This is a genomic window from Pseudarthrobacter sp. RHLT1-30-1 (assembly GCF_059383415.1).
On record NZ_JBWZCG010000006.1, the window covers coordinates 57,489 to 153,378 of the forward strand.

General features: G+C 66.4%; 129 protein-coding genes, 3 tRNA genes and 1 other RNA gene (1 of these 133 running past the window's edge). 27 read left to right on the plus strand and 106 right to left on the minus strand.

Annotated elements, in window-relative coordinates; genetic code table 11:
• The 10 genes from AC50YM_RS06465 to AC50YM_RS06510 form a co-directional block, all read right to left on the minus strand.
• Nucleotides 1–613, minus strand: partial view of a hypothetical protein gene (locus AC50YM_RS06465; RefSeq protein ID WP_494956144.1) — the 5' portion only. The gene continues 53 nt to the left of window position 1, outside the view; the window shows 613 of its 666 coding nt (coding positions 1–613); the start codon lies at nt 611–613; its stop codon lies off the left edge, out of view.
• A gap of 99 nt (nt 614–712) precedes the next feature.
• Nucleotides 713–1,231, minus strand: a complete 519-nt coding sequence (locus AC50YM_RS06470) for a phage tail tube protein (RefSeq protein ID WP_494956145.1) — start codon at nt 1,229–1,231, stop codon at nt 713–715.
• Nucleotides 1,232–1,234: 3 nt separating this feature from the next.
• The gene (locus tag AC50YM_RS06475) at nt 1,235–1,456 is read right to left on the minus strand and encodes a hypothetical protein (protein ID WP_494956146.1); all 222 of its coding nucleotides are present in this window, start codon (nt 1,454–1,456) and stop codon (nt 1,235–1,237) included.
• Between the two features lie 11 nt (nt 1,457–1,467).
• Complete coding sequence (locus AC50YM_RS06480; RefSeq protein WP_494956147.1) at nt 1,468–1,905, minus strand: hypothetical protein; 438 nt, start codon at nt 1,903–1,905, stop codon at nt 1,468–1,470.
• Nucleotides 1,892–2,269: an HK97-gp10 family putative phage morphogenesis protein gene (locus AC50YM_RS06485; RefSeq protein ID WP_494956148.1), complete on the minus strand. Its 378-nt coding sequence runs from the start codon at nt 2,267–2,269 to the stop codon at nt 1,892–1,894. Before AC50YM_RS06485 ends, AC50YM_RS06480 begins: the two co-directional genes overlap by 14 nt.
• 7 nt (nt 2,270–2,276) lie before the next feature.
• Nucleotides 2,277–2,711 carry a DUF6093 family protein gene (locus AC50YM_RS06490; RefSeq protein WP_494956149.1) on the minus strand — a complete coding sequence of 145 codons (435 nt, stop codon included), beginning with the start codon at nt 2,709–2,711 and terminating at the stop codon, nt 2,277–2,279.
• Complete coding sequence (locus AC50YM_RS06495; protein WP_494956150.1) at nt 2,708–3,124, minus strand: hypothetical protein; 417 nt, start codon at nt 3,122–3,124, stop codon at nt 2,708–2,710. The genes AC50YM_RS06490 and AC50YM_RS06495 overlap by 4 nt, the downstream gene beginning before the upstream one ends.
• A 66-nt stretch (nt 3,125–3,190) precedes the next feature.
• Nucleotides 3,191–4,273 (minus strand): phage major capsid protein, encoded by a 1,083-nt coding sequence (locus AC50YM_RS06500; protein ID WP_494956151.1) that lies wholly within the window; start codon nt 4,271–4,273, stop codon nt 3,191–3,193.
• 11 nt (nt 4,274–4,284) lie between these two features.
• Complete coding sequence (locus AC50YM_RS06505) at nt 4,285–4,635, minus strand: DUF2190 family protein (protein ID WP_494956152.1); 351 nt, start codon at nt 4,633–4,635, stop codon at nt 4,285–4,287.
• A gap of 3 nt (nt 4,636–4,638) precedes the next feature.
• Complete coding sequence (locus AC50YM_RS06510; protein ID WP_494956153.1) at nt 4,639–5,880, minus strand: hypothetical protein; 1,242 nt, start codon at nt 5,878–5,880, stop codon at nt 4,639–4,641.
• 23 nt (nt 5,881–5,903) lie between these two features.
• Between AC50YM_RS06510 and AC50YM_RS06515 the strand changes: the two genes are divergently transcribed.
• Complete coding sequence (locus AC50YM_RS06515) at nt 5,904–6,065, plus strand: hypothetical protein (protein ID WP_494956154.1); 162 nt, start codon at nt 5,904–5,906, stop codon at nt 6,063–6,065.
• Here the strand turns inward: AC50YM_RS06515 and AC50YM_RS06520 are convergent.
• The 4 genes from AC50YM_RS06520 to terL are packed head-to-tail and all read right to left on the minus strand — an operon-like array spanning nt 6,054 to nt 10,403.
• Nucleotides 6,054–7,091, minus strand: a complete 1,038-nt coding sequence (locus AC50YM_RS06520; protein WP_494956155.1) for a phage minor head protein — start codon at nt 7,089–7,091, stop codon at nt 6,054–6,056. The genes AC50YM_RS06515 and AC50YM_RS06520 overlap by 12 nt on opposite strands.
• A gap of 10 nt (nt 7,092–7,101) precedes the next feature.
• Nucleotides 7,102–7,350, minus strand: coding sequence for a hypothetical protein (locus AC50YM_RS06525; protein WP_494956156.1), 249 nt, complete (start codon nt 7,348–7,350; stop codon nt 7,102–7,104).
• Nucleotides 7,351–7,358: 8 nt separating this feature from the next.
• Nucleotides 7,359–8,894, minus strand: coding sequence for a hypothetical protein (locus tag AC50YM_RS06530; protein WP_494956157.1), 1,536 nt, complete (start codon nt 8,892–8,894; stop codon nt 7,359–7,361).
• A gap of 12 nt (nt 8,895–8,906) precedes the next feature.
• A complete protein-coding gene (gene terL, locus AC50YM_RS06535) occupies nt 8,907–10,403 on the minus strand; it encodes a phage terminase large subunit (protein WP_494956158.1) in 1,497 nt (498 codons plus the stop codon).
• Between the two features lie 51 nt (nt 10,404–10,454).
• Between terL and AC50YM_RS06540 the strand changes: the two genes are divergently transcribed.
• Nucleotides 10,455–10,808 carry a 4-fold beta flower protein gene (locus AC50YM_RS06540; protein ID WP_494956159.1) on the plus strand — a complete coding sequence of 118 codons (354 nt, stop codon included), beginning with the start codon at nt 10,455–10,457 and terminating at the stop codon, nt 10,806–10,808.
• 1 nt (nt 10,809) lies between these two features.
• On the opposite strand, the gene AC50YM_RS06545 is transcribed toward AC50YM_RS06540, so the two are convergent.
• From AC50YM_RS06545 to AC50YM_RS06695, 31 genes are all read right to left on the minus strand, one after another.
• Nucleotides 10,810–11,409, minus strand: a complete 600-nt coding sequence (locus tag AC50YM_RS06545) for an HGGxSTG domain-containing protein (protein ID WP_494956160.1) — start codon at nt 11,407–11,409, stop codon at nt 10,810–10,812.
• A gap of 586 nt (nt 11,410–11,995) precedes the next feature.
• Nucleotides 11,996–12,391 carry a hypothetical protein gene (locus AC50YM_RS06550; RefSeq protein ID WP_494956161.1) on the minus strand — a complete coding sequence of 132 codons (396 nt, stop codon included), beginning with the start codon at nt 12,389–12,391 and terminating at the stop codon, nt 11,996–11,998.
• Nucleotides 12,388–13,167 (minus strand): hypothetical protein, encoded by a 780-nt coding sequence (locus AC50YM_RS06555; RefSeq protein WP_494956162.1) that lies wholly within the window; start codon nt 13,165–13,167, stop codon nt 12,388–12,390. Before AC50YM_RS06555 ends, AC50YM_RS06550 begins: the two co-directional genes overlap by 4 nt.
• Nucleotides 13,168–13,202: 35 nt before the next feature.
• Nucleotides 13,203–13,499: a hypothetical protein gene (locus AC50YM_RS06560; protein WP_494956163.1), complete on the minus strand. Its 297-nt coding sequence runs from the start codon at nt 13,497–13,499 to the stop codon at nt 13,203–13,205.
• A complete protein-coding gene (locus AC50YM_RS06565; protein ID WP_494956164.1) occupies nt 13,496–13,735 on the minus strand; it encodes a hypothetical protein in 240 nt (79 codons plus the stop codon). Before AC50YM_RS06565 ends, AC50YM_RS06560 begins: the two co-directional genes overlap by 4 nt.
• Entirely contained in the window at nt 13,732–14,076 is a 345-nt protein-coding gene (locus AC50YM_RS06570; protein ID WP_494956165.1) for a hypothetical protein, read from the minus strand. The genes AC50YM_RS06565 and AC50YM_RS06570 overlap by 4 nt, the downstream gene beginning before the upstream one ends.
• The gene (locus AC50YM_RS06575; protein WP_494956166.1) at nt 14,073–14,417 is read right to left on the minus strand and encodes a hypothetical protein; all 345 of its coding nucleotides are present in this window, start codon (nt 14,415–14,417) and stop codon (nt 14,073–14,075) included. Before AC50YM_RS06575 ends, AC50YM_RS06570 begins: the two co-directional genes overlap by 4 nt.
• On the minus strand, nt 14,414–14,587 hold the full coding sequence (locus tag AC50YM_RS06580) for a hypothetical protein (protein ID WP_494956167.1): 174 nt from the start codon (nt 14,585–14,587) through the stop codon (nt 14,414–14,416). Before AC50YM_RS06580 ends, AC50YM_RS06575 begins: the two co-directional genes overlap by 4 nt.
• 100 nt (nt 14,588–14,687) lie before the next feature.
• Nucleotides 14,688–14,888 (minus strand): hypothetical protein, encoded by a 201-nt coding sequence (locus AC50YM_RS06585; RefSeq protein WP_494956168.1) that lies wholly within the window; start codon nt 14,886–14,888, stop codon nt 14,688–14,690.
• Complete coding sequence (locus AC50YM_RS06590; protein WP_494956169.1) at nt 14,885–15,373, minus strand: HNH endonuclease signature motif containing protein; 489 nt, start codon at nt 15,371–15,373, stop codon at nt 14,885–14,887. Before AC50YM_RS06590 ends, AC50YM_RS06585 begins: the two co-directional genes overlap by 4 nt.
• A 126-nt stretch (nt 15,374–15,499) precedes the next feature.
• Nucleotides 15,500–15,931: a hypothetical protein gene (locus AC50YM_RS06595; protein WP_494956170.1), complete on the minus strand. Its 432-nt coding sequence runs from the start codon at nt 15,929–15,931 to the stop codon at nt 15,500–15,502.
• A complete protein-coding gene (locus AC50YM_RS06600) occupies nt 15,928–17,229 on the minus strand; it encodes a replicative DNA helicase (RefSeq protein WP_494956171.1) in 1,302 nt (433 codons plus the stop codon). The genes AC50YM_RS06595 and AC50YM_RS06600 overlap by 4 nt, the downstream gene beginning before the upstream one ends.
• Nucleotides 17,226–18,170, minus strand: a complete 945-nt coding sequence (locus tag AC50YM_RS06605; RefSeq protein ID WP_494956172.1) for a phage replication protein O — start codon at nt 18,168–18,170, stop codon at nt 17,226–17,228. The genes AC50YM_RS06600 and AC50YM_RS06605 overlap by 4 nt, the downstream gene beginning before the upstream one ends.
• Before the next feature lie 388 nt (nt 18,171–18,558).
• The gene (locus AC50YM_RS06610; RefSeq protein ID WP_494956173.1) at nt 18,559–19,479 is read right to left on the minus strand and encodes a hypothetical protein; all 921 of its coding nucleotides are present in this window, start codon (nt 19,477–19,479) and stop codon (nt 18,559–18,561) included.
• Complete coding sequence (locus AC50YM_RS06615; RefSeq protein ID WP_494956174.1) at nt 19,476–19,796, minus strand: hypothetical protein; 321 nt, start codon at nt 19,794–19,796, stop codon at nt 19,476–19,478. Before AC50YM_RS06615 ends, AC50YM_RS06610 begins: the two co-directional genes overlap by 4 nt.
• Nucleotides 19,793–20,014 carry a hypothetical protein gene (locus AC50YM_RS06620; protein WP_494956175.1) on the minus strand — a complete coding sequence of 74 codons (222 nt, stop codon included), beginning with the start codon at nt 20,012–20,014 and terminating at the stop codon, nt 19,793–19,795. Before AC50YM_RS06620 ends, AC50YM_RS06615 begins: the two co-directional genes overlap by 4 nt.
• Nucleotides 20,015–20,242: 228 nt before the next feature.
• Nucleotides 20,243–20,752, minus strand: coding sequence for a single-stranded DNA-binding protein (locus tag AC50YM_RS06625; protein ID WP_494956176.1), 510 nt, complete (start codon nt 20,750–20,752; stop codon nt 20,243–20,245).
• Nucleotides 20,753–20,754: 2 nt separating this feature from the next.
• Nucleotides 20,755–21,096, minus strand: coding sequence for a hypothetical protein (locus AC50YM_RS06630; protein ID WP_494956177.1), 342 nt, complete (start codon nt 21,094–21,096; stop codon nt 20,755–20,757).
• Nucleotides 21,093–21,455, minus strand: a complete 363-nt coding sequence (locus tag AC50YM_RS06635) for a hypothetical protein (protein WP_494956178.1) — start codon at nt 21,453–21,455, stop codon at nt 21,093–21,095. Before AC50YM_RS06635 ends, AC50YM_RS06630 begins: the two co-directional genes overlap by 4 nt.
• Complete coding sequence (locus AC50YM_RS06640; RefSeq protein ID WP_494956179.1) at nt 21,452–22,687, minus strand: AAA family ATPase; 1,236 nt, start codon at nt 22,685–22,687, stop codon at nt 21,452–21,454. Before AC50YM_RS06640 ends, AC50YM_RS06635 begins: the two co-directional genes overlap by 4 nt.
• Nucleotides 22,684–23,244 carry a hypothetical protein gene (locus AC50YM_RS06645; RefSeq protein ID WP_494956180.1) on the minus strand — a complete coding sequence of 187 codons (561 nt, stop codon included), beginning with the start codon at nt 23,242–23,244 and terminating at the stop codon, nt 22,684–22,686. Before AC50YM_RS06645 ends, AC50YM_RS06640 begins: the two co-directional genes overlap by 4 nt.
• Nucleotides 23,241–24,050 carry a Rad52/Rad22 family DNA repair protein gene (locus tag AC50YM_RS06650; protein WP_494956181.1) on the minus strand — a complete coding sequence of 270 codons (810 nt, stop codon included), beginning with the start codon at nt 24,048–24,050 and terminating at the stop codon, nt 23,241–23,243. The genes AC50YM_RS06645 and AC50YM_RS06650 overlap by 4 nt, the downstream gene beginning before the upstream one ends.
• A 166-nt stretch (nt 24,051–24,216) precedes the next feature.
• A complete protein-coding gene (locus tag AC50YM_RS06655; RefSeq protein ID WP_494956182.1) occupies nt 24,217–24,369 on the minus strand; it encodes a hypothetical protein in 153 nt (50 codons plus the stop codon).
• Between the two features lie 103 nt (nt 24,370–24,472).
• Complete coding sequence (locus AC50YM_RS06660; protein ID WP_494956183.1) at nt 24,473–24,847, minus strand: hypothetical protein; 375 nt, start codon at nt 24,845–24,847, stop codon at nt 24,473–24,475.
• A 168-nt stretch (nt 24,848–25,015) separates the two neighbouring features.
• Nucleotides 25,016–25,321, minus strand: coding sequence for a hypothetical protein (locus AC50YM_RS06665; protein WP_494956184.1), 306 nt, complete (start codon nt 25,319–25,321; stop codon nt 25,016–25,018).
• Nucleotides 25,318–25,875, minus strand: coding sequence for a DUF4326 domain-containing protein (locus AC50YM_RS06670; protein WP_494956185.1), 558 nt, complete (start codon nt 25,873–25,875; stop codon nt 25,318–25,320). Before AC50YM_RS06670 ends, AC50YM_RS06665 begins: the two co-directional genes overlap by 4 nt.
• Nucleotides 25,872–26,063, minus strand: a complete 192-nt coding sequence (locus tag AC50YM_RS06675; protein WP_494956186.1) for a helix-turn-helix domain-containing protein — start codon at nt 26,061–26,063, stop codon at nt 25,872–25,874. The genes AC50YM_RS06670 and AC50YM_RS06675 overlap by 4 nt, the downstream gene beginning before the upstream one ends.
• Nucleotides 26,060–26,389 carry a hypothetical protein gene (locus AC50YM_RS06680; protein ID WP_494956187.1) on the minus strand — a complete coding sequence of 110 codons (330 nt, stop codon included), beginning with the start codon at nt 26,387–26,389 and terminating at the stop codon, nt 26,060–26,062. Before AC50YM_RS06680 ends, AC50YM_RS06675 begins: the two co-directional genes overlap by 4 nt.
• The gene (locus AC50YM_RS06685; RefSeq protein WP_494956188.1) at nt 26,386–26,646 is read right to left on the minus strand and encodes a hypothetical protein; all 261 of its coding nucleotides are present in this window, start codon (nt 26,644–26,646) and stop codon (nt 26,386–26,388) included. The genes AC50YM_RS06680 and AC50YM_RS06685 overlap by 4 nt, the downstream gene beginning before the upstream one ends.
• A complete protein-coding gene (locus AC50YM_RS06690; RefSeq protein ID WP_494956189.1) occupies nt 26,643–26,918 on the minus strand; it encodes a hypothetical protein in 276 nt (91 codons plus the stop codon). Before AC50YM_RS06690 ends, AC50YM_RS06685 begins: the two co-directional genes overlap by 4 nt.
• Nucleotides 26,915–27,667, minus strand: a complete 753-nt coding sequence (locus AC50YM_RS06695) for an HNH endonuclease (RefSeq protein WP_494956190.1) — start codon at nt 27,665–27,667, stop codon at nt 26,915–26,917. The genes AC50YM_RS06690 and AC50YM_RS06695 overlap by 4 nt, the downstream gene beginning before the upstream one ends.
• A 189-nt stretch (nt 27,668–27,856) precedes the next feature.
• Here AC50YM_RS06695 and AC50YM_RS06700 point away from each other — a divergent pair, with 189 nt between their 5' ends.
• The 6 genes from AC50YM_RS06700 (at nt 27,857) to AC50YM_RS06725 (ending at nt 32,350) form a co-directional block, all read left to right on the plus strand.
• On the plus strand, nt 27,857–28,285 hold the full coding sequence (locus AC50YM_RS06700; protein ID WP_494956191.1) for a helix-turn-helix domain-containing protein: 429 nt from the start codon (nt 27,857–27,859) through the stop codon (nt 28,283–28,285).
• A 180-nt stretch (nt 28,286–28,465) separates the two neighbouring features.
• Complete coding sequence (locus AC50YM_RS06705; RefSeq protein ID WP_494956192.1) at nt 28,466–28,723, plus strand: hypothetical protein; 258 nt, start codon at nt 28,466–28,468, stop codon at nt 28,721–28,723.
• A gap of 1 nt (nt 28,724) precedes the next feature.
• Complete coding sequence (locus tag AC50YM_RS06710) at nt 28,725–29,822, plus strand: tyrosine-type recombinase/integrase (protein WP_494956193.1); 1,098 nt, start codon at nt 28,725–28,727, stop codon at nt 29,820–29,822.
• A gap of 26 nt (nt 29,823–29,848) precedes the next feature.
• A tRNA-Val gene (locus AC50YM_RS06715) sits at nt 29,849–29,915 on the plus strand.
• Between the two features lie 272 nt (nt 29,916–30,187).
• Nucleotides 30,188–31,948, plus strand: coding sequence for an HNH endonuclease signature motif containing protein (locus AC50YM_RS06720; RefSeq protein WP_494956194.1), 1,761 nt, complete (start codon nt 30,188–30,190; stop codon nt 31,946–31,948).
• Nucleotides 31,949–32,059: 111 nt separating this feature from the next.
• Complete coding sequence (locus AC50YM_RS06725) at nt 32,060–32,350, plus strand: hypothetical protein (protein ID WP_494956195.1); 291 nt, start codon at nt 32,060–32,062, stop codon at nt 32,348–32,350.
• 270 nt (nt 32,351–32,620) lie between these two features.
• Here the strand turns inward: AC50YM_RS06725 and AC50YM_RS06730 are convergent, their stop codons facing one another.
• Nucleotides 32,621–33,349, minus strand: coding sequence for a FadR/GntR family transcriptional regulator (locus AC50YM_RS06730; RefSeq protein WP_494956196.1), 729 nt, complete (start codon nt 33,347–33,349; stop codon nt 32,621–32,623).
• Nucleotides 33,350–33,610: 261 nt separating this feature from the next.
• Here AC50YM_RS06730 and gnd point away from each other — a divergent pair, with 261 nt between their 5' ends.
• Complete coding sequence (gene gnd, locus AC50YM_RS06735; protein WP_494956197.1) at nt 33,611–35,047, plus strand: NADP-dependent phosphogluconate dehydrogenase; 1,437 nt, start codon at nt 33,611–33,613, stop codon at nt 35,045–35,047.
• A gap of 160 nt (nt 35,048–35,207) precedes the next feature.
• The gene (locus tag AC50YM_RS06740; RefSeq protein ID WP_494956198.1) at nt 35,208–36,041 is read left to right on the plus strand and encodes an oxidoreductase; all 834 of its coding nucleotides are present in this window, start codon (nt 35,208–35,210) and stop codon (nt 36,039–36,041) included.
• A gap of 63 nt (nt 36,042–36,104) precedes the next feature.
• Here the strand turns inward: AC50YM_RS06740 and epsC are convergent, their stop codons facing one another.
• From epsC to msrA, 3 genes are all read right to left on the minus strand, one after another.
• Entirely contained in the window at nt 36,105–36,689 is a 585-nt protein-coding gene (epsC, locus tag AC50YM_RS06745; protein ID WP_226761789.1) for a serine O-acetyltransferase EpsC, read from the minus strand.
• 37 nt (nt 36,690–36,726) lie between these two features.
• Nucleotides 36,727–37,662, minus strand: a complete 936-nt coding sequence (gene cysK, locus AC50YM_RS06750; RefSeq protein ID WP_494956199.1) for a cysteine synthase A — start codon at nt 37,660–37,662, stop codon at nt 36,727–36,729.
• A 65-nt stretch (nt 37,663–37,727) separates the two neighbouring features.
• Nucleotides 37,728–38,252: a peptide-methionine (S)-S-oxide reductase MsrA gene (gene msrA, locus AC50YM_RS06755; RefSeq protein WP_494956200.1), complete on the minus strand. Its 525-nt coding sequence runs from the start codon at nt 38,250–38,252 to the stop codon at nt 37,728–37,730.
• A gap of 79 nt (nt 38,253–38,331) precedes the next feature.
• Here msrA and AC50YM_RS06760 point away from each other — a divergent pair, with 79 nt between their 5' ends.
• Together AC50YM_RS06760 and AC50YM_RS06765 are read left to right on the plus strand one after the other, a co-directional pair.
• Nucleotides 38,332–39,255 carry a Nif3-like dinuclear metal center hexameric protein gene (locus AC50YM_RS06760; protein ID WP_494956201.1) on the plus strand — a complete coding sequence of 308 codons (924 nt, stop codon included), beginning with the start codon at nt 38,332–38,334 and terminating at the stop codon, nt 39,253–39,255.
• Nucleotides 39,256–39,317: 62 nt separating this feature from the next.
• Entirely contained in the window at nt 39,318–40,055 is a 738-nt protein-coding gene (locus AC50YM_RS06765) for a zinc ribbon domain-containing protein (RefSeq protein WP_494956202.1), read from the plus strand.
• An 82-nt stretch (nt 40,056–40,137) separates the two neighbouring features.
• On the opposite strand, the gene AC50YM_RS06770 is transcribed toward AC50YM_RS06765, so the two are convergent.
• The gene (locus tag AC50YM_RS06770; protein ID WP_494956203.1) at nt 40,138–40,902 is read right to left on the minus strand and encodes a YaaA family protein; all 765 of its coding nucleotides are present in this window, start codon (nt 40,900–40,902) and stop codon (nt 40,138–40,140) included.
• Nucleotides 40,903–41,009: 107 nt separating this feature from the next.
• The gene (locus tag AC50YM_RS06775) at nt 41,010–41,903 is read right to left on the minus strand and encodes an alpha/beta hydrolase-fold protein (RefSeq protein ID WP_494956204.1); all 894 of its coding nucleotides are present in this window, start codon (nt 41,901–41,903) and stop codon (nt 41,010–41,012) included.
• Nucleotides 41,904–41,975: 72 nt separating this feature from the next.
• Between AC50YM_RS06775 and rnpB the strand changes: the two genes are divergently transcribed.
• The 5 genes from rnpB to AC50YM_RS06800 all read left to right on the plus strand — a co-directional run bounded on the left by rnpB (nt 41,976) and on the right by AC50YM_RS06800 (nt 47,435).
• An RNA gene (gene rnpB / locus AC50YM_RS06780) (RNase P RNA component class A) lies at nt 41,976–42,369 on the plus strand.
• 296 nt (nt 42,370–42,665) lie between these two features.
• A complete protein-coding gene (locus AC50YM_RS06785; RefSeq protein ID WP_494956205.1) occupies nt 42,666–44,279 on the plus strand; it encodes a GMC family oxidoreductase in 1,614 nt (537 codons plus the stop codon).
• A 377-nt stretch (nt 44,280–44,656) separates the two neighbouring features.
• A complete protein-coding gene (locus tag AC50YM_RS06790) occupies nt 44,657–46,153 on the plus strand; it encodes a glyceraldehyde-3-phosphate dehydrogenase (protein ID WP_494956206.1) in 1,497 nt (498 codons plus the stop codon).
• Between the two features lie 79 nt (nt 46,154–46,232).
• Nucleotides 46,233–46,442 (plus strand): hypothetical protein, encoded by a 210-nt coding sequence (locus tag AC50YM_RS06795; RefSeq protein ID WP_494956207.1) that lies wholly within the window; start codon nt 46,233–46,235, stop codon nt 46,440–46,442.
• 189 nt (nt 46,443–46,631) lie between these two features.
• Nucleotides 46,632–47,435: an HNH endonuclease family protein gene (locus tag AC50YM_RS06800; protein WP_494956208.1), complete on the plus strand. Its 804-nt coding sequence runs from the start codon at nt 46,632–46,634 to the stop codon at nt 47,433–47,435.
• A gap of 52 nt (nt 47,436–47,487) precedes the next feature.
• Here the strand turns inward: AC50YM_RS06800 and AC50YM_RS06805 are convergent, their stop codons facing one another.
• Nucleotides 47,488–48,060, minus strand: coding sequence for a hypothetical protein (locus AC50YM_RS06805; RefSeq protein WP_494956209.1), 573 nt, complete (start codon nt 48,058–48,060; stop codon nt 47,488–47,490).
• A complete protein-coding gene (locus AC50YM_RS06810) occupies nt 48,057–49,037 on the minus strand; it encodes a 1-phosphofructokinase family hexose kinase (protein ID WP_494956210.1) in 981 nt (326 codons plus the stop codon). Before AC50YM_RS06810 ends, AC50YM_RS06805 begins: the two co-directional genes overlap by 4 nt.
• A 134-nt stretch (nt 49,038–49,171) precedes the next feature.
• Between AC50YM_RS06810 and ppk2 the strand changes: the two genes are divergently transcribed.
• The gene (gene ppk2, locus AC50YM_RS06815; RefSeq protein WP_494956211.1) at nt 49,172–50,053 is read left to right on the plus strand and encodes a polyphosphate kinase 2; all 882 of its coding nucleotides are present in this window, start codon (nt 49,172–49,174) and stop codon (nt 50,051–50,053) included.
• Between the two features lie 95 nt (nt 50,054–50,148).
• On the plus strand, nt 50,149–50,850 hold the full coding sequence (locus AC50YM_RS06820) for an alpha/beta fold hydrolase (RefSeq protein ID WP_494956212.1): 702 nt from the start codon (nt 50,149–50,151) through the stop codon (nt 50,848–50,850).
• Between the two features lie 63 nt (nt 50,851–50,913).
• Here the strand turns inward: AC50YM_RS06820 and def are convergent, their stop codons facing one another.
• The 4 genes from def to orn form a co-directional block, all read right to left on the minus strand.
• Nucleotides 50,914–51,486 (minus strand): peptide deformylase, encoded by a 573-nt coding sequence (gene def, locus AC50YM_RS06825; protein ID WP_494956213.1) that lies wholly within the window; start codon nt 51,484–51,486, stop codon nt 50,914–50,916.
• Between the two features lie 35 nt (nt 51,487–51,521).
• Nucleotides 51,522–52,676, minus strand: a complete 1,155-nt coding sequence (locus AC50YM_RS06830) for an acyl-CoA dehydrogenase family protein (RefSeq protein ID WP_494956214.1) — start codon at nt 52,674–52,676, stop codon at nt 51,522–51,524.
• A 106-nt stretch (nt 52,677–52,782) separates the two neighbouring features.
• Nucleotides 52,783–52,855 (minus strand) — tRNA-His (locus AC50YM_RS06835).
• A gap of 132 nt (nt 52,856–52,987) precedes the next feature.
• A complete protein-coding gene (orn, locus tag AC50YM_RS06840; protein WP_494956215.1) occupies nt 52,988–53,617 on the minus strand; it encodes an oligoribonuclease in 630 nt (209 codons plus the stop codon).
• Between the two features lie 158 nt (nt 53,618–53,775).
• Between orn and mptB the strand changes: the two genes are divergently transcribed.
• Nucleotides 53,776–55,332 carry a polyprenol phosphomannose-dependent alpha 1,6 mannosyltransferase MptB gene (gene mptB / locus AC50YM_RS06845; protein WP_494956216.1) on the plus strand — a complete coding sequence of 519 codons (1,557 nt, stop codon included), beginning with the start codon at nt 53,776–53,778 and terminating at the stop codon, nt 55,330–55,332.
• Here the strand turns inward: mptB and AC50YM_RS06850 are convergent.
• Nucleotides 55,325–56,005, minus strand: coding sequence for a DNA alkylation repair protein (locus tag AC50YM_RS06850; protein WP_494956217.1), 681 nt, complete (start codon nt 56,003–56,005; stop codon nt 55,325–55,327). The two genes, mptB and AC50YM_RS06850, sit on opposite strands and share 8 nt — an antisense overlap.
• A 44-nt stretch (nt 56,006–56,049) precedes the next feature.
• Between AC50YM_RS06850 and map the strand changes: the two genes are divergently transcribed.
• Nucleotides 56,050–56,817 carry a type I methionyl aminopeptidase gene (map, locus tag AC50YM_RS06855; protein ID WP_494956218.1) on the plus strand — a complete coding sequence of 256 codons (768 nt, stop codon included), beginning with the start codon at nt 56,050–56,052 and terminating at the stop codon, nt 56,815–56,817.
• Nucleotides 56,818–56,941: 124 nt separating this feature from the next.
• Here the strand turns inward: map and AC50YM_RS06860 are convergent, their stop codons facing one another.
• The gene (locus tag AC50YM_RS06860; protein ID WP_494956219.1) at nt 56,942–57,463 is read right to left on the minus strand and encodes a LapA family protein; all 522 of its coding nucleotides are present in this window, start codon (nt 57,461–57,463) and stop codon (nt 56,942–56,944) included.
• Nucleotides 57,464–57,673: 210 nt separating this feature from the next.
• Here AC50YM_RS06860 and AC50YM_RS06865 point away from each other — a divergent pair, with 210 nt between their 5' ends.
• The 3 genes from AC50YM_RS06865 (at nt 57,674) to AC50YM_RS06875 (ending at nt 60,988) form a co-directional block, all read left to right on the plus strand.
• Entirely contained in the window at nt 57,674–58,690 is a 1,017-nt protein-coding gene (locus tag AC50YM_RS06865) for a magnesium and cobalt transport protein CorA (RefSeq protein WP_494956220.1), read from the plus strand.
• Between the two features lie 428 nt (nt 58,691–59,118).
• Nucleotides 59,119–59,391: a hypothetical protein gene (locus AC50YM_RS06870; protein ID WP_494956221.1), complete on the plus strand. Its 273-nt coding sequence runs from the start codon at nt 59,119–59,121 to the stop codon at nt 59,389–59,391.
• Between the two features lie 721 nt (nt 59,392–60,112).
• Nucleotides 60,113–60,988 carry a tyrosine-type recombinase/integrase gene (locus tag AC50YM_RS06875; protein WP_494956222.1) on the plus strand — a complete coding sequence of 292 codons (876 nt, stop codon included), beginning with the start codon at nt 60,113–60,115 and terminating at the stop codon, nt 60,986–60,988.
• 45 nt (nt 60,989–61,033) lie between these two features.
• On the opposite strand, the gene AC50YM_RS06880 is transcribed toward AC50YM_RS06875, so the two are convergent.
• The 4 genes from AC50YM_RS06880 to AC50YM_RS06895 form a co-directional block, all read right to left on the minus strand.
• Nucleotides 61,034–61,106 (minus strand) — tRNA-Arg (locus AC50YM_RS06880).
• A gap of 101 nt (nt 61,107–61,207) precedes the next feature.
• Nucleotides 61,208–61,561 carry a hypothetical protein gene (locus AC50YM_RS06885; RefSeq protein WP_494956223.1) on the minus strand — a complete coding sequence of 118 codons (354 nt, stop codon included), beginning with the start codon at nt 61,559–61,561 and terminating at the stop codon, nt 61,208–61,210.
• A 77-nt stretch (nt 61,562–61,638) separates the two neighbouring features.
• A complete protein-coding gene (locus tag AC50YM_RS06890; protein ID WP_494956224.1) occupies nt 61,639–61,887 on the minus strand; it encodes a hypothetical protein in 249 nt (82 codons plus the stop codon).
• 97 nt (nt 61,888–61,984) lie between these two features.
• A complete protein-coding gene (locus tag AC50YM_RS06895) occupies nt 61,985–62,170 on the minus strand; it encodes a hypothetical protein (RefSeq protein ID WP_494956225.1) in 186 nt (61 codons plus the stop codon).
• A gap of 59 nt (nt 62,171–62,229) precedes the next feature.
• Here AC50YM_RS06895 and AC50YM_RS06900 point away from each other — a divergent pair, with 59 nt between their 5' ends.
• Both AC50YM_RS06900 and AC50YM_RS06905 read left to right on the plus strand, forming a co-directional pair.
• Nucleotides 62,230–62,391: a hypothetical protein gene (locus tag AC50YM_RS06900; protein ID WP_494956226.1), complete on the plus strand. Its 162-nt coding sequence runs from the start codon at nt 62,230–62,232 to the stop codon at nt 62,389–62,391.
• Between the two features lie 433 nt (nt 62,392–62,824).
• On the plus strand, nt 62,825–63,397 hold the full coding sequence (locus AC50YM_RS06905; protein WP_494956227.1) for an SGNH/GDSL hydrolase family protein: 573 nt from the start codon (nt 62,825–62,827) through the stop codon (nt 63,395–63,397).
• A gap of 43 nt (nt 63,398–63,440) precedes the next feature.
• Here AC50YM_RS06905 and AC50YM_RS06910 read toward each other — a convergent pair whose 3' ends face one another.
• The 43 genes from AC50YM_RS06910 to AC50YM_RS07120 form a co-directional block, all read right to left on the minus strand.
• Nucleotides 63,441–65,624, minus strand: a complete 2,184-nt coding sequence (locus tag AC50YM_RS06910) for an SGNH/GDSL hydrolase family protein (RefSeq protein ID WP_494956228.1) — start codon at nt 65,622–65,624, stop codon at nt 63,441–63,443.
• An 11-nt stretch (nt 65,625–65,635) separates the two neighbouring features.
• Nucleotides 65,636–65,938, minus strand: a complete 303-nt coding sequence (locus AC50YM_RS06915; protein ID WP_494956229.1) for a hypothetical protein — start codon at nt 65,936–65,938, stop codon at nt 65,636–65,638.
• Complete coding sequence (locus tag AC50YM_RS06920; RefSeq protein WP_494956230.1) at nt 65,938–66,924, minus strand: peptidoglycan recognition protein family protein; 987 nt, start codon at nt 66,922–66,924, stop codon at nt 65,938–65,940. The genes AC50YM_RS06915 and AC50YM_RS06920 overlap by 1 nt, the downstream gene beginning before the upstream one ends.
• A complete protein-coding gene (locus tag AC50YM_RS06925; protein WP_494956231.1) occupies nt 66,921–67,598 on the minus strand; it encodes a hypothetical protein in 678 nt (225 codons plus the stop codon). The genes AC50YM_RS06920 and AC50YM_RS06925 overlap by 4 nt, the downstream gene beginning before the upstream one ends.
• Nucleotides 67,591–67,848, minus strand: coding sequence for a hypothetical protein (locus tag AC50YM_RS06930; RefSeq protein ID WP_494956232.1), 258 nt, complete (start codon nt 67,846–67,848; stop codon nt 67,591–67,593). Before AC50YM_RS06930 ends, AC50YM_RS06925 begins: the two co-directional genes overlap by 8 nt.
• Before the next feature lie 34 nt (nt 67,849–67,882).
• Nucleotides 67,883–68,893, minus strand: coding sequence for a hypothetical protein (locus AC50YM_RS06935; protein WP_494956233.1), 1,011 nt, complete (start codon nt 68,891–68,893; stop codon nt 67,883–67,885).
• Between the two features lie 3 nt (nt 68,894–68,896).
• Complete coding sequence (locus tag AC50YM_RS06940) at nt 68,897–70,018, minus strand: Gp37-like protein (protein WP_494956271.1); 1,122 nt, start codon at nt 70,016–70,018, stop codon at nt 68,897–68,899.
• A 2-nt stretch (nt 70,019–70,020) separates the two neighbouring features.
• Nucleotides 70,021–70,845: a hypothetical protein gene (locus tag AC50YM_RS06945; protein WP_494956234.1), complete on the minus strand. Its 825-nt coding sequence runs from the start codon at nt 70,843–70,845 to the stop codon at nt 70,021–70,023.
• Between the two features lie 92 nt (nt 70,846–70,937).
• Nucleotides 70,938–74,567 carry a phage tail tape measure protein gene (locus AC50YM_RS06950; protein ID WP_494956235.1) on the minus strand — a complete coding sequence of 1,210 codons (3,630 nt, stop codon included), beginning with the start codon at nt 74,565–74,567 and terminating at the stop codon, nt 70,938–70,940.
• A gap of 27 nt (nt 74,568–74,594) precedes the next feature.
• On the minus strand, nt 74,595–74,891 hold the full coding sequence (locus AC50YM_RS06955) for a hypothetical protein (protein ID WP_494956236.1): 297 nt from the start codon (nt 74,889–74,891) through the stop codon (nt 74,595–74,597).
• 158 nt (nt 74,892–75,049) lie between these two features.
• Complete coding sequence (locus tag AC50YM_RS06960) at nt 75,050–75,448, minus strand: hypothetical protein (protein WP_494956237.1); 399 nt, start codon at nt 75,446–75,448, stop codon at nt 75,050–75,052.
• Nucleotides 75,449–75,472: 24 nt separating this feature from the next.
• Nucleotides 75,473–75,616: a hypothetical protein gene (locus AC50YM_RS06965; RefSeq protein WP_494956238.1), complete on the minus strand. Its 144-nt coding sequence runs from the start codon at nt 75,614–75,616 to the stop codon at nt 75,473–75,475.
• 92 nt (nt 75,617–75,708) lie between these two features.
• Entirely contained in the window at nt 75,709–76,359 is a 651-nt protein-coding gene (locus AC50YM_RS06970; protein ID WP_494956239.1) for a phage tail tube protein, read from the minus strand.
• A 12-nt stretch (nt 76,360–76,371) separates the two neighbouring features.
• Complete coding sequence (locus AC50YM_RS06975; RefSeq protein WP_494956240.1) at nt 76,372–76,761, minus strand: hypothetical protein; 390 nt, start codon at nt 76,759–76,761, stop codon at nt 76,372–76,374.
• Entirely contained in the window at nt 76,758–77,033 is a 276-nt protein-coding gene (locus AC50YM_RS06980; RefSeq protein ID WP_494956241.1) for a hypothetical protein, read from the minus strand. The genes AC50YM_RS06975 and AC50YM_RS06980 overlap by 4 nt, the downstream gene beginning before the upstream one ends.
• Nucleotides 77,033–77,356 (minus strand): hypothetical protein, encoded by a 324-nt coding sequence (locus tag AC50YM_RS06985; RefSeq protein ID WP_494956242.1) that lies wholly within the window; start codon nt 77,354–77,356, stop codon nt 77,033–77,035. The genes AC50YM_RS06980 and AC50YM_RS06985 overlap by 1 nt, the downstream gene beginning before the upstream one ends.
• A 10-nt stretch (nt 77,357–77,366) precedes the next feature.
• Nucleotides 77,367–77,885 carry a hypothetical protein gene (locus AC50YM_RS06990; RefSeq protein ID WP_494956243.1) on the minus strand — a complete coding sequence of 173 codons (519 nt, stop codon included), beginning with the start codon at nt 77,883–77,885 and terminating at the stop codon, nt 77,367–77,369.
• Nucleotides 77,886–77,900: 15 nt separating this feature from the next.
• Complete coding sequence (locus tag AC50YM_RS06995; protein WP_494956244.1) at nt 77,901–78,188, minus strand: hypothetical protein; 288 nt, start codon at nt 78,186–78,188, stop codon at nt 77,901–77,903.
• A gap of 77 nt (nt 78,189–78,265) precedes the next feature.
• Nucleotides 78,266–79,570 (minus strand): phage major capsid protein, encoded by a 1,305-nt coding sequence (locus AC50YM_RS07000; protein ID WP_494956245.1) that lies wholly within the window; start codon nt 79,568–79,570, stop codon nt 78,266–78,268.
• A gap of 60 nt (nt 79,571–79,630) precedes the next feature.
• Nucleotides 79,631–80,386 carry an HK97 family phage prohead protease gene (locus AC50YM_RS07005; RefSeq protein ID WP_494956246.1) on the minus strand — a complete coding sequence of 252 codons (756 nt, stop codon included), beginning with the start codon at nt 80,384–80,386 and terminating at the stop codon, nt 79,631–79,633.
• 13 nt (nt 80,387–80,399) lie between these two features.
• Nucleotides 80,400–82,343, minus strand: a complete 1,944-nt coding sequence (locus tag AC50YM_RS07010; RefSeq protein WP_494956247.1) for a phage portal protein — start codon at nt 82,341–82,343, stop codon at nt 80,400–80,402.
• A 12-nt stretch (nt 82,344–82,355) separates the two neighbouring features.
• The gene (locus AC50YM_RS07015) at nt 82,356–82,631 is read right to left on the minus strand and encodes a hypothetical protein (RefSeq protein WP_494956248.1); all 276 of its coding nucleotides are present in this window, start codon (nt 82,629–82,631) and stop codon (nt 82,356–82,358) included.
• A 14-nt stretch (nt 82,632–82,645) separates the two neighbouring features.
• Nucleotides 82,646–84,244, minus strand: a complete 1,599-nt coding sequence (locus AC50YM_RS07020) for a terminase large subunit domain-containing protein (RefSeq protein ID WP_494956249.1) — start codon at nt 84,242–84,244, stop codon at nt 82,646–82,648.
• 3 nt (nt 84,245–84,247) lie between these two features.
• Nucleotides 84,248–84,769, minus strand: a complete 522-nt coding sequence (locus tag AC50YM_RS07025) for a transposase (RefSeq protein ID WP_494956250.1) — start codon at nt 84,767–84,769, stop codon at nt 84,248–84,250.
• 449 nt (nt 84,770–85,218) lie between these two features.
• The gene (locus tag AC50YM_RS07030) at nt 85,219–85,554 is read right to left on the minus strand and encodes a hypothetical protein (protein ID WP_494956251.1); all 336 of its coding nucleotides are present in this window, start codon (nt 85,552–85,554) and stop codon (nt 85,219–85,221) included.
• A gap of 505 nt (nt 85,555–86,059) precedes the next feature.
• Nucleotides 86,060–86,341, minus strand: coding sequence for an HNH endonuclease (locus AC50YM_RS07035; protein WP_494956252.1), 282 nt, complete (start codon nt 86,339–86,341; stop codon nt 86,060–86,062).
• Nucleotides 86,342–86,486: 145 nt separating this feature from the next.
• Nucleotides 86,487–86,873, minus strand: coding sequence for a DUF6221 family protein (locus AC50YM_RS07040; RefSeq protein ID WP_494956253.1), 387 nt, complete (start codon nt 86,871–86,873; stop codon nt 86,487–86,489).
• Nucleotides 86,874–86,890: 17 nt separating this feature from the next.
• Nucleotides 86,891–87,094, minus strand: a complete 204-nt coding sequence (locus AC50YM_RS07045) for a hypothetical protein (RefSeq protein ID WP_494956254.1) — start codon at nt 87,092–87,094, stop codon at nt 86,891–86,893.
• Nucleotides 87,087–87,905: a hypothetical protein gene (locus AC50YM_RS07050; RefSeq protein WP_494956255.1), complete on the minus strand. Its 819-nt coding sequence runs from the start codon at nt 87,903–87,905 to the stop codon at nt 87,087–87,089. Before AC50YM_RS07050 ends, AC50YM_RS07045 begins: the two co-directional genes overlap by 8 nt.
• On the minus strand, nt 87,902–88,231 hold the full coding sequence (locus AC50YM_RS07055; RefSeq protein WP_494956256.1) for a VRR-NUC domain-containing protein: 330 nt from the start codon (nt 88,229–88,231) through the stop codon (nt 87,902–87,904). The genes AC50YM_RS07050 and AC50YM_RS07055 overlap by 4 nt, the downstream gene beginning before the upstream one ends.
• A gap of 2 nt (nt 88,232–88,233) precedes the next feature.
• Nucleotides 88,234–89,289, minus strand: coding sequence for an HNH endonuclease (locus AC50YM_RS07060; RefSeq protein WP_494956257.1), 1,056 nt, complete (start codon nt 89,287–89,289; stop codon nt 88,234–88,236).
• Nucleotides 89,290–89,484: 195 nt separating this feature from the next.
• The gene (locus AC50YM_RS07065; protein ID WP_494956258.1) at nt 89,485–89,895 is read right to left on the minus strand and encodes a hypothetical protein; all 411 of its coding nucleotides are present in this window, start codon (nt 89,893–89,895) and stop codon (nt 89,485–89,487) included.
• Entirely contained in the window at nt 89,892–90,245 is a 354-nt protein-coding gene (locus tag AC50YM_RS07070; protein ID WP_494956259.1) for a hypothetical protein, read from the minus strand. The genes AC50YM_RS07065 and AC50YM_RS07070 overlap by 4 nt, the downstream gene beginning before the upstream one ends.
• Entirely contained in the window at nt 90,242–91,087 is an 846-nt protein-coding gene (locus tag AC50YM_RS07075) for a hypothetical protein (RefSeq protein ID WP_494956260.1), read from the minus strand. Before AC50YM_RS07075 ends, AC50YM_RS07070 begins: the two co-directional genes overlap by 4 nt.
• Nucleotides 91,088–91,097: 10 nt before the next feature.
• Complete coding sequence (locus AC50YM_RS07080) at nt 91,098–91,226, minus strand: hypothetical protein (protein WP_494956261.1); 129 nt, start codon at nt 91,224–91,226, stop codon at nt 91,098–91,100.
• A gap of 146 nt (nt 91,227–91,372) precedes the next feature.
• Nucleotides 91,373–91,816 carry a hypothetical protein gene (locus AC50YM_RS07085; RefSeq protein ID WP_494956262.1) on the minus strand — a complete coding sequence of 148 codons (444 nt, stop codon included), beginning with the start codon at nt 91,814–91,816 and terminating at the stop codon, nt 91,373–91,375.
• Nucleotides 91,817–91,932: 116 nt separating this feature from the next.
• On the minus strand, nt 91,933–92,337 hold the full coding sequence (locus AC50YM_RS07090; RefSeq protein ID WP_494956263.1) for a hypothetical protein: 405 nt from the start codon (nt 92,335–92,337) through the stop codon (nt 91,933–91,935).
• Nucleotides 92,330–93,673 carry a ParB/RepB/Spo0J family partition protein gene (locus tag AC50YM_RS07095; protein ID WP_494956264.1) on the minus strand — a complete coding sequence of 448 codons (1,344 nt, stop codon included), beginning with the start codon at nt 93,671–93,673 and terminating at the stop codon, nt 92,330–92,332. Before AC50YM_RS07095 ends, AC50YM_RS07090 begins: the two co-directional genes overlap by 8 nt.
• Nucleotides 93,670–94,044: a hypothetical protein gene (locus tag AC50YM_RS07100; protein ID WP_494956265.1), complete on the minus strand. Its 375-nt coding sequence runs from the start codon at nt 94,042–94,044 to the stop codon at nt 93,670–93,672. Before AC50YM_RS07100 ends, AC50YM_RS07095 begins: the two co-directional genes overlap by 4 nt.
• A complete protein-coding gene (locus AC50YM_RS07105) occupies nt 94,041–94,229 on the minus strand; it encodes a hypothetical protein (protein ID WP_494956266.1) in 189 nt (62 codons plus the stop codon). The genes AC50YM_RS07100 and AC50YM_RS07105 overlap by 4 nt, the downstream gene beginning before the upstream one ends.
• On the minus strand, nt 94,226–94,537 hold the full coding sequence (locus tag AC50YM_RS07110; protein WP_494956267.1) for a hypothetical protein: 312 nt from the start codon (nt 94,535–94,537) through the stop codon (nt 94,226–94,228). Before AC50YM_RS07110 ends, AC50YM_RS07105 begins: the two co-directional genes overlap by 4 nt.
• On the minus strand, nt 94,537–95,022 hold the full coding sequence (locus AC50YM_RS07115; protein WP_494956268.1) for a hypothetical protein: 486 nt from the start codon (nt 95,020–95,022) through the stop codon (nt 94,537–94,539). The genes AC50YM_RS07110 and AC50YM_RS07115 overlap by 1 nt, the downstream gene beginning before the upstream one ends.
• A 156-nt stretch (nt 95,023–95,178) precedes the next feature.
• A complete protein-coding gene (locus tag AC50YM_RS07120) occupies nt 95,179–95,394 on the minus strand; it encodes a MerR family transcriptional regulator (RefSeq protein ID WP_494956269.1) in 216 nt (71 codons plus the stop codon).
• Nucleotides 95,395–95,571: 177 nt separating this feature from the next.
• Here AC50YM_RS07120 and AC50YM_RS07125 point away from each other — a divergent pair.
• Nucleotides 95,572–95,890: helix-turn-helix domain-containing protein (locus AC50YM_RS07125; protein ID WP_494956270.1), on the plus strand; the 319-nt coding region annotated here is incomplete at its 3' end.

Here is a 95,890-nt window from a genome sequence, read left to right on the forward strand (position 1 = left end):
CGGTCACCTGCGGTGTTTCGATCGAGGCGCGGGTGTACGCCGCGGAGATCAGCCCGATCTGCGCTTCGCCGACCTTCGTGTAGAGCTTGCGGACCTGCTCGACGGTCAGCTTCGGGGACACGACAGCGGCGGCGATGGTGCGGACGTTCACCTCACGGGCGATGACCGCTTCAGCAGCGGCGTTCGCCATGGTGCGGGCGAGGGTGTTGACGTCGTTGACGTTCGTGATCTCCAACCGCTTGCACTTATCGCGGCCCTCCTGCCGGGCCTCAGCCGCAGCCTTGTCAGCCTCGCCCTTCATCTCAGCCTTCACCGCCGTGTCGATCGCGGCCAGCTCCTGGTCATCGAGGAATGACACCCGGAAGACCAGCTTGGACGCATCGAGGGCGAGCATGAGCGCGTCGATCTTCTCCTGCAGCTTCCCGCCCGTGGACTCGCCGGCGGCCCGGTCCTCTTCGGGGATGTCCGCGGCCTGGCGCTTCTGCGCTTCCAGTTCGTCAATGTCCGCGAGCAGGTCAGGGCGGGCATACAGCGTCACGGAACGCTCCGTGCGCTGGATCCCGTCCAGCCAGTTGTCGAGATCGAAGCCGTCAGTGCCGGGTGTTTCAGTCATGGAAAAACCTCCAAGGTTTTTGAATGTGTGGGGGCAAGGTTGGGGTGGAACGCCGACCGGGAGGAACCTTGGAAAACCTCCCGGCCGGCAGCTTGTGGGCTACGCCGCGGCGATGATGGCGCGTTCGTCGACGTTGTCCTGGACGGAGAAGTTGATCTTGAACTTCTCGAACCCGGCGCCGGAGGGCGACAGTGTCTGCGGGGTGCCGGTCAGGATCTCGAACACCCTGACCTCGTCGCCGGTTGCGAAGGGGACCTCGTGAGCCTTCTCGCCGTCCGCGATCTGGCCGATGCGCTCCACGAGGTAGCCGTGGATACCCTTCTTCGTGAAGGTCGTGTACGCCTTGTCGTCGAGGACGTCCTTCCAGCGGAAGAAGTCGAACGCTGCTTCGTAGTTGGTGCGGCCCGGGACGGTGGAGTTCGAGGACGCGCACGATGCCGGGTCGTTGATTGCATCGTCGCCAGTGGAGCCAAGCGCGTAGTTCGCTGCCGTCACGTTGCAGGAGAGCTCGATGACGCCGACGCCGGTGAGGGATGCCAGGACCGGGGCGTGGTAGTTCGCGATGGTGGGAACAAAGACGAGACGCCGGTTGGCGTCGGTGAGCATTTTCTGGCCCATGGTCTACTTGCCTTTCTTGGAGGGGGTTTCGGAGAGGTGCGGGAAGCGGCCGTCAAGCCAGGTCTCAGGGACGGGGCGGTCCAGCTTGGCGCCCGTCAGGGTGTCGTAGACGTAGACCATCGTGCGGGGGTCGTACTTCCGGGCCGGGACGGTGTCCGGGGTCGCGGGTTCGGTGACTGCGTCCACGGGCGTGGCGGGTTCAGTCACCTTGGATGGGGTTGCCACGGTGGGCCTCCTTAGGTGGTGGTGAGTCGCCACATCAGTGGCATGTAAAACCGGGCCGGGACGACCTGGTTGTCTGCGAGCGGGTTGTCGACCCGGGCGCCGAACGGGTCGGGTTTGACGAACCCGGATCCGATGGGCAGGTTGGTGAGGGCGAGGCGGACGGCTTGGGCGACGTCGCGGGCGTGCGCCGCGGTCGGGCCGACGCACGTGGTCTGGAAGGTGAAGTCGATGACGTCGGTCCCGGCGAGGCCGGTCGCGTCGCGTTCCTCGGGGAGGTCCATGCCGGCGGACGCGAACAGCACCACGTAGGGCCGGATCGCCCCGGAGGCGTCCAAGGCGAGCTTGGCGGGGACTTGGGTGTCGAAGACGTTCCCGGGCCACAGGCCGGCCACCTGGGCGATGCCGGTCCGTGCCTGGGCGAAGAGGAGGGCTGGGCTAGGTGCCGCCACCGGCGCTCCTTTCCGCGAGTTGAGCCATGGCTTCTTCAAAGGGGCCGGCTTGGCGTTCCAGCGCCGGGCCCATGAACGGTTGCGGGCCGTGCCGGGACGTGCCGAGTTCGACGTAGAGGCCGTAGTTCGCGGTCGGGCCGACCTCGGCTTCGAGGGAGCCGGAGCGTCCCACGGCGCGGAGGTCACTGTGCCCGATGGAGGATCTGAGGTTTCCGGTGTCGACGGGGGCGAGGTTCTTCGCGTCCCGTTCGACGTCGAGCGTGGTCTTGCGGACGACGATCTGGGCGAGGGCCCCGACGTTGTTCGCGGACTGGGTGAAGGCCGCGGCCAGCGCGGTGATCTCTGAGGCGTCGAACGCGTTCACGGGCGCCTCAGTTCTGGGTCAGTGTGTCGGTGCAGACGAGGTCGCGTTCGAACATCAGGGAGCCGTGCTGGACGTCGGCGACGTTTAAGATCCGGCCGATCAGCAGCGGGTCATCCGTGCAAGCGGTGACCTTGCCGTAGTCGCCGTCGGTTTCGCCGGCGCGGATCTCCGGGGCCCCGTTGATGGGGATCGCCACGAGGTAGCGGCGTTCCGTGACGGGCTGCTCTGCGGGGACTGCCCGGCCGGAGCTGGTCAGTTCCTGCACCCGGCAGGGGGAGGTGTGGAACGGTGCGGGCCCGGCCCATCCCTCTGGCAACGGCCACGGCTCGGGTGTGCCGCGGTGAAACCAGTCAATGATCGCCGTCATGGTCCCGTTCGCCGTGGGGCGGTGGTGTTCGGCCCACCCGGCGGGGATGACCCGGGAGCCGGGGAGCGGGCTCACAGCCGGTACTCCGCGCCTTCGAGGTGGCCGTAGGGTGCGAAGCCGACGACGTCGAACCAGCCGCCGGTATCCTCCGCTGCCGCGGCATCTTCGAGCAGCTGCTTCGCGAGGGCCCGCAGTTCCGCGGACACCGCCGGGCCGTCCGTGGACAGGTCCTGGGTGCGGATCTTCTTGGAGACCAGCACCTCGGACGCGGCGATGACGAGGAGCGCCTTCGCCGCCGTCCGGGGGACGCTGTCGCCTGACATCTCGAGGAACGCGTCGAGCTGGTCGTCGCTGAACAGCCGCTCCGCTGTCACGTCGGAGGTGTCGGTGATGAGGAGGCGGACCTTGCCCAGCGGCAGGGTGTAGTCGATGGCCCCGTCGGTGGTGCTGAAGTCCGAGTCCGGTGTGCCGCCGTCGTAATCAGACACGGTGCCTCCTATGAAAGTTGGGGGTGGTGCCCGGCCGATCGCTCAGCCGGGCACCGGGTCCACTGTTTAGGCCGTGGTGCCGGTGGACGCGTACGCGCCCGTGGTGTCGAGCTTCGCGCCGCCGGTGATGTGGCGGCCACGGAACCACAGAGTGTCGTCGTTGAACGAGCCCTCTTCGATGCCGATCGCGCCGCCGTCGGGACGTTCGCCCTGGTCGCGCTTGACCCGGATGTCGACGGTCTCTTCGCCGACCATCGTGACCTTGCCCAGTGCGGCAGAGTCGGAGTCCTTCGGGGGCAGCAGGTACCACGTGGTGTTCACGTTCGCGGACTGGTCGATGACGGCCAGGCGCCACGAGGACACGACGGTGAACTTCCCGAAGAGCGGGTTCTTCTTCGTGGACGTGCCGCCGTTGGAGACGACGGGTTCGTTCACGAGGGCCTCGGCCGTGAAGAGCAGGGCCGCCGGGACGAGCAGGGTGATCGGGCGGCCGCCGAAGTTGATCGGGATGCCGTCGGCGTCCTTGCGGGCCACGAGGATCTGGTACGCGGCGAGGAGGTTCGCCTCGTTCAGGACCTTGTTCCCGATGACGGAGAAGAACGTCGCGATCGGGCCGGCCGCGTTCACGAACGTACCGAAGACCTTGGCGTCTTCGGTGGCGCGGGCCGAGGTGCCGAAGCGTCCCGGGAAGTCCAGCAGCTGGTAGTACTGGTTGTTCTTCCGCGCCTCGAACGTCAGCCCGAAGCTGTTACCGGTCTTGCCGGCGGAGAACGTGAACTCGGCCTCGGCCAGGGACCGGCCCTTGTACTCTTCGCCCTCGTTGACGTCTTCGAACGCGTCGCGGCCGCCGTTGACGTCGATGACCTTCGCGGGGCGGAAGTCAACGACCTTGCGTTCGGCGGCGATGGCCTGCCATTCCGGGGTCGTCTCCTGGTAGCGGTCGCGGGCTTCGACCTGGAAGGCGGCGCCGAGGAGCTTCGGGAAGTCCGAGGTCGAGAACGCCTCCTTCATGCGGTACTCGGCGGCGGCACTGCGGCCAGCCACGCCATCGTTGAAGAGCTTCGCGGCTTCGAGGATCCGCTCGCGGACCGACGGGGCGACCCGGAAGCCCTCTTTGGCGAGGATGTCGCCGGTGTTCAGAACAGTCATGTCAGTTCTCCTTACGCGCCAGCGGCGGTCTGCTCGGTGTAGCCGATGGGGGCTACTTCGACGGTGCCGATGGTGGCGCCCGCCTTGGTGGTCAGTGCGGTCCCGAAGCGGTAGTTGCCCGTCGAGGTGACGTTCAGGGCACCGGCCGGGGTGATGTACACCGGCAGGCCTTCGGTGGCGACGGCCCCGGTGACCTGGACGTCGTAGGAACCGTCAAGCCAGACGGTGCCGCGCTCGTTGATCGCGGTGTCCTTCACGGCCACGCCGCAGATGGAGCCGACGCGGACGGGTTCACCGGATACGCGGGCGTAGGGGAAGAGGAGTTCGATGTGCTTGGCGTCGGTGTAGCGCTGGTTCTTCATGGTCTACTTGCCTCCCTTGAGGGCCTTGAGGATGTCCGCGTCGGCCACGGTGACGGCTTCGCGGGCGTGGGGTGCGGTGTTGCCGGCGCCGTGGACGTTGCCTTCGCCGCGTTCGGAGCGGATCTCGGCTGCGGCTTCGACGGCCTTGGCCTTGAGGGCTTCGGCGTCGAACGCTTCAGCGGCGAGGGCCGAGTCGACGAGTGCGCCGCGGGTGACCTTGGCTTCGATGTCGCCGAACGCTTCGGCGACAATGGTTTCGGCGGAGGCGCGGAGGCCTGCAGCCTGGGCCGTTGCGAGTTCTTCGCGGGCGGCTTTCAGTTCGGCTTCCAGCGCGGAGGCCCGGCTGGCGTTTTCCTTGAGGGTCGCGTGTTCGCTTTCCTCAATCTGAATGGTGGCCACGGTGGGCTCCTTTCCTTCGGTAACCCCAGCCGGGTCCGGCGGGGAATTTAGGGACTCCACTGCGGGAGTGGTGACGGGGACGTACTGGGTGACTTTGCGGACCTCGGCGGAGTCTCCGGTGAGTTCGGCGACGTCGTCGGTGACGGTGTAGCCGACCTGGTAGGTGGTTGCCTTGACCGGGTCTTCGAGGCTGAACCAGACGCTGGTCTCGTCGTGGTCTTCGAGCCACACGTACGTCTGGTCGTCGCCGTAGGCGGACTTGACGAGTTCGCGGAGCTGGCCCCGGAGGTCGTTGGCGGTGACCTCGTGGGCGCGGGAGGCGAGGGCTTCGATGACCTTGTCGATCTTCCCGCCCCGGCCGGCGACGGTGACGAAGTCGACGCGGTTGAGCTTGTGCGGGTACATCGCTTCGATGATCTGCCCGCGGCGGCCCTCGGCTTCCCCGGCTTTCATGTCGACGCCGACGGCGACGGAGGTGCCGATGTACTTGGCGAACTCGGTGATCTCCGGCCGGTACTTGGATCCGAGGAGCGCGGGGGCGGCGAGGCGGCCCTTCTTGCCCGACTCCTCATCCACGTAGGACGGATCCCAGACGGCGTCTTCCTCGAGCACCGCGGCGAGGGTGGTCAGGGACCCGGCGGGCCGGTCGTACTCGTCCGTGGACGACAGGTGGTCGATGTGCATCTGCGTGCCGGCCGGGAACACCTTGTCCTTCGCGGCCTGCTCCAGGACTTTGTCCGAGTAGTAGCCGGAGGATCCCCAGCCCGGGGTGATGAGGGTGATCATCAGTTTCCCGGTGGGGGATGGGGCGGTGAGGGTTCCGGCTTCGGTGATGAGCTTCGGCATTGACAGCCTCCTATGATGGGTGTGTGACGGCCGACGATGCGAACGACAGCGCGGGGGTGCCGGGGGAGTGCCCCGGGCATGTGTGGAAGGCGAGCGTCATTCACCTGCGCCTGGCGGGTGCCGCGCTCGAGGTGTCGTGCAAGTGGTGCGGCGCGGTGCAGTACGAACCGGACCTAACCGAGTAGGTCCCGCAGCGGGGTGACGGTGTGTGAGTCGCGCCAGCCGGGGGTCTGCTTGACCGTGGACAGGTCAGCCCAGCCGATGCGTCCCGAGTTGAGGAGCTCCAGCCAGCCCGGGCCCATGATGGCGAGCTGCGAGTCCGGGGTGAGGTTCTCAAACCATGCCTGCGCGTCCGGGGTCAGGGACTCCGGTTCGGTGATGCCCGTGAACCCAAGCTCCGCCCAGGTCTTCGTGACCGTGACGCGGGCGCAGCGGCCCTGATGGTGGTCGTTTGGGCCAGTCTCGGTGAGCGGGTGCCGGGTGCCGTGCATGGAGAGGCAGGACGGGCACGTGCGGGCGTCGAGCGCCGCGTGCCATTCCCAGTCCTCAAGGATCTTCGTGTTGGTCTTCTCCGAAGCCTGTGTGGCGTTCCGGTGCGCGTCGAGTGTCTCGGTGCGGGAGATCACGAGGGCCCGGGTGAGGCCGCCGTTGAAGCGTTGCTCCGTGGTGGCCATGATCCGGGATGCGGTGCGGCGCGGGTTGTCCCCGACGGCGATCCCCCGGATGAGGGCGCGTTTCATGGCCCGTTCCGTGTCGGCCGCGAGCGGCAGGGTGGCGGAGTGGATCTGGTGGGTGGTGCGTTCGACGATGGCGGCGAGCGCGTCCGGGGACATCCGGGTGAACGACAGCCCCGGGGCCGTGGAAGGTGGCATCTGGGAGGCGATGATTGCGGCGTGCCCGTCGACCGCGTCCAACACGGCCTGCCCGACGTCGTTGACGACAACCGTCTCCGTGGTGCGGGCCAGCTCCTCCAGCATGGACCGCGACGTCTGCAGGGCGTCGCGGAGCCGGATGTTCTTCGCGACCACGGACCGCGGAACGGTCCCGCCGGCGGCGACGAGTTCGGCGATGGCGGCCTGGAAGTCCGGGGCGAGGGTGGCGTAAGCCTCGACCCAGGCCCGGGTGAGGGCTAGGGTCTGCGCGTCCGTCATCAGGGTCAGCTGGGCCCGGAGGCGGTCAACGATCCGCAGGGTGTCGGCTGTGACCGCCATCCGGGCCTCCTTACTTGTCTGCGGCTGCCGCGATGGCCCGCGATATGGCTTCCTGAAATGCTTCGGCTTCTACTGTCTGCGGCACAGACAAGCTGGCAGTGTCGCCGGGGGTCATGGCGTCAACGAGCATGTCGGCCTGATGGTCGGCGATGTCTTCTATGCCTGATACCTGCGCTCCGCAGAGGCAATTTCCCCAAACACTGTCGGGGAGAATGCGCTGCTGATGCTGGACGAGTATCACCCGGATAAGAGAATGCATATTGCCTCCTACTTGAGTGCCGCTGCGGGGTCTTTGCCCGCCTGGAATGCTTTGGCGGCAACGTCGCCGGCAGTCACGCCCGGGTCGATGAAGTCGCCGTTCTCATCGAGCAGGTCCGCGAGGATGTCGTCGATGTCCCGGACCTTCAGGGCCCGGAGCACCAGCTTCAGCATCTCGGCCTGCGGGATGAGCTCCATCGCGTCGGCCTTCGTGAGGGCTTCCATGAGGATGCCGAGGTCGATCTCGGAGAGGTCCGGCCAGATGACTTCGACGGTGCTGTCTGTCTCGCCGAGGTCGACGAGGAGCCGGTCCCCGTCCCGGACCACAGTGCCCGCGAGGAGCCCGCGGGGGGCGATGACGGCCTGTTCGATGACGTACCCGGTCGAGGCCCGGTAGGCCTGCGCCCAGACTTCCTGCCGGCCAAGCATCTCCAGGCGTTGCGGGAGGTCCAGGGTTTCGGCGGTCGCCCGGGACCCGGTGATGCCCGGATCCGCGAGGAGGATGGTGACGTTCACGCCTAGCGCGGCCGCAGCCATCGCCGCGAGCGGCCGGCCCGATTCGGAATCAAGGGTCGCGCCCGTCTTCGGCACGGCCTCAATGTTCTGGCCCTCACCCAGGGACACGGAGGACCCGGCGCCGAGCTTGTTCAGCTGCTCGAGCCCGGCGCGCTGCACCTGGGAGGCTTTCGCCTTCGAGGACGAGGATCGGAACGCGATCCGCGACAGTGCCCGGCACAGGGTGGCCCAGTCTTCGAGGAACTCCTTGTACGACCTGCACCACGGCAGGGCCGCGAAGCCGTCGCCGACGCCCCAGACCTTGGACCCGGCCGGGTTGACCTTGACGTGCAGGACGGGGGCGTCCCACATGACCGGCACACCGGCGAACGTCTTGGGTTTGGTGAGGGGCTGGTACTTCAGCGCCGGGTACAGCGCTTCCTTCTCCGCGGTCAGGGACCCGAACGTTGAGGTCAGGGTTGTCTCCACCCAGCGGCGGCGGTAATACCAGGGCGTGGTCTTGTCCCCGGGTTCGGTGATGACTTCCGCGATCTCATCGAACGGCAGCGGCCGGACCTTCACCCGGCCCGTGAGGGGGTTCGTGAAGTGGGCGAGGAAGACGTTCCCGTCCGTGCCGAGGTCGTTCTCCAGGGTGACGCGGGCCTGCGCGCCGGTGACGGCGTCGAGGTTGCCCTCATCGTCCAGGTAGGCCTGCACGATGGCGTCGACGTCGGCGTCGCGGGCGTTGATCTCCACACCCTGCCCGAAGACGTAGGAGGCCCGGATCCCGAGGCCGCGCTTCATCAGCGGGTTGGCGATGAACATCACCCGGCACAGTTCGGCGTTGCGGGCCAGCCCGTCCCGGTTGAAGTCGGTCCGCCCCGAGGCGGACAGGGCTTCCCAGCCGGTGTCCTCGTACATGAGCTGCAACCGGGCGAGGGACTCCTGCGCGGTGTCGAGGCGGTAGGCGGCGTCTTCGAGGCGCCACGCCGCGACGGTCGGTTCGCTGGTCTTCTTCCGCAGGCCGAGGGATTCCATGATGCCAGGCACTGGGCCCTCCAATCAGTAGGGGGTGATTGCGTACCCGCGAAGGTCAGCTTCTTCGTATGCGTCAGGTTCGATCAGGTCATCGGCCGCGGTGAGCGGCATGAGCAGGAGCCGGTTGACGGCCTGCGACATCGTGTCGATGGTGTCGTCGTGGGAGCTGTTCGGGAAGTTCCGGGCTTCCTCGAGGAGGTCCTCGACGTTGGGCAGCAGTTCCGCGGACGGGAGGATGACGTTCCCGGACTCGGTGAGCGGGGAGATCGCCGATGCCCTCGCGTACTTGGAGCCTTCGGGTTCGATCGGGATCATCCCGAAGATCCGCTTGGACAGGGCGTTCATGATGGCCGGGCCGTTGGCTTTGTCCTCGATGAACTTCGCCACGGCTTGCGGCCACTTCGCACTCATGGCTTCGACGGCGGTGCAGGATTCGTTGAAGTTCATCCGGCGCCGCACCTGATCCAGCAGGTACGCGTCGACACCGACGCGGAGCCAGACCTGCCCGACGACGTAGTCCGAGGACTTGGAGTCTTTGAACGTCATGTCCCAGGACTGCACCAGTTCGTGGTCGTCCCGGCCCACCCCGGGGACGGTCATGGTGCCGTTGCCCTGTTCGAGCCAGAGCGGCTGGCTGTACCGTGCCCATTCTTCGGGGAACACGCCGCCGGATTCGGGGGAGGGCCGGCCTTGGTAGAGGCTGGCCCAGGTGCGGACGCCGGCGGTTGCTTTGCGGAGCAGCCACTGCTTCAGGGACCGGCCGCGGGCACTGACCATGAACTCGCCGGGTTTGCGGCCGAGCGGGTCCGTTTCGCCCTTCTCCGGGCGGTGGTCGGCTTGGGCGGGGATGTTGAGGACCTTCCAGCCCGCTTCCTTGTCCCTCTCAGTGAGGCGGCCGGCGAGGTCGTCCTGATGCCAGCGGGTGAGGATGACAATGACCGGCGCGCCGGGCGCCAGACGTGCGCTGGCGGCGTCCGTCCACCAGTCCCACACGTTGTCCCGGTACGTTTCGGAGTCCGCCTCTTTGCGGTCCTTGATCGGGTCGTCGATGATCATCATGTCCGCGGGCCGGCCGGTCACGCCAGCACCGATACCGACGGACAGGACCCCGCCTTCGTGGCCGGAGAGCGTCCATTCGTGCACGGCGCCGTTGTCCTGGGCGATGGTCAGGCCCAGATCCGGGGTGGTGGCGATGCGGTTGCGGATGGCTCGGCCGTTGCGGTTGGCGAGGTTCTGCGCGTAGGAGGCGGTGACGATGCGCAGGTCCGGGTTCTGGGTGAGGCACCAGATGGGGAAGTCGTTGGCCACCCTGACTGACTTGCCTTCCTGCGGGGCCATGCAGATGATCAGCCGGGAGTCTGGGGTGTTGAACGCTTCGACGAGGGCGGCGTCGATGAGGTCGAGCGCCGGGGTCTGGATGGTCTTGGCGTTGGTGGCTTGGGCCATCTGCCCGGGCGTGGCCCATTTGGCGGTGCGCGGCTCGAACATGCGGGCGGCGGCTTCCCACATGTCCACGCTCACGGCACCTCCCAAAGGCAAGAAACGTCAGAGTTGACCGGTAAGCTCGTCGGCATGGAACCCATTTACGATGCCAACGGCACGGCCGTTGGTTGGCTCAAAGACAATGTCGTCCGTAACCAGTCGGGAACGACGGTGGCATTCATCAACCGCGAAACCGTCTACGACCTGTCAGGCAGCGAGCTTGGGAAGTTCTCTTCGGGCTTCTTCCGAACCAATGGTGAGGCGTTCGCGTTCGTCCGAGGGGCGACCGGCGGCCCATTGTTGCCACTGCCGTCGCTACCTCCGCTACCGCCGCTTCCTGATCTCACGCCGCTGCGCCCGTTGTTTGCCTTGCCGATGCTCGCTTACCTTCCAACCTTCAGTTGGAGCGCTCATGGCCCAGCTAAGGTAGTCCCCGGCCTCTAGGTCAGTCGCCGGCGGCGAGGGCCCGCAGCTCGCGGGGCACGATCTCCGGCACAAGCAACTGCTGCGCCGGGGACAGGCCGAGCGCTCCAAGGATCCGGCGGATCACATCAGCGACCAGCAGACCCTGCGACTCGGCGAGTTTGACCTTCCGCTCCTCAATCCCGGCCTTCAGCGCCAGGCTGCAGACCTTCGCGAGGTGCTCCCGCTCCGCCATGTACAGCTGGTACCACGTGTTCGGGGCCGCCTTCTCCGTGACCGTGTCCACCGGGCCCTGCGGCCCGACACCCTGATCCGTTTGCGTCCGGCCCCACGTCAGCTCCGAATCCTGCAGCTCCTGGACCTTGGACCGCAACCAGGCCACATGCCCGGCCGTCCAATGGATCTCATCCAGCAGCGCTTTCCCCGGGTCCACGTCGATCGGCAGGCCAAGCGTCGTCACAGCCCGGGCCATCTGCTCCCGCGCCGCAGCCTCAGCCACGCGCCTAGCGGTGGCCGCCATGACCTGCGGGGCCTTCCCGCCATGCATCCGACACACCGCAGCACCCTTGATCGGATGATTACCACACCGCTCACCGGACCGCTTCGTCGCCTTGCACTGCATGGGGTCCCCGTAAGCCTCTCAACGTGCATGGTGTGAGTTGAACGCGTCCGCGGTTTGGGCTGCAGTCCGAGCCATTCAACCGGGGTGCGTAAGACGTCGCCCGGCACCACTGCTTGGCGGACGCGTTCAATGGGTGGACGGGTACCGGCTGGATCGCGTTGCCTCGATGGTTGGTCGATGCGCTTTCCCCGTCAGTGAGCTGCCGGGGTTCGAACCCGCAGACGCCCCGTTATGCGTCCAGCCCTCCGCCCGGCCAGTCCTGAGAGGGTGCCTGGCCGGCGCTATTCGGTTATGAGTCGTGGCCGGCACTTCCCAGTGAGCGGCGTGCGCTTGACCCTGCGCGGGAGATGAGGGCCCCTTTCGGTTGTGTGTCTCATCTATGCCCACGGCGTCAGGTAGCGCCTGCCCGGCCTGTGGGTGGTTGCAGATGAGGCCCGCCTAGTCTGGGGGACACTGGCGGGCCTCAAGTCTGTGTACGTGCGCGGGGGGCTTTTCAGCCACTCCTCGCAACATATCCACTACCTACGTTACAGCGGTTGTGCAGAGTTGTCTACTGTTCCGCATTCTGAATATGCGGCGTGTCGCGTCATAGGCACACTTCCGGGAACTGCCCCTCCCGAACCTTCGGGGCGATCTTTTCGAGGCTGGCTTTGAAGTCGGCGGGACCGTACCCTAGAGCGAAGTTCCGGAGGCTCTTCACCTGGTCGATCTTGGAGCAGGGCCACGGCGTGCTGCATTCGGTACACCAGAGGTTCCGCTTCATCCGGTCGAGGAAGTCCGCCTTGCGGTTATCGGCGCTTGAGAGGCTCACGTCGATCCGGCCGGAGACGTAGGGGACATGGAGGTCCATGGTGCGGTCGGCCCATGCGGCGATCACCTCGAGGCGGCCCTTCAGCTCCTCGATGCTCTCGCTCTTCTTATCCATCATTCTCTGGATGCTTTCCCGGTTGGTGGCGATGTACTTGCCATCGGTGATCCTCATGCGGCTTTCCTTTCACGGCGGGCGGCCAGTGCGGCTTTGGAGCGGTCCCAGAGGTTGCGGACCTTGCGGAGCTGATAACGCTTGGCCGGGATGGGCTGGTCCATGATCTCGGCCATCCACCTGTCCCACTCATTCATGTGGGTGAGCTTGCCGCGGTTCACCCATTGCCGGATGGTGCCCTGGGGGAGGGCTTCGAGGGTGACCGGGTCGGAGAGGATGCGGGAGATCTCGGCGGCCGTCCCGGTGGCGGGGCCGGCGGCGGTGAGGGCCCGTTCCCTCCAGTCGGTGACGTCCCAGGTGCACCCGCAGGTCTGGCAGCGGGCGTCCGGGGTCCCCGGCTTCGCGTAGACCGGTGTCCCACACTCGATGCCGCCGATGTCTTCGGGGCAGATCCCGGCGAACACCCGGGGCGCGGTCCGGTCCATCGCCCTCCGGCAGTCTTTCAACGAGTCGTGGAGTTCCTGCTTCAGATCCGGCGCCCAGTCCGCGGCCCTCACTTCGCGGATCTGTGCGAGCAGCAGGGCCGCGGCTTTGACGGCGTGCGGCTGCCGGTCCCCGAGGGTCGCGGTCCAGCCGGTGAGGATGACGTTCAGAGTCCGGCCGGCGTCGTACGCCCTCGAGTTGGTCGGTTCCATCGGGGCGGAGTGCCCGGACTTCCCAACCGACCCGGCGCCGACGTCCATCCTCGCGGCGGAGGCCCAGAGCGCTTCGACCATGGACTCGACCTCGCGGAGGTCCGCTTCGAGTCCTTCGGTGCAGCGGGCGCATAGTGTCATGCCCTGCCCTGTTCCCCCATCACAAGCGCCACATGTCATACCATAATTGTACCGGAAGTTCCGCACTGTTCCGCACAATCGGGCGTGTCGCCGCCGGACAAGATGCCCCGGATCTTGCCGTAGTCGAACCTCCCCGAACCCCAGTCGAGTTCCAGCGCGTGGAGGGCCTGCCGGTTCCGGCGTTCCGCCTCACATGTGGGCGTCGGACTCTCGTCTGCCAACTTGAACTCCTTGAGGGGCGCATCGTATGGGCGCCGGGCGGCATACAGGTGAGCGTTCTTGGCGGCGACGTCTTGGAGTTTCTTCTCAAACTCCGAATTGACTACGCTCATGCTGCCACCTTCGTCCAGGCGCCCGCTGGGGGGCGGTTGTACAGGTTCACGCCGTCGAGTGTCGCGACGTTGCGGGCGTGGTCCTCGTTCGGTTCGCTCATCACGTCCCCCCAAACATCGGTGCCCCATTCGGTGGCCCCGATAGCACCGATGGCGGGCGCAACGTACCAATCCTCCACCTTGGCCCGGGCTTCCCGTTGCCGGAGGGCGTCGTAGTCCGGCATCCGCGGGCTCACGGGGTCGGCTCCAGTGCGACCCGGATGTGTCGGGCGTTCTCGACCATCTGCGCCCCATTCGTCAGGATCGCGATTGCGATGTCCGGGTCCGGGATGGTCTTCGAGAATGCCATGTCGCTCTCACCTCCCAAGGTCCACCCGATCGCCAGCCGATCGACGGCGTCCAGCTTGGCGGCCTGTTCCCGGACAAGGGCGAGGAGGAAAGCGCGGTCAGCGGGTGCGGCGAGGCCGGGCGTCCCGTATTCGGCGTACGCGGTGGCCCTGGCTTCGATGGCGGCGAGACGGTCGGCCGGGTCCCCGTCGCCGCCGGCCATGCTGATCTGGTACTCGTCGGCGCTCATTGTGATCCTTCCGTCTTGGCGGCGGCCTTAGTCGCAGCCCGCGTCTCGGCGTGGTGGTCTTTGTCGTAGTGGAGGTGGCATCCCTGACACATGGCCTTGAGGTTCTCGTCCTCGCAGTCCTCCGGGGTGTGGTTCAGGTGCGCCGTGGTCAAGACGACGTTGGAGCCGGTGCCATAGGCGGGCATTCCGTGGCGGTTCGGGCAGCGGCTGGCGTGGGTACCCCGGCCACACTCGCCCAAGCACTCGCACTGCCCTTCGGCGCGCTCGAACCTGATGCGGTGGCTAATGGCTCGCCAGTCCTGCGGGTAGCGGAGCTTCTCACTGGCACGGATCGGGCTCATGCTGCGTACCTTGGCGCTTTCGTGTAGGTGGCGCGGGCGTCGGCCCGTTCCTGGTCGGTGAGTGCAGCCCATGACAGCTCGGTGTGGTTTTGGGCGGAGATGACCTTCGCCTCCTGCGGGTCCAGCCGGGGCGGGGGTGTCGGCCGGGTGCGGCGGAAGAGGCGGATCATGCGCAGCTCACCGCCGTCTCGGTCCGGGCCGTGTGGACGGTCACCGGGTGGTGGACCACAATGTTGCCGGTGATCTCGACGCGGGTCTCCGTCTCGGCTTTCATGCGGCGGCCCGGTGTCCGCGGATCTCGGCCTGGATGGCTTCGTACCGGGCGCGGGCCTGCGCGGCGTCCGTGCCGGCCTGGGCGAGGTCCCGGTCGGCGCGTTCACTGGCGACCTTCGCGATGACCAGTTGCCGGCGGAGGATCGCGGCCTCCAGTTCCGGGGGGACTGTGATGCCGCCATTGCTTGTTGCGCTCATGATGCGATCCTGTCTGCGTCGTTGTGCGTGAACAGTTCGTTTCGCTTGGCGATGACCACCGCTTCCGCCTCGTGAACCGTGGCGAATGAACCGAGATAGTGAACGCTTCCCTTGTGGACGACCTGCGCTTTCCAGTTCCGGCGGGACCCGTTCCAGATCACCCCACGGGTGCCCGAGCGGCCATGGCCCTCACTCGCCCGGTTCTCCATGTTTTGCTTCTGGGTCGTGGGTCGCAGGTGGCGCGGGTTGACACACTCTCGGGTCCGGCATTTATGGTCGATCTGCATACCTGCCGGGATGGGTCCGACGTTGATCCGGTAGGACAGCCGGTGCGCGTAGTCGGTGCTGCCGTTCATCCGCGTGCGTCCATAGCCGGTGGGGTACTTGCTGGCAGTCCACCCCCAGCAGTCATCAGGCCTCTTGGCCTTGGTTACTTTCCGCCAGAAGGCCATTACCTGCTTCTGGGTCAGTGCTACAGTTTCCAATGTCCGGTGCTCCTCAGTTGCTTGAGTTGAGTTCGGGCGCGAGGCCTTCGGTTGATTCAGAACCGGGGGCCTCTCTTGCGTTCCCTACTGTTACTTATCTTACCACCAAAGTTCCGTAATGTTCCCTTATTGCGGAACTGATTCCGGCGTGTCGAGTTCCGTGATGGTCAGGACCAGCGCGGCCGGACCCTTCGCCCCGGGCAGCAGGAACGGGCCCTCGACAAACTCATTCGAATCATCCGCACAGAGCCCGAAGTCGATCAGCCCGTCGACCGCGGCCTTCCCCGTCTGGTAAAAGTTCATCGCGTCATACGTCCCGGCGCGTTCCTTCACCACGAGCCCGTCAATCCGGACCCGGGCGAGTCCCTGGGGGAGCCCGGCCGCCGCTGCCGCCTCGTTCGCGTTCGTCCGCCAGCCTGCCGTGATCGGCGCCGTGACCCGCCAGTGGTCCCGGTCGTTCGCGTTCAGCCACGGGCCGCGCTGGAAGATCTTCCCCGTCTTGCGCTTCCGGACCGGCTTCACGAATGGCGCCGGGACGGTCACCTCCCAGACCCTCACGCGATGCCGTGCCGGTAGTCGCCGGGCTCATGGGACATGCTGTTCACCGACGCGAAGTGCGGGCGCCACGCGAGCCGGATCTTCCCCGTCTCGCCATGCCGGTTCTTCTCGATGATCAGTTCGATCTCGCCCTCCATCTCCTCGTCCCGGTGCAGCAGGATGATGTTGTCCGCGTGCGCCTCGATGCCGCCGGACTCCCGCAGATCAGCCATCGTCGGTCGCGGGTCGGTCCGCTGCGTGGATCCGCGGTTGACCTGAGCGAGGACCAGGACGTGGGTGTCGAACTCCTTCGCGAGGTGCTTGCAGTCCTCCGCGATCCGCGACACCTGACGTTCCCGGCTGTCCCGGGTATCAGCCGGCGCGCACAACTGCAGGTAGTCGATGATGACCAGGGGCAGCGGGCCGCGGCGCTTCCACGTCCGCACGGTCGCCCGGATCTGCGCCATCGTGATCCGGCTGGCCTCCTCGATGTACACCGGCCACTCCGCGACGCGGGCGGTGTGGCGGGCAAGTTTGGACCAGTCGGCCTCCGAGAGGTTCATGGAGTTGATGCTGTGCAGGTCGATGCCTTCCGTCGCGGCAGCCATGCGCCCCACGACCTCGTGCTCTTTCATCTCCAGGCTGAAGAACCCGACACCGTAGGAGGACGCCGCGACGGCCGCGCACCCTGCCACCAGTGACTTGCCGACGGCGGGCCGGGCGCCGAGGACCGTCATCTGTCCGGGGTGCCAGCCGCCGTTGAACTTCCGGTCCAAATCCGTCCATCCGGTCGGGTACGACCGGCCCTTCGGGGCAGACCACAGGTTGATGGCGTCCTCCAGTGCGGCGGCGTAGGTCCGGACCCGGATACCGGTCGCCTCGTTCGCCGTGGAGTCCAGGACCGCCCGGGCATCGTCGAGGACCTGCTCTGTTTCGTCCCACGAGGACGTCATGGACATCTGCTGCAGCTTCACCCCGACGTCGGCGAGCCTCCGGAGCCGGGCAAGACCGGTGATGACGTCCGCGTGGTAAGCGGCCGCAGAGCGCACAGGAGCCGCGCTCATGCACTCGTGCAGGTAGATGGCCTCGATGCCGGGGATCGGCGCCGCAATGAGCCTCTGCGCGATCGCCATCGCCGTTATTGGGCGGCCGGCGCGTGCCTCCGTGAGGATCATGTCCCACAACTCCTCATGCTGGGGCCGGTAGAAGTCCTCGCCCTTGAGCGTGAGGTCATCCAGCACCCGCTGATCGAGCATGGCCGCACCGATCACCGCCCGTTCCGCGTCGATGTCCTGCCGTGGCGTCCTGTCATCGTTCATGCCGCTTCCCCCAATTTCCGTTTCGCTTCTTCCAGACGCTCCGCCTTGTGCGTGGCGCGCTGCTGCTTCTTCCACTCAATTTCCCCGGCCACGTCCAACCCCTCCGGGGGTGTGCCCGGGGACCAGACGTCCCGGCCGAGGACCGACTCAACATCGATCAGCCCATCCGGGGATGCCCCGGACTTGTTCTTCTCCCAGTCCTCCACCGCGGCCAGGCGCAGCTGGTCGTACTTGGCCCGGAACTTCGCCATCGACAGGACGTTCTTCCGCCAGAACCCGTTGCCCTGGGCCCAGCGGATCAGGTTCTCCGCCTTCGCCGGTTCGCGGCCGTCGAGGTCGATCATGCGGCGGGCCTCATCGGTCCACGTCTTGGTGATCTCCGGGCGGAGTGAGCCGTTGCGTTCGATCAGGTCCGCCAGGATGGTGCAGAGCTGATCGACGTCTTCCCGGATCTCGCTTGAAGAAGCTTTAGCTTCTTCTTTAGGGGTCGGGTCGGGTCGGGTCGGGTCGGGGTGTCCGGACACCCGCTGGTGTCCCTCCGTCTGTCCCTCACCCGTCCCGCTGGTGTCCCGCAGGGACTTCCTGTAATTCGCCTTCCTGATCCGCTCCTTCTCGCGGGATTCCTCCAGCTCGGCGCGGGTCGGCTGATACTTACCCCAGTTGTGGAACCTCCACCCCGGACCTTGGGAAACGGCCGAGCCCTCTTGTGACCCGTCAGTAACTTCGATCCAGAGCCCGGCCCGGACGAGGTTCGCGACGAGTGCCGGGGTCCCGCAGAGCTCCTCGAGGACGTATTCGGGGATGAACCCGTCGGACTCTTCCTGCGCCGACCACGTCCCGGCGAGGATCCACAGGCCGAGGGCCTGCGCCCGGTAGCGGCGGGGGATCTTCAAGACGGGCTTGCTGGAGTGGAACGCGTCGTCGACTTTGAACCAGGCCATCAGGCGGCCCTCCGTGCTGTTTCGTACGCGACCCGGTGGGCGTTGTGAGCCTCGCGGCAGGGCGTGCAGGGGATCGTCCCGGCCCGGGTGTGACGGTGGTAGGCGGTGTTGGTCCCGCAGCTTGCGGGGTCGTACACACCGACCGGCCGGGGCGGGGGCGGGTTCTTCGCCCTGACCGTGTCCTTCCACGCCCGCAAGTACGCGGTGTTCGCCGACCGGCACGGACCGCACTGCGCCTGATCGTGGCGCTGGTGCTGCCGGTACCCTGCCCGGGTGCCGCACTTGGCCGGGTCGAACGGTACCCACCCCTTTGCCGGGCCGGGTGTGCTCTTCCGTGGCGCGGGCGGGGTGATGACGTCGCGGCCCGTGCCCCGGTAGACGTAGCCCATTACGCCGCCACCTCCAGGCTCCGGAGGTTCTTCATGAGATGCACCACGTCGGCCCGGCCATACCGGAGGCAGAGCCGCTCAAGGGACTTGAGATTCGTGAACCCGGTCCGGGACAGGATCTCCGCCTGCCCCGCGCCGGAACGGATCAGGAACAACACATCGTTCACGCGCTCCTCACCGTGCACCATGGGCGTTTCGGTGAACACTGCCGGGCAGGTCGCCGGGTCGTCGATCGTTTCGTCATCCCACGCCAGTGGCGGGAGCCAGCTGTGCGCCTTGGCGTAGTTCCGGGCCCGTGTCGCGGCGGACTTCGAGTGCCAGTCCGTGCCGGTCTGGGGCTGGTTCCAGAGCTCTTCGTACAATGCCTTGACCTTTCGTGCGGTGTTGGCGTGGACCTGTTCGGCGCGGATCGTGCGGTTGAAGTTCTGCGGGTCCACCCCGATCCGCTGCCCGATGCGGGACTGCGACCAGCCGATGGTGACGAGCGCCTGGATGCGGCGGCGGGTGCCAGTCGCGTCGATATGGCGGGCTCCGGCCATGTTCTCCAGTGAGGGCTTCACGGCGAGGATCTGCTCCGCCGTAGTCCGGTGCACCCGGGGGTAGGGTGCGTGGCCGCGTTCGGGCCGGCCGTAGAGGACCGCGCCGACCGCTGAGAGGGACACGCCCGAGAGCTTTGCGACCTGCTTGTAGGACACGCCGTGTTCCATGAGATAGCGGATGTGGGCGCGGACCGGTTCGGCGTCGACCCGGCCGGTGTCGTAGCGGCCGTAGAGTGTCTGCCGGCGGCGGTTGCGTTCGTAGGCGGTCGCGGCTTCGCGGCAGTCGTCGCAGCGGCACTTGTCCACGACGTAGGTCGTGCGGTTTCCGTGGGTGTGCTGGGCGCGTTTGCACACGCAGTCACGCTTGATGCCGTCGCTCATGAGGCCACCGTCCCGGAGAAGTCAACGGCACCGCCCGGGCGCACCTTCACAGTACGGTCAACCTTCACCGGGAAGCCCGAGCGGGTCACCTTTGGGGAGCCGTACAGTGTGTGGCAGCTATGGCAGTACGAGTAGAACCAGGACTCTTCCTTGTCGGCCGGGTTGCGGCACGCGCCGCCACCCAACATCCCCTTAGCCCCGCACCACCCGCATCCCTTCTCCGCCCAAACGCACGAGTACACGGTGAACGGCGGCACTGGGGCGACCTCGCCGAGTTCCGCGAAAATGTCCGACTGGCCGGCGATCTCCGCGCTCATGCCGCGTCCCGGTTGAGGAGGGTGTGGGCGGTGGACCGGGTGACGCCGAGAGCTTCACCGAGGGCCTGGTAGGTGGCGCCGTCGTCGTGGGCGACACGGGCCGCCCGCTTGCGCAGGCCCTTGAGGGTTTCGTACAGGTGGGACACGTCGCGGAGGATGGTCAAAGAATCTTCGACCGGTGGTATTGCGGGCGCGCCGGTATTCGGGTTACTGTTCATCAGAACCATTCCTAGGTTGTTGTTTGGGACCCGTCGGCGTTACAGCGCACGGCGGGTTTCTTTTTGTTTGACTGTTCTTACAGTGTACCCGAGTGTTCCGTAGTTTTCCCCATTCAATACGCGCTTCTGTGCGTGTCGCTACTTATTTCTTACTCACTCTTCCCGGGAACAACGAAGGACCCGCCCGGCGTGATGCCGGACGGGTCCCAGGTAGTTCAGGAGTAGAGCCTAAAACGGAGGTTCGGACTCCGGTCCGTTGCCCCAGGCGCCCGAGGTGGAGGCGCCGGCGTTAGCCGCTGCCGGGGTGTTGCCGCCCCAGTCATCGCCCGATGCCTGGCCGCCGTTGCCGCCCTGCCCGTTGCCTCCGCCGGAGCGCTGGGTCCGGTTCACCTTCGCGTTCGCGTACTTCAGGCTGGGCCCGATCTCGTCGACCTCAAGTTCGATCACGGTCCGCTTCTCGCCCTCCTTCGTGTCGTAGCTGCGGGACTTCAGCCGGCCCTCAACGATGACGCGCATCCCCTTCGTCAGGGACTCGGCGACGTTCTCCGCGGCCTCCCGCCAGACGCTGGCCCGGAGGAACAGGGTCTCGCCGTCCTTCCACTCATTGGACTGGCGGTCGAAAGTGCGCGGGGTGGACGCGAGAGTGAAGTTCGCCACCGCGGACCCCGACGGGGTGAAGCGGAGCTCGGGGTCGCTGGTCAGGTTTCCGATCACGGTGATGGTGGTGTCATTTGCCATGGTTACGCTGCTTCTTTCGTTGTGATTTCTCGGTTGTAGATGTTGTCGATCAGGTTCCAGGTGCCGGTCGCGAGGTCGTAGAAGGGTTCGTTCTCCGGGACCTGCCAGCGGCTCAACTTCCAGCCGTACTCCCGGGCCGCCGCAGCGGCCTTCGGGTCAGACTCGATCCGGCCGTTCATGTCCGAGCAGAGGACGATGATGTTCGCGGGCCGGTCCAGGTTCTTGGATCCGCCCATGCCGCGGCCGGCGCGGTGCTGGGGGACGAACGTGTCCTCCCGGCCCACACACCCGCAGACGCAGTGCAGATCCCGGGCGAGGTAGAGGGCGAACTGGCGGCCGTTCATGCGGCCATCGCCTGCCCGGCGCCCTGCGCGGCCCATTCAGACTTGATTGCTGAGTTCAGGGACCGGCCGATGTCGAGCCGGTCCCGGAGGACCTGGATGGATTCCCGGGCCGCCCGGAGGACCTGCGCCGCGATCTCCGAGTCCAGCTTCGCCGTCTCCGTCTCCAGGATGGCCGTCTGCTTCCGGAGCCCTTCGGCCCCGGTGGCCGCGATGAACGCCCGGGCATAGGCCACCTCGTGCCGGGCCTTCGACCGGACGGCCGCCTCATCGAGGCGGGCGATCTCCTCCTGTTTCGCGTCCAGCTGCCGTCCGAGCTGGGCCAGCATCAGAATCACGTCGTTCGTCGTCGGGGTGCTCATGCCTTGATCAGCCCGTCCTCGATCACAACACCGACCGTGCCGGACTCGTCGACCCGTTCGATCCACAGCTGGAAGTCGTTCGTCACCGCGAGGTCATCGAGGAGTGCCAGGCTCTTGGTGTCCAGCAGGGACCCGTCGCGGATGTGCATCATGCGCAGCTTCGGGTTCAGGGCCATGCCCATCGCGGTGGAGACGCGGAGCTGCTCGGCGGAGGATGCCTGCTTGAGCGGGACGCCGTTGTAGGTGACTCCGGTGTCGTCGAAGCCGAGGCCGTCCAGGGGGAGCGTGGTTTCCCGGATGCCCTTGGCCTTCATGGCGTCGAGCTCCTCGAGTTCCCGGGTGTGCTTGCCGTACTCGCGGCGGGCGGTGAACATGCGGGCCTCGACGTCGGCGCGGTGCTTCTTGGACCGGACGTGCCGGTTGGTTCCCTCGGCGCCGTTGATCTGTTCCTGGATGGTGGACAGGTCCGGGAGTTCCGGCGCCCATTCCAGCTGTTCGGACAGCGCCGCCTTCGCCGTCTCGATCTCCGCTATCCGCCGGGTGAGTCCGGCGAGCTGCTCCCGGAACCCGTCCAGGCTCGAATCCATTTCCTTGAGCTTGAGGGTGTCCTGGACACGCTGCGTGTGGGCGGCGTCTGCCTGCCGGTATTCGTCCAGCAGGGCAGTGACAGACACTTCCTCCTCCGGGGTTCCTGCCGGTGCTTCCGGCAGGCCAGCGAAGGTCGCCTCGAACTGCTTCACGTCCCGGCCCACGTCGGTGCGTGAGTCGTAAAGTTCCTTCCGGGTCTTCTCCACCTCGGCCGGATCGAAGGGCAGGGTCACGACGTCGAGCAACGACTTCAACTGCGCCTTCTCGTCCTGCTGCGCGAAGGCCAGCGGGTCAAAGGAGAGGCGCCCGACGAGCCCGTCCAGCATCGACTGCGGGGAGCTGAACTTCGCGCCCTCCACGTTCTCCACCGCCAGGGTCGTCTTCTCGCCCTTCCACTTCCGGGTCACTATGATGTCGCCGAGATCCAGCCGCACCGACGCTTCCGTCTCCCCGTCCCGGATGACCCGGGTGTTGGACTTCGCCGCGGGGCCGCCGCCGAGCGCCAGCCAGATCGCGTCCAGAATCGAGGACTTCCCCTGCGCGTTGGCGCCGGCCAGGATGACGGTGTTGCCGTCGGGAGTGATCTCGATGGCTTTGAGGCGCTTCACGTTGGAGGCCTGCAGGTTGATGATCTTCATGGTCATGCGCCGATCTGCGGGAGGGAATGTCCGGGGTTGATGCTGGCGAGTTCGCCGCCGCGGTAGGCCTCAAGGACCCGCGCCTGGCCGTCCTTGCCGCCGACGTACGTGACGGTGAACGACGTCGGTTCCGCGGCCGGGACGTACGTCACGCCTTCGACGGGTTCGCCGCCGTCCGTGATGTACGTGTTGGCCGCGAGCTTGTATTCCTTGGGAATGATCTTCTCGACGTCGGCGCGCAGCTTCCGCTCCGTCCAAGCCTCAACGGCGGGGTGCTCGACCTCCTCGACGAGGTCCGGCCGGTTCCACTCGCACCACTCCAGCAGGGCCTCCTCGTCGACCTTATGGCCGGGCTTCGGTTCGGCCAAGGTGAACGTCGCGACTTTCTCGGCGCCCGGGATGTGGATGGTGAAGGACTTCGTGCCCGTCTCCCGGTACTGCTCGAGGAGGGCCGGGAGGAGTTCCTTGCGGCCGCCGTCAGTTTCGGTCTTGACGAGGTCGGCGAGGGTCTTGAGCAGCAGGAACCGGAGGTTCCGGTCTTTGAAGGTGGGTTCGGTGGTCATGCTACTTTCCCTTCCAGCGGGATGTCGGTGAGTTTGGCGAGTTCGGCTTCGATGGCCGGGAACATCGGGTAGGTCTCGGCGAGGTTGGCGCGTTTGCCGAGGTTGCGGAGGGCTTCGAGGGCGTTGCGGTTGCCGATGGCGGCCCGGAACTGTGCGTTCCAGTCCGGTGCCTGGTTCTGTGCGGCGGCCTGCCGTGAGTGGAGGGCCGTGGCGCCGGCGTCCTCCGCCAGGGGTGCCGCGGCTTCCGGCTCTTCGACGGCGGCCGGGGTTTCCTCCGGGGCGATGACCGGGGCATCATCGTCCACGCCTTCCTTCGCCGGGTCCGCGTCCGGCATGACGAGCGTCCCGCCGACCAGTGGGCCGAGCGAGCCCTTGTTGTAGAGGGACAGGCCGAACTGGTCGCCGAGGTTGATCGCGGCCCGCTTGAGTGCCTGGGACTCCGCGGTCTTCATCGCGAAGTCGTGGGCGTCGCCGAGCTTGAAGAGCGGGAAGTTCGGGGCATCCCCGGAGGCGTACTCGGTGTACGTGGCGAGCAGTTCGCCGTCGGCGGCCCGGACGGTCAGCCGGTAGCCGGCCCGGTAGACGACCGTCACCGCTTCGGTGCCCTTGTTCGACTTGCCGTAGTTCTCCGCGATGAGGGTCATCTCGATCACGTCACCGGACCAGCGGCCGAATCCGAAGATCCGGTTCAGGTGCGCCCGGATGTCGTAGGCCTCCATGTGGGTCTGGCCTTGGGACTGGTGGACGCGGCGGGCGTTCAGCGGCCGGAGGAGCTGGCCCATCTGCGTCTCGGTCAGGTAGCTCATCGTGTCAGTTCCTTTTTCTCGGTCCAGGCGTCGATGCCGGACTGTGCAGGGTGGGTGTGTGCGGGGAGGGTGGTCGTCTGGGGAGCGCCGTCGGTTTCGCACCGGCACTGGCAGACGTCACCGCCGCAGTCGGGGCAGGTGTACAGCTGCCCGCAATAGCAGGCGCTCACCGGTCGTCCCGTTCGGGCTCTTCGTCGTCGACGTCGTGGACCTTGCAGAGGTCGCCGTCGTCCTCGACTTCCTCCTCGCAGTACTCGGCTGGGGAGTCGAGCGTCTGGCGGTAGGTCTGGGCGGGGCAGTAGATCGTTTCGGCGCTCATGTGCGGGGCCTTCCGGTGTGGGCGATCGGGAGTTCGGCGTCGTGCCGGAGAGCCGGGCGGAGGAACGCGGCGGCCATGACGGCGGCGGCGAGGACAGCGATCGTCATGACTGCTCCCAGCGGGTCGGCACGACGCCGAGGATCTGGACGATCTCCCAGACGAACGCGAGGAGCAGGCCGCCGCGGACGTGCTCGCGGTTGTCGACCGTCCCGGCGCCGTTGACCTCCAGGTTCGGGTGGGTGCCGGCCGAGATCGTGCGGAGCTCCTTGGCGTAGGCGACGAGGACGTCGGTGTCAGCCCAGCGGAGGTCCTTGTCAACGAGGTAGGCGAGGCGCCGGGTGAGGGATTCGAGTTCCATCTCGGACGGGCCGTGAATGCTCATGTCCTGGGCGAAGGCGTTGACCTCGGCGTAGACGATCTTGACGGCGAGGTCCTTGTCGAACAGGTAGGCGCTGCGGGTAGACTGCAGAAGAGTCATCACTTCGGGTTCCAATCGGTAGTGGTGGTGTTGAGGTCCGGGAGTTCGCGCTTCCGGGCCTCTTTGTTGCTATGGATCAAACATACCCTATGTTCCGTACTGTTCCATACATTTGCGGAAGAAAAAGGCAAAAATAAAAGACCCCGTGTCGGAACGTGCGGAACTTCCTCACAGGAGGGCCTCCCACACGCCGACCGGCCGGCGCTCCACCGTGAACTCCGGGGCGCGTTCATGGGCGTACTGTTCGGCCCATGCCCGTGCCTGGCCCTCGGTGTTGAACCCGATCTCCGCCGTGACGTCACCGGCCATCACCGCGTACTCCCAGCCGGCCTGTTTGATCCAGCCGAGCCGGTGCATCGCCCCGACCGCTGCGGCGGCCTGAACGTCGAGCAGGTGGTCCGGGGTGTGCGCGGCGCCCTCGGAGTCGTTGATCGCCTGCCGGACCGCGGCCCGCAGCTCCTCCTCCGGAGTCACGCCTTCACCTCGTTGGCCAGTTCGAGCAGGACGTCGGCGTGGCACGGCTGGCCCGCGTGGCAGCGGCACACGAGATCCTTGCCGCGGAGCTGGGCCCTAATCTCTCCCACCGTCGGGCGGCCCTCCCAGGGGATGCCCATGAGGCCCGTGTTCCGCGTGTCACTGCGGCTAAAGGCGGGGCGGTCAGGCCACTTAGTGATCGGCGTCAAAAGCCACTCACGGTAATCGTTCACAAGATACTGGCGCGTCATCGTCGCTAGGCCAGACTCGCCGCCCTTGAGTTGCGCGGCGAACGGGTTATAGAGCTTGGAGCGCGGGCCGACCCATACTGCGCCCTTGCTTGGCGTCCAGTCCTTGGTGCGCTGGAGTCGCTTCGGCCGTTGGATCTCGATGCCCGGCGCGACAATGGAGAGATGGGTCCCGTAGTGCTCGGCCCGGTAGTGGGCTTCCATCTCGTCATGGTTCGCTTGCGGGTCGATGCCGGTCACCTTGTGGTCGCACCACCGCTGGAAGAAGCAGTTGACGGTGAACGTGTCGAACAGTGTTTCGCTCATCGGTTCACCCGCGGCTGGCGGCGCCGGTAGTCCTCGACGTCGGCCGCTGGGATGCGGATGTGGTTCGACTGCTTCCCCTTGCCGGTCTTGTAGGCGTTGGGGAAGTTCCCGGACCGGGTCATCGTCCTCACCGTTTCGGGGTGGAGGCCGAGCTGTTCGGCGACCTCCGTCACTTTCAGGTCGCTCATGCGGCTGCCTTTCGTTGGGCGTAGGAATCGGCGGTGAGGATGGCCTCGCGGAAGGACAGCAGGACGATCGAGTCCAGTCCTTCCCGGGGGGTGACGAGCCAGAAGTACCGGCCGGTCAGGGCGCACTGGTCGCAATCGCAACGTTTGAGGCGGATCTCACCGGTCCCGCGCCGGAGCGTCGGGGAGGGGCGGTGGCTGGCGGTGCCGCCGTCGAGTTCCCGGACCTGGTAGGGGAAGTCCTCGTTCGGGCGGATGGCGAGGATGCGGCCGATGGTCCCGTGCTTGTCCGCGATCACGTCGCCGACCTTGAACTTGATCGCGCTCATGCCGCGCTCCAGACGCGACAGGCCCCGCCGGAGCGTCCCGGCCGTCTGCTCCGGTGGTAGCCGACGGCCTTGATCAGGCCCGCGTCGTGCGCCTGGCGGAAGATCGTCCCCCACATGTTCGGGTGCGGCGGGTCCCGGAGTTCGGCCTTCTCGGTCAGCGTGTACGCGTCGAACGGGCGTCCCTCCGCCGCGACCTTCAGGAGCGCCTCGTGCGCGTCCGCTGACCAGTCCAGGTCATCCAGCACCGCGGCCCTCACGCCGTCACCTCGTGGATGACGATGGCCGGGAGGATACCCTCCGGGGTGCTGTACGGTTCCTGGCCGGTCCGGACCCACCCCCGCGGGTACTTCAGGTGGGCGTGGCCGTCGTCGTCCTTCACGACCGAGCCGACCGGGAGCGCGTCGAGCTCTTCGGCCGTGGTGATCGGGCGGGGCTTCGCCCACCCAGCTTCGATTAGGTAGTCAAGCGCAGACCTCTCCGCGTCATAAGATGCTCTCCAGTCACGGGCCAGCTCGTCGCGGGCGCTCATCGGGCGACCCCCGCACGGTCGACGTCGTTGTGCGTGAACAGTTCGAGGCGCAGTGCCTTGGCCGCTTTTTCGGCTTCCAGTTGCGTCGCGTGGTTACCGGCGCTGAGCACCTTGCCGTGGTGCCCGACCCGCGCCTGCCAGACGTTGTGCTTCTCATTCCACGACACGCCACGGACGCCCGACCAGTTGTCCACATCCGCGCCCTGTCGGTTCTCCGTGTTCTGCTTGTGAGTCGTCAGGCGAAGGTGCGCAGGGTTCACGCACCCCGTGTTGAAGCAGACGTGGTCCACCTCCATGCCGTCCGGTACGGTGCCGTGGATCAGTTCGTAGGCGAACTTGTGCGCCATACCGAGTCGTCCGTCGTAGCGGAAACGCCCATAGCCGCCCTTGCCTTTTGCGGCTGTCCAGTTCCAGCAGGAGTCGGTCCGTTCGACCTTTTCCCAGAATCGCTCGATATCTACATCCGAGCGGGTCTTCTCGCCCTTGCCGATTGAACTCCGGATCGACGTCGCGTCGACCTTGAGGTAGCGGGCTGCCTTGATGAGCTTGCCGTCCGTGATAGCCCGGCGACCCGTTTCAATCTGGGCGATGCTGGAAGCTCGCTGGAATCCGACGGCGACTGCCAACTCCGCCTGGGTGATTTCGTTGTTGAGGCGGAGCTGGCGGATTAGGCGCCCGGTTCGTTCCGGGTTGTCGTCAGCGTGGCGGCGACTTGATCGCCGGTGTGTGGTTGGTTTTGATGTGCTCATATTGGAAGTATATGGAACAGTACGTAACAACGCAAGGATGACGCACCGACACTACGTAACTCGCTACGGAATCACATCCATGTAATTTTCGAATACGTATTCGAATGGGTACTCGCTTCCCCACAAACGGGTAGTGTTCCGCGTCAAACTCCACTTGTTGGATCGGGAAGTCGGGTGAATCATGGGGCTGTGACCGAATCTGAAGCACTCGAAATTATTGGCCGGCTCATCAAAGAAGGCCGCCTCGAAAAGGACCTCCGACAACGCCCCTTCGCCATCGAGGCCGGGGTCGATACGAAGACCCTCGCGACCATGGAGGCGGGCAAGCGCGTGGCGTGGGAAACCAACCAGCGCAAGGTAGAGAAGGCTCTCGGTTGGCGGGTCGGGTCCATTCAGGAAGTGCTCGACAACGCCCCGGACGCCCCGCCCGAATCGGTCACGCTCGCATCCATGAAAGAGGGCGGCGCGGAAGCCTCCTGGCAGGACCTCGCGACCGAAGAGTCGAAGGTCACGGAACAGCCCGTAACACGCGCTAACCAACTCACCGACGAGGAACTCCTCGCCGAACTTTCATATCGTTTCCGTAACTATAAAAACCGGTTTCTCAACGACGCCTAACGGATTCGTAAGCGTGCACAGGTACAGCACATACCTGTGACAAACACGGAACACTGCGGAACGGGTATACCCTGACTCCATCATCACCACGGCGGTAATGATTTTGTGGCACGGGGGAAGTACCAGATGTTGAAAGACAAATCCTTGGCAGTCGGGGCACCGCCCGATCGTTCCGCACGCATGCACCAGCGCGGGCACACCTACTACGGGACCGCTTGCCCGGATCGGTGCGAGTTGGTGGCCCGGTGGGCGGCGCGGCGCCTCATCACACCCCGGGCTTACCTCCTCGCCGCCCGGGCCTCCCAGGACCTTGACGGGATGGCCGCGCTCTTGGGCGTCACTACGGCCGACTTGTGCGCGTACATTGCCACGCTCGACCCGGATGAGTGGCTGATCATGCAGGACATGGTCGGCCGGCGGCTCCGCTGGAAGGTCTGACATGAGGGTCGAGGACAACTGGGTCCGGAAGGACCGCACCCGGACCGCGCTCTACGGCACCGGAAAACGCTGGCGGGCCGTCTGGACCGAAGGCGGGACCGAACGGAAGAAATCCTTCGACGTCAAAGACGCCGCCCGGGCACACCTCGCCTGGGTTGAGCACAACCAGCGCGCCGGGACCTATGTCTCCGCCGACCGGGGCCGGATCTTCGTCCGCGACCTCATCGACGCCTGGGTCGACACCCAGATCCACCTCAAACCCTCCACGATGGCGGCCACGAGATCCGACGTCCGCGCCACGATCAAACCGTACTGGGGCGACAAGATCCTCGCCGACATCCGCCGCGCCGACGTACAAGCCTGGGTGACCGGGATGACCAAAGCACCGCGGACCGTCGACACCATTTACGGCCGGTTCCGGAAGTTCCTGAACTGGTGCGTCGATGAGGGCCGCATCGTCGCGTCACCCGCCAAAGGCGTAAACCTCCCCAAAGGCCAGAAGCGGGAGCACATTTTCCTGACCGTGACGCAGGTTGGCCGGCTCGCCCGGGAGATCGACGAACAGTTCGCGGACCTTGTCTGGTTCCTCTCCACCACCGGGCTCCGGTTCGGGGAGGCCGCGGAACTCCGAACCCGGGACGTCGACGTCAAGCGCGGCCGGGTCAGGGTCGCCCGTTCCGTCACGGAGGTCGACGGGGCGATGGTCATCGGGCCGCCGAAGAACGGCCGGGAACGGACCGTGCCGTTGACCGCGTTCATGGCCGAGAAGCTGCGGGTTCGGCTGCAGGGCAGGGGCCGGGACGTGCTGATCTTCCCGTCCGAGCGCGGACATCATCTGCGCTCGAACAATTTCAAGACCCGCGAGTACGACACTGCGGTCGAGGCGGCCGGACTCCCTAAGGGGCTGTGGGTCCACGACCTACGGCACACCGCGGCGTCCCTCGCCGTCCACTCCGGCGCCTCCGTCAAGTCCGTCCAACGGATGCTCGGCCACGCCTCCGCTGCCCTCACGCTGGACATTTACAGCGGGCTCTTTGACCAGGAGCTCTCCGACGTCGCGGACCGGATGGACGCCCTACTGAATCCTGACTCTCCCTGATTCCTCCTTGGACCCCCAAAAATCCGCGCCATGACGGGCGGAAGCGCCACGTTTACACCGTGGATGTCATCGGTTCGATCCCGGTAGGACCCACCCAAAGAACCCCGTCAGTGCAGCCCCCAAGGGCTCACGGCGGGGTTTTTGTGTGCGCTGAAACGGGCGCGCGAACCATGGTGCGCCGGGGTCCGTGCGGGAGTGGTCGCGTCCGTGTCGCCCCAGGGGGGGGCGCCAACCAAGATTCGCTGTGCGCGGGTGCGCGTACGCGCGAGCCGGATACTGCCGCACAGCTCATCCGCATCCGTTCCACGGTTCCATCCCGAGTGCGAAAACCGAAAGTGTCGTAGCCAAGTGGCAGAGTTTGGGGCATGGAAGCCATCGGAGGTTTCGTCCCGTTTCAGGCCGCCCGGTCTGGCGCCGAGATGCTCCTTGGATCTAATTGGCTGTCGCCCGCTCCAAACGCGGCGGATGACGTGGACTGTGCCCTGGATGGGGCGTTGGTACTGCTGGGCTCGGCAAAGGGGGCGGCAGTTTCTGATGCAGCGCTGTTCGGAGTGACCGAGGCCTCGGACTTTGCCGGCTGCGTGGAGGAGTTGTCCCGGGTGGTGGACTTCCTGCAGCTTGTGGCCGCGGCGGCGGTGGACCGGACCCGGAGCCAGGCGGCGGCTTCAGCCAGGAACGCGGCTGCGGCGTCTGGTGCCGGTGCCCCTGCCGGCTGGTTGACCGGCTGGAACACTGAGCCGACGCCGACGCCGACGCCGACGCCGACGGCTGCCGTGCCAGCGGCTGCCGGGCGGGAGGACGGTTGGAACGTGCCGGGTGGTGCGGATTGTGCGCAGGGCCGGGTTGATGACGGGTTCCGGAACAGCACGGAGTTCCTGCGGGCGCGGCTGCGGATTACCGCGGTGGAGGCCCGGCGGCGGCTGGCCCTGGCTTCGGAGGTTCTGCCGCGGTCCGGGGTGTCGGGCCAGACCCTGCCGGCGGTGCGGGAGGAACTCGGGGCAGTCCTCGCCGCCGGGGACATCGCCTCACGCGCGGCGACCCTGATCAGTCTGTCCCTGGGCCGGGTCCGGCACGTGGCCGCGCCCGGGGACGTTGCCCGGATGGAAGATGCCCTGACCTGCACTGCGGTGGAGAACGATCAGGATTTCCTGGCCAGGATCGCGAAGCGCTGGACCGACGCCCTGGACCAGGACGGTGCGGAACCCAGTGAGCAGGAACTGCGCCAGCGCCAGGGCGCGTTCATCCGCCGGGTCCACCGCGGGCTGCAGCATCTGGAAATCTTCGCCACACCCGACCAGTTCGAACACCTGCTCACGGTCATGAACACCGCCACCAACCCGCGGACCGGCGCCGGACGCGGCGCGGGCACCGCCGAAAATCCCGGTCCTGAGGCCAGAACTGAAGCTGGCGCCAACGCCAACGCCAACGCCAACGCCAACAACACGGCCGCCGCGAACTCCGGCTCCGGAGCGGCTGTGGACGATGCTGCTGCGGAGGAGTCGGCCGCGGCTGCGCGGCTGGATCAGCGCACCCGGCCGCAGCGGCTGCTCGATGGCCTGGTCGGTGCCTGCAAGGTGGCCCTCGCGGCCGGAGATCTGCCCGCCGCCGGAGGCCTGCGCCCCCAGGTGATGGTCACCATCGACTACCGGGACCTCCTTGAACAGCTCGGCGGCACCGGCCCGCAGACCCGCGGGCCGGGATCCGGCGCGGGGACCCTGATGTTCACCGGACCGGTCACGGCCTCGACGGTGCGGAAAATCGCCTGCGACGCGGACATCATTCCCCTCGTGCTCGGCGGCAACGGCCGCATCCTGGACATCGGCCGGGCCTCACGGGTCTTCCCGCCGCACATCCGCAAAGCCCTCAGCGCCCGGGACGGCGGCTGCGCGTTTCCGCAGTGCCCGGTGCCCGCGCCCTGGTGCGAGGCCCACCACATCAACTACTGGTCCCGCGGCGGAACGACCGGCACAGAGCAAGGCGTGCTGCTCTGCACACACCACCACCACGTCATCCACAAGGAACAATGGACCATCCAGGTCCGCACCGGCATCCCCTGGTTCATCCCGCCACCACACCTGGACCCACGCCAGCTGCCACGCCGCAACCGCTACTTCCAGCTCGAATGAACCCGAAGCCCGCCACCGGACCTGCGGTGTGACCGGCCGCCCACGCCGCCGGGCGTCCGGGTTCGGAGCAAGGCCGCGGAATTGTCACAGCCTCGCCCTACCGTGGCTCGCATGGAACACGTATTAGTGAAAACTGGCCCCGATGGAAGGCCCCAGACGGTGCTGCGCGGCGGTCGCGAATGGCTGGTTGGTGCGGAGCCGGTGCGCTGGTTCGAGCGGGTGAGCTGGTGGGAGGCCGAGCGGCGGATGCCCAAGGGACTGAGCCGCGTCGACGTCGAAGTCTGGCAGATCCAGGCGAGACTGGGCCGGAACCAGGGTTCTGCCCTCACAACCATGGAAATCGTTCGTGACGGCCTGGGCGGCGGCTGGCGGCTCCGGGAGGCCATTGCGGACGCGGCCTAGGCTGAGCATCACCTGCCACTGCGTCCGGACGGACGGGGGCATTGGAAAGGCCTTCCACCGCGACTATTGGGGGATGCCGCGGTGGAAGGCCTGAGACGAATATACCGCGAATATTTGGAAATGAGAAACACTCTCCAGCGATTCCGGGCCTGATAAATGCCCAGTCGATGGCGTTATTGCTGGCCACTCGGGGTAAACCATGGCGAGAAGATGGGGGAGGCGCCCGCCTCCGAGGAACCGGCAGGCTGCCCTGGCAACGAGAGCCCTGGCTTAGGGTCGCTGGACCGCGACAAAGACTCTGGGCTGGTTCTTCCACTCGGGTTCCATCTCGGAGATGGTGTTCCGCATAATCCGGTCCGAGGCCTCGCGGGCCGCCACTGGCTTCCCGTCGGCGATCGCTTCCGCCAGGTCCACGTGCCACTGCAGCGCGGTCGCCCGTGGATGGTCCGGCATCAGGCCGTGCACCGTGCGCCCGGTCAGCGTCTCCGCCACCTGGCCCACCATGTTGGCAAACATTTCGTTTCCGGAGCCTGTCAGCAGCAGCGAATGGAAACGGATATCCAGTTCTAGAAACCTCGGCACGTCCCCGGCCTGCCCGGCTTCGCGCATCGCGTGCGAGACATCGACGAGCTCGCGGCGGATCTCCTCGGGGGCGTTGGCAGCGGCCAATTCGGCGGCGACGGGTTCGACGGCGGTGCGCAACTCGGCGAGCGAACGCAGCTGTACGCCGCGGCCTTCGCCAGCGAGGCGCCAGCGGATCACCTGGGGGTCGAAAGGGTTCCAGCGGGCGGCTGGCAGCACCCTGATGCCTACCCGCTTAGTTGTTTCCACCAGGCCCAGGGACTGAAGGACACGTACGGCCTCGCGGACCACCGAACGGGACACCTTGAGTTCATCTTCGAGGTGCTCCGCCAGCATGATGTGGCCGGGCGGCAGGGCGCCTGCGACGATGCGTGTGCCGAGGTGCTCGATCGCACGGTGGTGGAGGCTGGTTGACATAGTCGTAAGCATAGTGGGGCAGCCGCTGTTCCAGACGATGTTCCAGCGGACGTTTCGGCCGAGGTTGCCCGCCAGTGGCGGCGCGGGGCGCGGGAAATCATAGACTGTATGTGACGTGCCATATTCCGCCACGTGGGCAGGGCTTTCCAGCCGCCCGCGGAAATACATATGGTTTATTGACAGCCACTGATCCCAAGAAGATGGTCCCGCCTTCCGCGCGGGAGGAACTGCACTCGTTGCACAGAATGAATTGGAGTTTTGATGTCAGCACACATCGGTGTCACCGGCCTTGCGGTGATGGGGGCCAACCTCGCCCGCAACCTGGCCCGTAATGGCTTCACCGTTGCCCTGCACAACCGGTCCGTCGAAAAGACCGATGCCCTGCTGGAGAAGCACGGCAAGGACGGCGACTTTGTCCGCACGGAGACCCTGCAGGAACTCGTCGACTCGCTGGAGAAGCCGCGCCGCGTGCTGATCATGGTCAAGGCCGGCAAGCCGGTCGACTCCGTGATCGAGCAACTCGAGCCGCTGCTGGAACCGGGCGACATCATCATCGACGCTGGAAACTCCCACTATGAGGACACCCGCCGCCGCGAAGCGGCCCTCGCCAAGAAGGACCTGCACTTCGTCGGCATCGGCGTCTCCGGCGGCGAGGAAGGTGCCCTCAACGGCCCCTCCATCATGCCTGGCGGCTCCCGTGAGTCCTACGACGCCCTGGGTCCGCTGCTGGAGAAGATCGCCGCCCACGTCGACGGCAAGCCCTGCTGCGCCTGGATCGGCACCGACGGCGCCGGACACTTCGTCAAGATGGTCCACAACGGCATCGAATACGCCGACATGCAGGTCATCGGTGAAGCCTTCGACCTGCTGCGTTCGGGCGCGGGAATCGAGCCTGCCGAGCAGGCCAAAATCTTCGAAGAGTGGAACAAGGGCGACCTCGCCTCCTTCTTGATCGAAATCTCCGCCGAGGTCCTCGGCCACATGGATGCGAAGACCGGCAAGCCGTTCGTCGACGTGGTCGTGGACGCCGCTGGCCAGAAGGGCACCGGCCGCTGGACGGTCATCTCCGCGCTCGAGCTGGGCTCCCCGACGTCGGGCATCGCCGAATCGGTCTTTGCCCGGGCGCTCTCCTCGCAGACGGAGCAGCGCAAGCTGGCCCAGGAGCTGCTCGTTGGGGCCGAAGCCGACGTCGAGATCCCCGAGAGCTTTGTCGAGGACGTCCGCCAGGCGCTGTACGCCTCCAAGCTGGTGTCGTACGCGCAGGGGCTGGACATGCTCACCTCGGCCGCCAAGGAATATGGCTGGGACCTGAAACTGGACGAGATCGCTTCGCTGTGGCGCGGCGGCTGCATCATCCGCGCCGAACTGCTCAAGGAGATCACCAAGGCGTACGCCGCGGAGCAGAAACCGGCCAACCTGCTGTTCGCCCCGGCCTTCACCAAGGCGATCGCCGACGTCCTTCCGGCCTGGCGCCGGGTCGTCTCCACCGCTGTGCAGCTCGGCATCCCCGTGCCGGTGTTCTCCTCCTCGCTGGCGTACTACGACGGCCTGCGCCGCAAGCGCCTCCCGGCCGCCGTGATCCAGGGCCAGCGCGACCTCTTCGGAGCGCACACCTACGGCCGTGTTGACTCCGCAGGAACTTTCCACACCCTTTGGGGAGAGGACAAGTCCGAAATCGAGGCAGTGGACACCCACTAGTTTCGCCCTGACGCCGGCGGCCGGTGCTCCCCGTTACGCTGGGGGCACCGGCCGTTCGTGTACCGCCGGAATCCCGTTGCGGGATCCCGTCCCGGCATCCGCCCCCGCCGGCGTCCCGCCCGCCCGCGTCCCACCCGCCCGCGTCCCAGGAGTTCAGCAGATGACACAGCCCGTAGCATTCGTCACCGGTGCCTCCACCGGAATCGGTTTTGAGACCGCCTGGAAGCTCGCGGCGCACGGCTTCACCGTCTATGCCGGCGCCCGCCGCGTCGGAAAGATGGAGCCCCTCAAGGCGCACGGTGTGACGGTCCTGCCGCTCGACGTCACCGACGAGGATTCCATGACCGCCGCCGTCGAGCAGGTGATGGCCGCCCATGGCCGGATCGACGTCCTGGTGAACAACGCCGGCTACGGTTCCTACGGCTCGCTGGAGGAAGTGGAACTGGCCGAGGGGCGGCGGCAGTTCGACGTCAACCTGTTCGGCCTGGCCCGGATGACGCAGCTGGTGCTCCCCGGAATGCGGGCGGCGGGGCGGGGGAGGATCATCAATGTGTCCTCGATCGGCGGAAAAATGTACGAGCCGCTGGGGGCCTGGTATCACGCCACGAAGTTCGCCGTCGAGGGCCTGAGCGATTCGCTGCGGATCGAACTCAAGCCGCACGGCATAGATGTGTCCATCATTGAGCCGTCCGGAACCGAATCGGAATGGGGCGCGATTTCCGGCGACAGCCTGCTGGCCACCTCCGGCCGCGGGCCCTACATGGACCAGGCGAAAATAGTCGCCGCGGCGCTGGCCTCGACCGTAGGCTCCTCCATGTCGACCCCTCCGGACGTCATTGCCGACGCCATCGTGCACGCCGCGACGTCTCGCAGGCCCAGGACACGCTACCCGGTGGGGAAGGGCGCCCGGGCGATTCTGCTGCTGCGGCGGCTGCTCCCGGACCGGGCCTTCGACGTGGTGATCTGGAAGATCTACCGGCGGTTTCCCGCGTAGTTTCGACACGCATGCCAGCGCGCATGCCGGCACACATGCCGGTCAGACGGCGGCACGAGCCGGCTAGATCCGGTATTCGATCAGGTATTCAGCCGGGTCGACGGCGGGCTTGGTCTCACGCTGCGCGTCCCGGTGACGCCAGGTCGCCGGCACACCGGTGAGGATCGATTCCGCCGGGGCGTCCTTGACCACCACGGCGTTGGCGCCCACGGCGCTGTCCCGGCCGATAGTGATGGGTCCCAGGATCTTGGCTCCGGCGCCGATCACGACGCGGTCCTCCAGCGTGGGGTGGCGTTTGACCTTGGCCAGCGAGCGTCCGCCGAGGGTTACGCCGTGGTAGATCATGACGTCCTCGCCGATTTCGGCGGTCTCGCCGATGACGACGCCCATGCCATGGTCGATGAAGAAACGGCGCCCGATCGTGGCTCCCGGGTGGATCTCGATCCCGGTGAGGAACCGGGCCAGCTGGGAAATCAGCCGTGCCGGGAAGCGCAGCGCAGGGTTCTGCCAGAGCCGGTGCGTCAGACGGTGCGCCCAGATCGCGTGCAGCCCGGAGTAGGTGAAGAAGTTCTCAACGGACCCTCGAGCCGCCGGGTCGTGCGACCGGGCGGCGTCGAGGTCTTCCTTCAGTCTTGCGAAAAAGCTCACAAAGACCTTTCTACGAAATCGGAAACGGCGGGTGGGCTCAGCCGCGGATGTCGTCGTACAGAACGGTGGAGATGTAACGCTCACCGAAGTCGCAGACAACAGCAACAATCAGCTTACCGGCGTTCTCCGGGCGCTTGGCGAGTTCCAGGGCGGCCCACACGATCGCGCCGGAGGAAATGCCGCCGAGGATGCCCTCCTGGACCCCGAGTTCGCGGGCCACACGGACCGAGTCCTCCAGGGTGGCGTCGAGGACCTCGTCATAGACGTTGGTGTCCAGGATTTCCGGGACGAAGTTGGCGCCGAGGCCCTGGATCTTGTGCGGGCCCGGGGCGCCGCCGTTGAGGATGGCCGAGTCCTTCGGTTCGACGGCGATGATCTGGACGTCAGGCTTGCGCTCCTTGAGGACCTGGCCGACGCCGGTGACGGTGCCGCCGGTGCCGACGCCGGCGACGAAGATGTCGACCTTGCCGTCCGTGTCGGACCAGATTTCCTCGGCCGTGGTCTGGCGGTGGACCTCGGGGTTGGCCTCGTTGGCGAACTGCTGGGCCCAGATGGAGTTCTCCGTGTTGGCGACGATCTCCTGGGCCTTCTCCACAGCGCCGCGCATGCCCTCGGAGCCGGGCGTGAGGACAATCTCGGCACCGTAGGCGCGGAGCATCACGCGGCGCTCGGTGGACATGGTTTCGGGCATGGTCAGGATGACCTTGTAGCCGCGGGCCGCGCCGACCATGGCCAGGGCGATGCCGGTGTTGCCGGAGGTGCCTTCCACGATCGTGCCGCCGGGCTTGAGGGCACCGGACTTCTCCGCGGCGTCGACGATCGCGACCCCGATCCGGTCCTTGACGCTGTTGGCCGGGTTGTAGAACTCCAGCTTGACGGCCACGGTGGCGTCAAGGCCTTCGGTCAGCCGGTTCAGCCGGACCAGCGGGGTGCCGCCGACCAGCTGGGTAACATCGTCATAGATCCGTGCCATGGGTGTCTGTGCCTGTCTGTTGTGAGGATACTGAGGTCAGCCTAACGAGAGCCCGCAGGCCCTAGCTAAGCATTAAGCCATGCTGAGTAATATTTCCGGGCTTTGGCCAGCTTCGGATTGATGATCACCTGGCAATAGCCCTGCTCCGGGTACTTGGCGAAGTAGTCCTGGTGGATTTCCTCGGCCCGGTGGAACTCCGGCAGCCGGCTGACCTCCGTGACGATCGGATGCGCCCACAGCGACTGGTTCCGCTCGATGGCCTCCTCATAGAGGATCTTCTCCTCGGTGGTCTCATAGAACATCGAGGAGCGGTACTGGGTTCCGACGTCGTAGCCCTGGCGGTTGAGCGTCGTGGGGTCGTGGAGTGCGAAGAACATGTCCAGGATGACCTCCGCTGGGATGACCTCCTCGTCGAAAGTCACCGCCACCACCTCGGCGTGGCCGGTGGTCCCGGAGCAGACGGCGTAGTAGTCGGGGCTGCGGAGGTGGCCTCCGGTGTAGCCCGAAACGACGGCGCTGACACCCTTGGTTATCTGGTAGACGGCGTCGAGGCACCAGAAGCAGCCTCCGCCAAGCACAAATGTTCTCATGCTCTCTTCAATGGTTGAAGAGCCCCGATGATTCCCGGCGTCCGCGGGGGAGGCCCGACTATAGGGTAAAAATGGGGGTATGGAACCTGTAAACACCGACGTTTCCGCTGGCGTGCCCGTAGGAAACGACGATTCCGGCAGCGGATCCGGGGAAACACCGGAGGTGCCCACGCTGGGCATGGTCCTGCTGGCCGTGGAAGAGCTCTGGCCCGAATCCCTGGCCGAGGACTGGGACGAGGTGGGCCTGGTGGCCGGCCGCCCCTCCGCCGCGGTGAGCAAGATCCTCTTCGCCGTCGACCCGACCCTTGAAGTGATCGAGGAGGCCATCGACTTTGGCGCCCAGCTGCTGATCACCCACCATCCGCTGCTGCTCAAGGGCGTCACCTCGGTTGCGGCCACCACCGCCAAGGGCCGGGCCGTGCATCGTCTGATCGAATCGGGGACCGGCCTGCTGACCGTCCACACCAACGGGGATTCCGCTGTCGGCGGCGTCTCGGATGTCCTGGCGGACGCCCTGGGCCTGCAGAACGTTGCCCCGCTGACTCCGGCGGCGAACGGTCTGCCGGAGGAGGGGATCGGGCGGGTCGGGGACCTGGCGGAGGTCCTGACCCTGGGCGATTTTGCCGCCCGTGTCTTCGGCATCCTGCCCTCGGTCGCCGGCGGGGTGCGCGTCTCCGGGGACCGGGACGGGCTGGTCCGCCGCGTGGCCCTTTGCGGCGGTGCCGGCGATTCCCTCTTCGGCGAGGTCAGGGCGAGCAATGCCGATGTCTACCTGACCGCGGACCTGCGGCACCATCCGGCGTCGGAAGCCCGCGAGGCGGCCGTCAATGACCGCCCGTACCTGATCGACGTTTCCCACTTCGCCAGTGAGTGGCTGTGGCTGCCGGCCGCAGCCGAGGCGTTGGGCAATGTGCTGAGCGACCAGGGGCACGACGTCGAGATCCGGGTCAGCACCACCAACAGCGACCCGTGGGACTTCATTCTGACTCCGGGCGGGGACTAGAGTCTAGGGAGCGCCGAATAGGTGCCCGGCTCCTGCCGGCAGGGAACAAGCGGAGGTAAATAGTGGCCAAGGCAGCACCGGCGGAACAGTTGAAGTTGCTCGAATTGCAGGGACTTGATGCCAAACTCAAATCCCTGTCCAACCGCCGCCGAAGCCTTGAAAGCGACTCCCGGATCACCGATCTTGAAGCCGCCCTCAGCGTGGCCACCGGTGAACTCGGTGCCGCCAAGGTGGCCGTCCACGACGCTGAACTCGAGCTCAAGCGCGCCGAAGCCGACGTGGAGCAGGTTGCCTCCCGGATCGAGCGCGACGAGGCGAGGCTCAACAGCGGCACCGGCCTTTCCAAGGACCTGGTTGCCCTGCAGCGCGACCTGGTGTCCCTGAACAAGCGCCGCTCCGACCTTGAGGACGTCGAGCTGGAAGTTCTGGAACGGTTGGACTCACTCCGCCTGCGCCAGGCCACGCAGCAGCAGATCGTTGACGACATCCAGGGCTCCTTCGGCTCCATCCGTGCCGAACTCGACGAGCAGCTCGCCGAGATCGCCGCCGAGGCAACGGTGGTGCGCGGCAAGCGGGCCGAGTTCGCCGAGGGCCTGGATTCCGGGCTGCTGGCGGTCTACGAGAAGACCCTGGCCAAGCGTGGCGTCGGTGCGGCCCGCCTGTTCCACGGCACCTCCGAGGGCTCCGGCATGCAGCTGAGCCCGGGGGACCTGGCCGAAATCAAGGCCGCGGCCGAGGACGACGTCGTGTTCTGCCCGGATTCCGGCTGCATCCTGGTCCGCTCCGCCGACTGGGTCTAACAACGCCAACCGACTGGGCCTAGCCACCTAAACTGACTCGCAGCAGGGCCGTTCTTAGCACTCAGAACGGCCCTGCTGCGAGTCAGTTTGGCAGGATCAGGTTGAGCATGTGCGGCTTCCGGGCCGTGCCCTCGACCAGTTCGGCGGCCCACTTTTCGGCCGCCGCCTTCTGCAGCTGGGCGGGCGTCTGCGGGGCCTTGCCCCGGCGGCCCAGCAGGTGCCGGGCGAATTCGCCCCGGGTGTGCTTGGCGAAGTGGCTGACCACTTTCCGCGCGCCATTGACCTCGGTGAACACATTAACGGCAACGGTCTGCGCCGGCGGGGGAGTCCACGCCGCGGCGTAGGTGCTGGAGCGGCAGTCCACCAGCAGTTCACCGTCCGCGGCGGCCGCGAGGGCCGCGGCGAGCTGCGGCTTCCAGAAGGACGCCAGGCGTCCGATGTCCGGCAGGGCGGTCGCCATCGACAGCCGGTAGGCCGGTACCCGGTCGCCGAATCGGATGGCACCCCAGAGCGCAGAAATGACCAGCACGTGCTCGTCCGCTTTCTTCCGCTGCGTAGGCGTGAGGGAGTTGTAGTCCAGCGCGTCGTACAGCACGCCGGAGTAGACCTGATGGGCGGGGGCCGCCGGCTCGGCGTGCAGCCGCGTGTTGCGCTCGACGTCGGCCCGCAGCGAGGCGCCGACGCCCAGAAGCGCCAGGGCGTCCTCATGGGCGCTGACCGTCCCCAGCCCCTCCAGCACCTTCGCCCGGTACACGTTCAGTTCGGGGAAGCTCAGGGTGGCCCAGTCCACGGCGTCACCGGCCGTGGCAGGGGTCTTGCCTTCGGAGGGCGGCAGCAGAATCAGCACCGTCCAATCCTAGCGGCGGCCCGTTGCCGGGATTGTACTCAGGCGGCTGTTGCGGTGCCCGCCCAGTGCCCGCCCAGTGCCCGCCCGGTGTCCGACCCCGGGCCCGCTCAGCCGAGGTTGCGGCCGAGGAAGGACAACACTCCGGGCAGGATGGAGCGCCAGTAGCTGTCGTCGTGCCCTCCGGACTGGAAACCGCCCTCGACGGCGCCAGGGAGTTCCGCGACGTAGTCGCGCACCGTGGCGGCGAGGTCATCCCCGGTGCCGCAATCGACCCGTTTGGGCACCGCAGCGAGGCGTGCACGGAGCGCGAACACGTCGTGGGCCGCAAAGTCGGCCGCACTGTCGAAGGCGGTGTCCATGCTTGAGCCGTAGTTCTCCCAGACCGCCGGGCTCATGGCCGCCACGGCCCGGACTCCGGGCAGCCGGCCCTGGGACGCGAGCAGCAGGGCGCCGAAGCCTCCCATTGACAGGCCGAAGAGGCCGATCCGGCCGAGGTCGTAGCCCTGGCCGCCGAGGAACGGAACAAATTCCTTGACCAGCATCGCCTGGGTGTCACTGCCGTCGGCGCGGGGGTGCCACCAGGTGTTCCCGCCGTCCACGGCGGCGAGAGCCAACGGTGCGCCTCCGGCGTCGAGGTGCCGTTGGAGGGCCTCGTGGGCTTCCAACCCGTCCAGCAGGGCGGTGTGGCTGCTGCCGAGTCCATGAAGGAACACCGCCACGGGAAGTTCTGGCTGCGTGCCGCCGGGCGGCAGTTCAGGTGCGACCACCGCCCAATGGCTGGCGACCCCGGGGCGGAAGGCCGAGACGAATGATCCTCTGCTGGTCCGGACCGTCAACGCGCCGGCCGGGACCGGCGGCGCGGCCGTCGTCGGGCTGGACGGCGCGGCGCGGGACGATGCTGGGGGCGCGGTGTCATCAGTGCAGGCCGCGAGCCCGGACATGCCAAGTCCGATTCCTGCGAGCTCCAGCAGCCGGCGCCGGCTCAGGGCGTATTGCTCCATTCCCCGATCATAGGCTCGGCGGACGCGGGTGTCGCCGGACGGGTCAGCCCTGACCGTAGAATGGACAGCGGATGGGTTGACCAGGCGGCCGCGCGTCACGCAAGTGGCTCGAGGAACGTCCGGGCTCCGCAGGGCAGGGTGGTGGGTAACGCCCACTCGGGGTAACCCGCAGGCTAGTGCCACAGAGAACAGACCGCCGGCATGTGGCGTGTGCTTGCACGGGCCGCAGCGCAGGTAAGGGTGAAACGGTGGTGTAAGAGACCACCAGCTTCCCGGGTGACCGGGAAGGCTAGGTAAACCCCACCCGGAGCAAGGCCAGACAGGGCACGTTCGAGGGCTGCTCGCCCGAGTGTCCGGGTAGGCTGCTGGAGGGCGTCGGCAACGGCGTTCGTAGATGGATGGCCGCTACTCCCGCGCTGGTAACGGTGCGGGAACACAGAACCCGGCGTATCGGTCAACCCATCCATTTTCACCGCCGGGAAACCTTGTGTTCCCTGCGGTTTTTGTGCTTATCGAGGCCTTCCCGGGGAACGGACGACGGCGGCAACCGGCATTCCGCTGTGCGTTCCCGCCCCGGCCCGCCGTCGCCGGGCGTGTCCGATTCGATCGAACCCGCTCCTTATCGGCCGCTGCAGACCGTCTGCCTGCGCAAATACGGGCGGGCCGAATGCTTGACATCACCCCGGCGGGACCAGAGACTGCAGAGAACATTCCAAACAACGGCGAAGCCAGCCAAAGTATCCGCGTAAAAGCATAGGAGGCATGGTGCCGGACGACGCAGTTTACGACTATGTGATTGCCGGGGGTGGCAGCGGCGGCAGCGTCCTGGCGGGCAGGCTCAGCGAAGACCCGTCCGTCCGCGTCCTTCTGCTGGAGGCGGGAAGATCCGACCGTCATCCATTTATCCACGTCCCCGCGGGTTTTCCGAAGCTGAAAAACGGGCCGTACCAATGGGACTACACCAGCATTCCGCAGCAACACAGCAACGGCCGCCGCATCCCCCTTGCCCAGGGACGCGTGCTGGGCGGCGGGGGGTCCATCAACGCCCAGGTCTTCACTCGCGGCGTGGCCGAGGACTACGACAGCTGGGTCACGGACTTTGGCTGCGAGGGGTGGTCCGCTGAGGAGGTGGGTGAGTACTTCGTCCGCTCCGAGTCGAACAGCAGGCTCTCGGCACCGCACCACGGGACCCAGGGTCCGCTCGGGGTCTCCGACCTCCTGCGCCCGCACAAACTCTCCGCGGCCTTCGTGAAGGCGGGCCAGGAATTCGGGCTGCCCTACAACAGCGACTTCAACGGCGCCGAGCAGTACGGCGTGGGCTTCTACCAGACCACCACCAAGAACGGCCGCCGGTGCAGCGCCGCCGTTGCATATCTGAAGCCTGCCCGCAAGCGCCCCAACCTCACCGTGTGTGCCAACGTCACCGTCTCCAAGGTGATCATCAGGGATGGCCGGGCCGTCGGGATCGAGGCGATCCAAGGCGGCTCCCTCCGAACGTACCTGGCCGACCGCGAAGTGATTGTCGCTGCCGGCGCTTTCGGGTCGCCCAAGCTGCTCCAGCTTTCGGGCATCGGCGACCCGGAGGACCTCGCCGCCGCCGGCATCGAAACCGTCCATGCCTTGCAGGGAGTCGGCAAGAACCTGCATGACCACTGCGACATCGACATCGTCTACGAACTCAAGGATTACCACAGCCTGGACCGGCTCAGTCAGGTACGCCCGGCCACGGTCCTGGCCGGCGTCGAATACCTTGCCTTCCGTTCGGGACCCTTTGCTTCCACCCTCGTCGAGGCGGGCGGCTTCAGTTACGCCAACAAGGAGGAGAATTCCCCCGACCTGCAGTTCCACTTCCTGCCCGCCGCGCGGGCGGGGGCCGGCGCGGCGGCTTTGAAGCCCGGGTTCGGGGCCACCTTGAATTCGTACTTCCTGAGGCCGCGGAGCCGCGGAACCGTCCGTCCGGTGTCCTCAGATCCAAGCCAGGCGCCGCTCATCGATCCGAATTATCTCGCCGACGACTACGACCTTGAAATGGCAATCGCCGGCGTGCAACAGAGCCGGGAGATCATGGAGCAGTCGTCGATGGCCGAGCTCGTCAAAGCCGAGCACATTGGCGATGGCTCTCGGGTGGAATCCCGCGACGAGTATGTGAAATTCGTGCGCTCCTTCGGCCGGACGTCGTACCATCCGGTCGGCACCTGCGCCATGGGGACGGGTGATGATGCTGTCGTCTCGCCGCGGCTGAAGGTCCACGGGCTGGAGGGACTGCGCGTCGTTGACTCCTCGATTATGCCCCGGCTCGTCAGCGCCAACACCCAGGCGCCGACCATCATGATCGCGGAAAAGGCCGTGGACATGATCCTTAAGGATGCCCGATAGTCCAGGACGCGCGGGCCGATGCTCTTGGGCTCGACCTGGCCCCACAACTTCCACAGGGGAGTGACGGGCCGATTCGAAGAACGAGTCGCCGCTGATGGCCGCCACGCCGGAACATGTCCCCGGCCCCGCACCGCCACGCTGTGTGAGTCATTTCACGTGTAACGGGGCGCCGGACCCCGCCGGGCCAACGGTAGAATGGTCCGTGAACGTAGAAGTTCTGCCGCCGGGTCTGCGTTCGCAGCCGGTGGCTTTTCTTTTGCTTGACACAGGCGCCCGGGGTGGACCGAATCCCCGCCGGCGCCGAGGTTCCGGACACCCTCCGGCAGCCGACTTCCGCATACGACGTCGTATGCAGTGGATTCTAGGAAGGTATTTCTGTGAGCCAGACGTCAGATTCTTGTCTTGATACGTGGATGGGTCGGGAGGCGCTCGCTGAGGCCATGATCCCGGTGATCGGCCGGCTGTACCGCGAAAACAACGTGGTCACCTCCATCCACGGTCGCAGCTTGATTAATAAGTCCACCATGAACATCCTCAAGGCGCACCGCTTCGCGCGCCGGATGAGCAAGGAAGAACTGCGTCTCGAAGAGACAGCACCGCTGCTGGACGCCCTGACCAAGCTCGAGCTCGGCGCCGCTGCCATCGACATCGCCCGCCTCACCGAGAAATACCGGGTCGAGGGCAACGGTGCCAGCCTGGACGAGTTCCTGCGCGCGGAACTCGCCGAGATTGTCGGCAAGCGCGGCGGCGACGACCGCACCAGCACCGACGTCGTCCTCTACGGCTTTGGCCGCATCGGCCGCCTTCTGGCCCGCCTCCTGATCGAGAAGGCAGGTGGCGGCCACGGCCTGCGCCTGCGTGCAATCGTGGTCCGCCGCGGTTCGGACAACGACCTCACCAAGCGCGCCAGCCTGCTGCGCCGCGACTCGGTCCACGGCTCCTTCGAAGGAACCATCAAGCTGGACCTTGAGAACGACACCATCACCGCCAACGGTGTCCAGATCCAGGTCATCTACTCGGACAACCCGGCGACGGTCGACTACACGGCCTATGGAATCCATAACGCCCTCATCGTCGACAACACCGGACGCTGGCGCGATGCCGAAGGCCTGTCCCAGCACCTTCAGAGCAGGGGCGCTTCCCGTGTGCTGCTCACTGCCCCGGGCAAGGGCGAACTGAAGAACATCGTGCACGGCATCAATCACGGCACGATCGCCGACTCCGACACGATCGTCTCGGCTGCTTCCTGCACTACCAACGCCATCACCCCGGTGCTCAAGGCGATCAACGACCGCTACGGTGTGGTGCACGGCCACGTCGAGACGGTCCACTCCTTTACGAACGACCAGAACCTGATCGACAACTTCCACAAGGGCGACCGCCGTGGACGCTCGGCCGCGCTGAACATGGTCATCACGGAAACGGGCGCCGCCAAGGCCGTCGCCAAGGCCCTGCCCGAACTGCTGGGCAAGCTGACCGGCAGTTCCATCCGCGTCCCCACCCCGGACGTGTCGCTGGCCATCCTGAACCTGAGCCTGGAAAACGGCACCACCAAGGACGAGGTCAACGACTACCTGCGGGAGATGTCGCTGCACTCCGTTCTGCGCAAGCAGATCGACTACATCGATTCGCCGGAGGTAGTCTCCACGGACTTCGTCGGCTCGCGGCGCGCAGGTATCGTCGACGGCCTGGCCACGATCTCCAACGACAAGAACCTTGTGCTCTACGTCTGGTACGACAACGAGTTCGGCTATAGCTGCCAGGTGGTCCGCGTGATGGAGGAAATGGCGGGCGTGAACCCGCCGTCGTTCCCCGCCAAGGACGCGGCCGCCACCCTCGAAGCAGCCGGCCTGCCCGTCGAGGTCACGGCCTGACACCACCTGCCTGAACTCTGTTCCGCCTTTCCCGGCCGATCCTCTGGAAACGGCCGGGAAAGGGCACCACAATGGTGCAATGGAACAGAACTCGGCAGTAGAGCACGAAACCACCCTGGAACACGCGCTGGACGTCGCCCGGCTGAACGTCAAGGAAGCCAAACGGCTCCTCGATGATGCCCGGGCGAAACTGGCCGCCGGTGAGGTCGACGAGGCACGGGTCCGGCAACTCGAATCGCTGATGGCCCTCGCCAACGAAGACCTCGTGCGCGTGACCAAGGAGAATTAGCCGGGCACCTGTCCTCCACACTGTGGACAACCCCCGCTCCACCGGAGTCCGGGCCTAGGCTGTTGGGGTGGATAGGATTCGCCCCGCGCCCGAACGCACCGGAGTCCGACGTTCCGGGCTCCGACGCAGCGGAGTCCAACGCGGTCCCCGGGGACGGCGGACCGGGCAGCGTCTTTCCGGGACGCCGGCATGACGCTCACCTGGGCGGACTTCCGGCGGGCACGACGGCGGTCCCGCCAGGCCTGGGCGCTCCTTGCCGCCGCGGCAGTCACCGGAGCCGCCGGATTCATCTGGTTCTTCGCCGCCGGACAGTTTGCCGCCAGCGAGGGGTTCGCCGACGGTCCCCGCGAAGCCCCTGTGCTGGCAGCCGGCTGGATGAAGGCGATCCCGCCCGTGCGGCAGGTCCCCGCCGGCCCCGCCGCGGCGTTGCTGGACACCCTGGTAGTCAAGGGCCGGGCGGCCAGGGACAACTATGACCGGGCCGCCTTCGGCCAGGCCTGGCTCGATGCGGACCACAACGGCTGCGATACCCGCAATGACATCCTCCGTCGCGACCTGCCGGACGCCGAATTCACCGAGGGATCCCGCTGCCTAGTGGCCGCCGGATCCTTCCGGGAACCGTACACGGGCCACCTGGTCACCTTCCGCCGCGGAGCCGCGAGCAGCAAGGAGGTGCAGGTCGACCACGTCGTGGCGCTCGGGGATGCCTGGCAAAAGGGAGCGCAACAGCTGACCCCCGCGCAACGCGAGCACCTGGCGAATGACCCGCTGAACCTGATCGCCGTCGACGGCCCCGCCAACCAGGACAAGGGCGCGTCCGACGCCGCCACATGGCTTCCCCCGAACAAAGCCTTCCGCTGCCACTACGTCGCCCGGCAGGTCTCCGTCAAGGCCGCGTACCGGCTGTGGGTGACCGCGGCCGAGAAGGACGCCATGGAGCGGATCCTCGGCGCCTGCCCGGAACAGCAAACAGTTGTCGCCGTCGCCCGGTAAGCGCCAGCCAACGGAGTCGAGGGCGGGCGCAGTGCAGAGCAACCGCGTGCGGTTAGACGACGAGCGTGACCGGGCCCGAGGTCGCCGGGCCGCCGCAGGCCCCGCTGCCGCCCACCCGGGTCCAGCCCAGCTCCAGCCCGCGCCGCGCCAGGACAGCTCCGTCGGCGGAGTACGCCGTGAGCGTCACCGTCTTCGGGGAGCGCATCAGCAGACTGACCCGCCAGGTTCGCTCGTCGACCCGGGATGCCGTGAACGGGCTGTAGACCGGCTCGGACGGGGCCGGGAGGGCCGTGATCAACGCGGACGCGGACGGGAGGGCGGTCACCGACCCAGACGCAGACGGGGCGGGGACGAGGGTGACCGGCAGGGTTGAAACCGGCGCGGGCACGGCGCCGGCGCTGACGGAGGTCTCAGGAACGCGGACCGGGCCGTCCGAGCGCACCGAACAGACGTCGTCCGCGCAGAGCTCCACCAGGTGGACCATGCCAGCGTTGCCGGCCAGCGATACCGTCACGGAATTGAACCAGGCAAGGGCGGGACAGGCGTTCGGCACGGAGCCGGAGCAGCCGGCCGTACCGGCGGCAAGCAGCATGGCCACGGCCAGGACACCCGGTCCGCGCTTCACGGTGCCGCGCCTCCGTCGTAGGCCCGGGCGCCAAGTTCGGCTTCCAGCCGCTCGACGTCCGCGCGGTGGCAGAGTTCGGTCGCCCGCGACGTTACCGTGGCGCTTCCGGCGGCGACGGCGGCGCGGAGCGCCTCTTCGAGCGTGCGGCCCTGTGCGTGACGGAGCACGAAAGCAGCCAGGAAGCTGTCGCCCGCTCCGACGGTGCTTTGGACCTGCACCTGCGGCACGGCCATCCGCAGGATCCCGGACTTCGAGGCGAGCACAGCTCCCTCTCCGCCGAGCGTCAGGGCGACGTGCTCCGCGGAGCCGTCCGCGACCAGCGTCCTGGCCGCCTCGACCTGGCTTTCCGGGCTCTCCAGGGCTGTGCCGAAGTGCAGCCCCAGCTCCCGCCGGCTCGGCTTCACCAGGAAGACTCCTTCGGCGAGGGCTTCGGCCAGAGCCGGCCCGGAGGCGTCCACGATGCAGCGCGCATCGTGCTGCCGTGCCAGCCGGGCCACCTGGGCGTAGAAGTCCTCCGGGACCCCCGGCGGAAGGCTGCCGCTGGCCACGACGTACCCGCCCACAGGAATCGAATCCGCCACCAGCGCCAGGCACAAACGCCACTCGGGCTCACTCAGCTCCGGGCCCTGCAGCACAAAACGGAACTGCTTGCCCGTCGCCGTCTCATCGACCGTGAAGTCCTCGCGGGTACTCCCTTGGATCGGCACAGCCAGGGTGGGGACGCGTTCGGCTTCGATGAGCCGGCGGTAGGCCTCCCCGGTCGGCCCGCCGGCGGTGTAGACCGCCAGGGTCCGCCCGCCGAGGCGCTGCACCACCCGGGACACGTTCACGCCCCCGCCGCCTGGGTCGAGCCGGCTGGTGCCGCAGCGCAACTTGTGGCCGCTGATGACCTGCTCCGTGGCGGTGCTGACGTCCAGGGCGGGATTCACGGTGAGCGTGAGGATCGGCTGCAGCGCCGTCGGTCTGGAGGCTTCCATGGCCCCAGCATAGGAGCACCGGGCTGCCGGTGTCCCTGCAGGACGTCCCCTTGTGGGCAGCCGGCCGCTCCGCGAGAATGGGCGCGGCAGGATCGGCGGAACGGAGGTTGGCCGCCACGAGTGGAACGGAAACCATGGCACAGGGCAAGGATGGCACCGGCAAGGCAGAGAAAGGCCGGAAAGGCGGCAAGGGACACGGGTCCAGGCGGCGCATGCGGCTGGACCTTGACATCTATGAGACCGAACTCCTCCGGCTCCAGGCCGAGCTCGTCGCACTGCAGGAATGGGTCCGGAGCACCGGGGCGCGTGTGCTAGTGATCTTTGAAGGGCGCGATGCCGCCGGCAAGGGCAGTGCGATCAAGCGCGTGACCGAATACCTGAACCCCCGCGTTGCGCGCATCGTGGCGCTGCCGGCCCCGACGGAGCGTGAGCGCGGTGGATGGTATTTCCAGCGGTACGTGCAACATCTTCCCGCCGCGGGGGAGATCGTCCTGATGGACCGCTCCTGGTACAACCGCGCCGGCGTCGAACACGTGATGGGGTTCTGCACGCCCGCGGAACACAAGCGCTTTATGGCCCAGTGCCCGGTCTTTGAACGGCTGCTGGTCCAGGACGGCATTCTGCTGTTCAAGTACTGGTTTTCGATCAGCCACGCGGAACAGGAGCGGCGCTTCAAGTCCCGGCTGGATGATCCGTTGCGGCAGTGGAAACTCTCGCCGATGGACCGGGAGGCGATCCTCCGCTGGGAGGACTACTCGCGGGCCAAGGACGACATGTTCATGCAGACCGATACCGCCGAAGCGCCTTGGTACGTGGTTGAAGCAGAGGACAAACGCCGGGCCCGGGTCAACATGATCGCCCACCTGCTCTCCAGCATCGACTACACCGAAGTCCGGGCGGAACAGGTGACCCTGCCGGAAAGGCCAAAGGCGGTCAACTACACCCGCCCGCCGCGGGACCTCTACCGCTACGTTCCGGACCACGCCGCCATCCTCCAGCAGGCTGGCGAGGGATAGCCGTGGACCCGGATCGGGCACCCGGCCAGACGGCGCCAGCGCCCGGGCAAGCCTGGGTGCCGCCGGCCGGTCCGGGCAGGAGGTAGGGTACGGGCATGGACATTATCCTGGTACCCGGATTCTGGCTGGACGCCTCCTCGTGGGATCAAGTGACCCCGCCGCTGGTTGCGGCCGGGCATCGGGTCCACCCGCTGACGCTGCCCGGACTGGAATCCGCCGGCGCGCCCCGGGCCGGCATCGGGCTGCGCACCCATATTGACGCTGTCGTGGCGAAGATCGACGCCTTGGATGCCACGGTGGTCCTGGTCGGCCACTCGGGCGGCGGCGCCATCATCCACGGCGCCGTCGACGCCCGCCCGGACCGCGTGCTCCGGGCGGTCTACGTCGACAGCGGTCCGCTCGGCGAGGGCGGAGTGATCAACGATGACCTGCCGGCCGAGGGCGATGAGGTGCCGCTGCCGCCCTGGGAACTGTTCGACGACGAGGACCTCACCGATCTCGATGACGCGCTGCGGGCCATGTTCCGGGCCCGCGCCATCCCGGAGCCCAAGGGCGTGGCGCAGGACCAGCAGCGGCTGCATGACGAGCGCCGCTACAACGTCCCGGCAACGGTCATCGCCTGCGAGTTCCCATCCTCCATGCTGATCGAGATGATCGGCGGCGGCCACCCGTACGTCGCGGAGCTCGGGCGCGTCCGGGACGTCGAGTACGTTGACCTGCCCACCGGGCACTGGCCGCAGTTCACCAGGCCGGCAGAGCTGGGCGCGGCGATCCTTGCCGCCGTCGACCGGGAGTAGCGCCGCCCGGGATGTAGCGCCGCTCAGGGACCCAACCCGGGACAGGAACCAGTCGGGGCCCTGTTAGTGGCCGAACGGGTCCGGGTCCACACCCGGCATCCAGGTCAGCCCGGGAACGCCCCAGCCGCTCTTCTTGGCCTGTTTCATGGCCTTGCGGGCGTAGCGGTCGATCAGCCGGTTGACGTAGAGCGTCCCGTCCAGATGGTCGTACTCGTGCTGGATCACCCGGGCAAACCATCCCGTCGCCTCGAAGTCGACCGGGTTGCCGTCGCCGTCGAACCCCTGCACCCGGGCCCACTCCGCGCGTTTGAGCGGGTACGCCCCACCGGGAAAGGACAGGCAGCCTTCCTCTTCCTCGTCCGGATCCGGCAGCGCGCCGGAGATCTTGGAGAGGGTCAGTACCGGGTTCACGACGGCGCCGGAGGGCGGCGCGGCGTCGTCGTTCTCGTACCGGTAGATGAAGATCCGTTTGCCGACCCCGACCTGCGGCGCGGCGAGACCGACGCCGTTGGCGGCGTCGTTGGTCTCGAACATGTCCGCGATCAGGGTCCGGAGCTCGTCGTCGAAAGCTTCGACCTCAGCGGCCCGGCGGTGCAGTACGGGCTCGCCCCAGATCGTGATGGGCAGAACTGTCATGTCAGCTGTTCCTCCGGTGCTTTGGTGTGGACGGGTCAGTCGGCGATGGAGCGGCCGACGACGTCGCGCATAATTTCGTTGGTGCCGCCGAAGATGGTCAGCAGCCGGGCAGCCAGGTAGGCCTGGGCCACGGGGTATTCCAAAATGTAACCGTAGCCGCCGTGCAGCTGCAGGCACCGGTCGGTGACGGACTTGGCGCGTTCGGACGCCCACAGCTTCGCGCGGGCGGCGGAGGCGGCGTCGAGTTCGCCGGCGTTGAAAGCCAGAATCGCCCGGTCCACGTAGGTTTCGGTGACCTCAACCTCGGTCAGGATGTCGGCCAGTTCGAAGCGGGTGTTCTGGAAATCGATGATCCGCTCGCCGAAGGCGTTGCGGTCCTTTGTGTAGCGGACGGTCTCCTCGTAGACGGAGCGGACGACGGCGGAGCTCGCCACCGCGATCGCGAGCCGGCCCTGGGGGAGCTGCCCGGCGGCGTACTGCAGGCCCTTGCCCTCCTCGCCGACGAGGTCCGTGTGCGGCACCCGGACGTTGTCGAAGAACAGCTCCGCGGTGTCCGAGGCCTTCAGGCCCATCTTGTCCAGCTGGTTGCCGGTGCTGTAGCCCTCGCCCTTGCGGACCATAAACAGCGAGAAGGAGTCGTGGCTGCCGCGGCTGCTGCCGCCGTCGGTGCGGGCCAGGACCAGGGAGGCGTCGCCGGAGATGCCGTTGCCGATGAAGGTCTTCTGGCCGGTGATCAGCCAGTCGTCGCCGTCGCGGACGGCCTTGGTGCGGATCCCGCGGAGGTCCGACCCCGCGCCCGGCTCGGTCCAGGCGATCGAGGTGACCGTCCCGCCGGATACCATGCCGGGAAGCCAGCGGCCCTTGAGCTCGTCGGAGCCGTAGGCGAGCAGGTGGGGGAGGACCAGGTCATCGTGGAGGTGGAAGGCCAGGCCCACGGCGAGGTGGTTGCTCTTCGCGAATTCCTCGTCCAGCACGGCGCGGAAGCGGTAGTCGGTCATGCCCATGCCGCCGAATTCTTCCGGCACGGCCAGGCCCAGCAGTCCCTGCTCGCCGGCTGCTGTCCACAGGTTCCGGGACATCATGTGGTCCTGGTCCCACTTGGCGTAGTGGGGTGCAATGGCGCGGGTGTTGAACTCGGTGGCCATCTCACGGAACATCTCGTGGTCTTCTTCAAAAAGCGTGCGCTTCATCGCTGTTCCTTCCGTTCACGGTTCCATGGACAGACAACAAAGGCCGCACCGGATATCCGGTACGGCCTTCGTCTAAGGTCGGACAAGTACTGCCGTCCTTCATGAGGGTGAGCGACGGGGGTTGAACCCGCGACCTCCTGGACCACAACCAGGCGCTCTGCCAACTGAGCTACGCCCACCATGTGCCCTTGCATGCCTTCCGGCGAACCGGCGGGCTGAAAAGGCAACGACATATAGCTTACCTGCTCTTCGGGGCCGCTTTGGCCACTTTGCGGGTTTTCGCCACAAATTTCCGTAAAATGTGGCGCAGATTACTCGGCCGGGGCCGGTTCCTCCGCGGTTCCCATCACCTTTCGGGCGATCAGCTGCGCCGTGGCGCTGTCCGGCCCCGGTGCGGGGACGAAGACTGCCTCGCGGTAATAGCGCAGCTCGTCGATGGAATCCTGGATGTCGCCGAGGGCTCGGTGGCCGCCGAGCTTGGCGGGGGACTGGAAGTAGGCCCGCGCGTACCAGCGCCGGGAGAGTTCCTTGATGGTGCTCACGTCGATGACGCGGTAGTGCAGGTGCTCGACGAGTTCGGGCATGTCGCGGACCAGGAAGACGCGGTCGGTACCCACCGAGTTGCCGCCCAGCGGGGCCTTCTTGGGCTCCGGCACCCACTTCTTGATGTAGTCCAGGACGATGGTCTGGGCCTCCGCCATGGTCTTGCCATGGGGGAGTTCCTTCAGAAGTCCGGAACGGGTGTGCATGTCACGGACGAAGTCGTTCATCTGCGCCAGCGCGGCGTCATCGGGTTTGATCACGACGTCGACGCCGTCACCGAGGATATTAAGCTCCGAGTCCGTCACCAGCGCGGCGACCTCGATGAGGGCGTCGTTGATGGTGTCCAGGCCGGTCATTTCGCAGTCGATCCAGACGATGCGTTCATTAGATATAGGCACGCGCCCAGCCTACCGTTTCGTCGCCGCCGGGCGGTCCGGTGCTAGGATTTCGGGTACGCGGGCGGAGATAGTTCTTCGCCGCCGCGGCGTGCCCCGGGCCGGTTCCCAGGCCGGCTGAGGGTGGAGAAGAGCCCCACAACAGATTGGACGATCCTGCGATGACGGTGCCTGCGCCTGCGGCGGGGAAAACGGCGGCCGGCACGTCCGCGACGGCTGCCCTTGCTGAGGTGGACAATGCCCGTTCGCCGCTGCTGGCGGGATTTGTGGGCTCGCTGTTCATGGCAATCGGTTCGCTCGGTGTGGGCTGGCTCGCGCCCGCGTCCGAGCTGCGGCGTGTGCCGTTGTTCATCTGGATGCGCACCGAGGCGGTCGGCGTCGCGCTGTGCATCGTGCTGCTGGCCGTCGGCGGGATGCTGCTCGTCCGCTCCTGGCTCAGGCTCGGCCAGCGCGTCCGGGTCTGGGGTGCGGAGGCCCGCAAGGCCACCCTGCAGGCGGTCGTGCTGTGGGGACTGCCCCTGATGTTCTCCGTCCCGCTGTTCAGCCGCGACGTGTACGCCTACATCGGGCAGGGCCGCCTGATGGTGGAGGGCTTTAACCCCTACGAAAACGGCATCTCCGCGCTGTCGAACTATTTCCAGCTCGGGGCCGACAAGATGTGGACCGAGGCGCCGGTGCCGTACGGCCAGTTCTTCCTCTGGATCGAGCAGTTTGTGGTCTGGTCCACGAACGTGCACCCGGAAGCCAGCATCATGCTGTTCCGCCTCGCCGCGCTGGCCGGGATCGTGCTCTGCATCATTTACGTGCCGAAACTCGCCGAGCTGCACGGCGTAAACCCGCACCGCGCCCTGTGGCTGACCGCCGCCAACCCGCTTTTCCTCACCAACTTCATCGCCAGCGTCCACAACGACGCGCTGATGATCGGCCTGGCCCTGGCCGGGCTGTACTACTGCGCCACCCGCCGGGTCATCCTCGGCCTGGTGCTGGTGACCCTGTCCATCTCGGTCAAGCCCATCACCATCGTCTTCCTGCCGTTCATAGGCCTGCTCTGGGCCGGAAAGAACGCCAGCTGGCCGCGGAAGTTCGTGTACTGGGGGCTCACGGCTGGTATCAGCCTGGCCCTGCTGTACGCCATGAGCCTGGTCAACGGTTTCGGCTTCGGCTGGATCAACGGGCTCTCCGCGCCCGGCAGCATCTGGATCTGGTACGCCCCGGTCGGGCTCCTGGGCCTGGTGGTCGCGTCCATTTTCAACGCCTTCGGGCTGGACGGTTGGGGGCTGGCAAAGTGGGTGTACGACGCCGGGAAGCTGCTGGCCCTGGGCATCATCGGCTGGCAGATTTTCCGCGGCGACTATGACCGGCTGATCCGCCGCCTCACCCTGGCGTTCGCCGCCGTCGTTGTGCTGGCCCCGATGATCCAGTCCTGGTACGTCGTCTGGCTCATCCCGCTCTTCGCCGTCACCGGAATCCGTGACGACTGGCAGGTCAAGGCCCTGTACTTCATTGTGTCGTTCTTTATGGTCTACGCGATCTCGGACCAGCTGGAGGTCTTCCCCTACCTGCAGACCGCGGATCTCGGCCTGGCCCTCGCGCTGGCCCGCAACGCCGCCGCGATCATTGCGCTGCTCTTCGCGCTCTACCTGATTTTCCTTGACCCCAAGACCAAGCTGCTGTTCAGTAAGTCCGAGGAACCTGTCACTACCCGCCCGGTTATCTGAGCTTCCGCAGGGCCTCCCGGCGGGAGAGCGGGCTCAGTGAACCGCCGTGGCGCGCCGCGAAGTCCCGGACCCAGTGCGGATCGGTGGCGGCGTAGTCACGCAGGGCCCAGCCGATCGCCTTTCTGATGAAGAATTCCGGGTCGGCCAGATTGGGTTCGATGACCGCAGCGAGCAGGGCCGGGTCCGTCGCGGATTTGGCGCCGAGCTGGGACGTGATGGCGGCCCTCCGGATCCAGAAGTCCGGATCGGTACTCCAGCGCCGGAGGACGGGGGACATGTCCTCCCGGTGCGTCTGCAGCAGCCCGCATAGCCGGTGCGAGACGCCGTCCACCAGATCCCACCAGGCGCCGTTGCGGATGATTTCCTCGTAAAGCGGGAGCATGCTCAACTCACCGGCGGCCAGCCGCAGCCCGGTGAGGTCGATGGCGGCGTAGCGGTCCTCCCGCCACTCGGCGCCCCGCCACAGCTCCAGCACGGTGGACTGCAGGTCCTGGAGCGAACCGGGAGGCAGTTCGCCGGCGGCGGCCCTGACAATCCTGCGGACCTCCGGGACCCGGACCCCCAGCGAGGGCATCTCGGACTTCAGGTAGGCCTGCGCCCCCGCTCCGCGGACAGGATCTGCGGCAGCCCGCAGCCGGGTCCGGATCGCGGACAGCAGTTCAGCGTTGGCCATGGGGCAACTTTAGCCACGCTCTGGCTGGCCCTAGAGTTAAAGCCATGTCGATGATCAAGAGTCCTGCCGAAATTGCCCTGATGCGTGAAGCCGGCCGGGTGGTGGCCAGCACGCTTGAACGCGTCCGGGCGGCTGCCGACGTCGGAGTGTCCCTGAAGGAACTTGACGGGCTGGCCGCAGCGACGATAGCCGACGCCGGGGCGACGCCGGCCTTCCTGAACTACAAACCGCGCTGGGCATCGGTGCCGTTCCCCGGGGTCATCTGCACGTCCGTCAACGACGCCGTCGTGCACGGCATCCCCAACGACTATCGGCTCCGGGACGGTGACCTGCTGAGCGTTGACTGCGGTGCCTTCCTTGACGGCTGGTGCGGCGACGCGGCGATCAGCTTCATCGTGGGTGCGGCCGACCCGGCGGACCAGGCCCTGATCGACGCCACCGACGCTGCACTGGCCCGCGGCATCGAGGCTGCCCGGATCGGTAACAAGATGGGGGACCTCGGCTACGCGATCGGCGGGGCATCACGCCGCGCCGGCTACGGGCTGCTGGCGGACCATGGCGGCCACGGGATCGGCAAGACCATGCACGCCGAGCCGTCCGTTCCCAACGACGGCCGGCCCGGCCGCGGCATCAAGCTTACCGAGGGGCTGGTCATCGCGATCGAGCCGATGCTCATCCTGGGCGGCAAGGATGACTACTTCCATGACGACGACGAATGGACCCTCCGCTCCAGCAACGGCCGCCGGGCGGCCCACAGCGAGCACACCGTGGCCATCACCAAGGACGGTCCGGTCATCCTGACGCTGCCCTGAGCCACGCGGCCACGCGGCCACGCTGCCCCGCTGCCCCGCGGCCACGCGGCGGGAGTCTGTGGTGACTGCTGCCGGCCGCCGGGGTGCTTCCTTGACCTTGGGAACCGGATATCGCCGGTTGGCGTCAGCGTCTGCGGGAACCCTTGCCGGGCTGTCGGCTGACGCGCGCGCGATGCGCGGCGAGCCGCAGCTGAATGATGCGTGCTGCTCCGGCGATGGCGACCAGCACGCCGCCGCCGACGGCCGCGATGAACAGGGCAATGCCGAGCGGAACCGACCCCGCGAGGCCGAAGAACTTTACCTGCACATAGTCCTGGTTCTGCAGGATGAAGGCGATCAGCAGGATCAGCACCACCAGTGCGCTGGCTACTGCGGCCCAGACCATACCCGCACGCGTGACCTGGTGGGATTCCGGTGCCGGGGAAGGGGCAGGTGTTTCCGGCTCCACTGCCCGGGGAGTTTCGATACCCGGCGCTGCGGTCGGAGCCCCCGACACAAGGTCGGTGCCGGCCGCCGGCGCCCCCGTGTTGTAGCCCTCCGCGGCGGAGCCTGCCGGGGCGTCAGCGGCCGCGGGGTCCAGGGCGGGAGGAACCTCGTTAGGGCCGTTGGGATCGTAGGGATCGAATCCGCGGGGTGTCTGGGTCATGGCGGCCGTGCCTTTCGGTTGCGGCAGGGCGATCAGGATCTCCCTGGAATGTCCTGCCTGTCCACCTAATAATAAGTGGGCTGACGGCTTGCCGGGCGTATTCGGCCCGAGGGCGCGCTCCAGCCCTGGTAAAAGTATGGGGCTGTTGGCACCGGGCGGGCGAGGGTATAGCGTTCCAGCCAAGGGATGCCTGGTGGAGGAGGCGCTTCGGTGACCATCGTTGACAACGCGGTGTACGTGAACGGTCGCCGAACCGCAGACCCGGAGAGTCTGGACGAGACCTACTTCATCCTGCGGCAGCGCCAGGGCATGGCCTGGATCGGGCTGTACCGGCCGGATGGCGACGAATTGCGCTCCGTCGCCGAAGAGTTCGATCTGAACCACCTGGCCGTGGAGGACGCGCTGGCCGGGCACCAGCGGGCCAAACTGGAACACTATGGCGAGACGCTCTTTATGGTCCTACGTCCGGCCCGTTATTTGGATGACCTGGAGCAGGTCGAATTCGGCGAAATCCATGTCTTCGCCGGCGAGGATTTTGTGGTCACGGTCCGCCGGGCAGAGTCGCCGGACCTAGCCCGCGTGCGCCGGCGGATGGAAGCCGAGCCCGAGTTTCTGGCCTTGGGGCCGGATGCCGTGCTTTACGCGATCCTGGATCAGGTTGTGGATGAGTACGAGCCGGTGGCCGCCGGTTTGGAGAATGACATCGACGAAATCGAGGACGAACTTTTCGCCGCGGACCCGGGCGTGTCCCGACGGATTTACGAGCTGTCCCGGCAGGTCATCATGTTCCAGCGGGCGACGGCGCCGCTGAACGCGATCCTGCAGTCACTGATGACGGAGTCGCCTGACCACCACCCCGGCCCGGAGTTGCAGGACCATTTCCGTGACATCCTGGACCATGTGCTGCGGCTCAGTGAGCGTGTCACGGCCTTCCGCGCCCTGCTGCAAAACGCGCTAGCTGTCAATGCGGCGCTGGTGGCGCAGCGGCAGAACGACGAGATGCGCCTGCTGACAGAGTCCAGCTTCGCCCAGAACGAGCAGGTCAAGCGGATCTCCTCATGGGCGGCCATCCTGTTTGCGCCGACCCTGATCGGCACCATCTACGGAATGAATTTCCGCAGCATGCCGGAATTGGACTGGGTCTTCGGCTATCCGATGGCGCTGGGTCTGATGGTTGCCATGGGCCTGGCGCTGTATGCGACTTTTAAGCACAACAGGTGGATCTAGCAGTTGTTGCCCGACTGCCGGTGCGCCAGTGGCCGTCCGCCCATGAAGGTGATTCGTGTACAGAACCTGGCACAGCGCCCGCAAACAACATTCTCCTTATGAGTAAGGCTTTAGGTGCCTTGGTTTGCAGCATTCCCGCTGCGGGCAGTCCCCGTCAAGGCCGATGCGAGCCGCCGGGTCGGGAGATCATTTGGTCGAACGGGCCGAAGCAAAGCGGTGGGTATGCGGTGGATTCGTGAATTCAGAGGCTGAAATAGAAGCGGCTCAAACCCGCATATTCGCAGGTCAGAGCCGCTTCTTTGGTGCCCCAGGAGGGAATCGAACCCCCGACCGGCGGATTACAAGGTTGCAGGTTCACCCACTGATTCAAACGTCTTACCGCTCCGCCCGCTGCGGCGCGTCGAAGGCCTGCCGCAGTGGATCGCCGCGTGAGCGCCATGCACCTCGCCCCTGTCCCCGCCCAAGAGCCCGGCAGTGAGGCACTAACGTCCTTCCGGGAGTGGCGCGTCGCCGTTGACGCCGCCGCTGCCCTCCGCGACGCGATGAAGGGCCGGCGTATTCGATTCGTCGGCATGTTCCGCAACGCCACCCACCAGCCCACGGGCCGGATCAAGGACGTCACGTCCGCCGGCTTCAAAGTCCTGTGGGACGGGTCCACCCAAACAGAGTGGATCGACCCCGACAGCGTGGTGTTCATCTAAACGCGCCCAAAAAAAGCCGGCCTCGGATGCGTCAACATCCAGACCGGCAGGCAACCAGCTCCCGGCTACGGATCTTCTGGTTACGGCATAAGTCTAACTTCCGCTGTTCAGAATCTCCATACCTCCAGCTGTGCTGCCCCCTTTCATACCGAGGCGGTACGGCTACCCCGCCTGGCAGCAGCCACACAACACGCTAAGCCCGCGAATCCATGGGCTGCTTACTGGGTCAGAGCCAGTTCCAATGTCGCGTGTGCAGGCAGGGTGTTCACCCATGACGAGCAATCGCAGCAGGAGGAGCAATCCTCCCGGGAATCGAAGAAGTGCCAGCACCTACAGTGGGCCCAGCCGGGCCGCCAGATCTGCACACATACCGCCCGGCAGCCCAACGCTGCCGGATGCCGCCACTGCCCAGGAGTAATGCCCTGAGCCTGATGACGATACGACCGACGACCGACGTGACTGACGCGGTGTCCTAAGTTCTGATTTCTGTCTGATAGTCCGCCCCACCCAGCACCACCGTGTGCTTGTGGGACGGACCTTCAGGCAGAAGTCTCTCCTCTCCCAACTCCCTCTGCTCTCTCTGCGGTATCAACAAAACCAAAGACAGGGCCTGCACAGCGGGCCCCAAAAGCTCGAAAACATTCCAGCCTATCCACCGGCAGGAACCACCGAACCCGTGTAAAAACAGAGCGACAACGACGCCGAATCAGTGGGGGAGACAATGAACACCGAGGACACACTCGAATACTGGACAGCCTGCATGAAAGCAGCCGACCTGACACCCAAGACCATCCGCGAGCGCCTGATCTTCATCCGGCAGCTGGCGCGCGACATCGAGTCCCTGGAGACCGTCACCCGCCGGGACCTGGTGCACTGGACTGCGCTGCAGAACTGGTCCAACTCCACCCGGGTGCACCGCCGCTCGGGTCTGCACACGTTCTTCGCGTGGATGCAGGATGAGCAGCTGCGCCTGGACAACCCGGCGTACCGGCTGCCGAGGGTTGCCACCCGGAAGCGTGAACCGAATCCCTTCAGCGTCGAAGAAATCAACACCCTCCTGGCCTGCGGGATCTACCGGAAGACCAGGACCATGGTCGCCCTCCACTATTACCTCGGATTGCGTGTCTCCGAGATCGCGGCCGTCAACGGCGCTGACATCGACTGGAAAGCCCGAACCCTCACCACCATCGGCAAAGGCCGCAAAGAAGCCACCCTGCCCGTCCCGGCGACCGCGTGGCCGCTGTTCCTTGAGATGCCCCGGACCGGGTACTGGTTCCCCAACAGGACAGCCAACAAACTCCACGCCGCGGGAGAGGGCCACATCATGGGCAACTCCGTGTCCGGCCTGATCGGGGAAGCGATCAAAAGGGCCGGCCTCAAACACCGCCCCCACGATCTGCGGGCCTCCCTGGCGACCGAGATGCACGAGGCCGGCGTCAGTGACTTCATCGTCCAGCGCAGCATGCGACACTCCAACATGGACACCACCACGAAGTACCTGCTGCTCCGGCCCGAGGGCATCCGCCACGGCTTCGACATGCTGCCGGCGCTCACCATCCCCGAACACTCCGGACGCCGTAGACCACTCGCGGCCTGAGAACGCAAAAGGGGCCGGCCACCCGAAGGTGACCGGCCCCGCTCGTGCCCCAGGAGGGAATCGAACCCCCGACCGGCGGATTAGAAAGCCGCTGCTCTATCCCCTGAGCTACTGGGGCCGGGCGGAACTCAGTGTATCCCCGAGCCCCGCCCCGCCAAAATATAAGGAGTTCCTTATACCGGCATATAGAACCTTATAGCCGGGGTGGCTGGCCACCAGCTAGGCAGGCAAGAACCCGGGAAGCCTGCCTGCCCAGCGGACCCCGCGAAGGTTGACCGGGCAGCGGCGATACTCTTCGATGTCCCACTCCGAGTCGTTGACGCGGCGGACGTTGCCCGCGGGAATCCATGCCCAGTGCGCGTGCCATTCGTCGTCCTGCCAAGACACGAGAATGAAGGACGGGTTCCAGCGCTCGGCGACGGCGTAGACGTCCACTGTGCCGGCCGTGAGGGGCAGGGTGGCCATGACTTTCGGGTACAGCCCGTAGGTCCACGAGTGAGCGGCCTCGGGATCGTGGCCCGGGTCCGGGCGCAAGTACTCGTAGGAAATCCCGTCAAGCATGAACGATGCCATGGCGCCATCGTAACGGGACGACAAAAACGCCCCGCCCTCCGGGATGGAGGACGGGGCGGTTTTGTGGAGCCGTTGGCCTATCGACCGGTGATGGAGAGGACTGCCCCCAATAGCTGGACGGCCGCTCCGGCCACAACCAGCGCCGCAACCCCGCGCTGGTCCCGCATCAGTTGCGGCAGCACCTGTGACCGCTGCACACCCGGGTAAAGTTGCCCGTCGTCGACGTACTTCGGATTGTCGGGGCTGAAGCCCACGAGGAGCCATACCGCGGCCACAGCACTCACCGCGCATCCCGCCATGGCGAGCCACAATCCAACAATTTCCATGCCATCCCCCGAATCCGCATCACGCGCCCTCTGGCGCTAACGAATGCAAGCCTACGCGGCGACTTCACCTGGGGAACTTAACCGGTCTTATGTAGCACTATGCGGGGTCCCGCATATCGCGGATGAGCGTAGTGTCCTCCGTGGCGATGTGCGCGAACTCCCCGTAGCCGTACTTTGCCTTGAGGTTTTCGACGAGCTGGAAGAAGCGGAGGTCGGGTGACGCCTCCCATTCGGCCTGAACCAGGCTAAGCAGTTCAGGGATGCGCTCAGGATTGCGAGCCATTTACGGCTCCCTTCTTGTGGTTGTGAAAAGCCGGTCTTACGTGCCCCTAGAATCAGTCCATGACTATTGGGGAAAAGCTTCTGGAACTGTCCGCCGAATACCACCAGGCTAAGGCTGTCCGCGAGAACTGGGGCGAGCAGCACACTGGCATCCCCGCCGGGCGTGAGCCTGTCGTGATCGCCGCGGAGTACGAGGCTGCGTTGCGGTCCCTCTTGGCATGACCCCATCCTTTTTCAGCATGCGCGTGCGGTACCTCAGTTGGCGGATGCGACCGCGCAAGTGCCTGACGTGCAGGGGAGCCATCGAGCAAGGGCGGGGCGTTTCGCGGCACGAAGACATCCCTGAACAGTCCGTCTTTTGCGGCGTGCCGTGCCGGAATGAATGGGTCGAGACGATGACGGAGATTTAGCGGGTTGTGTTCCACTCGCCCGTACAATGGCGTTTGACTTGTAAATGTTCGACCCAATGGGGGACTTCTTGCGCGTGAAATTATCCGGGCCCAGGTGGCAGTACGTGGCTCTTGCGGTCTTGGCGGCGGTGACGGCTGGCATAGTTGCATTCGCCGTCGTTGGTACTCCTGCGCCGGTCGCCGTGACACCCCAGGTCGCTTCCTATCGGGCCAGCCCGGCGCCGGTAGTGGAGACGAAGCTTGTTGTGGCTATCGGCGATTCGTTCACGGGCGGTTCGCCGGCTGGCGGCAGCCGCGGTACGCCGCAGAACTGGGTAGCGGTAGCGGCCGCCACGCTCCGAGCCGAGGGGCACAAGATTAGTCCATTCGAGGGCGGCATCGGCGGTTCCGGCTACGTCTACCGCGGCCCGGAAAAGAAGGTCTTCGGAGACAACATCGCGGAGAACTTGAACGCAAACACTGATGTGGTGGTGTTCTTCGGCAGCATCAACGACATGTCCATTCCTATTGACCAGGTCAGGGCGGAAGCGGACCGGGTCTATACTGCGGCTCGCGCCAAGGCGCCGACCGCGAAGTTCATTGTCGTCGGCCCAGCGTGGATGAACCCGAACGTCCCGGCCACTGTCTCCACGATCCGCGACACTCTAAAGGAGCTGGCCGCGAAGCACGAGGCGGACTGGGTGGATCCTATTGGGGATGGGTGGTTCTTTGACCGGCCGGATTTGAAGGGCAAGGACAGCACGCATCCGACGGACGAAGGCCACGCCTATATGGCCGAACGCATCGTGCCTCACATCCGCAAAGCACTTACCGCATAGGCCAGGCGAAGGCCCGGCCCCGCATTGGCGGGGCCGGGCCTTTCTACGCTGTGCCCTGATACGGCCACACGCTGTCGGCGGCCTGCTGGATCTCCCCAAGGTCGAGGAAGTCGTAGTTCCAGACGGTCACGTTGTAGGCGGGGGTTGCGGCGCTGCCCAGGAGCCGGACGCCGAATATGCCGGTCGCTGACAGGCCCGGCGGAACGATCACGTCAGTCTCGAACGTGCCGTCAACGTCGCGCTTCTGTGCGTGCCAGGTGAACAGCGGCTTGAGTCCGTTGCTGTTGTCCCCGAGCCAGAGCTTTAGCCCGCCGAACGCCGCATCAGCCGCTGCGGCGGCGGTGATACCCGCAGTCTTGATGCTGAATCGGAGCCGGTAGCGGTGCCCTGCTGTGAGTGTGGCGGCGGGGCTGGTCTCTATGGCTGTGACGTTGGCGTGCCCGGCTGACCGTTCGATCTTGATGGCGTTGCCGATACCGTCAGGCGCGGCGACGGTTGTCGCCTGCCCCTCCACGCCGGGGATGCCCGCAATCCATTTGAGCGGGATGACGCTCGTGGTCCCGGTCCCGAACACGGTGCCCCCTGGCGTGAGCATGCGGGCGTTCAGCCGGGACGCTTCGAATGGGCGGACGGTGGCCGCGACGTTGTACCCGTTGAGCGGGTGGAACGGTGCGGCGCGGGTGTTCAGTGTCCCGTTGATCGCCGTCCAGATTCCCGCCGCCTGCAGCTCGCGCCCGTACTCGTTCGGGTGCGTATTGTCTGCGCCGTTCTGCACGGTGGTGATGTAGTTGCCGTTGGCCGGGTCAACGACGCGGGCGTGGAAGTCATCGAACGGAATGCCGCGCTTCCGCGCCTGGGTGCGGATAATGTCGTTCAGGATCTCATCCTCGGCGCGGGCGGCAGCGGTTGCGGCGGTGACGGGCGGGATCGTGGACGCGATCGGGGTGATACCCGCCGCGAGCAGGTCGTCCCAAATTTTGACGACGCGGGCCGCGTTCCCGTAGATGTCCTCCGGCTGGTAGCGGTTCCGACCCGCCATGACGTAGCAGTAACCGGGTTTCGCGGCGATGACCTTTGGCAGGTAGAGGCGCTGCATCTGCTCCACGGTGTAACCGCCATGGCCCCAGTTCCCGGCGTAGCGGAGACGCCCACCGGACAGGAGGCACGCCCCGCCTGCTGCGCTCAACTGGCCGGCGAACAGGGTGCGGACTCCGTAGACCTCAGTATCGACCGCCTTAGACGACGCAAGCCCAGCGGCAAGGGTCAGCGTGTAGGGCGCGGACGCCCCTGCGAATGCCGTGACCACCGCGTATTCGCTGCCTACTCGGATGATGGTGTTCGCTTCGAAGTCAGCGGACATCGTGACGCCCTGCGCTTCCGCTGCGGTGACCGTGATGGTCGTGGCCCCGGCTGATGCTGCGGCGGTGAGCTTGACCATAGCCATGCCCCACGCGCCGTTGCACGCGATTGAGTCGCCGATGGACGCCAGTGTGTTCGGGGATGCGGCACGCTCGAAGAACTGGAGAGCCTTCGCAGCGTAGGTTGTGGCCGCTTCGGTCTTGTCCAGCTTACTGGCGACGTTGGCTGATGTGTTCCAGTTGGCGGCGTCGTAGCTCGCGCCGGACGTGAAGTTGACCTTGGCAGTGACCGTATCGCCAGCGGGCGACAGTACAGCATCACCCGCGAGGTACGCCGTGGTGGCTTTCCACTTGGGAACAAAGGTGGCATTAAGTGCCCCGCGGGTGGCGGTCCCTGCCCCGTTGATCGCGGCGGCCATAGCGGCATCCGCCGGAGCCCCGACCAGGTTCGCGGCGGCCTGCGCTGCGGCGGCGGACGCTGCGGCAGCAGCTGCCACCGGGGCCACGCCGGCCGACGCCGCTGCGGCGGCGTTGGCGCCCGCCGCGGTCGCCTCCCCGACTGCCGCCAGGGCGGCTTCCTTCGCGGCGACGGCCTCGTTGCGGAGCCCGTCGTAGGAGTAGAAGAACCCGTCGTAGGTCCCGGACTTCCACTTCACCTTCGGGATGGTGGCGATGAAGGGGGAGGTGAAGCCGTAGGCGTTGGACGGCAGCGGGTTCGGCAGCGGCAGCCCGGACGGGTCCTTGAGCGTGATCAGTGTGGTGCCGGCGGTGTCGGCGGGGTCGTAGAGGGCGACAGCTCCGCCGCGGACCACGTTCTGCGGCGCGAGCGGGTCAACGACGAGCTGCATATCAAACGGGTAATCGGTCATGGTGGGGTCCTCTACTTCTTATCGGGGGCGAGCCAGGGCAGGTAGTGCCGGGTCCATTCGATGACGCCGGGGACGGCGCTGATCCGGGCGAGCGTCGCGGACGCCGCCGTGATGACCGCCGCGGCGCCGGTGAGCCAGAGGTAGATTGACGGCGGCAGGTGCTGGCCGAAGCCGTCCACGATGGCCTGGATGACCGGTGGCAGGATGACAAGGAGCCCGACAAACGCGGGGATCGCCGTCTGGATGGCGGTGCGGAGCGCGGCTCGGCCCGGGTTCGCCGCCTGCGTGCTCGGGACCGCCTCGTGCTCGCCCATCAGTTACCGCCTGCCAGCCGCTTGGCGAGCGCGTCGACGAGTGCTTCCGCGTCCGCCTGGGGCAGCTGTTCGGCGAGCGCCTTGGCGACGGCGTCGACGTCGAACTGGCCGGGTTTGATGTTCACGACGTCGGCGCGGATCTGCTTGAACCAGTCGAAGAGGTTCCGGCCGTCCACGCGGGTGTCGTATAGGACGGAGGCGGGCAGGAGCTTCACGAGTTCGCTCATGCCGGCGACTTCGGCGCGGATCTGGATCAGCTGATCGATCAGGTTCCGGTTCTCGGGGAACCGGCGGACGTTCATCGACCAGCCGTCGATAGCTTCGGTGACGATCCTGCTGAGCTCTGCTTCGGTGTAAGCCATGTCATCCTCCTCGGATGGTTGCGGGGTGTTGGTGGTGGTGCCCATCGCGGCGATGCCCCCGCCGATGGCGGCGGCGTAGGTGGTGAGGAACAGGTTCCAGTCGAAGTTCTGGCCCGGGTCGTAGCGGCGGCCGGGGTTGGTTTCCCCGTGCCCGTAGAAGCCGGGCCGGGTGCCGGCGATCGCTTCCGCCGGGGTGATGCGGCGGGCCGGGGTGGGTGTGGACAGGAGGCCGGCGGCGACGGCGTCCTTGACGAGCTCCGCGGCGGCGTAGGCCATGTTCCGGGTGATGGCCGCGGCGCGGGCCGGGGTGAGTTCCCGCCAGCGCGCCGCCTGCATGGCGCCGGAGACACTCATGGCGTGGGCGTTGTTCGTGGTGTCAGCCCACGCCGCATATCTCGGGTGCACGAGCTTGATGCGGGAGTCCGCGTCGGCGATGGCATGGTAGCTGCCCGGGTCGGCCCGGCGGGTGAGCCAACTGGCCACGTCTTCCGCGCCGGGGTCTGCGCCGTCGAAGTCGGTGTTGTTCTCCGCGGTGTGCACGCCGACGACGCCGGATACCTTCTTGCGGAGCCAGCCATACTGGCCAAACGTGGGGTTGGGGTTGTCCTGCAGGTAGTAGGTCATGGGAGCTTCCCGTCTGAGGTGCAGGTGTAGGTGGAGGACCCGGGCGGGTTCGGGCTGCACACGTAGCTTGTCCCGGCGGCGTCTTTGAAGGTGAAAGAGGACGGGGACGCGTTCGCCCCGTCGGCGCCTGCGGGCCCCGGAGCGCCCGCGGGTCCGGCAGGGCCGGGGACGGTGGAGTCGGCGCCCTGCGCCCCGGTGAGGCCCTGCGGCCCGGGGATGATGGAGTCGGCCCCGTTCACGCCGTCAAGGCCGGGGGGTCCTTCGGGTCCGGGCGGGCCCGGGACGGTGGAGTCGGCGCCGGCCTTGCCGGGGACGCCCTGCAAGCCCTGGACGCCCTGCGGGCCGGCCAGCGGCGAGGAGGGTTCCGCGGCCGCCGTCGCGAGGCTCTGGCAGAAGCTATCCTCGGCCGGGGACTTCTCCGCGTCCCCAGGCTGGCAGACCGCGTCCATCCCCTCGACCGCGAGGTTCTGCTTCTCCTGCTGCTGCTCGACACCGTACGCCTTATTGGCTTCGGCGAGGCGGCCGTTATCGTTCGCGAGCCACGCCGCGACCGCGACCGCCCCGATCAGGATGAGCGACAGGAGCGCTAGCCCGAGCATCGTCCACTTCGCCATCCTCCGGGACCGGGCGGCCTCCTCCTGTGCTGCTTGAAGCTCAAGATCAAAGTCACTCATGGGGTTCCTCCGGCCATTCGGCGGGTAGCGGGTCGATGTCGTTTGCAATGAGTTGTTCCCGCCATTTCGTGGCGGTTGCGTGCAGCCGGGCGTACCGGCGTTCGGCCTTCGCGGCCTGGGCCTTCAGGAGCTCCTCCACAGCCGTCTCCCGTTTCTCGCGCTTGCGGTCCATCCGGTCAATGAGGTACTTCGCGCCCGTGCCGAGGACCGCGAGGGCGCCGACAATCGCGGTGATGAGTGCGGCGTCCACACGTTGGTCCTCCCGTTCTTCGTTACTTGTCGACTCAGCCGATCTTGCTGATCCGGGTGCACGTCACCCGGGAGGCAGGGCGGATGGTGCAGGCGCTGTTATAGGCGGTGGTGGTGAACCAGAACGCCGGCCCGGTCGGGCAGATGAACGTGCCCGAGAAGGAGATCCCGCCATACGCGGCGCCCGGGGTGTCCTCCGTCCAGGTCAGCGACCCGATCATGTCGGCCCGGTCGGCGGCGAGGTACAAGGTGCCATACCTTCCGGCCGCACCTTCGGTCAGTAGGCGGCCGCTGATGAAGTAGACGCCCGGCACGGAACACTCAAGGCCGGACCCGCGATGGTTCGTCCACGGCCCGGCGGGGTTGGCGTCGATATCCACCCGCAGAATGGTGTCCCCGGCGTTGATGTTCGCGGTCCCGTCCGAGCGGGCCAGGGTTCCGCTGGCCGCAGGGGGGGTGGAGTCGTCAATGTGGGCCCGGACCCATTCCGGCAAGTCGTTAGTGCCGAGCCGCCGGACCCAGTCGATCCCGTTGATGAAGACCCGGGTTCCCACCGCGTCCATGTAGGACCGGGCGAGGTCGTCCTTGGCGAGCAGTCCGCCGTGGGAAGCCCAGCAGCGGAGGTCGATCCGCTGGCCGAGCAGTGTTCCGGTGATTTCCTGAAGGTAGAGCGGCTGGTCATCCATGATTCCCGGCCGCCGGTTCCAGTTCGTCCCCGCGGTACCCACCGTCGGGTAACCCTTCGCCGCACCGCCCTGAATGATCACAATGGAGGACGACCCGCCCGGGGGCTGCCAGTCACGCCGGAGCGCCACCAGGTCCCAGCGCGTACCCGCCGCCGCCGCGAACTGGACAGTCGGCAGCACCGTGGCGACATCGACTGTGCCCGGGCCCAGCGCGGTCCCGTCACTGATCGCCACAATACGGTCGCCCGCCTGCGTCGTGGCCCTGAAATCATCAGGCCCCACCACCGAGTAGCGGTGGAGGAGCTTAGCGAACTGCACCTCATCAACGGTGCCGTCATAGCCGGCAGAAATAACAGCCACGGTTCATCTCACTTTCAAGTTGGTTAGTCCCCGCCACAGGGTTTTGATGGCGCCCGCGACCTTCGCGTCCGAGGAGTTCTCGATTTTCCCGGCGACAGGCTGGACTTTGAGGCCGCCGGCGCGGGTCCAGGTGATCGTTGCCGAGCGCAGCACTTCGCTGATTTCCAGGGCACCGGCGCGGATGGTGACCCGGTCTCCGACGATGACGGTCCCGTAACGGAAGTAGGGCGTCTCGGAGAGCTCCAGTTCAAGACCGTTCCGGGGCTTGCCCTCGAACAGGACCTCGGCCAAGGACTGGTCGAGCTCCGCGGTGGTTTCGCCGTTGCGGGCGTCCGCGAACACCTCGACCTTCCGCCCGTACAGGGCCGCGAGCGCATCGTCTGAGGCGGTGCGGAACATCCTTAGCGTTCCTTCGCCCTGGCCGCCGCCGACCACATGGGTGGCTGTCGGGTTGGTCCGGTTCCACGTCCAGGACCGGAGTGTGCCGGCGGCCTCGCTGATGACCTTGGAGTAGGTGCGCGGCTCGTAGACGTCCAGGACGAGGCCCGGCCCGGACTGGTAGATCCGGACGCCGAGGCCGGCCTGCTCCACGGCGGGGAACAGCCGTTCGGCGAGCGCGTGCATCCTGATCTTCACGCCGCCGGGGATGAGGGCGCCGCGGAACAGGTTCGGGGCGATCGTCAGCGGGTGGCCGAACCGGGTTACGGCCTGCTCGGCGGCCATTGTTTTGAGGATGGTTTCCGCGTTCCCGGTGTAGGTGCGGTACTCGGCCGTGTCCTGGGCGCTGATCGCCGCGGTTGGCACTTGCCAGCCGAGGGTCTCCCAGAGCAGGCTCAGGTCATCCGTGACGGTCACGGTGACTGTGCTTTGCCCTGCCGGGCCCTGCCCCTGCACTGCGGTGACCGGCCCGGTGATCAGCGGCAGGTCAAGGCCCGGGTATTCGATGACGAGGCGGGCGCCCTCGGTGAGGATGTCCGCCGCCCGGTTGTGGTCCGAGGGGAACGTCACGTCAGCTTTGCCGACGATGTTGAAGCCGACCGTCACGGTGACTGACTCGGGGTTGCCGAGCCAGCCCTTCCGGACGAAGGCCCGGTCGTACACGGTGATCCGCAGGCTGTCGTTCATGGTCACCAGGCCTTGTAATAGCGGGGCGTGATGGCAGCCTCGACGGACCCGGTGCCGGCCATGGTCAGCGACAGCGGCATTTCATCACCGGCGGGGATCGGTGCGAAGTCCGCCGTGCCCAGCTGGTCGGTCACGTCGGTGCCGTTCAGCCAGGCGCACTGAATCGTCGGGTCGGTATCGATCACGAGGATGTCCGCCTCCGTGAGGGCAACATTCCATTGGACCGTTGCCCCGTCGACGCCCACCGTCACGGACGTCAGCGGCCCCTTGATCGTCCACACCGGCCACGCCTCGAGGTCGCCCTCGTTGGTCATCTTCGCGGTGGACAGTTGCGAGCCGCTGCTGATGTGGAACACGGGGGCCTTGGAAGCGCCGCCGTAGAAATCGGATGCATCGGACTGTGCCCAGGTTCGTCGTACCGGCTCACCCGTCCAGAACGGGTTGTCGGCAATAAGGCTCACGCCGTACAAGGCCCAACCCCTCATCATCGGGTCGTGCTGCACCACGTGTTGGCCGTCATCGACGAACCGGCAGGACAGTGACCGCTTCCCGCCGCCCGGTGTCGTGACGGACCATTGTCCGTGTTTGCCCGGCTGCAGGGACCGCCAGAACTTGCGGTCCAACTCCAGCCACCCCGCCGAGCCCGCATCCGAGTAGAGGTAGATCGGCCAGAACACGGGCCGGGGCTCGACGACATGGCCGCGGTAGGACTGGCCGTGCACTGCCGGTGACTCACCGATCCACACCTGATGGGTCGGCATCCCCAACCCCTCCACACCGGCGGCGGTCACAAACACCCCGCCCTGGGGTTTCGTCAGTTCCCACATGCTCCCGTCCCACCCGGTCCAGACCATCACGGATCTGCCCCAGGGCGAGACGGGAGCCGGGGGTGCTACCAGCGGTACTCCGTAGGCCAGTCTCACGCGAATACCACCCCGTCCATGCCTGCCATTGTTTGGTTCCTGCGCTTCTGCACTTCGATTTCCTGCGCGACCCGCTGCGGGTCCCAGCCGACGTTGCCGTTGAAGACCACATCGCCGCTGCCGCCCTGCGCACCACGGGCAGCGAGCGCCTGCAGCGCCCGGTTCTGCTCGTGGTTGTAGATCGCCTCGGGCCGCCGCGTCCGGTTCAGGACCGTTGACAAGCCCGGCGGGAGGACCCCGCCGTTGTCATGCAGATACGGCACGGTCTGGGCAGCCGCGGCTTCGGGCTGCCCGAAGCCGAGCTTCTCGCCCACCCAGTTGGCGGCCCCGTCGAAGAGCTTCTTACTTATCCCGATGGCGAGGTCAGCGATGAAGCCGGCGCCGGCGAAGAGTTCCTTGAATTTCTTCACCAGCCCGTCGATGAGCCCGGCGAGCGGGTTGAACCCGCCCCTGCCGCCGTCGTCCTCAACAGGCCCGGGCCCGGAGCCCGGAAGCCCGTAAAGGGCCCGCAGGTTCGCGGTGTCATAAGCGGTCGGCCACACAGCGCCGCCGCCGCGGAGCATCGGGTGCATGATCGAGGCGTTGCCGGTGTTGTGGTGGATGCCGAGGGCGTGCCCGACCTCGTGGATGACCGTCTCGCGCTGCAGGGCGTTGTTCCGGCCCATCTGGATCATCTGGCCTTCGTAGAAGCCGATGTTCTGGCCCTGCATCTGCCCGTAACTGACCGACACGGCGTTCGGCCCGAAGCTGTCGTGGCTGTACCGTTGCGCGCCGATGGTCACACCGGCGCGCCCGTTCCAGGCCCGGGCGGCCGTGAGCGCGTCCGCCATCGGGAACCCTCCCAGCGGGACGAGCTGAAGCTGCCGGGTCCGGGCGATGGCGTCCTGCAGCGGCCCGGTTATGAACGGCAGCGACCCCCGGCCCGGGCTGCCCGCATAGGCAGGGAGCGCCCCATACCGGTTGATGTGGTCCAGCGTCCCGGGGTGGTTCGCTTCGAACTTCCGCCGGGACTCCGACCGGATCACCTGCTCGTCGCCGTGGACGAATCCGGCGACCTTGTCCTTGCCGATGTTGCCGGTGTAGCCGCCCTTGCGGAAGCCGTCCGGCAGCGGGATGCGCCCGATCTTCGGCAGGCCGAGGAGCCCGCCGATGTTGTTCAGACCGTTGATCAGGCCGTCGTTGATGACCGACTCGATAACGAACCGCACCGGCTTTTTGGCGATGTCCATCAGACCGTCCCACGCCGACTTGATGAAGCCGACGCCGTCCTCGAAGGCTTTCGGGATGGTCTTCGTGATGAAGTCCGAGAGCGTATCGAATACGGGCTTGATGACTTGTTCCCAAACCCACTTGATCGTGTTGCCGATTGAATCAAAGGCCGGCTTGATGCCGTTCTCGTAGAGCCACTTGACAGCGTCGGGGATTACCTTGGTGAAGAGGTTGATCCAGAAGTTGAAGTAGGGGCTGACTATCGAATCCCACAGCCACTTCACGACCGCCGCGATGCTGTCGAACGCAGGTTTGATCCCACCTTCATAGAGCGAAGTAGCCGCACTCGTGACCCACGTGACGATGTTGTTCCAGGTGTCCCGCAGGAAATTTCCGATGTTCGTGAAGATCTCGGTCGTCACGCGGACGATCGTGTCCCAGTTCGCAATAATCAACGCCACGAGCGCGACGACCGCGATGATGATCCAGCCGATCGGGCCCATGGCGAGGACCCACGCTGCGGCCATCTTGGCTCCCTGGATGAGCGACTGCACGCCCATCACAACCCAGCCGCCGACGACGGTCCCAACCGAGATCATGAAGGCAACGGCGCCGATGGCTGCCTGCCGGATGATCGTGCCCGTCCACACCGCTGCCGTCTGGATCCCCGAGAGGATCGCGGCCGCGGACATAACGACCCAGCCGGCCGCGACGCGCGCTGCCTGCACGCCGTGCGCGAGGGCTCCCTTGACCGCTTCGATCGCGTAGAGACCCCACACGTAGACGGTCTGCGCGCCGGAGACGAGCGCCGCGGCGCCCATCGCCACCCAGCGGCCGATGATCAGAAAGGACTGCGCGAGGTAGACGACGCCCGTTTTGATCGCCCCGCCCTGCGCCATCACCCACGCGATGACCTGCTGCGCGCCCGAGATAAGCGCGGTCACGCCCAGCCGGACAAAAGCGGGCAGCAGCAGCACGGCGATGCCGGTCGCTACGTTGATCAGCATGTCCTTGTTATCCAGCAGCCACGTTGAGAAGTCCCCCAGGGCCGGGATCAGGTCGGTCACGAGGAAGGACCCGACGTCCTGGAGCGCGGTGAAAGCCTGGCCGCCGAGTTCGCCGCCGAAGCCCTGCACCCCGGGGACAAGGGTGTCCCTGATGAAGTTGCCGACGCGCTCGATGGACGGGCCGAAGGTCTCCGCGAGGAGCCCGCCGAAGTCCTTGATCGCCGGGAGTGCGGTGTTCTGGATGTAGTCGAACGCCTGCCGGCCCCAATACGCGAGCTGCTCCATCATTCCCGGGATACCGGAGCTGGTGATGTCGCCGTCGTTCGCTTCCCAGGCCGCGCCGAACGCGGTAACCCCGGCGGTGACTTCGCCCATGAGGGTGCCCATGGTGCCGAACACGGCCGTGGCCATCGGTTCGAGCCAGACGAGGACCTTGTTTTTGAACATCAGCCACTGTTCGGCGAAGTCCGCGGTCTCGGTGCCGACGTCGAGGATCGAGTCGCCGGTCTGCCCGGCGACCTTTCCGAGGTCGGACATGTTCAGTGCACCGGACTCCAGCGCCCCTATGAACTGGGTAGCTCCCTTGGTGCCGAAGACCTTCGAGGCCAGGTTCAGCGCGCCGGCGGTGTCGCCGGCTTTGATGAACCCTTCGATCTCGGTAACAGTCCGCTTGAAGGCCTGCTGCGGGTTCTCGCCGTCCTTGGCCAGCGTCACGAGGCCCTTGGACATGGAGGCCATGATCGCGCCGGAGTTCAGGCCCGCCTTATCGAAGGAGCCGACCAGCGCGGTGGTCTCCTCAAAGGAGAACCCGAGGGTCTTCATCGCGGGCGCGTTGCGGGAGGCGGCGGCGGCGAGTTCGTTCATGCCCACGCCGGTCGCCTGGCTCACCTGGAAGAGGTGATCCATCGCGCCGACGACGTTCTCACCTTCGATGCCGAAGGCGTTGAACGCTGCGGACGTCGCGGCGACGTCGACTTCTTCGCCGAGGACCCGGCCGGCCTCGAGGTACTGGCTGGCCACCTTCTCCAGGGTCTCGCCGGAGAGGCCCATGCGGGTGTTGACGTCCGCGACGGTTTTGCCGATCGCGTCGAACTCTGCGGGGACGGTCGAGCCGACCCTTTTGGCGACGTCGACGAGGCCGGTGAGGGCTTCGCCCGTCGCCCCGGTCCCGGCGCGGATCGTGTCGGAGACCTCGTCGAACACTTCGCCGACCTTGTAGAGGGCAGCGCCGGCGGCCAGGGCCCCGGCGCCGATCGCGGCCGTACCAACCACGAGGGCCTTGCCGAAGCGTTCCCCGACCGATTTCCCGGCCTTGTCAGCATCGGACCCGGCGCCCTTGATAAGCGCCGGGCCGAAGCCCTTCATCGAGGGGAGTACCGGGAGCCATACGGCGTCCGTTGCCTGTGCCAAAATGGGCCTCCCGCTATCTCTGTTTTGTTATGTGGTCGGAGCCCTTTGCTGGGCGGCTTCGACTTCTGCGATCAGTGAACCGAGGCGCTGCTCGGTGCGGCGCTTCTCAGCGCGTGAATATGCGGTCTCCGGCCGCTTGGCCGGGCGCATCCGTGGCGCTTTGCCACCGGCGACCTGAATGGACACGGCGATCAGATCGCTTATCCGGTCAACCAAGACGTCCAGGCGCGCGACTTCCGGGGTGTACTCCGAGACCCTCGGGCCGGTGTCGGCCGTGGCGGGCTGCTCCGAGTACATCTCCGCTAGCTCGTCGTCGTTTGCCATCGCCTCCGTGGTCAGGGACGTCGACGGAAGCTGCTTGATGAGATTCAGCAGCTTCCGCCATGAGTACCGGCCGCGGAAGAAATCGAGCAGGTCCAGCCCGTTGTATACCCGGGCGAGGTCCGCCTCGATTACGTCCCCGTATCGATCAACGAGCGTGATCAGATACGGGAGGCGGCTTCCCCCTCGGGACGGTAGCCCTGCTTGAGCATCGCCCGGATTTTACGGGGGTCCTTCTCCGTGACCTTGCCGCCGCCGGGGCCGACGAGCGTGATGGGCTCCGCGAGGTCGAAGAAGATCATCATGTCCGTGATGAGGTTCTCCATCGCGGTGTGCCCGGCCTTCGCGAGGAGCTGCTCCACCCGGGGCCACTGCTCCCCGCACAGGGTCAGGAGCATGGCCTCGATGTCGTTGGACCGGTAGGCGCGCGCCCACTGGATCAGGGACGCACCGGTCGGCGGCTCGATGACCAAAGTCTCGTCGGCGGAAACGGGCAGCTGGAACGCTTCATGCTTCGCCTCGGCGGTGTACTGATCCCAGGTCTTGAACTGCTGTGTCATGGCGGTGGGCCTTTCGGGGTTGGGTTACTTGTCGGACTTCGGGGCGGCGGCCTTGTTGGCCTTGGGGGTCCAACCGCGGGCGCGGAGGTTCACGGCCTGCGTGGCGTCGTCCGGCGTGTATTCGGACTTGCCGTCAGGGGAAACATGGACGGTCTGCTTTTCAGCCATGAGGATCTACCTTTCAAGAGGATCGGGAGGTGGTGGGCCGGGGTGAAAGGCGGCGCCGGCTGGCCCACCAAGGAGCCGGCGCCGCCAGTCAATTAGACGGGCGGGGTGAAGCCCATCGCGGCGTGGTCGAGGCCGGGTCCGCCCCAGATTTCGCGGAAGCTCGTCCCGAACTTGTCGTCGTTGTAGGCGGTGAACGACGCCGGGTACTTGATCTCGTCGCCCTCGGACCAGGCCTGCTCACCGTTCTCGGTGATCTGGGCGTTCGGCAGCCAGCGCGCCTGGTAGATGGCATCGGGGCCGTCGCCGTCCTTGCCGAGGGCCAGCACGCGGTACTTGCGCTGGGCCGGGCGGGACGCCTTGTCGAAGAAGAAGTTGCCTTCGCTGTCGGTCGCGATCGCCGAGAGGTCCAAGCCATGGAACAGCTCCATGGTTAGCTTCTTGGATTCCTGCATCGTGAACGACAGACCGGTCACGTCGGAGAGGATGTCGCGGCGGACGGGCTCGGCGTAACCGTAGGACGTCACGTCGGACGATTCCTGGTCGCGGGACCAGCTGGCGCCGTCGTCCTTGGTGACCATGCCGACCGGGACGTACCCGACCGGGATCGTCAGGCCGGTGACCGCGGCGTAGACCTGTGTGATCGCGACGTCGGCTTCGTCGACGGGCTTGACGAAGATCGCCATTTCGAGGATCTTGCGGATGTTGGAGCCCTTGTGGCCCTTAGCTTCGGTGAATGTTGCCATGACGGCGACCTCCTAGGTATTGGATTCCTGACGGAACTCGATGCGGTATGAAGCCACGAATCGGTTCGTGGCCGGATTGCGGTAGTCCACCCAGGAGGGCGACATGGTGGTGCGGACACGGTCGATGAGGACCGGCCCGACCCTTCGGCCGGCGAGCGCGTGGAAGATCTGCCTCACGTCTTCGGCCAAATCGGCGGCGTCCCCGAAGTCGGGGGCGAATGTTTCGACGTCCACGGATGGCGCGTCGGTAATGAGGTCGTCCGTGCCGGGGCCTCGGACGATGCGGATGAAGGCTGGGAGGGTTTCGACGTCGGCGGGGATGAGGATTCCGGTGCGTTTGCCGCCGGTCTCCGTCCGCAGGTGCGCGACGAGTGCCTTCTGGATGTCGGGCCAGCGGCTCATCCTGCCTCACCGGCCCGGCCGAGGATCCGGCGGCGTTTGGTGCGGGAGGAGCCGAACTCCTGCTCGGCGTTGTCGGCGATGACGTTCACGAAGGGCCTGCCGCCGGGGCGGACCCCCGCCTGCGTTGCGACCTGCATGTCGACCTCCTCGTCGGACGCGATGCCCTCGACGCGTGCCTTGATGCGTGCGGCGACGACGGCGAGCTGCGTGACGACGCCGGGGTGGTTGGCGGCCATCTGGATGTACTCGGGGGTGAGTTCAAGCTCGGCCACTAGCCCCGGATCCTTTCGACGGCCGCTTTGATGAACCCGGGGACGATGAAGCCGCCGGGCTGGCGGCCGGGTTCGCCGACCACCCGGTAGGCGACGCCTCCGATCAGCACTGCGTCGGCAGCGCCTAGCGGGGCGTCAAGCGGGAGGTTCACCCAGTAGCCGTCAATCTGCTGATCCTTGGCGACTGTGTCTTCGGATGAGCCGCGGGGTTCGTACCAGGCAAGCCAGGGCGTCTCGGTGGGCTCGCCCGTTATGGGTGTCCCGTAGTCGTCGTACTCGCCGGTCGGTGCTCCCGCGAATCGAAGGGTGACAGTCTCGGTCATGAGGTTCATCTCAGGGCCTCGGTCCCAGCTTGTAGGTGTTCAGAACCGGACCCGTCACGGGGTCGTAGCCGGAGTCCAGCGAGACGGACCGGCCCGCCAGCGATTCGGACTTGACCCTGCCTGCAGCGCTGGCCGAGGCCCGCTCGGCGATGATGCCGAGCAGATCCTTGGGGCAGCGTGCGTAGCCGTGGACGAAGCTGATCGTGACGACGTTGGGGAAGCCGCCCGGGAGTTCCAGCACACCGTTCTCCCAGACCTCCCAGCCGGTCACCGCCGCGCCGTCCCGGTCAACCACGGACGACACGGCGAGGACCTTGAGGGAGGGGAGGAGGACTGTGTCCGCGCCGCCCGTGCGGACCTTGATGGTCTGCTCGAGGTGCGGTGCGATGTGCCAGCCGCACTCGGCGCGGATACTCTCCGCCGCCGCCTGCGTCACGGCCTCCGGGAAAGGTGCCCCACGGAAGCCCACAAGGTCTGTGCCGGCGGCGAGCGGGACCATGTCGGGGATGATTGCGTAAGCCACAGGCATGGGCCCCTCCTCCTGCTACTTGTTGCTCGGCGTTGCGGCGGCCTTGTTGGCCGGCGCGGGTGCTGCCTTGGCCGCGGACTTGGCAGCTTCCTCGGCCGCGAGCGCAGCTTCAGCGGCGGCTGCCTGGGCTGCGGCTTCTGCTTCCGCGACCGCGACCGCCTTGGCCTTGGCTTCGGCCTGCTCTTCAGCGACACTCTCCGCGTCCCTGCCGGTCAGCCCTCGGACCTTGGCGTCCTCGTCGGAAAGCTGAATCGTGGTCTGGTACCCGTTGACGGTGACGTCGTAGGCCTTGAGTTCACTCATGGGGTTGCCCTCTCGTTGGGGTGCAACCCAAGCGCCGGCCTCCATGGAGGCCGGCGCCCGGGCTGCTACTGCATTGGTTAGGCGACGGCGGTCGAAACGAACGCGGTCGGGCGGGTCACGCCGAACGCGACGCGCTCTTCGGCGAGGATGGCCACGAGGTTGCGGATGAAGAAGTCCGCGTGCGAGTCCGTGATGCTGATCGAGGTCTGCTCGCGGTCCCACAGGACGGCCTTGCTGAAGTCACCGACGAGGCCGGTGCCGGCGGCGACGCCTTCGGTTTCGAGGATCGGTTTGCCCCAGAGGGTGCGCGGGCCCATGGCAAATGGGCCACCACCGTAGAACTTCCCGGTGCCGGCCTCGCGGGCGAGGTCCACACGCTCGACGTCGACCGGGTTCAGGGCGATCGCGTTCGGCACCACGCGGCCAACGACGCTGGCCTTGGTCAGAGCCTTACGGGTGGAGACGAAGATGTCCGTGTCGAACGCCTGCGTCTGGATACCCGACGTCGACAGAATGCCGGTAAGGTTCTCGCCCGTGCCATTGCCGGTGAGGATCTGGTTCTCCTCGGCCTCCGCGATGTCGGCCCGGAGCTCGTCGTTGATGAGCCCCTCCAGCTGCGCGGCGTCCGCCAGGGCGCGCTTGGTGGCGGGGACCCACTCGGCGATGGTCTTGACCGAGGTGGTCTTCCGCTCGAAGGCCCAGGAGCCCTCGGGCTTGTACCCGCCGTTGGCGTTGAGGACCAGCGCGCCGGCGGTGCCGGGCGAGGTCGGCGCTGCGGAGCTGGTGGCCTCGGCGACCGGGGCGGCAGCGTTGGTGTGGGAGAGCTGGCGGACGTACTCGACGGTGTCCGATGTGGTGCGGCGGACACTGATGAAGTCGCGGATCGTCAGCGGGCGGCGGCCCAGCATCTCGATGATGCCGGACTGCTCCGGCGTGACGAACGCGCCGGCGGACGTGGCGGACCCGCCGACGAACAGGCCCTTGACCTGGATCGGATCGGTGGAGAACTTCGCGCGCTCCGGGATCCGGCCGCCGGGGAAGGCGCCCATGGCGGTCTTGAACTGCGCGGAGTTGACGACCTCAAGGCCGAGGTTCTTCACGCGGCGGACGGCGTTATCGGCGTCCTTCTGCCCGTCCAGATCGGCGGCGGCGTCCGGGCCGATCTCGTTGGCCAGGGCCTTTGCCTGGTCGAGGATCTCGGCGTCGGCCTTGGCGGTCTTGATCTGCTCGAGCAGATCCCGGCCCTTGGCCATGGCGGCGGTGTAGTCGGTGCGCTCGGACTCGGAGAGGGATCGGCCCTCGGCGTCGGCTTTGGCGGCGATGTCCGTAGCGGACTTGGCAGCCGCCCGAGCTGCGTCCTGCAGCATTTTCAGCTTGCTCATTTTGCTTGCCTTTCGTGGCAGAGGAAAGGCCCCGAGGTTCGGGGCCCTGTTATCGGGTGGTTAGTCGCTGATCTCGATTTCGAGAGCGAGCGCTTCTGCCAGGTTCGTAGCGGACGGGTCGGCTTTGGGCTCCTTGGACTTGGCTGCGAGCAGCTCCTTGTCCTTGGCCGCGAGCGTGTCGCTGGCTTTCTCCTGGTCGTTGGCCTCGGCGGCGGTTATGACGACGCCGATGGCCTCCTGCGCGGAACGCAGGGAGTCGATGTGTTTGGCCGCGAGTACGCGGCCGGCTTTGCTGCCCTCGGTCAGCGCGTCCGTGAGCGCCTTGACGGCGACGACGGAGGTGTCCTGGTTGGCGCCGATGGGCACGAACGAGAACTCGTAGACCTTGAGCTTGCGCAGCTCATTCGCCTTGACGCCGTTCTCCAGCTCAACGGGCCCGGAGTCCTGATCATCGAAGGCGAAGGAGAGCTGGTTCAGGCGGCGGCCCTTGACGAGCCGGTACACGTGGGGGCCTTTGGGGGACTCCATGTCGAACTCGCCCTTGACCCACCAGCCGTGCTCGTCCTCGCCCATCTCCGTGGCGCCGGCGACGTAGAAGTCCGGGTCATCGAAGCGGTGACCGAACAGGCCCGGCATCGTGTTGCCCGATGCCTTCCATTCCTCGATGGTGTCGAGGAACGCGCCGGGTGCGACGACGTCGCCGTAGCTGTCGGGGGTCTTGGTGAACGTCGAAGGGTAGACGATGAACTCGCCTTCCTTCAGCCCGTCATCCGGCCCGGCCTTTACACCCTTGAGAGCAATTGACTTGGTCTTCATGTGCCCTCCTGGGCTAGCTGGTGATGATGGTTACGGAACACTGGCAGCCGGCGGTCTCGTCGGCGTCTGCCCCGAGCCCGCCGGGCCACTCCAGCCCGTTGCTGAATGGCTCGTCGATGGCGACTTCTTCGCCGTCCACCGACGCGTGGGATGCGCGGGGGTTGCCGGAGTTGGTCTGCCATCGCTTGCGGGCCTTGGGCTGTGTCTGCCGTGCGGCCTCGACCATGCCGAAGCCAACGAACGCTGCGGCTGAAGCCATGCCTGACTGCTCGGCGCGGGACTCCTCAGCCACATCGAACACATGAGCCATGGCCTCGGCCCCGCCGTCCGCGAGCGCGGTCTCCAGTGCGGCGACGGTCGCGGCGTTGACCTGCCCGGCGATGCGCCCGGCAACCTTCTTGAGGAAGGCCTTGGTGCGTTCGGTGCTGTACTCGTCAGCGCCGACGCCCATGCCGGCCAGCGCCGTGAGGGCCGCCGCCTTGCTGATGGTCAGTGACTCGGCCAGTAGATCCTCGGCGAGTTCGTCGTCCCAGCGTTCGGTGTCCCACCAGTCCGGGGCTTTGGCCCCGGCTGCGGCGAGTACGGAGCGCCGCTGCCGGGCGAAGAACTTGGCGAACACCGCGGCCGTGGCCTTCTGGTGCTCCTCCGGGATCTCCTCGGCGGTCGGCGCCTTGAGTTCGTACTCGCTTGCCTTTGCTTTGGACTTGATGGTGCGCAGCGGCGCGGCCGATTCGCCGGTCACGTTCTGCGAGCCGGAGTCCTGCGGGGATGCCTGGCCGCCCGTGATCACGTTCAGCGGGACGATCAGTTCGTCGCCGCCCTCAATCGCGGGGAGGTTCCGCATGGCGCGGGCCTCGTTGCGGGTCATGAAGGGCCCGCCGACCGAGGCCTGCAGCTGCACGGCCTGCTCCTCGAAGGAGCCGCGCATCTTCTCCTCGAGGTTGAACTCAAGGTAGAGGTTGCCCGAGTCTTCGAAGTCGCCGAACAGCTGAAGCTCCAGGGACTGCGAGATCCGCTGAAGCCACGGCCCGAGCGTGTCCTGGTAAAGGTGTTTGTGCTGCTCCTTGATGTTGGAGAATGTCGCCTTATCCAGCAGCCCGATCATGGGCGGCGGGATGAAGTAGGCGGACGCTACCTCTTCGCGGGTCAGCTTGCGGCTCTCGATGTACTGGAGATCCCGGGCCGACTGCGCAGCTGGCACGAACTCCATGCCATCTTCAAGGATCGGTGTGCCGCCAGCCTGCGAACCTCCGCCGGTGTACTGGGAACGCCATCCAGCGCGGAAGCGGTCACGTGCTGTATCAGTCCACACGGTGCCTGCGGGCCTCGTGATGTAGCCCGACATGCGGGCACCGTTGCGGAACGTCTGCGCCCGCATGCGGGCCGCCTCGTACTCCTCAGCCAGGACAGAGCGCAGGGACTCGATCGACGAGACACCGCCCAGGTCACCATCGGGCGAATAGCCCGAGACGTAGACGACGTCGGCGGCCGCGTAAATCTTTTTGCCCTTGCTGCCCTGGACTTCGAAGCCCTCGGCCATGAACCAGGTGCCGCCGACCGGGGAGAACATCGTCGGCGCGATCCGCATCAGCGCGACCTTGCCGCTCTCGCTCTTGAGCTTGGCTGCGAGGAAGCGGTCGTAGATGGCGAGGTCGCGGACCATGGCATCGAAGAAGTCGTAGTGAGTGGTCCACGGGTTAGGCGTGGACATCAGCTGCGCGAGCGGGTGTGCCGTCACACGCCGGCGGTCAGTGTCTCCGACACGCTCGAACAGGTGCAGGCCGAGGCTTGCGATGTTGCGGCCGAGGAAGTTCACGACCGTCTGCACGCTCGCGTGATCTTTCCAGATCTTCGCGTAATCGGCAGAGTAGTCATCGGTCAGCCGGATCGAACCTGCCGAGGTGAAGGTGGGCCGCGAGAGTGAAGCTAGCTGGCCTTGGGAGACGACGAACGCCATGAGTCACCGCCCCTAAAGTATCTGGATGAAATCAACGTTTGGCCGCTCGACCACGGTCTGTCCGTCAATCGGGACGGGGCTTTCGCCGCCTTCGTGCAGCCGGGCCTCAGCGATGAACAGCAGCGGCCCGGCCTGACGTACCAGTAGGCCTTCGAGGGCCTGCCCGGAGTGGAGGTTGACGACGACCCTGCGGGCCCGCACCAGCCGCCACGGGGCGGCGTGGAGCCGCCAGTACAGTGCGGCCCCGGTTGCGGCCGCCAGAGCCGCTACGAGTGATACCCACTCCATGGATGCCGCCTTTCCTAAACGACCATCAGGTCTTCGTTTTCGTAGTTGCTCACCGCCTGGACCACGGTGCCGTGCACCAGGAAGCAGCCGGCAGCGCCGGTCACGCACACCAGCGGGGCGACGTCGTTGGGTGACTTGCCGCGGTCCCAGAAGAACGCGTCGCCGGAAGGTTTGGCCACGGCGGTGGCGGCCGCGATGTTGAGGGTCGGCTGGCCACGGTGGCGGATCAGGGGACGAACATCCTCGGGCGGGATCGGCTTGCCGTTCTCGTCTTCTTCAATGCCGCGGACCCGGTCGTAGAACATGCCCGTCCACCGGGACAGATCGGCGCCGGCCCACGGGATGACGTTCAGACCGTCAATGGCTTCCAGTTCGGCGAGCAACGATGACACCGGGGCACCGTTCGCCTGCAGTGTTACGCCGACCAGGTCCGGGTTGTCCTTCGGCGCCACTGTCTGGCCCTCGGGAGGGGACAGGAACCAGTCCTTCACCCACGCCGTGCCGGCACGGGAGGCGACCACAGCGACGTTCAAGAGACCATCCGGACCGAAGCCTGCAATGCCGATGTGTGCGGTGGTCCGGTCGTGGGAGACATCCACACAGAATGCGAACTTCCCCTCGATCCGGGACGCCTTGTCTGCGCCCTTCTCCCACCGCCCTGGGGGGAACGGTCCGTCCGCAGTCGTGTCCAGCCACTGGCAGAACACTTCTGTGCGGACGAGTCCTTCGGGCTCACCCTTGACGGCGGCTGCGATGGCCTTCTCAAGGCTCGCTACGTGGCCCGTGGACGGATTGGATTGCGCCCATCCGCTCCGATCCCACATTGACGAGCCCGGCGCCATCGACCACTCGAACAACCCGAGGGAGTCGCCGTCCGCCTCGTCGTCTTCGTCCAGCTCAGGGAGCACGACGTCTTCGAGGTTGTCCGGGTTCCCCAGCGCCATGTGGGCCATGTTCCGCAGGAAGCGCAGCACGATCGACGCTGCGTCGCCGGCGTTCGATACCGCCCAGACCTGTGCGTAGAAGCGCGCCATCGTGGTCTTCGAGATTGCGGCCCAGGCATCCCAGCTGGAATGCTCGCGCAGCTCATCGAGGACTACGAAGTCAGCGGACAGCCCGCGGCCGCCACGGCGGTTGGCGGCCTGCACCTTGTACCGTTCGCCGGTGGTGAGCTCCATCGCCTTCTTGCCGTTGGTCTTGTCTATCCGCTCGATCTCATTGCTGAGTTCGGGGACTCCCTCGGCCAGTTCTACGGCGCCGCGCCAGACCTCCTCGGCAATGTCGAGGTTCTGCGCGGTGCCGATGGTCAGCTTCGCGCCGTCCATGTACATCCGCCACAATGCCAGCACCTGCATCAGCGTGGACTTGCCGTTCTGGCGCGCGACCAGCAGCACGACCGTCCGGAACCGGAACGACCCGTCCGGGTTCAGCTCCAGCGCGTGGATCAGCAGCCACTGTTGCCAGGGGAACAACGTAATGCCGAGGATCTGCTCCGCGAACTCGATGCATTCGAAGCCCTTCGACGTCTGCCGGGTCAGCGGTCGCAGCTCGGGCGTGTAGATCCGTGGTGTTTCACAGCCGTAGAGCTTGTCCCTGCCAGCTGCGTTCGCCATCGCCTAGCCCGTCTCCCGTCCTCCGCGGAGCAGCTCGAGGCGGCTCTTGGGTTTGTCCCCGGGTTTGCCGGTCCCTGCGCGCTGCATCGGGGTGCCGCCCAGCTCGCGGAGCATGTTGTAAAGGTGAGGGCCGAGGTACATAACCGAGGTCGCTTCCTTGCCGCCGGACTTGGCGACCTCGCTGATCTGGTGTGCGTACCGTTCGGCGAGCGCGACCAGGCCCTTGTCCTGGGGGAGTATCTCCATGTGGCCGATGGCCTCACGGACTTCCTCGAGGAGCGATGGCCCGTCGAAGGCGACGAAGCCCGCCAGGTCGGGCGGGGCCGGCGCCTTGAAGTCCGGCGTACGCGGGGCCCGGGGATCTTCGCCGGCTGCTTCCCTGGCGTCGAATACCCACCGCCCGAGGGTCTGCTCCGGAATGCCCAGCTCCCGGCCGACGTCGGCTATGGCCCGGCCTGTGTTCATCACCAGGAGCGCCGATTCCTTCTTGAAGGCGGCAGTGTAGGAGCGTCTGATGCGCGGCATTGCCCACCTCCTGCAGGTCGGTCACGGGGTGGACGGCTACTGGCTCAACCGGGTGCCGTCAGTGGTTGGTCGGTGGCGGTTGCCGTCAGAGAGCTGGTGGGTCATGATCCCGCGCCGCCTACGCGGTCCAGCCCTGCCGGGTGAATAGTCCGGCGGCCGTACTCATGGGAGCGACATAGGGTCGCCGCGAGCAGCACAGGATTTGCACCCGCTGTCCGAGGGGGTTCACGAGGTCACCCGCCGGCATATCTTCTCTGCCCTCCGCCCGGACACTGAGAGGAGCCAGGGCGGCTATTGAATTTGTACTCGGAGGGATGGGTCTTTGCCCGCCCGGGGTGGCGCGTCCTCCACCCGTATGCGGGACATCCTTGAGGCCAGACCGGGGAGGATCTGCAGCACTCCCCGGCCCGACGGAGTGACGGTCTTAGCCCGCCGTCACGCGGGAGTCTTCAGTAGCCGGTGAGGACGCCCTCTTGGCTAGTGCATAGCGAGGGGACGATATCTGCCAGGGTGTCCTGGTCCGTTGAGATGGGAACGAATGCCCGATCCAACGACAGCCCGCGACCGCTCTGCTCGGTGGAGATGAAGCGGATGCTTCCCCCGCCATGGAAGTAGATGGCCCGCCGGCCGTTAGCGCGGGCTATCTTCTCCGCGTATTCGCTGGTCATTACTTCCTCGACATCATGCGCCAGCTGCCCTGCATGCCGGTTGTTCTTGGCGAAGATCGCAACCTTGCCGCCTGCGGCCGCTGACGAGATGGCTACCTCAATGTGTTCACGGTGCATGCCGATTGATCCTCTTCATTCACAGATGGGGCAGTTCTCGGAGAGCGTGTCGAATGACCATGCGAACCGACGACACCCGCCGCTCTTTGGGTTATGCCGGCGCCACTGCCACCAGCGGCGGGTGGGGCGGACGACCGTGGTCGGAATCTTGACCGCAGGCGCTACTTGTCTGGGCGGGGTGCCCTGCTTCTGGAAGCTCCACTCAAGCGCCGAGATGCCGCGATCCCTTACCGACTCAACGCGGTAAATCTTGTGGCAGTCGTCGCACTCCCACCTGGTCCCTTCCTGCAAGGCGATTGCTGGCTGAGGGAAGCTGCACCCGTGTGGCGTTTTGTCGTGCTCAGGCGGTAGGAAGCCCATCGACTCGCACTCCTCGGGGTCTGTGTTTTCGATAAGGGGGGTAGGGGGTACGGGGAGGGGGAGTCTACTACCGGGCGAAGTCGACTAGGCGATATTTACCCAGGTATCTCGACCCCCCCTACCCGGGGGAGACAGGATCGCCCGGCTACCAGAAGCCCGACGTGTCGCCGAGGTCCGGCGGGGCATCTCTGTCGCCGCGGGATTTGTTGCACCGGAGATGCGAGCTACGGAGGTTGTCCGGCTCTTCCGCGAGGTGGGGATGAGTGGAGCGATGCTTGAAGTGGTCGACACTGAATGAATCGTCGTCGTTCGAGCTGGCCGCGTAGTTGATCGGCTGCGTGCAGATCCAGCAGGGCAGTCGCTTCGCTCGTTGGTTGGCCTTCAGGTCGCGCCATCTGCCACCCGAGCGGCCGGCGTTCTTGCCCACTCTTCGCCTCCGACCTCGGACATGACGAAGGCCCCGCCGGATACCGGCAAGGCCTTCAGCTCTGTGGCTGGGTGCGAAACACCAGCTCACCCCATAATCTAGTCGACTAAGTCAAGGATGTTTGGGACGCTGGTGTGTCGGCGTGTCACAGGGCCCACTCCTGCAGGTACTCCGGGTGGTCTGCGTAGACGGCGGCCAGGGCGAACAGGATCGCGTCTCCGGTCCAAGGCTCAACCCGTTCGGGTCCCGCGCCTGCCCATTCGCGTTCGTCAAATTCTTGCTCGACCTCAGAAGCCTGCTGCGCCAGATCCAGTATCGCCCGTTTCGCGGCGCACTCGGCGAGGACGCGGGATGGCCACCACTTCCGCACGTGGGCGTCTTGGTCCTCGGTCGAGTCGCGCTCGGAGCTAAGGAGGTTCCCCGCCCAATCCCAATCTTTGGTTATCGTCTGCCCCCACCTGTCAATGCTTGCTGCTTCAGCCGCAACCTCATCCTCGGCGATGCGAGCTTCAAGGAACTCGGTGATGGTCATGCCACTGTCCGTCACTTTCATGGGGTGTTGACCTCGATGTACAAGGCGAGCCGATTGCGCTCTGTCCAAATGCCCGTGGACTCCACTTGCTCCGCCTCTGCTGCGTCCTTCAGGCGCACGTACTCCAGGTCGTCCGCGAGTCGCTCGTGGGTGCGCGCGTAGGCTGCCTCCACCTTGGCGATGACGCTCGACTTCATGCCACGGTCATTTGGATCATGCATGGTTCTTCCTCCCGGTCATGTACTTCTTCTTGAGTGTATTCATTGCCCGGGCAGGGCGAGGGGCTCGGGCGGCGTGGGTTCGGAACCACTGGTCGGCCCGCACCCTATGGGTTACATCCACGCTGCACCGGACAACCTTCGTCCCGTCCCCCTGCTCCCAGCCGACCACTTGCCCAGGGCACGGTATCCGTTGGCCTGCCGCGTTGGTCGTGGTCTGGTGGCAGGTCCCATCGAGCGGGACCTCAACAGGTGGCGACTCATAGGCGGCGGCCTTGACCGCCGGCACGACGCGGGCGAGGTCCGTTCCGACTGCGGTGAGGTGAGCGGCCGAGGGATGGGACGCGAGGTAACTGACGTGCCAGCGGGCCAGCCAGTCGGCGAGGACACCTGTGCCATGATCTGCGGGCAGACGGACGTCGGGCCGGTCCTGCACCAGCTGGCCGACGGCGGACCAGATCGCGGCCCTGGCATCGCGCATGACATCGGAGACATCGCCATTGATCGGCAGCGGCGGGAAGAGATCCCCGGTTCCGGATACCCGCTCGGATGAAGCGGCCCGCCCGCCCGCTGGTGCCAGGGCGTCTTCAAGGTCGGACCAGTGTTCGCCGATAGTGTTCAGGGATTCCCGCAGCCACTCGGTGCACAGCCAGCAGAGGTGCGTCCGGTCGATCGTGGGGGCCGGCTCTTCATGGTCGAAGATGCAGTGCTCCGGGTAGGCCGTGTACTTCTTCGCCATAGTGAACGGCAGGAGTAGTGTCTGCCCGGCGTAATTGACCCGGTACTTGTATTCGAGAGCCAGTGTCGTGGTCATGATTCGCCCTTCAGGTCTTTGATGATGCGGCCGGACTTCAGATCGGACGGGCGCCAGACGCCGACGTTGAGCTTGGCGAGGATCATTCCCGAGATCCAGCTGAACTGTGCTGGGGTGACTCGGCCGGTGTCGGTCTTCAGCTCCCGGAAGAGTGCACGTCCGCGGTGCTCGGACACGAGGACCAGGTCAGGGAAGCCCGGCTGCGACCGCCGGCTGTCATGGGTGTGGTAGATCAGCGTGTAGCCGTGCAGCTTAGCCAGGTCGATGACCTGCTGCTGGAACTGAGCTTCTGAGAGTTTCGGAATGAAAGCAGTTGAGCTGGGCATGTCTAGTTCCGTCCTCGGGTACGGGGGCGTCTGCGTTTGGGTTTGTTCTGAGGCTTGGCTTTGGTGATCGGCTGGGCTTCCTGCCCACTGCCTCCCTTACCTACCTGACCCAACCCGTCCCTACCCGTCCCGACTAATCCGGATCCGGGATACCTATGTCCGGGTTCAGGATTCGATTTGGTGGTCAATCCGTTGTCGGTCGCAGCCGGTGGTTCCGTTGCTGCTGGGGCGTCCTGTGCCGGGTCCGGGCTGGCCGTGGAGGCGATGGACGGGCCGGTGTGTGCCGTTGCCGTGTCCTCTTCCGGAGTGGCCGTTGCCGGCTGCTCGACGGTGTGCTGCTCCATGGTCTGCGGGCCGTTGTCCGGTGCAGGTGCGGTGGGGGTGCGGGTGTAGCTGGGTTGGATAGGTGAGCCGTGCTTTTCGAGGAAAGCGACCGTTGCGGGGCCGTACAGGGGCTCCGCCGGAACCGGCAAGGTCTTCCACGTGCTGTCGGGGTCGTCGCCCCGGCGTCCGTTGCACTCGCGGCAGCAGACCACGAGAGTGGCCACCGTGCCGCCTTGGCCGGGGTTGACGTGGTCGTAGGTGGCGCCGCGGCCGGACTTGTTGTCTCCCCAGGCAACGGACTTGCCGCAATAGCGGCAGGCGTCGCCGTCGCGGGCCCGGACCTTTGATGTCAGGGAGGTGTCCCTGGCGTCGCGTTTGCGCTGGTTGTTCCACTCACGCTCGGCCTTCAGAATCATGTGGAAGAGGTCGTTGTCCTCGACCAGCTTGAACGCCTTGCGCTGCTCGCCGTCGATCTCAACCTGCACCTCGGTGAGGTAGCCGCAGTACTTCGCGGCGGCGACCAGAGCGTTGTAGCGGGAGAGCGAGCCGGCCATGTGCCGGGCGGTGCCGACCGTGATGATGTAGTCCTGCTCATACGCTGCGGCCTGGGTAGCGCAGCGGCCGACGAACCCGAAGCACTCGTTGAGGATCCGATCATCAGCATCTTCCATCTCGACTGCTGCCAGGACGATAGGGTGATTCGCTGCCGCGTCGCCCTGCTTCAGCCATGGCACTGGGCGGACCTGCTTTCGTTTGGAATTTCGGGGCGTACGTGATGTTCTCGCGGCAGGCCGCGCGTTCCTGATCGGTGAGCTGGTGCCACCTCGTGATGGTCAGCCCCCACGCTCCGGCCGTGGCCGCGTCGTGAAAGTTGACCGTGGGGGCGGCGGGCGGCTTTGGGCGGCGGCGGTGGAACCAGCGAAAGCCGGTCACAGCCCGCACCTGGGGCACTTGTTATCCTCCGTAGCGATGTGGTTCCCTCTGGCCCGGCATTTGATCAGGCGGCTGGTGTTGATCGCCCGGACCAGATCATCGCCGTCTGTTCGGTCTTCCGTGAGCGCCGAGATCAGCGCCGGCACACCTACACAGCCAGCGCTTCGCCCGTAGTCAGCCGCGTCCTTCGCCGCCTGACCGGCGAGCGCGTGGACGGCCAGCAACGGGCCGTAAGGAGCTGAGAGTAGCGGGATGGCTGCTTCAAGGGTTGCGCGGGCCTCGGCCAGTGCGTAGTCGCGGTCTTCGGGTTCGAGGTCTTCCACACGGGACCAGAAGCCATCGAACCTCATCCCAGAGGATTTGCTGATGGCGTTGGCCGCGGCTTCGACTGCTGCGTCGGTGATCATGGTCGGCCTCCGTTGTGGATGAGCGGTGCGCGTTTAGGCGGGGTGATGGTCCCGAACAGGAGGTCGAGAAACGCTTGTCGGTGCTTTGCCTTGTTCCGCATTGACGAAGGGCATGTGATGCTCACGCTCGCGCTGGTTATGGTCCGGATCGGCTCGTCGGAGCCGTAGGCCTGGAAGGACTCGGTTTCTTCGTCCATGACGAAGGCGCCGAGATTGCCGATGGGCCGGAATTCGCCGAGGTGGGTTGCGCCGATGGGGCCGAGCAGCACTTTGCCTGCCCTGCGCTGGATCGCGTCGAGCGGGGCCCCGTCGCCGGCGGCCATGCTGATCTGGTGCTCGTCGGAGCTCACGGTGCTACCACGCTGAGTACGCGGTTTGCGAGGCGGTCGCTCAGCTTCTGGAGGTCGGCTACTTCGAGGACGACGCCGGTGCCGTGCTTCAGGAAGTCGGAGGCGGAGGGCGGTTGCTCTTCGGGTCTCTTCCCGCCACCGGCGTGGGTGATTTCTGGGAGGCGGTTCATCCAGCCTTCGCGCCAGGCGTTCAGCTCGTTGGCGATGGTCGAACCGTCTTCGGAGCGGATGGGCATCAGCAGGCCGAGGAAGGACTCACCGCAGCTGATGAGGATGCGGCGGGCGTCTTCAGTGGGTTCGATGACCAGGGGCTCGCCGTAGGCTGCGGAAGCGGTGGCGAAGAGCCGGACGAGGCGGCCAGCGGCGACGAGGCGTTCAGGCATGACTCGTTCGGAGAGGGCTGCCTGGATGAGGAGGCGGCCGAAGGCGATCGGGTACTCGTGGTCGTCCTCGTGGGGGATCTTGAACTCTTTGCCGGGGAAGAGGCCGGAGACATCCAGGAAGGTTATGGCGTCATGCCTGACCGTGATGCGGAGGGTATCGCCGATCTCGTCCTCTGGCTGCTTGCCGTTGGCTTTGAAGATCTGGAGCAGCTCCTTCGCGACGTCGGTCGGGAGGTTGAAAGCGTCGTCGTTGACGTCGCCGGTCAGACCCTCGGCGTCCCACACGGAGGCTACGGCGTGGCCGAGGGTGACCGTGTTGCTGGCGGTCACGTGCACCATGCCGTCCGTTGCGGTGAAGTGGACGACGGCGAGCGCTGATGAGAGTTTGGCGTCGGCGGCGTGGGGGATGACGGACATGAGGGCCTGTCTGAGGTCCAGGGTGTTGACGGTGAGTATCATCGGTTCCTCTTTAGTTGGTTGGTGGGCCGGAGCATGCGCAGCGGCGGGCGCCGCCGGTTTCGGTGGTGGTGATTGCCAGGCACTTGGCCCAGCCGTCGCCTTGGCCGTGGTGGTGGCCGCAGATGGTGCAGTAGTGCATGCTCTGGCTCCTTTGCCGTCGATGGTGTTCGTGGACCCGCCACGATTCGAACGCGGCCCGGGTGCTTACTTCCGCAGGGGGACTTGGTTTCAGCTGTCGGTTGCCTATCGGGCCCGGGGGGTGCCGGTGGTTATCGGCACCCGGTGTTATTGGCCTTCGGGTGGGACGCCGCGTGCGCGGCGTGCGGCGAGGAACTGGCTCATGCCCATGTCGTTGGCGGGCCGGACAGGTTCCGCGGCGGGGGCTGTCCGTTTCGGGACGGCGACCGGCGGCGGGGTGAGCGCGGTCCCGGACTGGATGGCCTGGCGGACCTTCGCCTTCTCCTCGGCCGCCGGTGAAGCCGGTGCCGGGGTGACCTTGGCCAAGGGCCAGCGGGCGTAGACGCTCCAGGTCTTTGACCCTTCGTTCCGCCGGGCCGTGGCCTCGCATCCCTTCTGCCTGAATGCTGACGGAGGGGTCGTGGTCTTCCACTCAGCGGTGATGAGTGCCCACTTGCCCGGGTTCGCCTTCAGCACCTCGATAATCGCGTCGTAGTCTCCGTGCCTGCCGCCGCGCCTTCCGGGCGGATCCTGCCATGTGAGTTCAACCATGTTCGTGCTTTCCTTTCAGCTGCAGCGGCATTCGCCGTTGTGGGGGTCCATGACGGCGTTGCAGGAGTTGCAGCGCTCGAGCTTTTCCGGGCGGTCGGTGATCTTCTTGGGGTCGCTCACTCGGCAGCCCAGCCGTTCAGGTTTGTTCCGGACTCGCGGCAGGCGCCGATCGTCACGTAGCCGTAGTCGAAGGCCGTCAGACGGTTATCAAAGATCGGTTCGTCGATGACGTGGACGATGCGGTCGGCGTCCCAGCAGGAGAGGAGCCAGCGGCCATCCTCCGTCTGGCGCACCCCTGCCCGCGGATACTCCGCAGCGTGGCGGGCGCGGAACGGCGCTGCCGGCGAGCGCAGCGCGGCGTGGGCTTGGGCCATGGCGTCGACGTGGCGGAGGACGTCGGCTTTTGCTTTCCACTGGACGCCGACGATTGCTGCGCCGAAGTCGTCCAGGATGTCGGGGCGGTAGCCGCAGAGGCAGATGGGTTCGTTCTCGGGGTTGCGGGTGAGTCCGTGGTTAGTCATCGTTGGCTTCTTCTTCCTGGTGGTAGGTGATGACGGCTTGTTCGGCTTCGGTCCACTGGTAGCCGTGGACCGTGGTGAGCCTGCCCCGCCATTCCTCGGTGGACTGCCAGCCTTGGCCGGGCGCCCAGCCGCCCACGGCGTCCATGTACCTCTCTCGTTCGAACTGGTCGACGTGCATGAGGGCCACGAGTTGGGGGATGTTCAGCTTCGCTAAGGCGTCGATGACTTCCTGTTGGTCAATGTCTTCGTCGCCGAGGTCGAGCCACGGCGCGAGGTCACCCAATCGGTGGCGTTGGATCACGTAGTCAACGAGCATCTCGTGCGTCTTGTCCGCCGCCGGCTTCTGGATGGCTTCCTTGAGGAATGCCGTGCGCACGTCTGCCGCTGTGGCGAGGCCCCGGGTGAGCTCCTGGACGCGGAGCTCGTGAGCGAGCTGCTCCGGCGTCCGCTGCGGGGCGACGTGGGCCGTGCCCTTGGGGCGTTCCCTGATCCATGTGATCTCGTCCTTGGTTTCGTCGCAGATCGCGGACCAGCCATCAGCTACCGCTTCGGCGACAGTCATCACCTGGTAGGCGACGCGCCAGTCTGTCCACTCCCAGTGCTGCCCGGCCGGCCGTTCAACGATCTCGACGCCGGCGCCCTGCAGCTCGGCGGTCAACTGGGGGAGGTTCTCCAGCCACGCCTTCGCCTTCGTTTCCTTGGCAAGCTGGAAAGCCCACTCGTTCGGCACGCTGGCGACCTTGAGGAGCCGCTTCGTGGCCTCCTCATTGTCGATGAAGCCTGCCAGGACGATGGCCTGATCAATGTTCAGGGTGTTGTCCTCGATGCGGGTCTTCGCCTCGTCCGCGAGCTTGTTCAGCACGAGCCGCTTCCGGATGTGGCTCTGCGAGCGCCCGAGGGCCTTGGCGATGGATGCCACGCTGTGGCCCTCGAATTCGAGGACGGTCTGGATGCCGGCGGCTTCCTCGACCGGGGTCAGGTCGGTGCGCTGGGTGTTCTCGACCAGCATCGCCTCGAGCTGCTTGGCTTCGGTGTTGAGGTCCTCGCGGATCACGCAGGGCAGGATGTCGAGGTTGGCGAGCTGGGCCGCGGCGTGGCGGCGGTGCCCAGCGATGATGACGTACTGGGCGGATGCCAGTTCCGGAGCCTGGGTCCACGGATTGCCCACGGGTGCCGGTGCGGCGACCGAGGGTGCCGGCGCAACGACGAGGGGCTGCATGATGCCCTGGGCGGTGATGCTGTTCGCGAGGTCCGTGACAATGCCGACGTCGTTGCGGACGTTCTTCGGGTGGATGGCCAGCTGGCCGATCGGGATTTCCTGAAAGCGGGTGCTCACTGGTCTGCCACCTCTCGGATGAATGCCATGAGTGCTTGTTCGGCGTTGCCGGAATCGATCTCCGCGAGGTTCTCCACGGCGAGCGCGGCGGACAGTGCATCCTCCGCCTGGGCGGATGCGGCGCGTGCCTGCTGGAACTTGGCGGTTGCGGTGACGGATTTGCGGAGCAGGATGCTTGCCTGGGCGATGTCGTAGGGGCGGGACATGGCCACGACCGGGGCAGGGTAGAGGAGGGTCGGCGGCGTGAGCCTCTGCGCGGGGAGTCGGTGGGCGTTGGCGGCGTAGTGCTGCGCAGGGACTTCGGGGAGCGGGCCCGGGTCGTTCTGAAGCCACTGCTGCTCGGTCTGCGGCTCTGCTGGCTGTTCGGTCATTTCTGGTTTCCTGTCTCAAGTACGAACCCGGCAGCGCCGGTGAGGAGTAAGAGGACGCCGGCCAGATAGCCGGCGTTGAAGATCGGGAAGGTAGCGAGCATCAGCACCGCGCCGAGGGCGAGCGCCGGGGTGTAGAGGCAGGTGCGGCGGCGGTTCCGGCCGACCCTTACTGACGGGGCCTTCACAGCGCGGCCCCTGCAGCGGCCGCGTTCCACTCGGGCGTGCCGCGGTGGATGTGCAGTGAGTAGTTCGCCCAGATCGTGCCGTTGAGCAGGATCTGCCCTTCTTCTTTGTTCTTGACGGACACGTCGATGCGTTGGGCGTCGACGTCGACGTCTACCTTTGATCTGTTCTGCCAGAACCACTTCAGCCACGTGGTCATCCCCTCGGCCAGTTCCCTGGCGTCGCGGAACTCAAGGTCCGGGTATTCCTTGAACGGGCGGTGACCGATGGGCTGCACGACGGCGAAGCGCTTGATCCTGGTCTTAGTCATTACCGGCCCCCGTATGCGGCATCGAGGCGTGCGTTGATCTGCGCGGCCACGGCGGCGGGGTTCGGCAGGTGATGGATCACGGAGCCGCGTGTGGGGATCTGCGCGGCGGTGGCTTCCCTGGCGGCGGCGATATCGGCGAAGGCGAGCTTCTCGGCCTCGTCGGCGTGGCGGTCCACGGAGCCGGTCACTTCGTTGACCAGGTTGTTCGTGTACTTCTGCAGGTCCGCGAAGGTCTGCTCGATATGATCCAGCGCCATGTCCGCGTTCCCGGTCCGGTCGAATGCCCGGAGGGTGCGGACGGCGTTCGCCAGCTGGTTGGCGGTGTTGATGACGTGTTCCGCCAGCTGGTGCCGGCGGGCCTTCTCCATCGACAAGTACTTCTCGTCCAGCCCGGCGCGGCCGCCCTGGCGGCGGTCCTCGGCGCCGAAGAACAAATGCCGGGGCGGATCAACTACCGGGCTTTCCTGTGCAGCTTGAGCGTCCATTGCTAGACTCGATTCTGATTCGAGAGCCAGGTAGACCCGTGACAAGGGCCTGGCTCTTGGGTTCGGAATGGGCGGTCCAGTGAAGTTCTTGGCGGAATGAACTGGACCGCCCTATTTACTGCCCGCAGGCGGAGCCTGGCGGGACAACTATTGGGATCAGGCCGACTTAGGCGTTCTCTGATCTGCTCGCGACGCAGCGTGCGCCGCGGCTAGCTCCTCGACGTTGGCCTGGGTGAAGCGGTGATGGCCTCCAGGTGTCGTGACGTCCGGAGTGACGATGCCGCCGTTCACCCACCGACGGACAGTGGCGATGTTGACGCCAAAGTGATCCGCAACCTGGCGAGTGGTGATATGCACCGGCTTTTTGTTCATGCCCGTAGCTTAGCACAGGAGACAAGTAGTGTCAAACTACTACAATAAGTACATCTAGCGTGTCGGGCGCGTAGTCGTTGCGTACAACCGCATATCCGGCGTTGACATGCAGAAACTGCGCAGCGGGTCCATGTTAGGTATTGCGCTTTATGCACTACTTGTGCAAGTCTTTCCACTATGAGCACACAGATGCATGAGTCGTTTGTTCCTCGCACCAACAGTTTCGGCGCAAGACTGGCGCTGATCCGCTGGCACATGGGCTGGAACATGAAGGAAGCCGCACTTGCGTGCGGCTTTTCCCAGCAATCCTGGCGCGGATGGGAGCTGCTCGGGCACGACCCCCGCGGCTTCGCCGAGGTCGCCGAGCGGATTGCAGAGCGGACCGGAATCGATGAGTACTGGATTCTGACCGGCAAGGAGCTGCCTGCTGGAGGGCCGACCGGGCCGGGGGAAAGCTCCCCAAAACTTGAAATGGTCTCGAAGCCGGAGCCTTTGG

Excerpts from the sequence above, each read along its gene's own strand:
- AC50YM_RS07055 (WP_494956256.1), bottom strand. The coding sequence starts at position 88,231 with ATGCCCAGCTCAACTGCTTTCATTCCGAAACTCTCAGAAGCTCAGTTC.
- AC50YM_RS06850 (WP_494956217.1), bottom strand. The coding sequence starts at position 56,005 with ATGGCCAACGCTGAACTGCTGTCCGCGATCCGGACCCGGCTGCGGGCT.
- AC50YM_RS06810 (WP_494956210.1), bottom strand. The coding sequence starts at position 49,037 with ATGGAAGCCTCCAGACCGACGGCGCTGCAGCCGATCCTCACGCTCACC.
- AC50YM_RS06610 (WP_494956173.1), bottom strand. The coding sequence starts at position 19,479 with ATGAGCGACGGCATCAAGCGTGACTGCGTGTGCAAACGCGCCCAGCAC.
- AC50YM_RS06620 (WP_494956175.1), bottom strand. The coding sequence starts at position 20,014 with ATGAACAGTAACCCGAATACCGGCGCGCCCGCAATACCACCGGTCGAA.
- AC50YM_RS07020 (WP_494956249.1), bottom strand. The coding sequence starts at position 84,244 with ATGGCGAACGCAGCTGGCAGGGACAAGCTCTACGGCTGTGAAACACCA.
- AC50YM_RS07015 (WP_494956248.1), bottom strand. The coding sequence starts at position 82,631 with ATGGAGTGGGTATCACTCGTAGCGGCTCTGGCGGCCGCAACCGGGGCC.
- AC50YM_RS06970 (WP_494956239.1), bottom strand. The coding sequence starts at position 76,359 with ATGGCAACATTCACCGAAGCTAAGGGCCACAAGGGCTCCAACATCCGC.
- def (WP_494956213.1), bottom strand. The coding sequence starts at position 51,486 with ATGACAGTTCTGCCCATCACGATCTGGGGCGAGCCCGTACTGCACCGC.
- AC50YM_RS06775 (WP_494956204.1), bottom strand. The coding sequence starts at position 41,903 with ATGGAGCAATACGCCCTGAGCCGGCGCCGGCTGCTGGAGCTCGCAGGA.
- AC50YM_RS06640 (WP_494956179.1), bottom strand. The coding sequence starts at position 22,687 with ATGACCATGAAGATCATCAACCTGCAGGCCTCCAACGTGAAGCGCCTC.
- AC50YM_RS06550 (WP_494956161.1), bottom strand. The coding sequence starts at position 12,391 with ATGAGGATCACCGATGGCAAGTACATCGCCACCAACCGGGAAAGCATC.
- AC50YM_RS06570 (WP_494956165.1), bottom strand. The coding sequence starts at position 14,076 with ATGAGCGCCGACGAGTACCAGATCAGCATGGCCGGCGGCGACGGGGAC.
- AC50YM_RS07010 (WP_494956247.1), bottom strand. The coding sequence starts at position 82,343 with ATGGCGTTCGTCGTCTCCCAAGGCCAGCTAGCTTCACTCTCGCGGCCC.
- AC50YM_RS06975 (WP_494956240.1), bottom strand. The coding sequence starts at position 76,761 with ATGAGCCGCTGGCCCGACATCCAGAAGGCACTCGTCGCGCACCTGCGG.
- AC50YM_RS06500 (WP_494956151.1), bottom strand. The coding sequence starts at position 4,273 with ATGACTGTTCTGAACACCGGCGACATCCTCGCCAAAGAGGGCTTCCGG.
- AC50YM_RS07085 (WP_494956262.1), bottom strand. The coding sequence starts at position 91,816 with ATGGTTGAACTCACATGGCAGGATCCGCCCGGAAGGCGCGGCGGCAGG.
- AC50YM_RS06740 (WP_494956198.1), top strand. The coding sequence starts at position 35,208 with ATGACACAGCCCGTAGCATTCGTCACCGGTGCCTCCACCGGAATCGGT.
- AC50YM_RS06720 (WP_494956194.1), top strand. The coding sequence starts at position 30,188 with ATGGAAGCCATCGGAGGTTTCGTCCCGTTTCAGGCCGCCCGGTCTGGC.
- AC50YM_RS06940 (WP_494956271.1), bottom strand. The coding sequence starts at position 70,018 with ATGAACGACAGCCTGCGGATCACCGTGTACGACCGGGCCTTCGTCCGG.
- AC50YM_RS07005 (WP_494956246.1), bottom strand. The coding sequence starts at position 80,386 with ATGAAGACCAAGTCAATTGCTCTCAAGGGTGTAAAGGCCGGGCCGGAT.
- AC50YM_RS07000 (WP_494956245.1), bottom strand. The coding sequence starts at position 79,570 with ATGAGCAAGCTGAAAATGCTGCAGGACGCAGCTCGGGCGGCTGCCAAG.
- AC50YM_RS06580 (WP_494956167.1), bottom strand. The coding sequence starts at position 14,587 with ATGATCCGCCTCTTCCGCCGCACCCGGCCGACACCCCCGCCCCGGCTG.
- AC50YM_RS06540 (WP_494956159.1), top strand. The coding sequence starts at position 10,455 with ATGGAACCCATTTACGATGCCAACGGCACGGCCGTTGGTTGGCTCAAA.
- AC50YM_RS06785 (WP_494956205.1), top strand. The coding sequence starts at position 42,666 with ATGGTGCCGGACGACGCAGTTTACGACTATGTGATTGCCGGGGGTGGC.
- AC50YM_RS06630 (WP_494956177.1), bottom strand. The coding sequence starts at position 21,096 with ATGAACGGCCGCCAGTTCGCCCTCTACCTCGCCCGGGATCTGCACTGC.
- AC50YM_RS06545 (WP_494956160.1), bottom strand. The coding sequence starts at position 11,409 with ATGCAGTGCAAGGCGACGAAGCGGTCCGGTGAGCGGTGTGGTAATCAT.
- AC50YM_RS06575 (WP_494956166.1), bottom strand. The coding sequence starts at position 14,417 with ATGAGCCCGATCCGTGCCAGTGAGAAGCTCCGCTACCCGCAGGACTGG.
- AC50YM_RS07080 (WP_494956261.1), bottom strand. The coding sequence starts at position 91,226 with ATGCACTACTGCACCATCTGCGGCCACCACCACGGCCAAGGCGACGGC.
- AC50YM_RS07100 (WP_494956265.1), bottom strand. The coding sequence starts at position 94,044 with ATGACCGAACAGCCAGCAGAGCCGCAGACCGAGCAGCAGTGGCTTCAG.
- AC50YM_RS07045 (WP_494956254.1), bottom strand. The coding sequence starts at position 87,094 with ATGCATGATCCAAATGACCGTGGCATGAAGTCGAGCGTCATCGCCAAG.
- AC50YM_RS07110 (WP_494956267.1), bottom strand. The coding sequence starts at position 94,537 with ATGACTAAGACCAGGATCAAGCGCTTCGCCGTCGTGCAGCCCATCGGT.
- AC50YM_RS07030 (WP_494956251.1), bottom strand. The coding sequence starts at position 85,554 with ATGCACCGTGAACACATTGAGGTAGCCATCTCGTCAGCGGCCGCAGGC.
- AC50YM_RS06560 (WP_494956163.1), bottom strand. The coding sequence starts at position 13,499 with ATGAGCGTAGTCAATTCGGAGTTTGAGAAGAAACTCCAAGACGTCGCC.
- AC50YM_RS06965 (WP_494956238.1), bottom strand. The coding sequence starts at position 75,616 with ATGGCTGAAAAGCAGACCGTCCATGTTTCCCCTGACGGCAAGTCCGAA.
- AC50YM_RS06680 (WP_494956187.1), bottom strand. The coding sequence starts at position 26,389 with ATGAGCGCGATCAAGTTCAAGGTCGGCGACGTGATCGCGGACAAGCAC.
- AC50YM_RS06885 (WP_494956223.1), bottom strand. The coding sequence starts at position 61,561 with ATGGCATCGTTCATGCTTGACGGGATTTCCTACGAGTACTTGCGCCCG.
- AC50YM_RS06995 (WP_494956244.1), bottom strand. The coding sequence starts at position 78,188 with ATGAGTGAACTCAAGGCCTACGACGTCACCGTCAACGGGTACCAGACC.
- AC50YM_RS06645 (WP_494956180.1), bottom strand. The coding sequence starts at position 23,244 with ATGACCACCGAACCCACCTTCAAAGACCGGAACCTCCGGTTCCTGCTG.
- AC50YM_RS06900 (WP_494956226.1), top strand. The coding sequence starts at position 62,230 with ATGACTATTGGGGAAAAGCTTCTGGAACTGTCCGCCGAATACCACCAG.
- msrA (WP_494956200.1), bottom strand. The coding sequence starts at position 38,252 with ATGAGAACATTTGTGCTTGGCGGAGGCTGCTTCTGGTGCCTCGACGCC.
- AC50YM_RS06615 (WP_494956174.1), bottom strand. The coding sequence starts at position 19,796 with ATGAGCGCGGAGATCGCCGGCCAGTCGGACATTTTCGCGGAACTCGGC.
- AC50YM_RS06730 (WP_494956196.1), bottom strand. The coding sequence starts at position 33,349 with ATGTCAACCAGCCTCCACCACCGTGCGATCGAGCACCTCGGCACACGC.
- AC50YM_RS06710 (WP_494956193.1), top strand. The coding sequence starts at position 28,725 with ATGAGGGTCGAGGACAACTGGGTCCGGAAGGACCGCACCCGGACCGCG.
- AC50YM_RS06820 (WP_494956212.1), top strand. The coding sequence starts at position 50,149 with ATGGACATTATCCTGGTACCCGGATTCTGGCTGGACGCCTCCTCGTGG.
- AC50YM_RS06875 (WP_494956222.1), top strand. The coding sequence starts at position 60,113 with ATGAACACCGAGGACACACTCGAATACTGGACAGCCTGCATGAAAGCA.
- AC50YM_RS06725 (WP_494956195.1), top strand. The coding sequence starts at position 32,060 with ATGGAACACGTATTAGTGAAAACTGGCCCCGATGGAAGGCCCCAGACG.
- AC50YM_RS06925 (WP_494956231.1), bottom strand. The coding sequence starts at position 67,598 with ATGAGTGACTTTGATCTTGAGCTTCAAGCAGCACAGGAGGAGGCCGCC.
- map (WP_494956218.1), top strand. The coding sequence starts at position 56,050 with ATGTCGATGATCAAGAGTCCTGCCGAAATTGCCCTGATGCGTGAAGCC.
- AC50YM_RS06585 (WP_494956168.1), bottom strand. The coding sequence starts at position 14,888 with ATGAGCGCAACAAGCAATGGCGGCATCACAGTCCCCCCGGAACTGGAG.
- AC50YM_RS06860 (WP_494956219.1), bottom strand. The coding sequence starts at position 57,463 with ATGACCCAGACACCCCGCGGATTCGATCCCTACGATCCCAACGGCCCT.
- AC50YM_RS06555 (WP_494956162.1), bottom strand. The coding sequence starts at position 13,167 with ATGACACTATGCGCCCGCTGCACCGAAGGACTCGAAGCGGACCTCCGC.
- AC50YM_RS06830 (WP_494956214.1), bottom strand. The coding sequence starts at position 52,676 with ATGAAGCGCACGCTTTTTGAAGAAGACCACGAGATGTTCCGTGAGATG.
- AC50YM_RS07075 (WP_494956260.1), bottom strand. The coding sequence starts at position 91,087 with ATGATACTCACCGTCAACACCCTGGACCTCAGACAGGCCCTCATGTCC.
- AC50YM_RS06635 (WP_494956178.1), bottom strand. The coding sequence starts at position 21,455 with ATGAGCACCCCGACGACGAACGACGTGATTCTGATGCTGGCCCAGCTC.
- AC50YM_RS06690 (WP_494956189.1), bottom strand. The coding sequence starts at position 26,918 with ATGAGCGCCCGCGACGAGCTGGCCCGTGACTGGAGAGCATCTTATGAC.
- AC50YM_RS06890 (WP_494956224.1), bottom strand. The coding sequence starts at position 61,887 with ATGGAAATTGTTGGATTGTGGCTCGCCATGGCGGGATGCGCGGTGAGT.
- AC50YM_RS06605 (WP_494956172.1), bottom strand. The coding sequence starts at position 18,170 with ATGGCCTGGTTCAAAGTCGACGACGCGTTCCACTCCAGCAAGCCCGTC.
- AC50YM_RS07050 (WP_494956255.1), bottom strand. The coding sequence starts at position 87,905 with ATGACCACGACACTGGCTCTCGAATACAAGTACCGGGTCAATTACGCC.
- AC50YM_RS06945 (WP_494956234.1), bottom strand. The coding sequence starts at position 70,845 with ATGTGGGAACTGACGAAACCCCAGGGCGGGGTGTTTGTGACCGCCGCC.
- AC50YM_RS06760 (WP_494956201.1), top strand. The coding sequence starts at position 38,332 with ATGGAACCTGTAAACACCGACGTTTCCGCTGGCGTGCCCGTAGGAAAC.
- AC50YM_RS06985 (WP_494956242.1), bottom strand. The coding sequence starts at position 77,356 with ATGACCGAGACTGTCACCCTTCGATTCGCGGGAGCACCGACCGGCGAG.
- AC50YM_RS06525 (WP_494956156.1), bottom strand. The coding sequence starts at position 7,350 with ATGCATTCTCTTATCCGGGTGATACTCGTCCAGCATCAGCAGCGCATT.
- AC50YM_RS06795 (WP_494956207.1), top strand. The coding sequence starts at position 46,233 with ATGGAACAGAACTCGGCAGTAGAGCACGAAACCACCCTGGAACACGCG.
- AC50YM_RS06650 (WP_494956181.1), bottom strand. The coding sequence starts at position 24,050 with ATGAGCTACCTGACCGAGACGCAGATGGGCCAGCTCCTCCGGCCGCTG.
- AC50YM_RS06510 (WP_494956153.1), bottom strand. The coding sequence starts at position 5,880 with ATGCCGAAGCTCATCACCGAAGCCGGAACCCTCACCGCCCCATCCCCC.
- AC50YM_RS07025 (WP_494956250.1), bottom strand. The coding sequence starts at position 84,769 with ATGCCGCGCATCAGACGCTCCTACACTGCCGCCTTCAAGAAGGAATCG.
- AC50YM_RS06800 (WP_494956208.1), top strand. The coding sequence starts at position 46,632 with ATGACGCTCACCTGGGCGGACTTCCGGCGGGCACGACGGCGGTCCCGC.
- AC50YM_RS06625 (WP_494956176.1), bottom strand. The coding sequence starts at position 20,752 with ATGGCAAATGACACCACCATCACCGTGATCGGAAACCTGACCAGCGAC.
- ppk2 (WP_494956211.1), top strand. The coding sequence starts at position 49,172 with ATGGCACAGGGCAAGGATGGCACCGGCAAGGCAGAGAAAGGCCGGAAA.
- AC50YM_RS07090 (WP_494956263.1), bottom strand. The coding sequence starts at position 92,337 with ATGACTAACCACGGACTCACCCGCAACCCCGAGAACGAACCCATCTGC.
- gnd (WP_494956197.1), top strand. The coding sequence starts at position 33,611 with ATGTCAGCACACATCGGTGTCACCGGCCTTGCGGTGATGGGGGCCAAC.
- mptB (WP_494956216.1), top strand. The coding sequence starts at position 53,776 with ATGACGGTGCCTGCGCCTGCGGCGGGGAAAACGGCGGCCGGCACGTCC.
- AC50YM_RS06920 (WP_494956230.1), bottom strand. The coding sequence starts at position 66,924 with ATGACCTACTACCTGCAGGACAACCCCAACCCCACGTTTGGCCAGTAT.
- AC50YM_RS06505 (WP_494956152.1), bottom strand. The coding sequence starts at position 4,635 with ATGAAGAACCAGCGCTACACCGACGCCAAGCACATCGAACTCCTCTTC.
- AC50YM_RS07120 (WP_494956269.1), bottom strand. The coding sequence starts at position 95,394 with ATGAACAAAAAGCCGGTGCATATCACCACTCGCCAGGTTGCGGATCAC.
- AC50YM_RS06955 (WP_494956236.1), bottom strand. The coding sequence starts at position 74,891 with ATGGCAAACGACGACGAGCTAGCGGAGATGTACTCGGAGCAGCCCGCC.
- AC50YM_RS06470 (WP_494956145.1), bottom strand. The coding sequence starts at position 1,231 with ATGGGCCAGAAAATGCTCACCGACGCCAACCGGCGTCTCGTCTTTGTT.
- AC50YM_RS06675 (WP_494956186.1), bottom strand. The coding sequence starts at position 26,063 with ATGAGCGACCTGAAAGTGACGGAGGTCGCCGAACAGCTCGGCCTCCAC.
- AC50YM_RS06600 (WP_494956171.1), bottom strand. The coding sequence starts at position 17,229 with ATGAACGATGACAGGACGCCACGGCAGGACATCGACGCGGAACGGGCG.
- AC50YM_RS06520 (WP_494956155.1), bottom strand. The coding sequence starts at position 7,091 with ATGGCGGTCACAGCCGACACCCTGCGGATCGTTGACCGCCTCCGGGCC.
- AC50YM_RS07040 (WP_494956253.1), bottom strand. The coding sequence starts at position 86,873 with ATGACCATCACCGAGTTCCTTGAAGCTCGCATCGCCGAGGATGAGGTT.
- AC50YM_RS06915 (WP_494956229.1), bottom strand. The coding sequence starts at position 65,938 with ATGGGCGAGCACGAGGCGGTCCCGAGCACGCAGGCGGCGAACCCGGGC.
- AC50YM_RS06990 (WP_494956243.1), bottom strand. The coding sequence starts at position 77,885 with ATGCCTGTGGCTTACGCAATCATCCCCGACATGGTCCCGCTCGCCGCC.
- AC50YM_RS06660 (WP_494956183.1), bottom strand. The coding sequence starts at position 24,847 with ATGACTCTTCTGCAGTCTACCCGCAGCGCCTACCTGTTCGACAAGGAC.
- AC50YM_RS06895 (WP_494956225.1), bottom strand. The coding sequence starts at position 62,170 with ATGGCTCGCAATCCTGAGCGCATCCCTGAACTGCTTAGCCTGGTTCAG.
- cysK (WP_494956199.1), bottom strand. The coding sequence starts at position 37,662 with ATGGCACGGATCTATGACGATGTTACCCAGCTGGTCGGCGGCACCCCG.
- AC50YM_RS06910 (WP_494956228.1), bottom strand. The coding sequence starts at position 65,624 with ATGACCGATTACCCGTTTGATATGCAGCTCGTCGTTGACCCGCTCGCG.
- AC50YM_RS06695 (WP_494956190.1), bottom strand. The coding sequence starts at position 27,667 with ATGAGCACATCAAAACCAACCACACACCGGCGATCAAGTCGCCGCCAC.
- AC50YM_RS07065 (WP_494956258.1), bottom strand. The coding sequence starts at position 89,895 with ATGATCACCGACGCAGCAGTCGAAGCCGCGGCCAACGCCATCAGCAAA.
- AC50YM_RS06960 (WP_494956237.1), bottom strand. The coding sequence starts at position 75,448 with ATGACACAGCAGTTCAAGACCTGGGATCAGTACACCGCCGAGGCGAAG.
- AC50YM_RS06670 (WP_494956185.1), bottom strand. The coding sequence starts at position 25,875 with ATGAGCGAAACACTGTTCGACACGTTCACCGTCAACTGCTTCTTCCAG.
- AC50YM_RS07115 (WP_494956268.1), bottom strand. The coding sequence starts at position 95,022 with ATGGACGCTCAAGCTGCACAGGAAAGCCCGGTAGTTGATCCGCCCCGG.
- AC50YM_RS06655 (WP_494956182.1), bottom strand. The coding sequence starts at position 24,369 with ATGAGCGCCGAAACGATCTACTGCCCCGCCCAGACCTACCGCCAGACG.
- AC50YM_RS06705 (WP_494956192.1), top strand. The coding sequence starts at position 28,466 with ATGCACCAGCGCGGGCACACCTACTACGGGACCGCTTGCCCGGATCGG.